This is a genomic window from Saccharicrinis carchari, from assembly GCF_900182605.1.
Lineage (GTDB): Bacteria > Bacteroidota > Bacteroidia > Bacteroidales > Marinilabiliaceae > Saccharicrinis > Saccharicrinis carchari.
Genome location: NZ_FXTB01000004.1, coordinates 230685 through 346027, shown reverse-complemented (window position 1 = coordinate 346027; position 115343 = coordinate 230685). Strand labels below are relative to the sequence as shown.

At 41.1% G+C, this 115343-nt stretch carries 83 protein-coding genes, 5 tRNA genes and 1 pseudogene (2 of these 89 cut by a window edge); 41 read left to right on the top strand and 48 right to left on the bottom strand.

The window, feature by feature from the left end; genetic code table 11:
* Positions 1-897, bottom strand: partial view of an efflux RND transporter periplasmic adaptor subunit gene (locus FN809_RS10155; RefSeq protein WP_142533404.1) — the 5' portion only. The gene continues 213 nt to the left of window position 1, outside the view; the window shows 897 of its 1110 coding nt (coding positions 1-897); the start codon lies at positions 895-897; its stop codon lies off the left edge, out of view.
* Between the two features lie 72 nt (positions 898-969).
* Positions 970-5313, bottom strand: coding sequence for a CusA/CzcA family heavy metal efflux RND transporter (locus tag FN809_RS10150; RefSeq protein WP_142533403.1), 4344 nt, complete (start codon positions 5311-5313; stop codon positions 970-972).
* A gap of 743 nt (positions 5314-6056) precedes the next feature.
* Here FN809_RS10150 and FN809_RS10145 point away from each other — a divergent pair.
* The 13 genes from FN809_RS10145 to FN809_RS10085 all read left to right on the top strand — a co-directional run bounded on the left by FN809_RS10145 (position 6057) and on the right by FN809_RS10085 (position 18273).
* A complete protein-coding gene (locus FN809_RS10145; protein ID WP_142533402.1) occupies positions 6057-7598 on the top strand; it encodes an acyl-CoA carboxylase subunit beta in 1542 nt (513 codons plus the stop codon).
* A 104-nt stretch (positions 7599-7702) separates the two neighbouring features.
* Positions 7703-9193: an acetyl-CoA carboxylase biotin carboxylase subunit gene (locus FN809_RS10140; RefSeq protein ID WP_142533401.1), complete on the top strand. Its 1491-nt coding sequence runs from the start codon at positions 7703-7705 to the stop codon at positions 9191-9193.
* A 151-nt stretch (positions 9194-9344) separates the two neighbouring features.
* Entirely contained in the window at positions 9345-9866 is a 522-nt protein-coding gene (locus tag FN809_RS10135; protein WP_142533400.1) for an acetyl-CoA carboxylase biotin carboxyl carrier protein subunit, read from the top strand.
* Positions 9867-9976: 110 nt separating this feature from the next.
* Positions 9977-10396, top strand: a complete 420-nt coding sequence (locus FN809_RS10130; RefSeq protein WP_142533399.1) for a hypothetical protein — start codon at positions 9977-9979, stop codon at positions 10394-10396.
* Positions 10397-10715: 319 nt separating this feature from the next.
* Entirely contained in the window at positions 10716-11132 is a 417-nt protein-coding gene (locus FN809_RS10125) for a C40 family peptidase (protein WP_246095570.1), read from the top strand.
* 163 nt (positions 11133-11295) lie between these two features.
* Positions 11296-11880 (top strand): FKBP-type peptidyl-prolyl cis-trans isomerase, encoded by a 585-nt coding sequence (locus FN809_RS10120; protein ID WP_142533397.1) that lies wholly within the window; start codon positions 11296-11298, stop codon positions 11878-11880.
* Between the two features lie 42 nt (positions 11881-11922).
* Entirely contained in the window at positions 11923-12729 is an 807-nt protein-coding gene (locus FN809_RS18075) for an FKBP-type peptidyl-prolyl cis-trans isomerase (protein WP_142533396.1), read from the top strand.
* 119 nt (positions 12730-12848) lie between these two features.
* A complete protein-coding gene (locus FN809_RS10110; protein ID WP_142533395.1) occupies positions 12849-13307 on the top strand; it encodes a peptidylprolyl isomerase in 459 nt (152 codons plus the stop codon).
* Positions 13308-13326: 19 nt separating this feature from the next.
* On the top strand, positions 13327-13701 hold the full coding sequence (locus FN809_RS10105) for a DUF3127 domain-containing protein (RefSeq protein WP_142533394.1): 375 nt from the start codon (positions 13327-13329) through the stop codon (positions 13699-13701).
* A gap of 142 nt (positions 13702-13843) precedes the next feature.
* Positions 13844-14779 carry an ABC transporter ATP-binding protein gene (locus tag FN809_RS10100; protein ID WP_142533393.1) on the top strand — a complete coding sequence of 312 codons (936 nt, stop codon included), beginning with the start codon at positions 13844-13846 and terminating at the stop codon, positions 14777-14779.
* Positions 14780-14789: 10 nt separating this feature from the next.
* Positions 14790-16145 carry an ABC transporter permease gene (locus tag FN809_RS10095; RefSeq protein ID WP_142533392.1) on the top strand — a complete coding sequence of 452 codons (1356 nt, stop codon included), beginning with the start codon at positions 14790-14792 and terminating at the stop codon, positions 16143-16145.
* Between the two features lie 7 nt (positions 16146-16152).
* Positions 16153-17097, top strand: coding sequence for a Ppx/GppA phosphatase family protein (locus FN809_RS10090; RefSeq protein WP_142533391.1), 945 nt, complete (start codon positions 16153-16155; stop codon positions 17095-17097).
* A 12-nt stretch (positions 17098-17109) separates the two neighbouring features.
* Entirely contained in the window at positions 17110-18273 is a 1164-nt protein-coding gene (locus FN809_RS10085) for a sigma-54-dependent transcriptional regulator (protein WP_142533390.1), read from the top strand.
* A 67-nt stretch (positions 18274-18340) separates the two neighbouring features.
* Here FN809_RS10085 and hydF read toward each other — a convergent pair whose 3' ends face one another.
* Positions 18341-19543, bottom strand: coding sequence for a [FeFe] hydrogenase H-cluster maturation GTPase HydF (hydF, locus tag FN809_RS10080; RefSeq protein WP_142533389.1), 1203 nt, complete (start codon positions 19541-19543; stop codon positions 18341-18343).
* A gap of 166 nt (positions 19544-19709) precedes the next feature.
* Here hydF and FN809_RS10075 point away from each other — a divergent pair, with 166 nt between their 5' ends.
* Positions 19710-21944 (top strand): PAS domain-containing sensor histidine kinase, encoded by a 2235-nt coding sequence (locus FN809_RS10075; protein WP_142533388.1) that lies wholly within the window; start codon positions 19710-19712, stop codon positions 21942-21944.
* A gap of 59 nt (positions 21945-22003) precedes the next feature.
* Here FN809_RS10075 and FN809_RS10070 read toward each other — a convergent pair whose 3' ends face one another.
* The 7 genes from FN809_RS10070 to amrB form a co-directional block, all read right to left on the bottom strand.
* Positions 22004-22822 (bottom strand): fimbrial biogenesis chaperone, encoded by an 819-nt coding sequence (locus FN809_RS10070; protein WP_142533387.1) that lies wholly within the window; start codon positions 22820-22822, stop codon positions 22004-22006.
* A gap of 23 nt (positions 22823-22845) precedes the next feature.
* Positions 22846-25740 (bottom strand): carboxypeptidase-like regulatory domain-containing protein, encoded by a 2895-nt coding sequence (locus FN809_RS10065; protein ID WP_142533386.1) that lies wholly within the window; start codon positions 25738-25740, stop codon positions 22846-22848.
* 122 nt (positions 25741-25862) lie between these two features.
* Entirely contained in the window at positions 25863-26441 is a 579-nt protein-coding gene (locus FN809_RS10060) for a hypothetical protein (RefSeq protein ID WP_142533385.1), read from the bottom strand.
* Positions 26442-26535: 94 nt separating this feature from the next.
* Positions 26536-27210, bottom strand: a complete 675-nt coding sequence (locus tag FN809_RS10055) for a hypothetical protein (RefSeq protein ID WP_142533384.1) — start codon at positions 27208-27210, stop codon at positions 26536-26538.
* 80 nt (positions 27211-27290) lie between these two features.
* Positions 27291-28331, bottom strand: a complete 1041-nt coding sequence (gene amrS / locus FN809_RS10050; protein ID WP_142533383.1) for an AmmeMemoRadiSam system radical SAM enzyme — start codon at positions 28329-28331, stop codon at positions 27291-27293.
* Positions 28291-29205, bottom strand: coding sequence for a metallophosphoesterase (locus FN809_RS10045; protein ID WP_142533382.1), 915 nt, complete (start codon positions 29203-29205; stop codon positions 28291-28293). The genes amrS and FN809_RS10045 overlap by 41 nt, the downstream gene beginning before the upstream one ends.
* 11 nt (positions 29206-29216) lie before the next feature.
* Positions 29217-30620, bottom strand: a complete 1404-nt coding sequence (gene amrB, locus FN809_RS10040) for an AmmeMemoRadiSam system protein B (RefSeq protein WP_142533381.1) — start codon at positions 30618-30620, stop codon at positions 29217-29219.
* A gap of 201 nt (positions 30621-30821) precedes the next feature.
* On the opposite strand from amrB, the gene FN809_RS10035 reads away from it, so the two are divergent.
* The 3 genes and pseudogenes from FN809_RS10035 (at position 30822) to FN809_RS17885 (ending at position 31970) form a co-directional block, all read left to right on the top strand.
* Positions 30822-30894: transfer RNA gene (locus FN809_RS10035), tRNA-Lys, on the top strand.
* A gap of 25 nt (positions 30895-30919) precedes the next feature.
* A tRNA-Lys gene (locus FN809_RS10030) sits at positions 30920-30992 on the top strand.
* Between the two features lie 190 nt (positions 30993-31182).
* A pseudogene (locus FN809_RS17885) lies at positions 31183-31970 on the top strand (ISAon1 family transposase).
* A gap of 194 nt (positions 31971-32164) precedes the next feature.
* Here the strand turns inward: FN809_RS17885 and FN809_RS10020 are convergent.
* The 7 genes from FN809_RS10020 to FN809_RS09990 form a co-directional block, all read right to left on the bottom strand.
* Positions 32165-32239 (bottom strand) — tRNA-Pro (locus tag FN809_RS10020).
* Positions 32240-32268: 29 nt separating this feature from the next.
* A tRNA-Pro gene (locus FN809_RS10015) sits at positions 32269-32343 on the bottom strand.
* A gap of 133 nt (positions 32344-32476) precedes the next feature.
* Positions 32477-32564: transfer RNA gene (locus FN809_RS10010), tRNA-Ser, on the bottom strand.
* A 197-nt stretch (positions 32565-32761) separates the two neighbouring features.
* Positions 32762-33751: a flotillin-like protein FloA gene (floA, locus tag FN809_RS10005; RefSeq protein WP_142533379.1), complete on the bottom strand. Its 990-nt coding sequence runs from the start codon at positions 33749-33751 to the stop codon at positions 32762-32764.
* A 4-nt stretch (positions 33752-33755) separates the two neighbouring features.
* A complete protein-coding gene (locus tag FN809_RS10000) occupies positions 33756-34223 on the bottom strand; it encodes an NfeD family protein (protein ID WP_142533378.1) in 468 nt (155 codons plus the stop codon).
* Between the two features lie 6 nt (positions 34224-34229).
* Positions 34230-34505, bottom strand: coding sequence for an ATP-dependent Clp protease adaptor ClpS (locus FN809_RS09995; protein ID WP_142533377.1), 276 nt, complete (start codon positions 34503-34505; stop codon positions 34230-34232).
* A 76-nt stretch (positions 34506-34581) separates the two neighbouring features.
* The gene (locus FN809_RS09990) at positions 34582-37095 is read right to left on the bottom strand and encodes a PD40 domain-containing protein (RefSeq protein ID WP_142533376.1); all 2514 of its coding nucleotides are present in this window, start codon (positions 37093-37095) and stop codon (positions 34582-34584) included.
* 194 nt (positions 37096-37289) lie between these two features.
* Here FN809_RS09990 and bcp point away from each other — a divergent pair, with 194 nt between their 5' ends.
* The 10 genes from bcp to mfd all read left to right on the top strand — a co-directional run bounded on the left by bcp (position 37290) and on the right by mfd (position 52917).
* Positions 37290-37757 (top strand): thioredoxin-dependent thiol peroxidase, encoded by a 468-nt coding sequence (gene bcp / locus FN809_RS09985; protein ID WP_142533375.1) that lies wholly within the window; start codon positions 37290-37292, stop codon positions 37755-37757.
* 9 nt (positions 37758-37766) lie between these two features.
* Positions 37767-38774 (top strand): recombinase RecA, encoded by a 1008-nt coding sequence (gene recA, locus FN809_RS09980; RefSeq protein ID WP_142533374.1) that lies wholly within the window; start codon positions 37767-37769, stop codon positions 38772-38774.
* 412 nt (positions 38775-39186) lie between these two features.
* Positions 39187-41757, top strand: coding sequence for a phosphoenolpyruvate carboxylase (locus tag FN809_RS09975; protein ID WP_142533373.1), 2571 nt, complete (start codon positions 39187-39189; stop codon positions 41755-41757).
* A 206-nt stretch (positions 41758-41963) separates the two neighbouring features.
* Positions 41964-43487, top strand: a complete 1524-nt coding sequence (purH, locus tag FN809_RS09970; protein WP_142533372.1) for a bifunctional phosphoribosylaminoimidazolecarboxamide formyltransferase/IMP cyclohydrolase — start codon at positions 41964-41966, stop codon at positions 43485-43487.
* Between the two features lie 14 nt (positions 43488-43501).
* Positions 43502-44524 (top strand): rod shape-determining protein, encoded by a 1023-nt coding sequence (locus tag FN809_RS09965; protein ID WP_142533371.1) that lies wholly within the window; start codon positions 43502-43504, stop codon positions 44522-44524.
* A gap of 314 nt (positions 44525-44838) precedes the next feature.
* On the top strand, positions 44839-45666 hold the full coding sequence (gene mreC, locus FN809_RS09960; RefSeq protein WP_142533370.1) for a rod shape-determining protein MreC: 828 nt from the start codon (positions 44839-44841) through the stop codon (positions 45664-45666).
* On the top strand, positions 45663-46181 hold the full coding sequence (gene mreD / locus FN809_RS09955; RefSeq protein WP_142533369.1) for a rod shape-determining protein MreD: 519 nt from the start codon (positions 45663-45665) through the stop codon (positions 46179-46181). The genes mreC and mreD overlap by 4 nt, the downstream gene beginning before the upstream one ends.
* 21 nt (positions 46182-46202) lie before the next feature.
* Positions 46203-48038 (top strand): penicillin-binding protein 2, encoded by a 1836-nt coding sequence (mrdA, locus tag FN809_RS09950; RefSeq protein WP_142533368.1) that lies wholly within the window; start codon positions 46203-46205, stop codon positions 48036-48038.
* Positions 48025-49443 (top strand): rod shape-determining protein RodA, encoded by a 1419-nt coding sequence (gene rodA, locus FN809_RS09945; RefSeq protein WP_142533367.1) that lies wholly within the window; start codon positions 48025-48027, stop codon positions 49441-49443. The genes mrdA and rodA overlap by 14 nt, the downstream gene beginning before the upstream one ends.
* Before the next feature lie 102 nt (positions 49444-49545).
* Positions 49546-52917 (top strand): transcription-repair coupling factor, encoded by a 3372-nt coding sequence (gene mfd / locus FN809_RS09940; protein WP_246095568.1) that lies wholly within the window; start codon positions 49546-49548, stop codon positions 52915-52917.
* A gap of 79 nt (positions 52918-52996) precedes the next feature.
* On the opposite strand, the gene FN809_RS09935 is transcribed toward mfd, so the two are convergent.
* Positions 52997-54058: an ATP-binding response regulator gene (locus FN809_RS09935; protein ID WP_142533366.1), complete on the bottom strand. Its 1062-nt coding sequence runs from the start codon at positions 54056-54058 to the stop codon at positions 52997-52999.
* A gap of 161 nt (positions 54059-54219) precedes the next feature.
* Here FN809_RS09935 and FN809_RS09930 point away from each other — a divergent pair, with 161 nt between their 5' ends.
* The 6 genes from FN809_RS09930 to FN809_RS09905 all read left to right on the top strand — a co-directional run bounded on the left by FN809_RS09930 (position 54220) and on the right by FN809_RS09905 (position 61965).
* A complete protein-coding gene (locus FN809_RS09930; RefSeq protein WP_185957524.1) occupies positions 54220-54963 on the top strand; it encodes a type III pantothenate kinase in 744 nt (247 codons plus the stop codon).
* A complete protein-coding gene (locus FN809_RS09925; RefSeq protein WP_142533364.1) occupies positions 54947-56278 on the top strand; it encodes a hypothetical protein in 1332 nt (443 codons plus the stop codon). The genes FN809_RS09930 and FN809_RS09925 overlap by 17 nt, the downstream gene beginning before the upstream one ends.
* Positions 56279-56300: 22 nt before the next feature.
* Entirely contained in the window at positions 56301-57668 is a 1368-nt protein-coding gene (locus FN809_RS09920; RefSeq protein ID WP_246095567.1) for a tetratricopeptide repeat protein, read from the top strand.
* Positions 57669-57687: 19 nt separating this feature from the next.
* Entirely contained in the window at positions 57688-58287 is a 600-nt protein-coding gene (gene lptC, locus FN809_RS09915; RefSeq protein WP_142533363.1) for an LPS export ABC transporter periplasmic protein LptC, read from the top strand.
* A 95-nt stretch (positions 58288-58382) separates the two neighbouring features.
* A complete protein-coding gene (locus tag FN809_RS09910) occupies positions 58383-59648 on the top strand; it encodes a hemolysin family protein (RefSeq protein WP_142533362.1) in 1266 nt (421 codons plus the stop codon).
* A 226-nt stretch (positions 59649-59874) separates the two neighbouring features.
* Entirely contained in the window at positions 59875-61965 is a 2091-nt protein-coding gene (locus tag FN809_RS09905) for a peptidylprolyl isomerase (RefSeq protein ID WP_142533361.1), read from the top strand.
* Between the two features lie 39 nt (positions 61966-62004).
* On the opposite strand, the gene FN809_RS09900 is transcribed toward FN809_RS09905, so the two are convergent.
* Positions 62005-62361 carry a hypothetical protein gene (locus FN809_RS09900; protein WP_142533360.1) on the bottom strand — a complete coding sequence of 119 codons (357 nt, stop codon included), beginning with the start codon at positions 62359-62361 and terminating at the stop codon, positions 62005-62007.
* A gap of 9 nt (positions 62362-62370) precedes the next feature.
* Positions 62371-62949: an RNA polymerase sigma factor gene (locus tag FN809_RS09895; protein ID WP_142533359.1), complete on the bottom strand. Its 579-nt coding sequence runs from the start codon at positions 62947-62949 to the stop codon at positions 62371-62373.
* A gap of 151 nt (positions 62950-63100) precedes the next feature.
* On the opposite strand from FN809_RS09895, the gene FN809_RS09890 reads away from it, so the two are divergent.
* Complete coding sequence (locus FN809_RS09890) at positions 63101-63454, top strand: DUF6249 domain-containing protein (protein WP_142533358.1); 354 nt, start codon at positions 63101-63103, stop codon at positions 63452-63454.
* Between the two features lie 257 nt (positions 63455-63711).
* Here FN809_RS09890 and FN809_RS09885 read toward each other — a convergent pair whose 3' ends face one another.
* The 6 genes from FN809_RS09885 to FN809_RS09860 form a co-directional block, all read right to left on the bottom strand.
* Complete coding sequence (locus FN809_RS09885; RefSeq protein WP_142533357.1) at positions 63712-65175, bottom strand: glycoside hydrolase family 30 protein; 1464 nt, start codon at positions 65173-65175, stop codon at positions 63712-63714.
* Positions 65176-65186: 11 nt separating this feature from the next.
* On the bottom strand, positions 65187-66638 hold the full coding sequence (locus FN809_RS09880; RefSeq protein WP_142533356.1) for a glycoside hydrolase family 30 protein: 1452 nt from the start codon (positions 66636-66638) through the stop codon (positions 65187-65189).
* A 15-nt stretch (positions 66639-66653) separates the two neighbouring features.
* Entirely contained in the window at positions 66654-68360 is a 1707-nt protein-coding gene (locus tag FN809_RS09875; protein WP_142533355.1) for a SusE domain-containing protein, read from the bottom strand.
* Between the two features lie 116 nt (positions 68361-68476).
* A complete protein-coding gene (locus FN809_RS09870; protein WP_142533354.1) occupies positions 68477-69952 on the bottom strand; it encodes a RagB/SusD family nutrient uptake outer membrane protein in 1476 nt (491 codons plus the stop codon).
* Between the two features lie 12 nt (positions 69953-69964).
* Complete coding sequence (locus FN809_RS09865; RefSeq protein WP_221929400.1) at positions 69965-72922, bottom strand: SusC/RagA family TonB-linked outer membrane protein; 2958 nt, start codon at positions 72920-72922, stop codon at positions 69965-69967.
* A gap of 569 nt (positions 72923-73491) precedes the next feature.
* Positions 73492-75144, bottom strand: coding sequence for a DUF6377 domain-containing protein (locus FN809_RS09860; protein WP_142533353.1), 1653 nt, complete (start codon positions 75142-75144; stop codon positions 73492-73494).
* A 536-nt stretch (positions 75145-75680) separates the two neighbouring features.
* On the opposite strand from FN809_RS09860, the gene FN809_RS09855 reads away from it, so the two are divergent.
* Entirely contained in the window at positions 75681-76196 is a 516-nt protein-coding gene (locus FN809_RS09855) for a nitroreductase family protein (RefSeq protein WP_142533352.1), read from the top strand.
* 81 nt (positions 76197-76277) lie between these two features.
* Here the strand turns inward: FN809_RS09855 and FN809_RS09850 are convergent, their stop codons facing one another.
* The 5 genes from FN809_RS09850 to FN809_RS09830 form a co-directional block, all read right to left on the bottom strand.
* Positions 76278-77747 carry a class I adenylate-forming enzyme family protein gene (locus tag FN809_RS09850; protein ID WP_142533351.1) on the bottom strand — a complete coding sequence of 490 codons (1470 nt, stop codon included), beginning with the start codon at positions 77745-77747 and terminating at the stop codon, positions 76278-76280.
* A gap of 32 nt (positions 77748-77779) precedes the next feature.
* A complete protein-coding gene (gene nadE / locus FN809_RS09845; RefSeq protein WP_142533350.1) occupies positions 77780-78781 on the bottom strand; it encodes an NAD(+) synthase in 1002 nt (333 codons plus the stop codon).
* Positions 78782-78791: 10 nt separating this feature from the next.
* Positions 78792-80762: an asparagine synthase (glutamine-hydrolyzing) gene (asnB, locus tag FN809_RS09840; protein ID WP_142533349.1), complete on the bottom strand. Its 1971-nt coding sequence runs from the start codon at positions 80760-80762 to the stop codon at positions 78792-78794.
* An 85-nt stretch (positions 80763-80847) separates the two neighbouring features.
* Complete coding sequence (locus FN809_RS09835; RefSeq protein WP_142533348.1) at positions 80848-81084, bottom strand: acyl carrier protein; 237 nt, start codon at positions 81082-81084, stop codon at positions 80848-80850.
* Positions 81085-81321: 237 nt separating this feature from the next.
* Positions 81322-82140, bottom strand: a complete 819-nt coding sequence (locus tag FN809_RS09830) for a prohibitin family protein (protein WP_142533347.1) — start codon at positions 82138-82140, stop codon at positions 81322-81324.
* Positions 82141-82236: 96 nt separating this feature from the next.
* Here FN809_RS09830 and mnmH point away from each other — a divergent pair, with 96 nt between their 5' ends.
* Complete coding sequence (mnmH, locus tag FN809_RS09825) at positions 82237-83271, top strand: tRNA 2-selenouridine(34) synthase MnmH (RefSeq protein ID WP_142533346.1); 1035 nt, start codon at positions 82237-82239, stop codon at positions 83269-83271.
* A gap of 213 nt (positions 83272-83484) precedes the next feature.
* Complete coding sequence (selD, locus tag FN809_RS09820) at positions 83485-84519, top strand: selenide, water dikinase SelD (protein WP_142533345.1); 1035 nt, start codon at positions 83485-83487, stop codon at positions 84517-84519.
* Between the two features lie 39 nt (positions 84520-84558).
* On the opposite strand, the gene FN809_RS09815 is transcribed toward selD, so the two are convergent.
* The 7 genes from FN809_RS09815 to FN809_RS09785 form a co-directional block, all read right to left on the bottom strand.
* Positions 84559-85989 (bottom strand): DUF5723 family protein, encoded by a 1431-nt coding sequence (locus FN809_RS09815; protein WP_142533344.1) that lies wholly within the window; start codon positions 85987-85989, stop codon positions 84559-84561.
* Between the two features lie 36 nt (positions 85990-86025).
* Positions 86026-87648, bottom strand: a complete 1623-nt coding sequence (locus FN809_RS09810) for a hypothetical protein (RefSeq protein WP_142533343.1) — start codon at positions 87646-87648, stop codon at positions 86026-86028.
* 33 nt (positions 87649-87681) lie between these two features.
* A complete protein-coding gene (locus FN809_RS09805; RefSeq protein ID WP_142533342.1) occupies positions 87682-90159 on the bottom strand; it encodes an OmpA family protein in 2478 nt (825 codons plus the stop codon).
* A 280-nt stretch (positions 90160-90439) separates the two neighbouring features.
* Positions 90440-91225, bottom strand: a complete 786-nt coding sequence (locus FN809_RS09800) for a formate/nitrite transporter family protein (protein WP_142533341.1) — start codon at positions 91223-91225, stop codon at positions 90440-90442.
* A gap of 115 nt (positions 91226-91340) precedes the next feature.
* Positions 91341-92081, bottom strand: coding sequence for a pyruvate formate-lyase-activating protein (pflA, locus tag FN809_RS09795; RefSeq protein ID WP_142533340.1), 741 nt, complete (start codon positions 92079-92081; stop codon positions 91341-91343).
* 228 nt (positions 92082-92309) lie between these two features.
* Positions 92310-94538 carry a formate C-acetyltransferase gene (gene pflB, locus FN809_RS09790; protein WP_142533339.1) on the bottom strand — a complete coding sequence of 743 codons (2229 nt, stop codon included), beginning with the start codon at positions 94536-94538 and terminating at the stop codon, positions 92310-92312.
* A 199-nt stretch (positions 94539-94737) separates the two neighbouring features.
* Positions 94738-95103 (bottom strand): DUF6686 family protein, encoded by a 366-nt coding sequence (locus tag FN809_RS09785; protein WP_142533338.1) that lies wholly within the window; start codon positions 95101-95103, stop codon positions 94738-94740.
* Positions 95104-95544: 441 nt separating this feature from the next.
* Between FN809_RS09785 and FN809_RS09780 the strand changes: the two genes are divergently transcribed.
* Positions 95545-98472: an FAD-binding and (Fe-S)-binding domain-containing protein gene (locus FN809_RS09780; protein ID WP_142533337.1), complete on the top strand. Its 2928-nt coding sequence runs from the start codon at positions 95545-95547 to the stop codon at positions 98470-98472.
* 141 nt (positions 98473-98613) lie between these two features.
* Here the strand turns inward: FN809_RS09780 and FN809_RS09775 are convergent, their stop codons facing one another.
* The 3 genes from FN809_RS09775 to FN809_RS09765 form a co-directional block, all read right to left on the bottom strand.
* On the bottom strand, positions 98614-101949 hold the full coding sequence (locus FN809_RS09775; RefSeq protein ID WP_185957523.1) for a ligand-binding sensor domain-containing protein: 3336 nt from the start codon (positions 101947-101949) through the stop codon (positions 98614-98616).
* A gap of 335 nt (positions 101950-102284) precedes the next feature.
* Complete coding sequence (locus FN809_RS09770; protein WP_142533335.1) at positions 102285-103595, bottom strand: citrate (Si)-synthase; 1311 nt, start codon at positions 103593-103595, stop codon at positions 102285-102287.
* Positions 103596-104015: 420 nt separating this feature from the next.
* On the bottom strand, positions 104016-105413 hold the full coding sequence (locus FN809_RS09765; RefSeq protein ID WP_142533334.1) for an MATE family efflux transporter: 1398 nt from the start codon (positions 105411-105413) through the stop codon (positions 104016-104018).
* Positions 105414-105848: 435 nt separating this feature from the next.
* Here FN809_RS09765 and FN809_RS09760 point away from each other — a divergent pair, with 435 nt between their 5' ends.
* The 3 genes from FN809_RS09760 to FN809_RS09750 are packed head-to-tail and all read left to right on the top strand — an operon-like array spanning position 105849 to position 108755.
* On the top strand, positions 105849-106670 hold the full coding sequence (locus FN809_RS09760) for a PASTA domain-containing protein (protein ID WP_142533333.1): 822 nt from the start codon (positions 105849-105851) through the stop codon (positions 106668-106670).
* A gap of 13 nt (positions 106671-106683) precedes the next feature.
* Complete coding sequence (locus tag FN809_RS09755; RefSeq protein ID WP_142533332.1) at positions 106684-107739, top strand: RluA family pseudouridine synthase; 1056 nt, start codon at positions 106684-106686, stop codon at positions 107737-107739.
* Positions 107740-107762: 23 nt separating this feature from the next.
* Entirely contained in the window at positions 107763-108755 is a 993-nt protein-coding gene (locus FN809_RS09750; RefSeq protein ID WP_142533331.1) for a D-alanine--D-alanine ligase, read from the top strand.
* A gap of 164 nt (positions 108756-108919) precedes the next feature.
* On the opposite strand, the gene FN809_RS09745 is transcribed toward FN809_RS09750, so the two are convergent.
* From FN809_RS09745 to FN809_RS09715, 7 genes are all read right to left on the bottom strand, one after another.
* On the bottom strand, positions 108920-109675 hold the full coding sequence (locus tag FN809_RS09745; RefSeq protein WP_142533330.1) for an NYN domain-containing protein: 756 nt from the start codon (positions 109673-109675) through the stop codon (positions 108920-108922).
* Between the two features lie 249 nt (positions 109676-109924).
* The gene (locus FN809_RS09740) at positions 109925-111559 is read right to left on the bottom strand and encodes a S8/S53 family peptidase (protein ID WP_142533329.1); all 1635 of its coding nucleotides are present in this window, start codon (positions 111557-111559) and stop codon (positions 109925-109927) included.
* 60 nt (positions 111560-111619) lie between these two features.
* The gene (locus tag FN809_RS09735; protein ID WP_142533328.1) at positions 111620-112390 is read right to left on the bottom strand and encodes an NAD(P)-binding domain-containing protein; all 771 of its coding nucleotides are present in this window, start codon (positions 112388-112390) and stop codon (positions 111620-111622) included.
* 215 nt (positions 112391-112605) lie between these two features.
* Positions 112606-113913: a hypothetical protein gene (locus tag FN809_RS09730; protein WP_142533327.1), complete on the bottom strand. Its 1308-nt coding sequence runs from the start codon at positions 113911-113913 to the stop codon at positions 112606-112608.
* Positions 113914-114057: 144 nt separating this feature from the next.
* A complete protein-coding gene (locus FN809_RS09725; RefSeq protein ID WP_142533326.1) occupies positions 114058-114813 on the bottom strand; it encodes a CHAD domain-containing protein in 756 nt (251 codons plus the stop codon).
* 89 nt (positions 114814-114902) lie between these two features.
* Positions 114903-115256: a TM2 domain-containing protein gene (locus FN809_RS09720; protein ID WP_142533325.1), complete on the bottom strand. Its 354-nt coding sequence runs from the start codon at positions 115254-115256 to the stop codon at positions 114903-114905.
* Positions 115240-115343, bottom strand: the 3' end of a protein-coding gene (locus tag FN809_RS09715) for a DUF2752 domain-containing protein (protein ID WP_246095565.1). It continues 220 nt past the right edge of the window; only the last 104 of its 324 coding nucleotides appear in the window; its start codon lies off the right edge, out of view; the stop codon is at positions 115240-115242. Before FN809_RS09715 ends, FN809_RS09720 begins: the two co-directional genes overlap by 17 nt.

Genomic DNA, 115343 nt, shown 5'->3' with positions numbered 1-115343 from the left:
GGACGATAAAAATATATCGCCCTCCACAAATTGATGACTTACCAGGTTGCTACGATCGTGTATTTGGGCAAAACAAACAATTGCTTTGCTAGTAGGATCCACAGACTTTCCTATGCTGTTTATAGTGGCATGTAAGATTTCATTTTGATTATTACCCGAATAAAACTCCACTATTTGTCCGGTGACAAGTTTGTTAATATCGCGTCCAAAAATTGGGATAGACAGGCGAAATGAAGCTGCATCTATAATTTGACTCAATACCGCTAGCGGTTCTACAAATTGCCCCACGGATGCATCTATCCTGGAAACATATCCGCTGATTGGTGCTTTTAGGGCGTAAGTCTCGGAGAAGCTGCCTTCGGCAATTTTATCCGCACTTAAACCTGCGCTTTCGAGTTTCATCTTTAGTGCATTGCTCTTGGCCAGCTCTACTTTATAGTTGCTTTGGATCAGGGTAAAGTCTTTTTTAGTGCCAATATTTTCTTTGTAAAGTGCCTTTATCCTTTCATAGTCTATTTTTAAGCGCTGCAAGGTGGCTAAAGATTCAGCGTAATCTTTTTGCAAATCGATAATGGCATGTCCTGACACGGTGAGAAGTGTTGTTCCTTTTGGTACGTGCTGTCCGGTAACAACTTTTATATTTTTTATGGTTCCTGCTATGGGAGCACTTATAATGGCGTGTCCGTTGGGGGCCGGCACCACACTTCCGGTAAAATGAAGCTTGTTGTTGAAACCGATTCGCTCGGGTGCGGACATCTCCATTTGTTCCGACTTAAATTGGGTTTTGCTAATCTCAATCAAATTAGAAACCGTTTCATTCGTATCTGTGGAGCTGCTTTGGCAAGCCATTATAAATAAGCTCAAGGTCAATAAGGTTATGATTATTGTGTGTTTCATGGTTTTTATTTAGATAATAGGTGGATAGATTAGGAAACAAACGCCTGTCATGGGTCAATAAAGTTGCCTTAGTCATTCGCTAACATACATCAATTCGGTAGTCAACCGGTTGTAATCAAATAAGTTATTTAGATATTCAGTTCTTATTTTCAAGGCATTTTCGTAGCCATTAATAAACTGAAAAAAATCAATTTGTCCCATTTCGTATGATTTGAGGGATGTCCGCATTATTTCTTCCTGCAACTCTTTTCCTATTGCCTCATAGTTTTGTAGCAGTGCTTTATATTTTAAGCGTTCGTTTTGCAGTTTATTTAATCGGCTTTTAAGCATCTCGCTGTTGTACTCATTTTGCGAGGTCATAGCTGCGTTCGATAATTTGGCGGCCTTTACCCGAGCCGAGTGGTTGCCAAAAAACAAAGGTACGGCTACCCCAATTTCAAAGCCATGATAGTTTTGGGCGTCATCATAGGTATTACTCCCTATAAAGTAATGGAGCGACAAATCGGGTAGTAGCTTTTGTTTTTCTACCTCCATTAATGTACGCGAGTAATTGTTTTTATACTGAAACAATTGCTCCATTTCAGAAGCGCTATTATCTCCATCACTCATTGGTGCTGGAGTTAAATTTCCAGCAATCTCAAAGTCAGCTTGGGTATTCATCAGCGTTTTTAATTGCTTGTATTCGCTTTTTATATCCATAAGGACGGCCTTTAGTATGGCCTCAATTTCGTTTCGTTTGGATTTGATGTGCAGCGCTTCCAGTCTGCTTATATCTTCCAGGTTGATGCGTTTTTGTGCAGCTGTATCCAAACGCGCAAACAAACTGTCCAACTCCATGTAAACGCGGTGCTTACCTTTGAGCATCTGGCACTTATAAAAACGCTGCGAAACTGCTTTTTTAAGGGCGTTCTTTTTTAGTTCCAATTTGGTTTGGGCAATGGAAATGTTAATTTTTTGTGCATCGTTATTTTTAAGATACAAGGTAGGAAAGCTGAACTCCTGGGTTATGGCCCATACTTTTAATGGATGACCGTTTTCTGCAATATTATTTTCGTCGGTGCTATAGGACAATGTAGTTTTATCGACATCAAAGGATGTTTTTTTCAATGCCTTACTATGCTCTACTTTGAAATTATAAGCGGCTATTTGCTGATTATTTTGCAGGGCTATTTCAATTATCTCGTCCAAATCTAATTTCTTTTGCTGGGCATTGATTGCCAGAATGGGGGTAAGAAGCAATAGTAGTAACAGGGTAGTTTTGCTTCTGATTACCCTGAAGGGGAAAAATTTAATGGCCTTTACATTGTAAAACAATTCGAACATAAGTGGCAAGGCAATCATGGTAAGCATGGTAGAGGTTATTAATCCCCCAATAACAACGGTAGCCAGCGGGCGTTGCACTTCAGCTCCTGCACCGGTTGAAATAGCCATAGGCAGGAAGCCCATAGCGGCCGCTCCTGCCGTCAACATTACCGGACGCAGTCTGTCCCTGCTCCCTTTAATGATAAGCTCGCGCATGGTGTACTTGCTTTCGCGCTGCAACTCTTTTAAGTGTTCTATTAACACAATGCCGTTTAAAACAGCCACACCAAAGAGGGCAATAAAACCTACCCCGGCCGAAACGCTGAACGGCATGCCGCGCAACCATAACAGCAGTACCCCGCCCACGGCCGAAAGGGGGATGGCCGTATAAATCATGATGGCGTCTTTTAAGGAGCCAAAGGCAAAATGCAAGAATACAAATATGAGCAACATGGCCACCGGAACGGCCAGCATTAATCGCTTGGTGGCATTTTGCAGGTTCTCGAATTGTCCGCCATATTCCACGTAAGTGCCAGGTTGCAGCTGCACTTTAGCTTCAATATTAGATTGGATGTCGCGAATCACCGATTGCAAATCGCGCTTGCGCACGTTCACTGCCACCACCACGCGCCTATGGGTGTTGTCGCGCGATATTTTTGCAGGGCCGGTGGTATATTCAATTTCGCCCAACTCCGAAAAGGGTACCTGGCTTCCGTTGGGCAATGGTACTTGAAGGGCACTGATGTTGCTTATGTCGGTTCTATTGTCCTGATTAAAGCGCATCACCATATCAAAACGGCGCTCACCCTCAAAGACCACCCCAATTATTTTTCCGCCGAAAGCAGCCGAGAGGTAGTTGTTTAGCCTGTTTACATCCACGCCATAATAGGCTATTTTACTTCTGTTATAACTCACTTTTACTTGTGGCAGGCCGGTCGTTTTCTCTAATATAATGTCGCCGGCTCCCTCTACATCGGCTATCGCATCCCTTATTTCGTTTGCCTTTTTGCTGATGTAATCTAAATCTTCGCCAAAAATTTTGATGGCAATATCCGATCTTACTCCTGTTATTAACTCGTTAAAACGCATTTCGATGGGTTGTGTAAATTCATACTCAATGCCCGGAATTATTTCTAAAGCCTCTTTAAACCTATCGGCCAGTTGCTCTTTGCTGCCTGCTTTTACCCAGGTGTTTTTCGGATGCAGCTTAATAATCATGTCTATTTCCTCCATCCCCATAGGGTCTGTTGGTACTTCTGCGGCACCAATTCTACAAACAATCTGATCTACTTCGTCGGGGAAGTTTTTTATCAGAATATTTTCCATCTGTGTAGTTGTTTCCACGGTTTTACTTAAGGACGTTCCGGTTTTCAGCACGGGTTGAATCACAAAATCGCCCTCGTCGAGCGTCGGCACAAACTCGCCACCCATACTATAAAACAACCCTCCGGTAAACAGCAACATTATTATGGCCGAACCCAATACCAGGCGTTTGTGTTTACAGGCCTTTTCGATAACGGGCTCGTACGAGCGCTGAACCCATGCCATCAATTTGTCCGAAAAATTGGGCTTTTGATTTACTGCGGGGCGCAAAAATAACGATGAGGCCACCGGCAGCCAGGTCAATCCCATAATCATAGCGCCAATAATAGCGAATGAAAAAGCCAAGGCCATGGGTCGGAACATTTTCCCTTCCACTCCGGTGAGCGAAAGGATGGGAATAAAAACAATGAGAATTATTACCTGCCCAAAAATAGCCGATTTCATCATTTTGGTAGAGCCCACAAAAGCTATCTTATCCATGATAGTCCGTCGTTCTTCTGTTGATGCACCCAGGAGATCCTTTTGCTGGAGGGTAATTTTTATGGCAATGTATTCCACTATAATAACGGCACCATCGATAATAATACCAAAGTCGAGGGCTCCCAAACTCATTAAATTGGCATCCACGCCAAACAGGTACATCATGGATAAGGTAAAAAGCAATGCCAGCGGAATCATTGAACCGATGACAAGTGCGGAGCGCAAGTTGCCCAACAGCAATAATACGATAAGTATTACGATGATAGCCCCCAGAATAAGATTTTCGGCCACTGTGGTGGATGTTTTGGCAATCAGCTCGCTGCGTTCTAAAATGGGATTTACAAAAACACCTTCGGGCAGGTTTTCCTGTATCTCTGCCACTCTGCGCTTCACTTCTCTGATTACTTCTTTGGAGTTGGCGTCTTTAAGCATCATAATTTGGCCAAGTACCGTTTCTCCTTTTCCGTTAGCCGTGATGGCGCCATAACGGTTGGCATGCCCATAGCCCACTTCTGCAATATCTTTCACCAAAATAGGAACGCCCTCATTGCGCTCCACCAAAATATTTTCGATATCACTTAGCGACTTCACCAAACCGTCGCCACGGATAAAATAACTTTGGTTTGTTTTTTCGATGTAGGAGCCTCCTGTTATACCGTTGTTTTTTTCCAGTGCTTCAAATACCTGTATTAACGACACGCCCATACTTTTAAGCTTAAATGGGTCTATGGCCACCTCGTATTGCTTTAAGTAACCGCCCCAGCTATTTATTTCAACCACCCCGTTAATTCCGGAAAGTCTGCGTTTGATTACCCAATCCTGTATTGTTCGCAGTTCCATAGCTGAGTATCGTCCCTCATAACCAGGTTTTACATCTACAATATATTGGTAAATCTCGCCCAGGCCTGTTGAGATGGGACCCATCTCGGGTGTTCCGTATGCTTCCGGGATATTGGCTGAGGCACTTTTTATTTTCTCCGCGATTAACTGGCGTGGCAAATAAGTGCCCATGCGCTCCTCAAACACCACGGTAACCACCGAAATGCCAAATTTTGATATGGAGCGTATTTCAACTACACCCGGCAGGTTAGCCATTTCCATTTCCACCGGAATAGTTATAAATTGCTCAATTTCCTGAGTGGATAGATTCCCGGAAGTAGTAATAATCTGAACCTGATTATTGGTGATGTCAGGTACAGTACCCACCGGTATTTTTACAATGGCATATACCCCAAACACTACGATGGATATAGTGAACAGAATGACAATGAGTTTATGCTTTACGCTAAAATCAATAATTTTTTCGAGCATGGTTAGTTTGTCTGCGTTGAAGAATGTTATCCGACTATAAATTTAATCAAATGATTGACATAATCAGAATATTGGTGTTTATTTTTAGGGGAGTTCTTTTTTTATAAAAATTAGCAGATTCTATCGGATAATAGTTCATCCTTCAACCAAACTTGTAATACCTCATGCGGTTCGTTGTTGGTGTTGGCAGAAGGTGAAAAATAATGAGTTTTCAGTCTAAAGCTATTTTCTATAAAATGCCTTGAGAACTTGTTGATAAATGCGGAAGCATTTAACCTTAAAGAACTGCCAGTATTCTGAAATGGATTAGCGTAGGGTTGTTGCGATATAATATCGCAACTGTGATTGTTTTTATATTATCAAACAATGCGTGGCTTTGAAGAACTGTACATTTATATCCTAAATTTCTTCAAGCAGTTCTGCATATTTCAATCCTTTTAAAAGCTTGATTATATAATGTTTATATGGCCTTAAAACAAAGTGAAATTGTATTTGAACAAATAATTCAAACGGTTTATTTATGCTATGCAACACTTCCTTTTTCGGTTTTGTGCAATTTATCTTGTTATTTTGCGAACAAAAATAAACGATAAACAAATAAGAATAGTTTATTGTTATCCGTACGCCAAACCTACTGTTATTGAGTCAAGAAAACTTTTTAAATGTATAATCCACTATACGCAGGTGGTGCGCATTTATTTAATAAAAAAACGGTAAAACACCATTAAAACAAACATAAACCTATGAACGACAATAGGATACCTTTTAAGCGATTTCATTTGCGAAACGAGAGTTTGCAAGAGCAATACGATGAAAAATATTACACGAAACAACATGCCAAAGGTAAGCTTACTGCCAGAGAGAGAATAGACTTTTTAATGGACGAAGGCAGTTTTAGAGAAATTGATGCCTTTGTTAAACCGCTGGGGCGGGAAAATCAAAAAGAATATGGCGACGGAGTTATTGTGGGATACGGAACCATCAATGGCCGTAAAGTATTTGTATATGCGCAGGACTTTAATTTTATGGGAGGATCGCTGGGGTCGGTACATGCACGTAAAATTCAAAAGGTGCAGGAAATGTCCTTAAAAATGGGTCATCCCATTGTGGGGCTTATCGATTCGGGTGGTGCCAGGATTCAAGAGGGCGTAGCCAGTCTGGCAGGTTATGCAGGTATTTTTTTGCAAAACGTAAAGAGTTCTGGCGTAATTCCCCAGATATCTGTTATTTTGGGGCCTGCAGCGGGAGGAGCGGTATATTCACCTGCGCTTACTGATTTCCGCTTTATGACCCGCGACACCTCTTATATGTTTGTCACCGGACCTGAAGTGGTGAAAGAAGTGTTGAACGAAGATGCCACCTTTGAGGATTTGGGAGGTGCCGAAATACATGCTACCGAAAGTGGAGTGGCCGACATGATATTTAGCGACGAAGAGCATACCTTGATGGGGGTTAAAAAACTATTGAGCTATTTGCCGTCGAACAATGTGGAGCATCCACCGGTAAATAAAGATGAAGACATTGAACCGGGAAAACCCGAAAAACTTTCTTTGCTATTACCCGACGATGCCAACAAACCCTATGATGTGGTGGAAGTAATTCGTTTGATAGTTGATAAGGGGTCCTTTTTGGAGGTAGCCGAAAATCATGCCCAAAATATTGTTATCGGTCTGGCTCGTTTAAATAATGAGGTAATTGGTATTGTAGCTAACCAACCTAAGGTATTGGCCGGTTGTTTGGATATAAACGCTTCCAAAAAAGCAGCTCGTTTTGTGCGTTTCTGTGATTCTTTTAATATTCCATTATTGGTTTTAGAAGATGTTCCGGGCTTTATGCCGGGCAAATATCAGGAGCAGAACGCCATAATTATGCATGGAGCCAAATTGTTATATGCTTTTGCTGAAGCCACCGTCCCAAAAATTACCGTTATCCTGCGTAAAGCATTTGGGGGAGCCTACATTGTTATGAATAGCAAAAATATGGGTGGCGATTTTAATTTTGCGTGGCCTACTGCACAGGTAGCAGTAATGGGTCCTGAAGGTGCCGTTAAAATACTTAACCGCAAAGAGCTGGCAGAAGCAGAGGATCCCGAAGAGTTGAAACGCCAGCTGGTGGCCGATTACAAAGAAAACGTAGCTAACCCGTATGTAGCCGACGAAAAGGGTTATATCGATGAGGTGATAGATCCTGCAGAAACAAGAGAGGTAATTATTAATGCTTTTGCACTACTCGAAAATAAATTCGAACAGAGTCCAACGCGTAAGCATGGGAATATGCCACTTTAAAAAACGCAGTGTCAAGTCGTAAGTGGAAAGACTTTGTTGACTTGAAGCTATAAAATAATTGTCTTGTGTCATGATAGTCATGTCTTGATACTAATAATATCATTATGAAAATAAATTCAATCTTAATTGCCAATCGAGGCGAAATTGCTATTCGAATAGCACGTACTGCAAAACAAATGGGTATAAAAACCTATATGTTCCTTTCGCATCACGAACCCAATGCCCTGCACCTGGATCATGCCGACGAGGTAATCGATGTTTCAGACAATACGTATATTAATGTTTATACGAACATCGACAAGCTCATAGAAACGGCATTGGAATATAAGATAGACGCCATTCATCCAGGCTATGGTTTTTTATCGGAAAACCCTTATCTGCCCCGCGAGTGCGAACGCAACAATATCACCTTTATCGGTCCTTCGTCCAAGGCTATTTATCAAATGGGCAATAAAGGAATGGCACGCGATATAGCGCTCAAAAATGATATACCCGTACTGCAAGGGAGCGAGGGCGTGATAACCACCCTTGCCGAAGCCGAAGAAACAGCTAAAAATATTGGCTATCCCATTATACTTAAAGCTGTGGCCGGGGGGGGCGGTAAAGGTATGCGAGTGGTACGCAAAAAGTCAGAGCTGCCCCTCATGTTTAAATTGGCTACCAACGAAGCGAAAGCGCTTTTTGATAACGATTCCATGCTGATAGAAAAATATGTGGAAAATCCGCGGCATGTAGAGTTTCAGGTGCTTGGAGATAAGCATGGTAACCTGATACACCTGTTTGAGCGTGAGTGCAGTATTCAGCGTAAGCACCAAAAGCTTTTGGAGGAAGCCCCTTCTGCTGCATTAAACGATGAGTTGCGCGCGAAAATTGGAGCCGACGCCATAAAAATTTGTAAAGCCACGAATTATTTTAGTGCCGGTACGGTAGAGTTTCTGCTAGATGATGAGCTGAACCATTATTTTATGGAGATGAATACACGGGTGCAGGTGGAGCACCCTATTACCGAAGAAATAACGGGTGTAGACATCATTGAGCAACAAATAAAAATTGCGCAAGGCGAGGAATTACAGCTAAAACAGGAAGACATTAAAATTAACGGCTGGGCCATGGAGTTACGCGTAAACGCGGAAGATGTGCAAGCCGGTTTTGCACCATCAACGGGTTTGATAGAATTGATGGAAATACCCAATAAAAAATATCTTCGCTGCGACTCCGGTTACCAAACAGGCAAAGTAGTTATCTCTAGTTTTGACTCTCTTGTGGCTAAACTTATAGTTACGGGAAAAACGCGTAACCAGGCCATCAAAAACTGTCGTACTGTACTAAGCGATACGGTTATTAAAGGTGTTAAAACCACCCTGCCCTTTTTTAAACAGGTAATGCAAACACCCGCCTTTGTAAAAGGAAAATACACTACTTCTTTTATCGAAAAAGACTTGGTGCAAAGCTTCTTTCAGGAAGATGACGAAATTATTGCAGCCGCCGCTTTGGCCATGGAAGCCTATTTAAAAGAGCAAACCATAATAAATACTGGCGAATTGGGCGACAAACAAGTGTCGGCCTGGGCCATGAGTAAAAAAATAAAAGGATGAGTTTAGACGCATGCCTGCAAGCCATCGGTTGCCAAGAGCTTGCCGTCGGTTCTACTGGCAGGATGGGGCAATAGGCTTAGAGATAATAGAGCAAATGATTTAACCTCTAACCTATAACTTCTAATCTTTTAATCTCTTAATCTATCAAAAGATGAAATTATTACATTCAACCAAAAATTATACGCTCACCGGAGAAAAAAAAGTTAATATACAGGTTCGAGACGGTAAGCTGCATAAAATAAACAACCGAAAAGCATCCATCGATATCGAATACATTGATAGCGATGAGTTTATGATTAAAGTAAACGAAAAAACACATATAGGCGAGGTGCTTAGCCTAAAGCAAAACGAGGTTTCGGTAATGATAAATGGCAACACGTACCACTTTAACATCGATACCGAACTGGCTAGCAAGCGAAAGGAAAAACTGACCAAAGACGCAGGGAAAAAAGTAGCTAAAACCAATGCACCCTTACCGGGTGAAATTGTAGCCGTACTCGTGAGCGAAGGGCAAGAAGTACATAAAGGTGAGCCGATAATGATTTTGGAAGCTATGAAGATGCAAAACGAAATTACAAGCCCCATAACCGGAAAGATTAAAACCTTACATGTAAAAGCCGACGAAACGGTGATGAAAGATCAGGCTTTGTTTGAAGTAAGTCCCGTGAAATAACCTTATAGCATAAGGGGTATTTTATCTTTGCAGCAACGACTTTGTTCAGTTTTTATTAAACATTAAGTGCCCAATGTGGTTTCTTATATTCACACTTAAAAAAATAATCAATGAGAAATCCGATGTTAATCGTACACCTATTGTCGGTGGTTATGTTTGTGGGAGCGGCATTGTCGGCATTTGTGCTTAGTAAGACAGCCAACAAATTTGAGCCACAATTAAAAATGGCTGTAAACCGTGCTTTGTTAACGCTCAATTATTTAGGAAAAACAGGACTTACATTACTCGTTATTACGGGTGGTTATTTAATGACGCCTTACTGGGCCGCCCTGGGAGTTATGCCTCTGCTAATAACCAAGCTTTCTGTTGTGGGAGTGCTCATCGTTGTGCTGGTAATTTTAAGCATTAAAGCAAAAAAAGCGAAAAAGCAACCAAGCGAAGGAAGCTATGGTGCGGTAAATAAACTCAATACGTTAAGCTTTGCATTAGGGCTTGTTACAATCATATTGGCGGTGCTGGTGTTTGGGTAAAGCCCACGCATTGCCCGGTTTAATACAGCTAACTCCTCCGGTTGAGGAGAGAGCCGGAGGAGTTAGCTGAGTGCATTAAATGGGACAAATAAATTGCATATAGTGGCGTTTATGAATCATGGATTTCTTAAATCAGTTTGTATGCCAAATTAGGGGTGATATTAATATCCTTCATATGCCACATTCAAAAATCAAACTTCTACCACTAATTTTTATTTGCATCTCAGTATTCACATTGGGGGCTTGTTCCAAAAATACTTATCCACTCAAAAATGTTAATCGTACCGTAAAGACAGTTAATAGAGAGCTGATTAAATTCATGGAACAAGGATTTGAAAAACCGCTCAATACTTATGGTACCGATGCCAATGAAGTAATAAAAACAGCACAAGAGTATCTCGGGGTCCCTCATTGTATGGGGGGCACCACCTCAAAATGCATGGATTGTTCAGGATTGCTGTTCACTGTTTTTAAAAAACATGGCATTGTATTTCCGCGAAGCTCCGAAGAGCAAGCCCGATTTGGGGTGTATATTTCGGATCGTAGCCAACTGAAACGGGGTGATTTGGTGTTTTTTGTACGTTCCTATAAAACAAGCAAGTATATTACGCATGCTGGTATTTATATTGGCAACAATAAATTTATTCATGCTTCTTCATCACAGGGGGTCAGCATTACTTCACTTAGCAATATATGGTGGAGCGAACGGTTTATTTTTGGTACAAGGGTGTTTTGACCCACCTAAAATAAATACGAATTCCAAATTATGACCTTGACAATCCGAGGATATGCAGATAACCCTTAAAATCTGCTTAAAGATTTTAGCATATCTTGTTTCCTATTTTCTAAAATCCTACATTTGCCAACGTTTTTTTATATTAAATAAGGTTTAAAGATACATGGAAAAGTTAAGTTATTCGTTGGGAATGAGCATTGCTAGCAATCTGCAAAAATCAGGGGTTACCCAATTAGATCAGCAAGCATTTGCACGAGGGGTAAAACACCAGCTGGAAGCAACACAAACGGAAATTACGCCCCAGGAGGCCAATGAAATTATCAATGGTTTTTTTACAGAATTGCAAAGCAAGCAGTTTGAGGCAAACATAAAAGCCGGTCAGGAGTTTCTAGCTGAAAACGCAAAACGTAAAGAGGTTGAAACCTTAGACAGTGGCCTGCAATATGAGGTAATCACTTCGGGTTCGGGCGAAAAGCCAAGTGCCCAAAGCAACGTTAAATGTCATTACCACGGTACGCTGCTCAATGGTAAAGTATTCGACAGCTCGGTACAGCGTGGCGAACCAGCCGTTTTCCCGGTGAATGGCGTTATTGCCGGATGGGTTGAGGCATTGCAACTAATGTCCGTAGGATCAAAATGGAAGCTTTTTGTGCCTGCCAACTTGGCCTATGGCGAGCAGGGTGCAGGTCAGGATATTGCTCCGCACAGTACCCTTATATTTGAAGTGGAATTATTAGAAATTGTATAATCATATTTTTTATCTCACCTATTTTTATCACACTCAGAAATCATGCAAATTAAAAATCTAATTTTAGCGCTTGTAGCTGTTTCGGTAATGGCCGTTTCGTGTACGCAAGGCCCAAGTGTAAAAAAAATTACACTGAAAAATGAAACCGATAGTATTAGTTACGCTCTGGGATACTTAAATGCTGCCGGTATGTTGCAACAGTTCCAGGGACCGTTCGACACCATTAACACTGCGGCACTGGCCGCTGCTTATGCTGATGCCGGATTTTCGGACCAAATGAAAGAAGGTTTGTCGCAAAGCTTTGACAGCATCGACTACAATACGATGAAAATCGGTTTTATCAACACCCTGTTGAATGAAAAAGATGCTGCCTTTGATCAGCAAACGGCTAACACATTTTTACAAGCTGCTTATCAGGCCGCTCAGGATCGTAAAAATATGATGCCCGGTATGCCTGCTTTCGACAATAAAAAAGCCGGTGATGAGTTTCTATCCCAAAACGCGGATAAAGAAGGTGTGGTTACTACCGCCAGCGGCTTACAATACGAGGTATTGAAAGAAGGTAAGGGGCCCAAGCCAACAGCCGAGGATAAGGTAAAAGTACATTATCATGGAACCTTGTTAGATGGTACTGTGTTTGACAGTTCAACAGATAGGGGAGAACCTGCCACTTTTGGTGTAACCCAGGTAATACCCGGCTGGACCGAAGCATTACAGCTAATGCCGGTTGGTTCAAAATACAAGCTGTACATTCCCGGCGATTTAGCCTACGGTACCAGGGGGCAGGGGCAAATAGGACCCATGCAGCTTTTGGTATTTGAGGTAGAACTACTGGATATTGAAAAATAGTAAGGCTTATTATTATTTTTAAGGATAAAAAGGAGGGCTTAGGTCCTCCTTTTTTATTTGATGTTGTAGGGATAAATTGTACATTTGTTGGTTCAAATAAAAATTAAATAAATTGCATAATGACAAAAGCAGAAATACATAGCGACAAGGGTGTTATGAAGGTAGAATTATACGAAAAAGAAACACCGAAAACAGTAGAGAATTTTGTAAAACTCTCGAAAGAAGGCTTTTATAATGGATTGGCTTTTCATCGTGTTATCCCTGATTTTGTGATTCAAGGGGGTTGCCCCCTTTCAAAAGATATGAGCAATGCAAGAGTAGGTACCGGTGGACCGGGCTATCAGATTGATTGCGAAACCGACGCCGACAAGCAGTATCACGATAGGGGGGTGCTTTCAATGGCTCATGCGGGAAGAAATACCGGAGGCTCGCAGTTTTTTGTGTGCCATAGCCGTACTAATACTGCCCACCTGGACGGCAATCACACGTGCTTTGGAAAAGTATACGAAGGATTGGACGTGATAGATGCCATTGAAGTAGGCGACGAGATACAGCGTATAGAAATTATAGAAGAATAACCACTTACAAGCCGGATAGATGAATTTTGAATTAACAGGAAGCTTAATAGTAAAGGATGAGGAACAAGCAATTACCGCATCCTTTAAAAAGAGAGAATTTGTAATAGAGGTAGCCAACGAGCGTAACTCCGACTGGAATGATTATATCAAGTTTCAGTTAACCCAGGATCGTTGCGCACAGTTAGATCCCTTCAACTTGGGCGAAGCAGTTAAAGTTAGCTTTAATGTGCGGGGTCGTAAATGGGAAAAGGACGGAAAAGTAAATTACTTTTCTAATCTGGAGGCCTGGCGATTGGAGAAAGTACAGCCCACCGCAGACCCGGGTACTCCACCACCACCTTATACTGAAGCTGAAGTGCCACCAGCAGGTGAAAACGAAGATCTGCCATTTTAAATAGTGGCTTGTTAAATTACCAGCAAAAGCCGACCGGGAAACCGATCGGCTTTTGTTGTTTTGTTAACAATAGCAAAAAGAAATTAGCTATTAATTTATAAAATCTTATTTTTGAGAAAAAATAACTCCCTAATATCCCATTATGAATTTATTGGAAGCCACTGGGGTGGTGAAAAAATTTGCCCATCATCTCGCATTGGATCATCTGGACGTGCAAATTCCGGAGAATCAGATATTTGGATTGCTGGGACCCAACGGTGCCGGTAAAACTACATTTATCCGTATCATCAACCACATTACCATGCCCGATAAAGGCGAGATTTTCTTTAATGGAGTCCCCTTAAAATCGGAGCATATTTATAATATAGGGTACTTGCCCGAAGAGCGTGGATTATACAAGAAAATGAAGGTAGGGGAGCAGGCCCTCTACCTGGCTCGTTTAAAAGGTATGAGCAAACAAGATGCTTATAAAAAATTAAAATATTGGTTTGAGAAATTTGAGATAGGTGCCTGGTGGGATAAAAAGGTAGAAGAGCTATCTAAGGGCATGCAGCAAAAGGTACAGTTTATCGTTACAGTTTTGCACGAGCCCAAACTGCTTATTTTTGATGAGCCTTTTAGCGGTTTCGACCCCATTAATGCCGGTATCCTTAAAACGGAAATTTTGGAGTTAAAGAAAAATGGAGCTACCATTATTTTTTCTACCCATAACATGAGTTCGGTTGAAGAACTTTGCGACAATATTTGCCTTATCAACAAATCAAAAAGTATATTAAAGGGGAATATTGACGAGGTAAAACAAGCATTTAAAAATAACGAAGTGATGATAGAGTTCGTTGGCGACGATGCACTCTTTAAAGAAAAACTAAACGGTGGCTATCAAATACAATCGCTAAAGAAAAGCCACGGCGGCTATAGTGCCATCATAAAAATGAACGAAAGCGACCATAGCAATCAACTCATATCTGAATTGTTACCGTTTTTTAAAATTCGTTCGTTTCAGGAAATATTGCCTGGCATGGACGAGGTTTTTATCAAGGCCGTTGAAAAATCAAACACAGACCAATTAGCCCGTTAAACTTAATGTTATGAACAAAATTGCATTGATTATCCAGCGGGAATATTGGACCCGTGTAAAGAAGAAAAGTTTTATTATCATGACTTTTTTGAGTCCGATAATATTTGCAGCTATGATGGTTGTTCCGGCTTGGCTGGCGTCACAGGAGGACACCAAAGAAAAAGTAATTGCCGTTGACGATGTATCGGGAAGGTATGCCCCGGCACTTCAAAACACCTCATACATTCGCTATCAAGCTATTGAGGATGTCGACAAAAGAAATAGCAGGCAACAGCTAACAAAAGAGTTTGATGCACTTTTGGTTATCAATACGGATTTGTTACAAAATGAGCCTGCTGTTCAGTTATACTCCGATGGGCAAATAACCATGGATATAACCGATAATATTAAAAGCAACCTCAACCGCCATCTACGGCAACTGAAATTAGAAAGCTACAATATTGAAGGGCTGGATAGCAAGATAAAAGAAATAAATAACCTACGGGTTAGTATTAAAACCATTCGCCTGGATGAGGATGGAACCGAAAAGCAGAGTAGTGCTGAGTTTGCTATGGTTATCGGAATAATATCTGCCTTTCTTATTTATATTATCATGATAATGTATGGCACCCAGGTTATGCGGGGTGTGATAGAGGAAAAAACAAGCCGTATTGTTGAGGTGATGATTTCGTCGGTTAAACCGTTCCAACTAATGATGGGAAAAATATTAGGTATTGGTATGGTAGCACTGACCCAGTTTTTTTTATGGATAATACTTACCGTTGGCGTGGTGGCTGCTGTTCAAACTGTGTTTTTTAGCACCAGCGAAAAAGTACAGATAACACAAAGCATGGAGGTTGCTAACCAAACGCAAGCAGATGAGGAGGTTGATGCCCGGGAAGCAAAGGCGCAAACTACGGAAGCCGGTATCAATAAAGTAATCAGCATGTTAAAAGATGCTAATCTGCTCTTGATATTGGGCATGTTTGTATTTTATTTTATCGGAGGATATTTGATATATTCGGCTCTTTTTGCCGCCATAGGCTCGGCCATCGACAACGAAACAGAAACCCAGCAGTTTATAATGCCGGTGATGATACCTTTGATTCTATCGATATACGTGGCTATGGCTGTAATGCGAAATCCTCATGGAGATATTGCCTTTTGGTTTTCTATGGTTCCACTCACTTCGCCCATTGTAATGATGTCCAGAATACCCTTTGATGTACCGCTATGGGAATTATTGTTGTCGATGTTGGTTTTGGTGGCTTCCTTTATATTGTTCACCTGGTTTGCTGCAAGGGTATATCGTACAGGAATTTTGATGTATGGTAAAAAAGTGAGTTACAAAGAAATTTGGAAATGGTTTATACAAGCCGGAAACTAAAACACTTATGCATATTGCTATAATAGACCTGGGAACCAATACGTTTAATTTGCTGATTGTAAGGGTTAATCGGGATAATGACTATACCATCCTGTTTGAAAATAAGCATCCTACTAAGTTAGGGAAGGGGGGCATCAATAAAAATACCATTACGCCCGAGGCTTTCGAACGGGGTTTTGTGGCTTTGCAAACGCATTTGGATACCATAAAAAAATTCGATGTAGATCGTATTCATTGCTTTGCCACCTCGGCTATTCGCTCATCCAGCAACGGAAAGGAGTTTGTGGCGGCAGTAAAAGATAAATTTGGACTGGATATCATGGTTATCCAGGGGGCACAGGAAGCGGAATTAATTTACGACGGTGTAAAACAGGTGTTTCCCATAGGAGCGGAAAACGTGTTGATAATGGATATCGGTGGCGGAAGTACCGAGTTTATCATTGCCAACGTTAAAGGGGTACAATGGAAGCAAAGTTTTGAACTTGGTGTGGCGCGCATATTTGATCAGGTAAACCCGTCTGCGCCCATGCAAAGCAAACAGGTGGAGCAAGTGAATACAATGATTTTAGATAGCCTGGAGCCTTTATTTTATCAACTCAAACAACAACCCATAGGTGCATTGGTAGGCTCATCCGGCTCCTTTGATATTATTGCAGCTATGGTGGCAGCGCATGTGCATCCGCATTTAACCATGAGTAAGCTAACCAGCTATAAGATAATGAAAACAGATTTTGAAGCGCTCAATGCTACTTTTTTAAATACCACCATCGAGGAGCGTTTAAAGCTCGAGGCGATGGATGTGGATAGGGTAGAGGTTATTGTTTTGGCATCTGTTTTTATTAAGTTTATGGTAAATCATTTAGGGTTAAATCATTTTTATCAATGCAATTACGCCTTAAAAGAAGGGGCTATTTATCAGATATTGAATAATAAATTAAAGGTAAGTAGATAAACACTATCAGATATGGCAAAAATATTGGTTATCGACGATCAAAAAAGTATTCGCAACACGTTAAAGGATATTCTGGAATACGAAAAACATGAAGTGGCGCTGGCCGAAGATGGCGAAATGGGCGTTAAATTATTCGATAAGGATAAATTTGATTTAGTGCTGTGCGACATAAAGATGCCCAACATGGATGGAATGGAGGTGCTGGAAGCTATAATGGCAAAAAGCCACGATACACCTGTGGTAATGATATCCGGACATGGCAACATTGATACTGCGGTGGAAGCCATTAAAAAGGGCGCCTATGATTTTATTGAGAAACCGCTGGACTTGAACCGGCTATTGGTAACCATTCGGAATGCCTGGGAACGTAAAGATTTGGTGACAGAAACCAAAGTGCTGAAAAGAAAGGTGAGCAAAACCTATGAAATGATTGGTGAATCGCCCGCCATAACTCTGGTTAAGGACATGATAGATAAGGTAGCACCTACCGATGCAAGGGTGCTTATTACCGGCGACAACGGAACGGGAAAGGAGCTGGTGGCACGCTGGCTACACGAAAAAAGTAACCGTGCCGATCAGCCTTTTATTGAGGTCAATTGTGCTGCCATACCGTCCGAACTTATCGAGAGTGAACTTTTTGGCCACGAGAAGGGAGCCTTTACTTCGGCGCACAAGCAACGCAAAGGTAAGTTTGAACAAGCTAATGGAGGTACCATCTTTTTAGATGAGATAGGGGATATGAGCCTTAATGCACAAGCTAAAGTTCTGCGGGCGCTACAAGAAAACATCATTAGTCGAGTGGGTAGCGATAAGGATATTAAAATAAATGTTCGTGTTTTGGCCGCTACCAATAAAAACCTGAAGGAAGAGATACAAAAGAATACCTTTCGAGAGGATTTGTATCATCGCTTGAGCGTAATTTTGATACATGTTCCGGCATTGAACGATCGTATAGAGGATATACCCCTGCTGGCCAAACACTTTAATAAAGTAATCTGTAGCGAGCATGGTATTGCCGAAAAACAAATTGACGAATCGGCCATTAAGCAATTGCAAAATATTAATTGGACGGGTAATATACGTGAATTTCGCAACGTGATTGAGCGGCTGATTATCCTAAGTGCTGATAGTATTTCCGCCGATGAGGTGAAGCTGTATGCGATGCATCAAGGGTGAAAATAGTTGTTGATATTGAATAATAGGCAGGCAGAAACACACACGGGGGTAAAAATCAATTTTCACTTCACTTTTTTTTAACCTGTACAAATGGTGCAATTGCACGCTCGTATATACCCAGTAAATAGGCAATGGCCATACCATAGTTAGTAACGGGTATGCCGGCATCAATGGCTGGTTTTAAGCGGTTTATCAATTGCTTAGGCGATATCATACAGCCCCCGCATTGAATAACCAAGGCGTAACTATTTATGGGGTGTGGTAAATTGTCGAAACCCGAAACTACATCGAAGGTGTGTTGCTTTCCGGTAAAGTCCCTTATCCATTGGGGTATTTTGTGCCTTCCAATATCCTCGCACGACACTTGATGGGTGCACGATTCCAGCAGCAATATCTTGTCTCCTTCCTTTAGTTCAGATAGTTGAGGTGTGCCTTTTAGATAAGTGGCAAAATCGCCTTTATAGTGTGCAAGCAGAATACTAAAACTGGTTAGCGGTATGTCCCTGGGTAGGGATGTATCGGCCTTTAAAAATACCTGGCTGTCGGTGATGGCCAGTGCCGGCACAATACCGGTATTCTTTAAAAAGGCATCCACCGCAGTCTCCTTCAGTACTATACACACTGCGTGGTTATCAATAACATCGCGTATGGCCTGCACTTGCGGCAGTATTAAACGTCCGGCGGGGGCTTCTGTGTCTATTGGCGTAATCAATAGCACAATGTCATTATGCTGAATAAGGCCGCCAAGCAGGCTGGGATTAACATATGCAGATTCAGGTATGCAACGGGTAATGGACTGTATTAGCGGGTTGACGTCCATATCCTTATTAAAAACCAAAAAGTCGGCACAACCTAATGAGATAGCTTTCGCTTTTATACTCGCCATAGGGGCAAATAAATCACTCTTGCTGTAAACCACTATAAAAGGTACATCATTTTGCTTAAACTTTTCGATAATTTGAAGTTCAGGCTGGTCGAGTCTATTATTGCTAATCAACAATATAGCTAAATCGATTTGCCTTATGGTCTTGCGCGTTTTTTCGGTTCGTTTTTTACCCAGTTCGCCTTCATCATCAAAACCCGCGGTGTCCACTAGTACCACCGGTCCAAAACCTGTAATCTCAAACGACTTTTTAACCGGGTCGGTAGTAGTTCCGGGTATTTTCGATACAATAGCAATTTCCTGATCTGCCAATTTATTTATCAGTGTACTCTTGCCATAGTTTCGCCTTCCAAAGATGCCAATATGTGCCTGTTTGTCTTTCGCCATTTTTTTTATGCAAGATAAATAATTATGTGTTTGTTTTTTGAATACAGCACCGAAACCAGCCAATTAAAAATTGGGCTTGAGGCATATTTTTAAATTTTTTTAAGTCTGGCAATCATAACAAATTGGACAAAAAATTTTTTTTCACGTTATTGTATATAAACGTCTGATGCCACACACAACGATAGGTATGATTCATCTGGAGGAATTACAATTAGCTATAAATGAACTACAAACTATTGTGGTTGTTACCGATATAAACGGTAATATCCGATATGTGAACAATGCTTTTCAGGAGAAATATGGCTATACACCCGAAGAGGTTATAGGACGCAGTACGCGGCTTTTAAAATCAGATTTCCATGGCAAGCACTTTTATAAAGAGTTGTGGAAAACGATACATAGCGGCGAAACGTGGGAAGGCGTTTTCCTGAACAAAACTAAATCGGGACGTTTGATATGGGAGGAGGCAAAAATATCTCCTGTAAAAATAGATGGAAAAATTGCAGCCTTTATTGCTATCAAGGAAGATGTTACCTACAAAAAAGAACTGGAAGAGCAGTTTCGAAAGGAAAAATTTTTACTGGACGAACTGTTCGACAATGCACCTGTTGGTGTAATTTTATTCGAACCCGAATTTACTGATGAGGTAATTATTGATTTTAAGGTTATCAAAGCAAACCCCATTGCAGCCAATGTTTTTAACAGCTTAGGATTGATGGGATTGAGCTTAAAACAATTTTTACCAGATTTTCCGGATTTGGCGGTACGCGGCAGGTGGATGCTCACAGAAAAGCAAAACTTCGAAATTTATTTTGACAGTATAAATAAGCATTTAAATATGCGCACTTTCCCATTGGAAAATGAGCGTTTCTGTATGTATGTGTACGATGTTACGCCTTACAAAAACACTATTTCGGCGCTTGAAGAAAGCGAACAACGCTACTCGAGCCTGGTTGAAGACTCTCCTGCTTTAATCAGACGCTATAATAAACAGGGTATTATTAGTTATATAAATCGTAATTATGCCGATTTTTTTAACAAGGCACCTGAACAATTAATAGGCAGCAACATTTTCAATCTGCTCAGCAAGGTTCAGAAGGAACAGCTTAAGGCAGGCCTGAATGGCTTATCTATCCACAACCCAATAATTGAATATGAGCAGAATATCCAACTCCCGGATGGAACCGTTAGGTGGAAGAAATGGATTGATCGTGCGCTGATAGATGCAGAAGGAAACATAGCTGAATTTCAATCGGTAGGGATGGATTTTACCCAACTAAAAAAAGCAGAGAAATTATTAGAGGAACAAAAGAGTAGACTTGACGCTATTTTCGACAATGCCATCATGGGCATCGGAGTAATGAACAAGCAAGGTAACATGACCATGTTGAATCACAGGCTTAAAGAAATGTTTGAGTACGATTTGGATGTCGCACCCGGTAACTGTAATTATTTTGATCACATTTTGAATGAAGACCAGGAAGTAGTACAGGACAACTTTAAAAGGCTTTTTAGTGGAAAAATAAAGCACTTTAACATTCAACGGAAATTTATAACAAAAAAGGGAAAAGAGTTTTGGGCCGATATATTTGCATCCCCAATAACTATGGTTAATGGTAAATATACGGAGACAGTAGGCCTGATGATAGATATTACGGAGAAATATAAAATGCAGGTCGAGCTAAAGGAAAGTGAACAAAAGCTTAAAAAGCTGAACAACACTAAAGACAAGTTGTTTAGTGTTATCGCCCACGATATTAGAAACCCCTTTAATGCCATATTGGGTTTTTCTACTATGCTAAATAAAAGGATAGATGAATTTAGTAAAGACGAGGTGAGGGAATTTACCAAACGTATATTGGAAGCGAGTGAGCAAACCTATAAGCTGCTGGAAGATTTACTTACCTGGGCAAAATCGCAATTAGGTCAATTGCAAGCCAGGCAGGCAACCTTCGACCTCAACGTTATTGTTAAGGAATGTATTGAATCGCTGGGTGCCATTGCGCAAGGCAAAAATATCCGGCTAATTAATAAAGTTAACGAAAACACCTTGGTTACTACTGATGTAGAGATGTTTAAGTTTGTGATACGAAACCTGATTCATAATGGTATTAAATTTTCACATCGCGACAGCACGGTGGAATGTGGAATTATATCAGGCACCAACGCCGATACGGTGACCTTATATGTAAAAGATTATGGCATAGGTATAAAGCCGGAAAAACTAAAGGTGTTGTTTAATTTGGAGGAGTTTTTATCTACAAGCGGTACTTCTCAGGAAAAAGGAACAGGCTTGGGATTATCCTTATCAAAAGAAATGATAGAACTGAACGGTGGAAGCATTGAGGTGAGCAGTATTGTGAACATGGGGTCAGAGTTTAGAATTACCCTTTGTAGGTAGGTAACGCCTCCTCATATACCCCATGTACGGTTTTCAGATTTTTTTAAAAATTAGGATAATTACAGTAATTCCAGTTCCAGTTCTGCTCCGGCTAAATCAGAATCGCTGCCATAATCAATAACCCCCAATATACTGTATTTTCCTTTGGGCAGATCTTTAGGTAAATGGAGTTTTATTTCGCGTTGGCCACCCGGCAATATTGAAAAACCTCTTGCTTTAATTCTTTGTGACACGCCGGTAGAAATATTCACTATATCGAGATAGGGCGCACAATCTAATATGGTTTCGCCTACGTTGGCTACTTCCATACCCAGCATCTGAACCGAATCGCTCGCTTGTGATAGTCGATTAAAGCTCAGTACATTAGCCTCTTTGTGCTTTGCCGTTGGGGGTGTTTGAAAAATATGTATCAAAAATTGAAATGTTTGTACAATCTGCATTCCCGTTTCCTGTTCGGAGCCGCTACCCGATCCGGTTTTTTCTTTGGCCAGCTTAACTGCTGCAATAGCCCATCTAACATTATTGGCTTCGGGTGTGTTGGGAACCTGAAGCATTATTTTTACCTCCTGCGATGTGCCGGGCTCCAGCTCAAAAAAGGCAGGTGTGGCCGACAACCAATGCGAACAGCCCCGTTCGTTGCCCTCCTCTACAATTTGAGTTTTGCCCTGATTTCCCTCCGATGTAAAATTGTTAAAGGTAATCTGAAAACTCTCTGCTTTATTCCCGTTATTACTTACCCTGATTGTTTGTGTGCGAAAGGAGCCGGGTGCTTCCTTAAAATACAAACGCGACGGCGATACCGACACACTCTGGGCTAGTGTGGTACCCCATATGGCTGTAAACATTATTAGGGTAAGGCTCAAAAAAATATTTCTCATATCTGCTTTATTTTAATTGACTATTAATTCTCTTCGTTTCTTTTATCTTTTATGGGCGTAGATTGTAATATGGCATCTGAATTTTGTTTTGGGCCAAAATTAATTTGTCTTTTCCTTTCGCCCAAATTAAAGCTAACATTATAGTTTTGGCTCCTGCTTTTAACCGATAGGGGAATATTGTTTTTAGCAAATTGGAAGCGTGTACCCACGGCACCTTCGTTTATGGTAAGCACATAATCGCCATTGGGCAGGTACAAGCTGTAATTTCCATATTTATCTGTTAAGGCCGAATAGGTAGCGCCCGAGAGTTGGTTTACTGCAGTTACCCTAATGCCACCTAGCATTAAGGGTTTTTCATCGCTGTATTCGGCTCTTTCTACAAATATACTTCCGCTGCATCTGGCTCCCCGCGAAAGCGGGATGTAAACCGTTTTATTGCCATCGATCATTTCGTAGCGTACATCGCCACTAAACCAACCATCGGTAGTGGTGAGTGGTGAAGATTCTATTTTATAGTTACCTTTGGGCAAATGCCTGTAAATGGCCTCTCCATCCGAATTAGTGATTAGTTCATATATTTCGTTCTGCTGCATCATTAAATCATTCTCCGAAAAAGATTCATCTACCCTGGTCACTTTTATCAGCATATCGCCATAGGCCGGCTCATTCTGGTCTTTTATTCCATTTCCATTGAGATCCCTGAATACCACCATCATAGCTCTGTAGTTTTTATGGAGCCCGGCAGGCACATTCACGTTTATTTTTATACCAAAGCCATATTCAACTCGGCTAAAAACATCGGCAGGCACAATGTCGCCACTGCTTGCAACAGGCGATCCGTTGAAGCTTATTGGGGTCCGCTCGTACTCGGCGTTGGCATACATCAGGTAATTGGCATATAAACTAAACTCAAATTGCTTGTTTGTATAATAAAATAATTCGGGCCGCGATACCAACTGCTGTCTTCCCTTTACGGTGGTGTAATTATAGTTTAAGTTGAGATCCAAACGCATTTTATTGTTGGCAAACCAATAATCGTAATACATCATGGCAAATAAACGCTGTGGATTTTGGCGTGTAGCAAGGTACTGCGATTGCTCGCTTAAATAATACGGGCCGTAATAATAGCGTATGTTTGCATTTAGGTTATTATAACGCACCGACAACCTGGAATTAGCCACAAAAATAGGATCTGCCTCTGCAATGTCCGGAAACCCACTTTGACCTGCAAATAGCGTAGAAAAAAAGCTCATTTTACTGTTCACTCGGGTTCGGTATTCAAAATTTATCCCTGCCATATTTGTTTTTAAAAGGTTGGTTTCGAATATACTGTACTCCGGTTGTATGGCATAACTTTGCTTGTCATTGGAAAATAAGAGTTGCAGGAAATATTTGTTACGTCTGCTAAAAATAGAATCTTGCATAATGCCATCACTTTGTAAATATTCTGCCTGACTTTTGTATCCGGAAAAAGCTCCTCTGAGGCGTAACCCTTTTTTTAAGGGGTAAGATAGCGAACCCGTAACAGCCGATACGCCTCGGCGTAATAAATAAGAGGGGGTGTTATACTGGCCACTAAGGTTTATCTGGAATTTTTTAAAATAGCCGTTATACCTGGCTTCCATCTTGTACCCTGTGAGTACTGTATCATTAAAAGTGGCGTATTTTTGTGTGCTGTAACCGGTTCCAAAGTTAAGCCTATGCTTATTGCTCAACCTGTAACTTACATCGGCAGAAGTGGCATTAGATGCGATATTTGCGATTATATTTTCGCTGGATTCGGCGTAAACATCTCCCCTTAATTTTTCACCTGTGTATTGATAAAAACCCCCAAAGCCTTTTATCGTGGGATTATCAAACACGGATGGATTGCCGATATACATTGCTCCCAATCTGTGATTTTTATAATTGTAAGAACCTTTAACGCCTTCGCCAATTAAATTACTTCCCCCTCTGCCGGCACTTATATCGCCAAGCTCCACATTAAATGGTTGGCTAAAATAGCCCAGGTAAAAATAATTGCCCAGCAACGAGTTCCAGTTAATTTTATTATCGATAAAACTGGCCTGATAATAATAGTTGAATGTTTGATGGTCACTTAGCCGCTTGGTGCCATACATGCCAAGTGCCCCATAGGTGTTATCATCCAGTATATTATAACTATCCCACTCAATGGTAAGCGGAAACGAACCAAAAGCTGAGGCTTCGACTTTTCTTGAATCGGGTAGTTGCACAAAGTTAACGTGGCCAGTCCATCTTCCTTTTGAGCCCTGCCTCCGTTGTTCATTGGATACCGTAATCTTTATTCTATAATTTGTTATATCCCCGGTATACCTATCCGTGGGCTTTACAGGCTCACTGCTTTGTAGAATATCAAAAGTAAGGGTAGAATCCTGCTGTACTTTCAACTCAATGCGCTGTTGGATATTTTGAACCCATTCATCTTCTGCATTTTTTAACAGGATGCCTGTTTCAGCCTGCACATTGACCATCAGCACTTCCTCCGAATTACCGCTATTGTTAAGTTGAAGCGAAAATTCGGATAGGTCAGATTGTTGCACAAAATAAACCTTGGTGGCAGATATGCTGGCCGTCCAGTTGGATTGCCTTTTTATAGCTATATTCCAAACGGCATTGGCTACTGTAAAACCGTTTACATTTAAAAACGCATTGGCCATATAGGCCATATCGCCTTGCATTAGGCTACTTGGCCTTAAGCGCACTGGTACAAAAATGGAATCTTTGGCTCCTATACTAATTTGCTTTTGGGCATTGCCCAGCACCTGCCAGCCTGCCGGGGGATTAATGGAAAGGGATACGTTTTGTTGCTTTTCTGTGCCGTTTTTTATGCGGAGCACATTGGTGGCAAAGTCGTTCACTGTTGATTCGGAGTCCGCGTTGAGAAACGACATGGACATACCTCCTGACATTTGCGAATAAGCTATGCTGTTTACTCCCCCAAATATTAGGAAGAGTAATATAAGTAACAATAATTTATTCGCACTTTTCATTAGGAATATAAGTCATAAAAGATTTACTACTATAAATCCTGTACTAATACATAATCTATCCTTAAGGTATAAAGCCCTGCCCTGTTGCCTAAGCCGGGTGTTATTTTCATATCCACATTAAAGCGATAACACTGCGGGTTTGTAATAAAACTCCCCGGGGTATTGGTTCCTGCGTCCGGGCAATTAATGGCTATATCGGGCGCGATAGCACTACCAATGATATAGGTTGGGCTTAAAATATCCTGCAAGGTAAAAAAACCCGGTATCTGGGCAGTTTGGGCTACATTCCTAAAGCGTAACTCCACCATGTCGGTAGTAGGAACTGTGCCATTGGACGAGTAAAACGTAGTAACATCCCACTCACCCGGTACAGCGGTTGTAGCACCTACATATAAATCCCATTGCGTGCCCACCGCTTCAATATTTAACTCGCATACATTCATTTGTGTGATGCCCACCAGATATTTTTGAACGGTATTAAAATCGAAAAGTAAATTGGGAGAAGCTTTAGCTGAAAAGCTTAGCGATTGGGCCGTATTTTTAGCCGGATATAGCAGTATTAAAAATAATAATAGAAGTATGCGTTGCAGGGGTAAACTTTTCTTCATAAAGTATTTTTCAAAGCAAAATATCCTGGGCTAAACAAAGAAAAGAAGGTGAGCACCTTCTTTTCTTCATCAAATATATAAAACTAATTGTTTTTTATAAGTCTTCAACCAAAGAATATACTACTTCGAGGTAATAATAACCTGCCTGGGCATAATCCGGACCTGTCATTGCAACCGTTGAGTTAGGAAAAGTGGCAGGAATACCCGGTACCATTCTCATGTCGAGCCTAAAACTGTTTGTAGTTGGATTGGCCGCGGCTGTGCCTGGTGCATACGAATCATTGGTGCCTGTGGTGCCTACCGCACCCGCCAAAAATTGTGTGGTCGCCGTAGGTGTTCCACCTGTTACACCTGAGTTTAATAATCCTTTTAACGAAGTAAAAGCAGTAAACCCTTCGGCGGAATAAGTGCTGTTGTCAATGGATGATCTCAACTCTAGTACCTCGGCAGGTAAAGCAGCGTTACCATTAGTTGAGTAAGCTTCTACCTGAGTCCAGGTGTTGGTGTTTGCATAAACAAATAAATCCCAGGCAAGGGTGGCATCCACCTCTAATTGCGTGGCGTTAAAACGAGTAATGCCTTGCTGGTACTCCTGAATGGTTTTAAAGCTAAAATCCACCTGCGGGTTGGTAGTCATGGTAAGGTTTAAAATGCCTCTTAGATCCATGGTAACATAGTTGTACTCTTCGTCTGACAATTGAGCCTGAGCGGTTTGGGAAGCGCCAAAGAATATCACCGACAGCATTCCAACAATTAACAATCTTTTCATAATCCTTAATTTAATTAAAATGAAAGTTCTAAAGCAGAATTTACGAGAATGGATAAAAATAGTTACAATAAATAATTTAACTATTGCCAAATACCTTTTGCTTTGAACCCACATTTCGTACATTTACCGTCATCCATGCCCTGTATAATCGTTTGATAGCCCATTCGTTCCACCAATAGCGCACCACAATTATAGCATACAGTTTGAGTATAGTGGTTATCTGCCACATTTCCTAAATAAACATATTTTATGCCTATGTTTTTCGCTATTTGGTAAGCTTCTTTTAAAACCACCATGGATGTTGGCTCCAAATTGTGGAGTTTGTACGTTGGATAAAACTTACTGAAATGCAGTGGTACCTGTGCAAAGCCATTGTCCACTAGCCATCTGCACATTTTTTCTATCCTGTCTAATCCGTCGCTATAACCCGGTACAAGTAAATTGGTTATCTCTAACCATATGTTTTCTTCCAGCAACACTTGCAGGGAATCCAGCACATGGTTCAATCGTGCTCCCGACATGCGTTGGTACACATCATCATCAAAGCACTTTAAGTCGATGTTGGCCGCATCGATAAAAGCAGAAAGCTGACGCAAAGGCTTTTTATGGATATATCCTGCCGATACAAAAATATTTTTTAAGCCTTTTGCTTTGGCTATTTCGGCAGTATCCATCATATACTCGTAATAAACCACCGGATCGGTATAGGTATAGGCAATGGATTGGCAGTTTTGCGAGCTAGCCAATTTAACTACTTGCTCAGGGGAAACGTATTGGTAATCGCCCATTATAAATTTGGCCTGCGATATAGTATGATTCTGACAGTTGAGACAATGGAGGTTGCAGCCCACCGTAGAAACTGAGAAGGTTGTACTGTTGGGTAAAAAATGATATAAAGGTTTTTTTTCTACCGGATCTACATGGGTGGCACATGCATAGCCATAGCTTAATGCAACAAGCTGGCCATTTTTATTGGCGCGGACACGACATATACCCACTTCGTCCTCATGTAAAAAACAATTATGAGGACACAAAATACAACGTATACCTGAGTCATTCGATACCCAATGTTGCGCTATTTTATAGGCAGGCAAGCTGTCTTTGCTGGAATTTATAGTCATAATCTTTTGCTTTTCGGTAACCTTCTATCACTACTTCACCGTTTGTATCGAGGTTAACGATGGCGTAGCTGTTGTTGGTCTTTCCGCTTCCTTCCACCAAAGCTCTGAGGGTATAATACAAAATCCCATTTATAACCCTGGCTCCACCATCATGTTTATGACCTTGAAATACGGCGGCAACAGTACCAGAATCCTCTAATACTTTACGCACATAGGCAGCATTGTTCACGTATAAATCCCCCTCACCGTCCAACAGTTGATGCACAAATATAATTGTAGGCTTATCGCTTTGTGCCAATACTTTTTTTAACCAAGCAAGTTGTTCGGGCGGTATGTTTGTATCTGTCCAGTGAAAGTTGTCGTGGTCGTAATCTGATCCATCCGACTTAAAACAAGCGTCTAATACTATAAACCTAAATCCCGATTGGTCAAAATAATAATAAGTTGCTCCACTTTTTATCCCGGTGTTGTCCACATTTGATGTAAATTGTTTTTTTGAAAGCGAGTCTAAATCATGATTGCCTAATACATGATACCTTGGGCCATTAAATTTTATAAATTCTGCTTCTACTGTTTTAAGATACGATAGGGTTTCACTTTCTACGGGAGGTTCGGTCTGATCTTTAAAGTCTCCGGTTTCAATCACAAAATCCACTTTTTCTTCATTAAATAAATCAATAGCCTCTTTCAGTTTGTTCACACTTTCGGTAAAGTAACGTCCCCATTTAACGGGAGCTTGGGCATAATGAATGTCGGTTACCCAACCAAACGTCAGCTTTCTGCTTGTTCTTGCCCACATTGGTAAAAACGATACGCCTGCAATGATTAACGCCCCGTTTTTTATAAAACCTCGTCTGTTTATCTTAACACCCATTGCGCAATATTTTAGTTTGAAAATACAATTGCTTCAAAAACATATAAATCTGCCTTGCGCCAGCCATCCCAACCTATATGTGCTTTGTCACGAGCCAGATGGCCTAGCAATTCTATGAGGTTCCAGCCTGTTTTAGTGGCTACTTGCGGAAGGAAAGTTCCTTTTTTGCCATCTTTCTCTAAGTGTACCCCATGCTTACCCAACTGAATATCTTCGATACTGTAAATTTTACGCATGGGGGTGAGGATTGATATCTCTACACGCATGTTTTTAATTTCCCGTGCTGACACAGGAGGGAACCTTTCATCGTTGAATGCGGAAGCCGTGGCCAGCGATTCAACTAAAGCCGGTAGGCCTTTTTCAGAGGAGAACTGACCTACGCACCCCCGTAGCTTTCCCTCAACATAAATAGATACAAAGGCACCTCTGAACTGGTCCAGGTCGTCCATATTTTTAAGTGTGGGTTTTTCTTTATTAAATCCAAGCTGTCTTTGAATGGCGTTTTTTGCTGTTTTTAATAATGCTTTTTTATTCTTATGGCTTACAAAACCCCATTTTCTTTCTATATCTTCAATCAATATGGACTGATACCCTACAACCCTTTCCTTTTGCCTATGCATGGATTCAGAGGAATTCATATATTTGATTCGCCGGTACCTGTATTGGCTTTTACCTTCAGTTAGGTATAGCAGGGTTAATACAGAACTCCACCCACAAAGAGAGGTGAGCATATTGGGTATGGTGCTGTTATTATTTTTATTGAGATGATCTATTAGTCTTTTGCTATCGTTTTGGCATATCGCGTTTACGGTTTGTGCATCTATTATCCTGGCTGCCTCATCCGTAGGATAATGTGATAAGTCAGTACTAAATATAAATAAGTTTTCACCGTTAAAATATGGGCGTAACGCTTCGGCAACAGTTTTGCAAGTACCATAATTTTTAGCGCCTATAATAATGGGTACTATCTGGTTTAAATGTTTAATTCGGTACTGTAAAAAAGGTAATTGTACTTCAATACTATGCTCTTCGGAATGCGCCTCCCGGTTAAAAACAAAACATTTGCTGCTGTCAATTAAATCATTGGCCAATTGTAGGTTCACAGGAGCTACACCCAAGGGAGTTTTGTAATGTCCTTTATTGTACACCGAGGCTCCATTGAATGCTACATGATGACTTGATCCAATGATGAATATGTTTTTATATTCGGCCTCTCTATTAATTTGTGTATAGGCGCTTGCTGCAACAACTCCTGAATAAGAATATCCGGCATGTGGAACAACCAAAGCAGCTATATTATCTGAAGGGTTGCCTTCTGCTTTGTCGTAGCAATATTTCAATTGTGCAATCAATTCGTCCGAATAGGAACTGTAAAACGTGCCTGCCACCACAGGTTCTCTTTGGATGCTTAGCATGATACGATGTTTTTATTAAAGTTACACATTTTTTTTATTTGCCGCTTTAATATATACAACTTATTCAAAATAAAACAGTTGTTGTAAAATGCACATTTGTTATTTAAAATTATCTTCAAAAAAAATTAAATATATTTGGAGTTTATGAAAAAACCTGTACTTTTGCAACCGCAATAACGAAATGATGTTAGCGCAATCAATGATTCAGTAGCTCAGCTGGTAGAGCACATCCCTTTTAAGGATGGGGTCCTGGGTTCGAACCCCAGCTGAATCACTTTTTACAGAATTTATTACATATTGATTCAGTAGCTCAGCTGGTAGAGCACATCCCTTTTAAGGATGGGGTCCTGGGTTCGAACCCCAGCTGAATCACACATAAAAGGGAAATCGTTATACGGTTGTCCCTTTTTTTGTTTTAGAAATTTACTTTTTCGAGATTGTTTCTTACGAAAAAAGTTCAAGCGGCAAAGACATCTACGATCAGAAGCTGGTTCTTTGGCTGGAGGAAAAGAATATTATCCCTGAAGAATACTAGAACTACCCATATAAAGCCTGAGGTTATATGGAGGCCCCTTTAATCAACGACTACCCCATACGTAACTTAAAGGCAAGGCGTCGGCGTTGGGAGGTAAACATAGCTGGTAAAAAGAAGAAAGTAAACAGGGATTGGTCAATAATAGCACAGGGTAGGCGCATGGTAAAGGAGGTAACGCTCGACATGGCCAGCAGCATGAACCTGATTGTAAAGAAATGTTTTCCTAAAGCCACCCGGGTTATAGATCGTTTTCATGTTCAAAGGTTAGCCTGTGATGTAGTGCAGGAGCTTCGAATTAAACACAGGTGGGAAGCCATTGATCAGGACAATGCGCAATGTAAGCAGGCTAAAAAAGAAGGAAAAGAACACACACCTCTGGTCTTGGAAAATGGTGACACCCTGAAGCAGCTGTTGGTCAGAAGCAGATGCCTCCTGTTCAAGCCCAGCCATAAATGGACAGAATCGCAAAAAATAAGAGCAAATCTGCTGTTCAATATATATCCGGATATAGAGAGCGCCTACGACCTATCGCACCATTTATACCTTATTTACAGCCGCAACATAGAGCCACCTGTTGCTATGACACACCTGGCACTATGGTTCAATCAAATTGAAATAACTGACCTGCCCTCGTTTCCGGTACTCAAAAAACTTTTGAAACATATTATCAGAACATCATTAACTTCTTTGAAAACCGAAGCACCGATGCTGCAGCAGAATCCTTCAATTCAAAAATTAAAGACTTCAGAAGACAATTTAGGGGCGTTTCTGATGTGAAATTCTTCCTGTTTAGATTAACAAAAATATTTGCATAAAAAGAATAACCATAATTAAACCAGGTTTTACTCCTGAACTTGTATTATGGCTAAAGAGTGAAGGAGTTTAAATAATGAAGACGGGGGTTGGGGGTAGATATGCTCAGTGTGTTCAGACGAAATGGGTATTTCTGCCTTTGCTAAGATTGAGAAAAGTAACATGGATTTTATGCTATTGTACATCTTTGAAGTTGTCGGGGTGGAGAGATTCGAACTCCCGACCCCCTGGTCCCAAACCAGGTGCGCTAACCGGACTGCGCTACACCCCGAAACTGTGTTTGTATCAAAAAAAACTAAGTCGGGGTGGAGAGATTCGAACTCCCGACCCCCTGGTCCCAAACCAGGTGCGCTAACCGGACTGCGCTACACCCCGAAAGTGTTTCTTTAATTTTAAATTTTATCTTACTCTTTACTTTTAGCTTATCGTCCTTTGACCCTCCCGCCATTAAGCGGGATGCGCTAACCGGACTGCGCTACACCTCGAAAGTACTTTGTTTAATATAAAGCGGAGAGAGGGGGATTCGAACCCCCGGTACAGTTAACCCGTACGCCAGTTTAGCAAACTGGTGGTTTCAGCCACTCACCCACCTCTCCAATATTTGTAGCTGTCAAATTGCATGACATTTTATACTCGCAATGCCCGTATGGCAATTGCGAGTGCAAATGTAGGAAATTGTTTTAATGTGGCAAGCAAAAGCATGAAAAATTTAAGTCTTTCATGGAGCCTTTTATGCAGGCAATTTGTAAGCCACTGTATCACAAAATAAAGGGGCGACATGCGCCCCTAATAATTATTTATTTTTATCTGGTTTATCCTGCGGTGATTTTGAAATTGAATCCCGCATCGAAGTGTCAGCTTCTACATTTTTAATTTTTAGATAGTCCATCACGCCCAGATTGCCATTTCTAAAAGCATCGGCCATAGCCAAGGGTACCTCAGCTTCGGCCTCAATTACTTTCGCTCTTGCCTCTTGTGCTTTCGCCTTCATTTCCTGCTCTAAAGCAACAGCCATAGCTCTTCTTTCTTCGGCTTTTGCCTGGGCAATATTTTTATCGGCTTCGGCCTGATCCATCTGTAACACGGCTCCAATATTTTTGCCAATATCAATATCTGCTATGTCTATCGAAAGAATTTCAAAAGCTGTACCGGCATCCAGACCTTTTCCTAACACTCTTTTGGATATGGAGTCGGGATTTTCGAGCACTGCTTTATGTGACATGGAAGAACCTATTGAGGAAACAATCCCTTCACCTACACGAGCCAGAACCGTTTCTTCCCCGGCTCCACCTACCAGTTGCTTTATGTTGGCTCTAACAGTAACTCTGGCTTTAGCGATAAGCTGAATACCATCCTTGGCTACGGCTGCAACGGGGGGGGTATCTATAACCTTTGGGTTTACCGACATTTGAACTGCCTGAAAAACATCGCGCCCGGCAAGGTCGATGGCTGTGGCCATTTGAAATGAGAGGTCGATGTTTGCTTTTGCGGCGGAAACCAAGGCGTGAACCACACTGGCAATATGTCCTCCAGCCAAAAAGTGAGCCTCCAAATCGTCGCGCTTAACATCCTTTAGTCCGGCTTTATGGGCTTCTATCAGAGCACGTACGATTAAAGCTGGTGGCACTTTACGTACCCGCATTAAAATAAGCTGTACCAGCGAAATTCGCACACCTGAAACCAAGGCCGAAAACCAAAGCAGTATGGGAACATAATAAAGAAATAAAAAGAACAGTACAATAATGACTGCTAACAGACCAAAAAATCCGAAGCCTTCCTCCATGATATTAAATTTTAGGTTTAACGATTATATATGTTTTAAAAACTTTTTGTACTTCGAGCGGGGTGTCTTCATCTATAAACTGTCCCGGACAACGCGCTTCTACTATAATATTGTTTATGATGGCTTTGCCAACCGGATTTAAACGACTGATAGCTATGCCTTCATCACCCACTTTGATGTCATTGTCTTCTTTTACCTCCACCTTACTATCGACGGAAGAATTAAGCATCAATTTGTTCCAGGTTCCGGAGCGCAAGGACCATACAATTACCAAAACCGAAAGACTTACTGTGGCAATTAAAACAGCATTCCCTCCTGCTTGTCCAAATTGGCTGTAGGCCATAAAAATACCTACCCCTATAAACAAAGCACCACCCAAACCGGCAAAGGTAACTCCGGGTAACACGAAAAGTTCCAGTATCAGGAGAAACAGTCCCAGTAAAATAAGCAGCACAATTACAATGGTGTACATATTAAATCAATCTATTGAAACAACAAGGTTTTTATCTGTCAATTGGTTTTGGAGAGGTGCAAGTTCGTCTAATTCCCCTATCTTAATTTGGCATTTACCTGTAAAGTGCGTCAAAATTGCACATTGTTCGGCTTGTATGCCGTCGTGGTCACAAATCTCGCACAAACAGTCGATAACATATTCAAATGAATTTATGTTGTCGTTGTGTAAAACCAATATTTTGTTGCAGCCGTTATTTTTGTTTAAACGACCGCTTTCCCATTCTTTTCCGGACGCTACCATTTATTAAATTTTTATGTGGCAAAATAGCTTTTTTTTATTAAACTACTGCTGTAAATATCAATATAATCCTTAAATATTATTTGTGTGGGATAGGGCTTAGCTTACTATCCTTAAAATAAACCACAAATGCACCTGCAAATCCTGCTTCTATAATTTTAGGTATTCTTTCTTGGGCTTCTTCGTAGGTTTTATAGCTTCCGGCAAAATATTTGGTAAGTCCGTTTCCTTCCAATTGAAGGGTGCTCACTTCAGGTAACTTAGCCAATGCCTCCTGATCGGGCGCGTTTCTAAAAACACCAATCTGAATTTTGAAAACTTCCTCTTTGGCCTCAGGCTTTGTCTGCTTTGTTGCATTATTCGTTTTGTGAGTTGCTGCCTGCGCTTCTTTTTTTAATGTGGACATACTTGTTGATTGTTCCCCTCCGGTTTTATCATTTAGTGTTTTGTGGGTTGTATTTTCGCCCTTTGTTGTCCATGTATCTATGTTAGCATATATTCGCAAAGCTTTTTCTTGCTTTTCTATTCCTGCTCTCTTTAGGGTACCCGCTCTTTCGTACGCCTCTATACTTAACCCAACGGTTTCGCTTAGTACATTTTTCGCCTCCCTAAAGTAAGCGTTACCTTGTTGCGAGAGTTTCAAAATCTCTTTGCTGCTGGATTCGGTTAAATTTCGGGAGGCATCTTTTAGTTTCAAATAATAAACAGGAAACTTTTTATCCAATGATTTATGATATAGCCTGGTCGACAGGATTTTGAGTTCTTTAGATTCTTTTATCATTTTTGAAACTACTCCTTCCTCTTGTCCGGCGTCATTTAAGCTATCTGCCCTTTTAATTAAATCTCCTAGCTTAACGCGCTCTGTTTCGTTAGTATTGGCCGCTTCTTCCATTAATCTGGCTGCCTCCAGATTTAAAATGTTGGCCCATACATAAAGCGAGTCGGCATGGCGTAAGGTGGCTCTATCGTTTGTCGAAAATAATGTATTATACATATCTTCTTGCTGCGAATAGTGCGATATAAATTCGTCTGAACTATGGAAAACATATTTTTCCGGAATGAAAATTCCGTCAAAACTTACAACTTTATCCTTATTAATACCGGCGTTGTGTAAAGGGCGGTAGTTGCCCTGGCTTAGCCTTTCTTTAATTTCGTTAAGCTCTATTTGACGTGCATACAAAAACTTTTCCTGAACATCATCCTCAAGTTTATAAACCCTGTCTTCAAGACCTATAATTTCATTCACTACCTTATTTTTCTCCAATTCGTTGTTGAGCTGGGCATACCGGCTTCTTTTCTGCTTCATCAACAAGCTTAAACTATCTTTTTGTTGTTCTTTTTGATACCCTTCCTTAAACAATGCAAGTGCTTTGGTACTCATAAAATGTTCCAACGCAGTATATGTTATCGTATCATTTATTTGAAAACGCAGAGATCCGTTATTATCGCTACTTTGTTTCTGCCCGTTTTTATCCCCTGTTTTTTTTCGACTCTCAGAAATGCTTTCAGCATCCTGCACCAGAAGTCGTGCAGATTCGGTGACCTGATTAAGGTCATCGGCCATGTTGCGTACCTGGCTGCCATCCCACCGCACAGTGTAAACCATAAGCGTATCTTCTGTTGTTTCGCGATTTGAGGCAAACCAGGCAACTTGATTGAAATCATCGGAAACAAACAGAAAATCATCATCGGGCGAGTTAAAAGGTACGCCCAGATTTATCGGCTCCAAAAATTCCTGGCTGGCGTTGTCAAAGTACGCTTTGTAAATATCATAGCCGCCAAAACCACCCGGCCTATCCGATGAAAAATAAAAGGTAAGTCCATCGGTAGCCATAAAAGGATAAGCATCGTTGTAAGCTGAGTTTACCGGTGCCTCCATCATTTTACTCTCACCCCAACCATCCAGTAATTTTTCGATTTTAAAAATGTTTAACGAATTGTTGACACCTGATGCCATGGTAAAATAAACCACGTCTCCTCTTTCGGTTTCAAACATTATATGATCTGGATTTACCCCGGACTCAAAAAAATCACCGTTTTGGTATAGCTTACCCACATCTTTGGCCGGATGATATTTTTCCAATAGTTTGTTTTTCTCAACCTCCGTTTTATCCAGAACCGTAAGTTCATAAATCTTTGAAGCCATTTTACGGCTGTTATGGCATTGTTCTAAAAATAGCTTGGTATCTTCTATTTTTTCATCATTGGCGGGAGCATTTTTTAAAAAGGTGTTAAAGTTAGCTATGGCCTCATCAAAGCGAAAGGACAGTTGATGTGCCCTGCCCAAATAATAATACACATTGCGACTTACTCTTTTTATCCTGGCATAATTAAGCTTTTTAACCGCCTCCGCAAGATCATCTCTGTTTTGAAGCAGACAAATACCCATATAAAAATTGTATGCAGCATCTTTTGGGTATTTTTTTAAGAGATGCGTATATACCAATTGTGCACTTTTAAAATCGCCCGCTTCAATATATTTTAAACCCTTTTGGGGTGTTGCCTCTATTTGTTGCTGTGCCCATGCGCTAGTCCACCCCATTGAGGCAAGCCATAACATCAAATAAAACAAAGTGTGTAAATATCTAACCATATCAGCAATTAAAAAACATCCGTTTAAACTGCGCCAAAATTATAAATTAAAATTAACTATTTTTTTTAAAATCTTTAAAACAAAGCCAAAAACCATATATTTAATCACGCTTACACACATTGTTAAAAAATCTTTTGAACCAAGCCCTGAACAAATAGTTTTTTAGGCATATATTTGTAAATTAAAAATAAAACATGCAAACTTTAAAAGAAGGCGACAAAGCCCCTGATTTTAGCGGCAGCAATCAAAATGGCGACATCATATCGTTAAGTGATTTTAAGGGTAAAAAAATTATCCTGTACTTTTATCCCAAAGACAACACACCCGGATGCACCGCCCAATCGTGTAATTTAAACGACAACTACAGTGAGTTAACAGCCAAAGGTTTCGAGGTTGTGGGAGTTAGTCCCGACGGTGCCGATTCGCATCTAAAATTCATAGCCAAATACAACCTGCGATTTAACCTAATAGCGGATACAAATAAAGAGATATTAGAAATGTATAATGCTTGGGGTTTAAAGAAAATGTATGGCAAGGAGTATATGGGTGTTTTGCGTACTACCTATATAATTAACGAAGAGGGAGTAATTGAAAAGATAATTAAAAAGGTAAAAACAAAGGACCATACCCAGCAGATATACAAGGAATTGGAATTAAAATAAACTATTAATATGGCAGATAAACAAGAAGTTAACAAGGAAAAATTAAAAGCCTTGCAACTTACCATGGATAAAATCGATAAATCCTACGGTAAAGGTACCATCATGAAAATGGGCGAAAATGCTGTTGTGGATGTACCGGTTGTATCAACCGGATCGCTTTCCTTAGACATGGCCACAGGTGTAGGCGGCTTTCCCCGTGGACGAGTAATTGAAATTTACGGGCCCGAATCGTCGGGTAAGACCACACTGGCTATACACGCCATTGCCGAAGCCCAAAAAGCAGGTGGCATAGCAGCCTTTATTGATGCAGAACATGCCTTTGACCGTTTTTATGCAGAAAAATTAGGAGTAGACATCGAGAACCTCTTGATTTCGCAGCCCGACAACGGCGAACAAGCGTTGGAGATAACGGATCAATTGATACGCTCATCGGCTATCGACATAATTGTTATCGACTCCGTTGCTGCCCTTACCCCTAAGGCAGAAATAGAAGGTGATATGGGTGATTCCAGGATGGGGCTGCAAGCCAGGCTAATGTCGCAGGCTTTACGCAAACTTACGTCAACCATCAATAAAACCAATACCTGCTGCATATTTATTAATCAGCTAAGGGAAAAAATAGGTGTAATGTTTGGTAATCCTGAAACCACGACAGGAGGTAATGCACTAAAGTTTTATGCCTCATTGCGATTGGACATACGCAGAGCCTCACAAATTAAAGATGGCGAAGATGTGATAGGGAACCATACCCGCGTAAAAGTGGTGAAAAACAAAGTGGCACCTCCATTCCGAAAAGCAGAGTTTGATATTATGTATGGAGAAGGTATATCTAAAGTTGGCGAGATACTTGATCTGGGCGTTGAGAAAGAAATCATTAAAAAAAGTGGATCGTGGTTTAGCTATGGCGATACCAAATTGGGTCAGGGTCGCGAGGCCGTTAAAGCGGTAATCAAGGATAATCCGGAATTAATGGACGAACTGGAACAAAAAATAATTGGAGCCGAAAATAAAGCTTAAGCCCTTTTAAGCTTTTTTGCCCTGCTCTATGGCAGATAATTTCTCCTATTTGGGGCAGGTTGTATAAAAACAACTTGTTCCGCTTAGGAGTTAATTCAACAATTTATTTACCTACTTTCCTATCGATTTAGCCCAAATATTTATGGCTGTCTTCAGTAATAACTAAATCTGATTTAGTCGATTTTCAATTCAGTAAAAACTTTTTTTCAAAAGTATAACTTCAGCCAAGAAGGGGTTAAGCAAAATTTTATTCATATTTTCGATAGGTAATCAATGGTTCAGGCTAAATTGATTTGTATATTACACAATTAAAGCTTATCCGTGTAACTTAAGTTTTACGTGAATGATAAGCCGTATTGCATATTTATATGTTGCGTGTGGAAAGTAGGCAAGTAACGCAAAAGTAAAACCTATGAATAGTCAGATAATAAAGTCATACGAAGAAGAAATTGAGCTGAAATACCAACTGTATAACAGTTTGTTTTTATCCTTACAATTGGAAGCGGTTGAAAAAGCCGGAAATCTCATCCCTTTACTCTACCAATCCTGCGTTGAAGGGCTGGAAAAAGGAAAAGACCCGATTGCTATTTTACAAACTTTTTTTGCCAGTCATAAAGCAGAGCTGTCGGCTAAAGAACGCGATGATTTTTTGTTTAAGGTAATTCAATATATCGAACGTCAGATTGTATTAATAGATGCGCTGGAGGATGCAGCATACAACAAAATACACCGTATCACAGGCGAAAACTCCTATAGTTCCATAAGCGATCGAGTGAAAAAAGAAAACCTGATGGATAAGATGGCACAAACGGTAAAAGAGTTTGGCGTACGGGTAGTGCTCACGGCTCATCCCACACAGTTTTATCCTTCGCAGGTACTGGCAATTATCAATGATTTGATGGTTGCTATCAAAAGAAGCGAAGTGGGCGATGTAAGAGATATGTTAAAGCAACTGGGTAAAACACCTTTCTATCAGAAAATTAAACCCACACCCCTGGATGAGGCAAACCGTTTGACTTTTTATTTGCGTGATACTTTTTATCCGGCTATAGGGCAGCTTTTAGATAAAACTGCAGAAGATTATTCAGAATCACTGGAACAAAATAATCAGTTTATTTCGCTGGGTTTTTGGCCGGGCGGCGATCGCGATGGAAACCCATTTGTAAACGTGGAAACTACAATGCAGGTAGCGGCTAAACTCCGAAATACCATATCCAATTGTTATTTTCAGGAGGTAAAAGAACTGAAAAGAAGAATTACTTTTGCCGGGGTTCATGCTAAAGTGGTAGAGTTGGAATCTTTGTTAAAAGCCGAATTGAGTAACGCCTCGGGTTCCGATAATATAGATTTGGCCGATTTTTTAGCGCGTATAGACAAAGTAGAACAGCTCATCCGTAAAAAACACCAAGGTTTTTTTATCGAAAAAGTGCAGTCGCTTAAGCGTAAGGTTCAGTTGTTTGGCTTTTATATGGCCAGTATTGATATACGACAGGATAGCAGGGTGATAGGCACAGCGCTAAAAGAGGTTGTGAAGGCTTATCCCGACATTTTGCCCGCCAACCTTTTTGAGATGGACGAAAAGGAACAGATACCTTTGTTGGTGAATGCACGTGGTGCGGTGGATGCCAATATTTTTGAAGATGAAGTAGTTAAAGATACGGTGGCTTCTTTTGGGGTAATAAAAGATATACAGCGGATGAACGGGGAGCGGGGGGCGCACCGATATATCATCAGTAATTGCCGTGGGCCATTGGACGTGGCGCGCGTATTGGCTATGTTTAGAATATGTGGATGGGGCTACGACGACCTAAAGGTGGATATAGTGCCACTTTTTGAAACGATCGACGATCTTAAAATGGCGGGCGAGGCCATGTATACCTTATATGCTAATCCCACGTATCGCAAGCATCTTAAAAACAGGGACAACCGCCAAACCGTTATGCTTGGTTTTTCGGACGGAACCAAGGACGGTGGTTATCTGATGGCGAACTGGGCCATTTTTAGAGCCAAGGAAAATATAACGCTAAAATCGCGTGAGAATGACGTGGAAGTGGTGTTTTTTGACGGACGCGGGGGACCACCGGCACGAGGGGGGGGGAATGCCCATCGTTTTTATGCGGCCATGGGCAAAAACATCGAGAACCGACAAATTCAAATGACGGTACAGGGCCAAACCATCAGTTCGCATTATGGCATAACCGAAGCCGCGGCACACAACATGGGTTATCTGCTTACCGCCGGGCTTTCCAATAATATTTACAGCAAGCCGCAAAATCAGTTACAAGCAGAGCAACGCGACTTTATTAGTGAAATGGCGGAGTCGAGCTACAAGAAATATCTGTCGCTAAAGGAGCATCCCTTGTTTATGCCCTATTTGGAGGAGGTAAGTACCTTAAAATATTATGGTAAAGCCAACATAGGGAGTCGACCCAGTAAAAGGGGCGGAAGTGATAAGATTAATTTTGGCGACCTCAGAGCTATTCCATTTGTGGGAGCCTGGAGCCAGCTAAAACAGAATGTGCCCGGATTTTATGGCGTGGGAACGGCACTGAAAGAACAGGAAGAAAAAGGGAATTTACAAGCCTGCATCGATCTGTACAAAGAATCCATCTTTTTTAAAACATTGCTTTCAAACAGTATGCAAAGCATGAGCAAAACGAACTTCCAAATTACGCAATACCTCGAAAAAAATGAACGCTTCGGCGAATTTTGGCAAATGCTGCACGATGAATATAGGTTGACCAAAGAAATGCTACTGAAGGTATCTGGTTTATCCAATTTGTTGGATGATAATCCTCGCAGTTTTATGAGCATCCGTTTGCGCGAGCGTGTTGTACTGCCACTCTTATTGATTCAGCAATATGCACTAATGAAAATTCAGGAGGCTAAAAATGGAAACAAAGACATAGCAGTAGAGCTGTACGAAAAAATGGTGATCCGTGCTATGTTCGGAAACATAAACGCAAGCCGTAATTCGGCATAGCAAACAATTTGAGCCACAGTAAACAATACTAAATAAAAAAACAAAACCTTGATTAGTGTGCTTATTTTCTTATTTTTGCGCGATGCAAAATATTTTTGCATATTTATTTGTGGCACAAGGCATATAAGGTAAAAAAATGCGTGCTTTTTCGCACCAAAAAAACGGGGCCCAAGCACAAGCTTTCAATATCGAATAATAAACAATACATGATTGGTTCAAAAAAAATTAAATCCGCACTTATTTCGGTTTTCCATAAAGATGGCTTAGACGAAATTATCAAAACACTGAATAAACTCGATGTTCAATTATACAGCACAGGTGGCACCCAGACTTTTATCGAGAATCTTGGGGTTGAAGTTAAGGCTGTTGAAGATATCACCGGATATCCGTCCATCTTAGGGGGTAGGGTAAAAACACTCCATCCCAAAGTTTTTGGAGGTATTCTGGCGCGTCGTCATAACAGTTTAGACAAAGAGCAACTTCTACAATATGATATACCGGAGTTCGACCTGGTAATTGTAGATCTTTATCCCTTCGAGGCTACCGTAGCGTCGGGCGCCGGGGAACAGGACATAATCGAAAAAATTGATATTGGGGGTATTTCGCTGATACGTGCGGCTGCTAAAAATTATAACGATGTGCTTATTGTACCATCCAAAGCACAATATGCCCATTTGAATAAGGTACTTAACGAAGATAAGGGTATATCAACCATTGCCCAACGAAAAGAATTTGCCAAAGCGGCCTTTGCAGTTTCTTCGTATTACGACAGTGCCATCTTCAATTATTTTGATAACGAGCAGGGCAGTGCTTTGCGCATAGGGCACGACAATACCCGGACTTTGCGTTATGGCGAAAACCCACATCAAAAAGGAAAATTTTACGGAAATCTCGACGAAGTATTTGAACAAATACATGGTAAAGAAATTTCGTACAATAACCTATTGGATATTGATGCTGCCATTAATTTAATAGGCGACTTTAACGAAACTACCTTCGCTATTTTAAAACACAATAACGCGTGTGGTTTGGCTTCGCGTGAAAATCTTACCGAAGCCTGGAAAGATGCCCTCGCGGCCGACCCCGTATCGGCTTTTGGCGGAGTCCTTATTGCAAACAAAGCAATAGACCTGGAAACAGCACAGGAAATAAATAAGATATTTTTTGAGGTAATTATTACCCCGGCCTACAACGAAGATGCTTTAGAGGTACTAAGAAGTAAAAAAAATAGGATTATCCTTATATTGAAACCCTGTGAATTACCCAATATTTTAAACCGGACTTTGTTAAACGGAGTACTTTCGCAACAAAAAGACATTAAAACCGAAACGTCCGAAGATTTAAAAACAGCCACTACATTAAAACCCGATGCCAACGAGGTGGAGGATTTGCTGTTTGCCAACAAGCTGGTAAAACATACCAAGTCGAACGCCATTGTTTTGGCCAAAAATAAACAGCTGATTGCCAGTGGGGTTGGGCAAACATCGCGCGTGGATGCATTAAACCAGGCCATTGCCAAAGCCAAAGCTTTTAATTTTGAATTACAAGGTGCCGTGATGGCGAGTGATGCTTTTTTCCCTTTCCCCGATTGTGTAGAAATAGCCCAAATGGAGGGTGTTAAGGCAGTTATTCAGCCGGGCGGTTCAATAAAAGACCAAGATTCGGTTGATTACTGTAACCAAAACGGGATGAAAATGGTATTAACAGGAATCAGACATTTTAAACATTAAAAAATTTACATCCCATGGGATTCTTTTCTTTTTTATCTCAGGATATTGCCATTGACTTGGGAACCGCCAATACCATTATCATACACAATGATAAAGTGGTAGTGGATGAGCCTTCAATTGTGGCATTGGACCGCCGCACCGATAAGCTGATGGCTATTGGTGAAAGGGCCCGCCAAATGCACGGAAAAACGCACGACAATATTTACACTATACGCCCTTTGCGCGATGGTGTAATAGCCGACTTTAATGCTGCTGAGCAGATGATAAGAGGCATGATAAAAATGATAAACAACAAAAAGCACTGGTTTACCCCTTCGCTCACCATGGTTATTTGTATTCCTTCGGGGAGCACCGAGGTGGAGATTAGAGCTGTACGCGACTCGGCCGAACATGCCGGCGGACGCGAGGTTTACATGATATACGAGCCTATGGCAGCAGCCCTCGGAATAGGGCTTGATGTGGAAGCACCCCAAGGCAGTATGGTGGTGGATATAGGTGGTGGAACCACCGAAATTGCCGTAATATCGCTGGGAGGTATTGTAACCAATAAATCCATACGTATTGCAGGCGACGACCTAACGGCCGATATTATGGAGTATATGCGCCGCCAGCACAATATTAAAGTGGGCGAACGTACGGCAGAGCAAATAAAAATACATGTTGGCTCTGCGCTGCCCGAGTTGGAAGAGGCACCAACGGATTTTATTGTGCAAGGGCCTAACCAAATGACGGCTTTACCTATTGAGGTGCCGGTTTCTTATCAGGAAATTTCGCATTGTCTTGAAAAATCTATATCAAAAATAGAAACAGCCATATTGAGTGCACTGGAACAAACGCCACCCGAACTGTATGCAGATATTGTAAACGGTGGTATTTACCTTGCCGGCGGAGGTGCACTGCTTCGTGGATTAGACAGGCGCTTGACGGATAAGATAAATATACCGTTTCATATTGCCGAAACACCTTTGCACGCAGTAGCGCGTGGAACCGGAATTGCATTAAAACACAGACATAAATTTTCGTTCCTGAAAAGATAAGTAGTGCATTAAAGCCTCGAGAAAAGTCATGAGTTTTTAAAGCCGATAAAAACAGATACTTAATTTTGCCGTGGTGCAATGGCTGCTAATTACTAGATGTAAAAATAAGGATGTATGCATAAAACCTGGTCCCCAATAGGTCACCGGGTTTTGTAATTTATTTTACCGGTGTAATTTTATTTGTACAACAACGTTGTATGATTATATGATTGAAATATTTGGGATCAAAAAAAATAACTTTATCATCCCGTAAAACAGGAGCAAATAAACAAAAATGGCTTATTTCCTTAAAAATAGGATAATATAATAATTGAATGAGAAACTTTTTGCGGTTTATAATACATCATCACTTTACATTCCTGTTTATTTTATTGGAGTTGATAGCGCTCATTTTAATTGTTGGATACAATCAAAATCAACGATCCATTTTTCTGAGCTCTTCCTCAAAAATAGCTGGTGGACTGTTTCAGTCGGTAAACAATATTGAGGAGTATTTTTCCTTAAAGGAGGTAAACAGGGAGCTCTCGAAGGAAAACTCTCTTTTGCGCAGCCAGATGCCCTCTTCCTTTGAAACCTCAAAGGATTATTTTTTATATGCCGGGGATAGCGCATCGGCTCACCAATATAAATATCGCTCATGCAAGGTTATCAACAATACTGTACGCAAGCATTTTAACTACATAACACTAAACAAAGGCACACAGGATGGTATTAAGCCCGATATGGGTGTTTTGTCGGGTCGCGGTGTGGTGGGAATTGTTATAAAAAGTACCAAAAATTTTAGTACGGCCTTGTCTGTTTTAAATCCACGGCTTAAAATATCGGCTAAACTTAAAGAGTCCGATTTTTTTGGTTCTGTGAGCTGGGATACAGAATCTACCCTTTTTGCCACCTTAGATGAGATACCTGAACATGCCAATGTGAGTTTGGGTGATAGGGTAATCACCAGTGGCTATTCAGCTACCTTCCCGGAGGGCATACTTATAGGTACGGTGGATGAAGTAGCGCACCCCGAGGGGGAGAGCTTTTATAAGATAAGGGTAAAGCTAAGTGTCGATTTTTCAAAGTTAAGTTACGTTGAGGTGGTGGAGAATATATTTCAAGAACAGCAAAAACAATTAGAGGAGGATACAAAACAATGATAAGTGTAATTCCCAGATACCTGTTTAATTTCGTGTTTTTTGTGCTGCTTCAGGTTCTTATCCTCAACAAAATGGAGTTCTCGGGATATCTGAACCCCTACCTGTATGTTCTTTTTATTTTAACCCTGCCTTTTGAAACACCTGGATGGCTGTTGTTGATACTATCCGCGTTATTGGGCGTAAGTGTAGATATGTTTTCGAACACTTTAGGTATGCATATGGCAGCTTGTATTTTAATTGCTTATGCACGACCTTTTATATTGGCACGCATAGCGCCTCGCGACAATTACGAAACAGGTACCTTACCACTGCCCTCTTATTATGGCTTTGCTTGGTTTTTCAAATACGCTGGAATATTGGTGTTTGTGCATCATTTATTTTATTTTGTTATAGAATCTTTTTCCGTAGTCAGTTTTTTTGATATTCTGATGAAAACACTGGGGAGCACCTTTTTTACACTACTCATCATGGGTGTTACGCTATTGTTCACTTATCAAAAAAAACGAAGAATTTAAAGGAGGTGCGACGTGGAAAATATGAGTAGAAGAACCCTTGTTATTGGCCTTATCATTTTATTTATAGGTATAAGCTTTATTATTAAGCTTTTTATACTTCAGGTGTACGACCCATCGTATAAATATTCGGCCGTGAGTAATACTCGTCGCGAAATAATCAGTTTCCCATCGCGTGGACTGATTTACGACAGAAACGGAAAACTCATCGTTTCAAACCAGGCCGATTACGATTTGATGGTGGTGCCCCGTGAACTTAAACCTATGGATTCACTCACCTTTTGTAATGCCCTGGAGATATCTATACAGGAATTGCGTCAACTCTTCGACGACATGAACGGTAGATTACGTAATAAAAAGATATCACGTATAAAACCTTCTATTTTTTACAAGCAGTTATCGGCCAGACAGTACGGTTTTTTGCAGGAAAAATTGTACAAATTCGACGGTTTTTTTGTGCAGCGTCGTACGCTGCGTAAATATGAATATCCGCATGCTGCACATATATTGGGTTATATTGGCGAAGTGGGGCCGCAGGATATAGAAAGGGATAATTATTATACCCGTGGCGATTACCATGGCATCAATGGGGTAGAATCGACTTACGAAAAATTTTTGCGTGGAAAAAAGGGGTATAAATATGTTTTGGTGGATGTTCACGGACGACAAAAAGGCACCTTCCGCGATGGGCAGTTCGATATTCCGGCAGTGGCGGGTAAAGACATTAAGCTGACCATCGATATTGGATTACAAAAGTATGGCGAGGAGCTAATGAAAAATAAGATAGGCTCCATTGTGGCCATCGAACCCAAAACAGGGGAGTTGTTATCCATGGTTTCGAGCCCGGGGTATAACCCCTCACTTTTGGTTGGCAAAAAAAGAGCGGGTAACTTTTCCGTGTTAAGTACCGATTCCTTAAAGCCATTGTTTAACCGACCTATTATGGCCTGGTATCCTCCCGGATCTACCTTTAAAACCGTGAATGCACTCATAGGCCTGCAAGAGGGTGTTATTACGCCCAATACCAAATACGAATGTTACATGGGTTATTCGGTGGGGCGTTTTCACTTGGGATGTCATCCTCATGCCAGTCCTCTTGATTTACGACATTCCATCTCCAATTCCTGCAATGCCTATTATTGTCATATTTTTCGGAATATAATAGATAATCCCAAAAACGGTACGGTACAAAATGGATTTGAATTATGGAAAAATTACCTGGTAAAATTTGGTTTTGGTCATAAATTGGGTATTGATTTTGCCAACGAAATACGGGGCTTTGTACCCAACAGCCAAACTTACGACAAGATTTACAACAAAAGCTGGTCGTCGCTCACCGTAGTATCCTTGGCCATTGGGCAGGGCGAGCTGTTAACAACACCTGTACAGATGGCCAACATGGCTGCCACGCTGGCTAACAAGGGCTATTTTTACACACCGCACATCATCAAGGAAATTGAAAACGACACCATACCCACTCGTTTTAAAGAGATTCGCGAAACCGGCATTGATACCACCCACTTTGCCCCGGTACTCGACGGCATGGAAATGGCCATATGGGGAGGCGCTGGCAGTACGGCCACCATTGCCCGTGTGCCCGGCATAAGTATATGTGGAAAAACAGGCACGGCCGAAAATCCACATGGCGAAGATCACTCTGTATTCATAGCCTTTGCTCCAAAAGAGGATCCTAAAATTGCCATTGCTGTATATGTTGAAAACGGTGGTTTTGGATCCAGGTGGGCAGCTCCCATATCGAGCTTGGTGGTGGAGAAATATTTAAAAGGGGAGATCGATCCATCCCGTACCTGGCTCGAGAAAAGAATGTTGGAAGGAGATTTGATTCATGGCACAAAATAATTACAGCAAAAAAGTAGACTGGCTTTCCACAACCATTTACCTGATACTTGTGATATTTGGATGGTTTAATATTTACGCCGCCAATTATAATCCCGAGAACCCGGTTTTTTTTGACCCTGGAAAAGAGTATGCCAAACAATTAATATGGATAGGTCTTTCATTGATTATCATATGGGTAATTTTTATGACCGACAGTAAGTTTTATGTTGCTTTTTCATATTTTTTATATGGTACTTCCGTATTTCTTTTATTCAGTGTTATATTTTTTGGTAAGGAAATAAACGGAGCTAAGTCGTGGTTCGAAATAGGACCACTTAGGTTTCAGCCTGTGGAGCTGGCTAAAATAGCCACAGCACTCACTTTTTCGCGTATAATGAGCAGGCATAATTTTTCGTTTGACAAACCAAGGAATGTGGCCAAGATATTGGGTATTTGGACAATGCCTGTCCTTTGTATTTTTCTTCAAAACGATACGGGATCGGCGCTCGTATTTTTTGCATTTATATTGCCGTTTTATCGCGAGGGTCTTACGGGTAATATTTTAATTTTTGGCATACTGGCTGCAATCGTTGCCATCCTTACCTTGGTATATACCAATACCCTAATTTTATCGCTGGTAGTTGCAGGTGCTTTTTTGTTTCTCCTGCTCAAAATAGATAAAAAAATAGTGGCTATGGGGGGCGCGTTTTTTTCTGGTGGATTTATCTTGTCTCTTGCCTTTTATGCTCTTGCTGGATTCAAACTGCAATATGAATTGTTTACCGTTGTGGGCATTGCCACGGTATCGGTTTACCTGTTGATAAAAGGTTTTGTTAAAAATATAAAGCCTGTTCTTCCCATTGTAATTTTTTTATGGGGATTGGTGACCGTAACATTTTCCGCCGATTATTTTGTGGATGAAGTTTTATCGCAATATCAACGAAACAGGATTTATGTACTATTGGGTTTCAAGGACGACCCTCTGGGTGCCGGGTACAACGTTAATCAATCAAAAATAGCCATTGGTTCCGGCGGACTCACCGGTAAAGGTTACTTGCAAGGAACGCAAACTAAGTTTGATTTTGTGCCGGAGCAAAGTACCGATTTTATATTTTGTACCGTGGGCGAAGAATGGGGTTACCTTGGAACATTTGGGGTGGTGATGTTGTTTTTGATTCTGATATTTAGGCTCATATATTTGGCCGAAAAGCAACACTCGGCATTTAGCCGTGTTTATGGCTATTGTGTGGCCTCCCTCTTTTTTTATCACTTTGCGATAAACATAGGAATGACCATTGGCTTAGCACCTGTAATTGGCATTCCGCTGCCTTTTTTTAGCTATGGCGGTTCCTCGCTGTGGGGATTTACCACCTTACTTTTTATATTTCTTAAACTGGATACCAACAGGAACCAATTAATTCGTTAAGCACACTCAATTTTCTGTTTTCCGGTGTGTCATGTCTTGTTAAAAAAATAGAACAGGTGTCAAATTACCCCAACCTAAATAATTCCATCTAAATCCTTATTTTTGCAAAAAAAAATTAGCGTGAGTCAATTGAATGTTCTTGCCCAATTTAGGGATAATCCTCTTATAACTCAATTAAATGCTGCCATTACCAATGGTGAGCACCATATTTTTGTGGCAGGCACCACCGGCTCTTTCAAAAGTGTAGTGCTGGCATCTGTTATGGGAAGGTTTTCGCATTTGGTTGTTTTAAACGATAAAGAAGAGGCCGCCTACTTTTACAACGATTTAGTACAGCTGTTAGGAGAGGGCAGCATATACTTTTTACCTTCTACCTACAAGCGCTCCCCTGAGTATGGTAATATCGAAGCATCTAGTATTATTTTGCGCACTGAAGCACTCAATTATCTTAGCAATACAAAAAAAGCAGGTGTGGTGGTTACCTACCCTTTAGCCTTGTTCGAAAAGGTACCTACCAACAGTCAGTTAAAAGAAAGTACACTGAATATTAAAACCGGTGAGCAAATAGATATTTCTTTTGTTACCGAGGTGCTGATAGAATACGAATTTGAGAAAGTAGATTTTGTATACGAGCCGGGTCAGTTTTCCGTGCGGGGCAGTTTGGTGGATATTTATTCCTTTGCTCATGAAGATCCCTATCGCATCGACTTTTTTGGCGATGAGGTGGACTCAATACGCACCTTTGATTTAGAAAACCAGCTCTCCAAAACAAAACTGAACGACATAGCCATCATACCCAACCTTAGCACCAGGGTGGGTAAAGAACATATCTCTTTACTTGATTTTTTAAATCCCAAAACTAAAATATGGGCCTCCGACATAGCTTATGTTACAGATAAAGTAAAAGAGGCACATCTAAAAATAGTGCATCGCAACAGTCAGCGAAAGGATGAGGAGAACATACCATCGCCCGATTTTTTTGTCGGACACCAGGAAATAGAAAAACAATTCTCGGCAAGGCAAAGCATTGAGTTTGGCAAACGGAGCTATTTTAAAGATAACACCGAAATTAGATTCAGCACCAGCCCACAGCCCGTTTTCAATAAAAACTTCGATTTGTTGCAGGACGATTTGTTGCATAAAGAGGAGCAGGGATATGCATGTTACATACTGGCCGACAACCCCAAACAGCACGAACGGCTCGCTGCTATTTTTCATGATAAAGGCAGTGAGGTAAAATACACCCCCTTGGGTAAAACGTTGCACGAGGGATTTGTAGATCACGACATGCAGTTGTGCTATTACACCGATCATCAAATATTTGAGCGCTACCATAAGTTTAGTCTGCGCACCGACAAGGCACGTATCGCTAAGCAAGCGGTATCGCTAAAGGAACTTAGTCGACTGAACCCAGGCGATTATGTGGTGCATGTTGATCATGGTATCGGTCGCTTTGGTGGGTTAATTACCACCGAGGTAAACGGCAAAAAACAAGAGGCTATACGTTTGGTATTTAAGGATAACGATGTGTTGTTGGTTAGTATTCATTCCTTGCATCGCATCAGCAAATACAAAAGCAAGGAGGGCGAGCCCCCTCGCATCAATAAGTTAGGATCAGGTGCCTGGCAAAAGTTAAAGGATCGCACCAAGAAAAAGGTAAAGGATATTGCACGAGAACTGATTGCCCTGTACGCCCAGCGCAGACAGGAAAAAGGCTATGCATTTTCGCCCGACAGTTATATGCAAACAGAACTGGAGGCTTCATTTATTTATGAGGATACGCCCGATCAGGAAAAATCAACTCGTCTTGTTAAAGAAGCCATGGAAAAAGACACCCCCATGGATATGCTGGTTTGTGGGGATGTGGGTTTCGGTAAAACCGAGATAGCCATTCGCGCGGCCTTTAAGGCCGTGAGTGACAATAAGCAGGTAGCCGTTTTAGTGCCCACTACCATTTTGGCCATGCAGCACTATAAAACATTTAGCGAGAGGTTAAAGGATTTTCCGTGCAAAATAGATTATGTGAGCCGTTTGCGTAAACCCAAGGATATTAAAAACGCTCTAATGCGTTTAAAAGCGGGTGAAATAGATATTCTTATCGGCACGCATCGTTTAATTGGTAAGGATGTTGAATTTAAAGATATGGGGCTGCTTATTATTGACGAAGAGCAGCGTTTTGGGGTGAGCATCAAGGAAAAATTAAAAAAACTAAAGCTCAATGTTGATACCCTTACACTTACAGCAACACCCATACCACGCACGCTGCAGTTTTCGTTAATGGGAGCACGCGACCTAAGCATTATCAACACACCGCCGCCCAACCGACACCCCATTCTTACTGAGCTACACACCATCAGCGACGAAATAATAAAGGAGGCCATCACCTATGAGATAGACCGTAACGGTCAGGTGTTTTTTATACATAACCGTGTGCAAAATATTTATGAAGTAGAAGCCATGATAAACCGAATTTTACCTTCGGTAAAAACAGTAGTGGGACATGGCCAAATGGATGGCCCTCAACTCGAGAATGTAATGCTGGGTTTTATCAATGGCGATTACGATGTACTTATAGCCACCACCATCATTGAGTCGGGACTGGATATACCCAATGCCAATACAATTATAATAAACAATGCCAACCATTTTGGCATGAGTGATTTGCATCAATTACGGGGTAGGGTAGGTCGTTCAAACAAAAAGGCCTTCTGCTATATGCTGGCACCTCCGCTTTCGTCGGTTACGCAAGAAGCAAGGCGACGGTTAAAGGTTATTGAGGAGTTTTCTGATTTAGGGAGCGGCTTTAACATCTCTATGCAGGATTTGGATATCCGTGGCGCAGGTAACTTGCTAGGGGGCGAACAAAGTGGTTTTATTGCGGATATTGGTTTCGAAACCTATCACCGCATTTTGAACGAGGCCATGATCGAACTCCGTGAAACTGAATTTAAGGATTTATATCACGAAGAAACCAAGCAGGTTACAGACAGCAATATTAAGTTTGTGAGCGACTGTAGTATTGAAACGGATGCCCGTTTGTTGCTGCCCGATGATTACGTAGAAAGTGTAGCCGAAAGAATGCAGCTGTACCGACAACTTGACGGACTGAAAAACGAAGAAGAACTGGATGTGTTCAAAGCGGAACTAAGCGACAGGTTTGGTGCCTTGCCTATGTCTACCCGTCAGTTGGTTCAGGTAGTTCAAATACGCTGGAAAGCTATTGATTTGGGTATCGAAAAAATTATATTCAAAAACAATAAACTGATTGTTTATTTTGTGTCTAATCAGGACTCGCCTTACTATCAATCGGCGGTTTTTACAGGCATTTTGGCCTACCTGCAAGCAGAACATAAAAATGCCAAAATGAAAGAGAAGAATGGAAAGTTAAGTCTCGTATTCACCGGGGTGAATGATATCAGCGAGGTTAAATCATTTTTTGATCTTCTGCATGCTGCTATTTTTACCAAAAAATAATCGGTGTACGTAAAAGCAGTGCCAAACTATTTTTAGCCAATGCCGAAAAACGAAATAATCACGTAATAATTTCGAAGGGTCAGGTTAATAAAATTTGATCGATTACACCATTCACGGAGCACACTACATTGAGGTTAAGCTTAACTGTTTTTCCGTTACATAGTGTTACTTCAACCCGTTGCCCTTTATGCTTCTTGCAATCTATGTTTTGGAGTTCAGTTAACCATTGCGGAGTCCCATTGATGAGTGAGGTAAATGGTTGGCCTACAATAGTTTCTTTTGCAAGTGTGTTGCTTGTAAAAGTATTGCTCCGTATTATTTTATAGGTATTGTCCAATACAAAGCATATGTTTTCTCCTTCGAACAGTGCTCTTTCGTAAGCTTGATTTTTTCGTTCACTTAACTTATACGCCGATACATCCCTAAAAATTAGTTGAACAGACTGGTGATTGTTGAAGTTTACCTTAGATCCGGCAATTTCTACCCAATAATGATCGCCATGTACGGTTTTCATTTTGGTTAGGAATGGCTTTATGCTTTGGTCATTGGATATAGATGAATGAATAATATGGCTAAATTCCTCATAGAATTCTTCAGCTACAAAGTTTTTTATGGGCATCCCCATCACATCTTCAATATAATGTGTTTTAAAAATATCCAATCCTAACCGGTTGAGATAAGTGATTTTTTCCTTGCTTAAAACTACGATAGGCAATGGGGAGTTCGAGATAAATTCGCGATATCCTTGCTCTCTTTCTTTTTGCTCTAAATCCACCCTGTGCTTGTAAAATGCCAAATCGATGCTGATACCCAATTCTTTTTTATTGATTGGTTTTACCAGGTATCCATATGAATTAGAAACAATAGCCCGTTCAATAACCGGCGAAGAGGTGTCGCTGGATATATAAATAATGGGTACTTCCATTTCGCGTTTAAGCATTTCGGCGGTTTGTATACCATCTAATTCCCCATCCAGGTGTATGTCCATTAAAATAACATCGGGCTTTAGTTTCTTGCACTTCTCAATAGCTTCTCTTCCCAAACTGGCTTTGCCCACCAACTCATGACCCAAGTCGCGCAAAAACATGGTAAATATGGCGGTTATAAAACGGTCGTCCTCAACAATAAATATTTTTCTCATAATGTAATTTCCATTAAGCCTGTTTTTTGTAACAAGCTTTTTAGTATTTTTGCAGTTCTTACTTTAAAGGTGAATTGTTGTTGATAGCTGCAAAATCAATATTGATTTATTCGTTAGGGCACTTTTATCAAAATAAATATAACAATTTTAAATCAAACAGTGTGAATTTAGTTATTGATCAGGGAAATACTTTTACCAAAATAGGTGTTTTTGACAAGGGTAACCTGATATACTCTGATTTATGCGAATTATTTGATAAAAATATTGTCCACAACATACGGTCTAAGTATTTCATTGATAAACTAATCGTATCGTCTGTTCAAGTAGATTACGGAAGTGATGAGGCCTTACGCACACTGTTCGACTTAAACGAAAGTATGACGGTGCACCTATTAACCAGCGATAGTGAGTTGCCTGTTAAAATTAATTATAAAACCCCTAAAACATTAGGAAAAGACAGAATAGCGGCGATGGTTGGAGCCAATGAATTGCACCAAGGGTGTCCTAAATTGATCATAGACGCCGGAACAGCGATTACCATTGACTATATTGATGCCCAGGGAACGTTTTTAGGGGGTAATATATCGCCCGGATTACAAACACGGTTCAAGGCTTTACATCAAAATACAAAACAACTGCCTTTATTAAAACCCAATTCCAATACGCCGTTTTTGGGCTTATCATCCGACGAAGCCATGTGGTCAGGAGTTCAAAATGGCCTTATTTTTGAGATAGATAGCTATATAAATCATTTTAACAAGCTAAATATCAACACGAAAACCATTTTAACGGGTGGGGATGCATATTTTTTTGTCAAAAAATTAAAAAATACCATCTTTGTAAATTCAAATTTGGTGCAAAGCGGTTTAAATACAATATTAGAATATAATGCTAAAAATAAATAAATTAGTACTTGTAGTACTAGCATTTTTAACTATCACCCCCATCCTACATCTATCGGCGCAACAGAGAACTTACTCTCCGCTTTCGCGTTTTGGTTTAGGAGAGTCGCAAAATATAGCTTATGGGTCTAATGGAGGTATGGCAACAACGGGTATAGGAATCCGTTCTTCTTACGGAATAAACGCTTTGAACATTGCTTCGCTCACCGCTTTAGATTCCCTCTCTTTTTATTTCGACGGTGGCGTAAGTTACTTTTGGCAGTCACAGGAAACCGGTAGCGGTAATATCGACAACAGCGACATGCTTTTTGATTATATTGCGGTTGCTTTTTCTGTATCGCCAAACGTCAGCTACACGGTGGGCTTTAAACCGGTATCGGGTACGGGGTATAAGTTTTTAACCACAAAATCGCTAGCCGACGGATCCAAAGCCTTCTCCGAAATATCCGGAAATGGGAATCTGACAGAAGCTTATTTTGGTGTGGCTGTGCAGCCTATCGATAATTTTTCGGTGGGGGCTAACCTTTCCTACCTTTTTGGTAACTTACGAAATATATCAAGAGCGAATTATGGCGGCTCTACCAATGCGCTCAACCACGGAGTTTATAATGAAGTAAGATTATCAACCATGCTTTACGATTTTGGTGCGCAATACACATATAAGCTGGATGATGTTAAATCTGTAACCTTAGGATTAACATATCGGCCTAAGATTGGTTTATCCGGGAGTGAAACAGATTTATTAGCACGCGGTGTACAATTTGGTGACGATAACAATCTTTTTGATCCAACTCGTGCTATAGATACTTTACGTAGCAGCAATAGGGATTTCAACAATAATGAAATAGAATACGCCTCTTCGATAGGTGTTGGCCTTTCTTATAAAGTGGAGGATAAATTACAACTTGGGCTTGATTATAAAACCGATCGGTGGGGCGATGCCGCGCATTTTAATCCTTCGTTTGAATACACAAATACCCAAAACTATTCTATTGGTGCCGAATTTATTCCCAACGACAGATCGGCCAGTAGCTACCTGAACCGTGTGCGTTATAGAGCCGGAGCCTATTATCACACGAATAATATTGCAGGGTATTTGGATTCTAAAAATGAGTGGACAAAAAGCGATCTGTATAATTATGGCATAACTTTTGGATTGGGATTACCATTGAAACGATCAAAAACGTCCATTAATCTATCTGTTGAGGTGGGAAAACGAAATGCCGACGGACATAGCAATGACAAGCAATCATACGGAAAATTAAAAGCTAGTTTTAGTTTACACGAGTTCTGGTTTCGCAAAAGACAATTCGATTAACAATTATTTTAAATACAAAACCATGTCGAAAATTTTAATAAATATCATTATCGCGGGGATGATTACCCTCCTAGGGGTTCCGGCAATTGCACAAAAAGGTGTTGAAGATGGCTCCAGGTATGGCCACGGGGAAGATAGTATCCGTTGTCTTAAAAACTTATCGCTATTTACTGAGTATGTAAAGCAAAAGAGTTTTGCAGATGCAATACCGTCGTGGGAAATTGTTTATAACGAATGCCCATTGTCAAGTTCGCGTATTTATACCGATGGTATTAAAATTATGGATTGGCGAATAAAAAATGAAAAGGACAAAGCAAAAAAAGATGAGCTTTTTGAAAAGCTAATGGGCATATACGACCAACGCATAAAGTATATGGGTAACCATCGTAGGTACAACGAGGGTTATATCCTGGGACGCAAGGCCACCAAAATGCTCTCATACAAAGGCGACGATCCGGTGTTTAGAAAAAAAGCACAGGAGCTATACGAAAAGTCAATAGCAGCGCAAGGTGTAAAAAGCGAAGTGTTTGTGCTGGCTACTTTTATGAGTAATACGGTGGATATGTACCGGAAAAACGAAGCCGATGCGGAAGTTGTAGTAAAAAACTTTGTGAAGGTTAGTGATTTGCTGACAGACATAATAAAAGCCGAGAAAAAAGAATCGAATAAAGAAAGAACTAAAGGCGTTAAGGATACCGTGGAAAAGCTGTTTGCTAGCAGCGGTGCAGCGGATTGTCAAACCATTGAAAAAATATTTAGCCCCAATCTGGTCGAAAATAAAACCAACCTGGATTGGCTAAAAATGGTAAATAAGTTGCTGGCACGTGCCAATTGCGAAGATGCACAACTACTTTACGATGTATCTGAAAACTTACATGTTATTGAGCCGTCTTCATCATCGGCCTATGGTTTGGCTCGTATGTACTTGAAAACACAGGATTTGGAAAAAGCGGTAGAATATTACAATCAGGCTATCAACTTAGAGGAAGAGGATGAGCAGAAAGGTACGTTCTACTATCAATTGGGCTTGATTAAGTTTAACCAGGGTAGATTGGCCGAGGCCAGGTCTAATGCACAAAAAGCCATTAACCTACGACCCAGTTGGGGCGATCCGTACATTCTTATCGGTAATTTATATGCCACTTCGGCTAAAAACTTTGGATCTAACGAATTTGAACATAAAACTGCCTATTGGGTGGCGGTTGATATGTTTAAAAAAGCCAAAAGTATTGATCCCGAAAAAACGGAAAAAGCCAATGAGCTGATTAATATATACACGCAGCATTTCCCGGGTATGGAAGAAATTTTCTTTCAGGGTTTTAAAGAGGGCGATACGTATTCCGTTGGCGGATGGATAGGTGCCAGTACCAAGGTGAGGGCAAAAAAATAATGGCTGACTTTTTACGATAATGGAATCGGATTATAATAAAAAGCATATTAATAAAATCAACAAAACTGCAAGGGCACTGCTGCTTGCAGTTTTGTTTTTTAATCTGGCTTGTACTTCCAACAAGCCGGAAGAGATAAAGGCCATAGAAGCCGACCAGAACACCCCTTCGCTTGAATTAGTAGATTTTGAAACTTTTATTTCAGACTCCGGCATGGTAAAATACCATGTTACTACCCCCCTGCTTTTAAACTACGATAAAGCCGAAGAGCCGTACAAGGAATATCCGCAGGGAGGTCACATTATGACGTACGACTCTGTTGGCTCAATCCAGGCGCAGATAAAATGTAAGTACGCTATATTTTACGATAAGCAACAACTGTGGGATTTAAGAAACAATGTGGAAGCCGTTAATGAAGATGGTGTGGTATTTAATACCGAACAGCTATTCTGGAACCAGAGCGAAAAGAAAATTTATACGGAGAAGTTTATAAAAATTACCACTACCGACGAAATAATTACCGGATATGGATTTACTGCCAAAGAAAACCTGACGGAATATCGCTTAAATAAAATGAGCGGTACAATTGCACTTGACGAGAAGCAACAAACGCCGGAATAATATCCCCAATAAGATAAACTTATAATCCAATTGTTTTTTTTGAGTCGGCATAATTAGTAATTTAGCCCTATAACGTAATTGAATCAATAAAATAAATGGACCACGCTACCATTATTATCCTTGCCCTTTTGTTTTCGGCATTTTTTTCGGGTTGTGAGATGGCTTTTATATCCTCAAACAAACTATTGATTGAGCTGAATAAAAAAAAGTTTCCACCGTTGAGTAGGATAATCGATATTTTTGTACGCAACCCGGGTCTTTTTATATCCGCACTGCTTGTGGGAAACAACGTGGCGCTGGTAGTATATGGTTTGCAAACAGCCAAAATGCTGGAGCCAATGATACAGGTATATATTGATGCGCCCATTGGTGTATTATTTATTCAAACACTACTCTCCACCCTGCTAATATTAGTTACCGCAGAATTTTTACCTAAAGTGTTGTTTCGCATCAATCCAATTTTTGTACTGAATGTGGCCGCAGTACCTTTATTGTTTTTTCATGTGCTTTTTTATCCTGTTTCAAAACTCATGCTGTTATTGAGCGAAGGGCTTATGAAAAATTTATTGAAGATAAGAGGTGAGATTACATCGAATAACATGGTGCTGGGACGTATTGATTTGGATCATCTTATATCCGAACACCACCAAAAGCTGGAGAATAACGATGAAATGGCCAAGGAAGTGAAGCTGCTTAAAAATGTACTCGATTTCTCGAAGGTGAAAATAAGGGAATGTATTATCCCCCGTACGGATATTTCGGCAATTGAGCTTAGTGAAGGCCTGGAAATACTTACACAACGTTTTATTGAAACCGGTTTTTCAAAGATATTGGTTTATAAAAATACCATCGACAATATTATTGGCTATGTGCACGTTTCGGAGCTTTTTAAAAAACCCAAACAGCTTAAAAATGCCATTAGTAAACTGTCTATTGTACCCGAAACCATGACAGCCAACAGATTATTAGAAACTTTTACACAGGAACACCGCAGCATCGCGCTTGTGGTGGACGAGTTTGGGGGTACAGCCGGTATTGTTACCATGGAAGATATACTGGAAGAAATATTTGGTGAGATAGACGACGAACATGATGTATCCGACTTGATAGATAAACAACTATCGGATAATGAGTATGTTTTTTCGGGTAGGGTAGAAATAGATTTTATCAATGAAAAATATGGGCTCAACTTGCCCAACTCCGAAAATTTTGAAACAATTGCCGGATTTATACTTCATCACAATGAATCTATTCCAAAAAATGGTGAAGAAATAATTATCGACGACTTTAAAATGAAGATTCAGGTGGCCTCGGATAATCGTATTGACCTGATTAATGTCACCGACATGCGTAATTCCTGATAAAACCTATTTTTTTAACCCTTATGGATGCTTTAAAACAAATGCTGTCCAAACTGTTATGTGCTTGATGTATAGCAGTTTGTAATTATCGCTGTGCGCAAAGAATACGGTTGTAAGGTTTTTTTTGCGTTTTTGTTCATTCAGCACCTATCCGCCGGCGGTGTTATCCAATTTTTTGTATATTCGTAACCTAATTTTTGAGACTTTAAAATTAACAATAAACAGAATGGCAACATTAGAGAGAATTAGAAAAAAAGGTGGTGTATTGGTCGCTTTTATGGTAGGGTTCGCCTTACTTGCATTTATACTAACCGATTTTTTTAGCGGTCAGGGCGGTGCACAACCCGGCAGCATAGAAGTAGGCGAAGTAAACGGTACGGCTATTTCATACAGTGCTTATCAAAATGAGGTTACGCAAGCCGAAGATTTTAGGAAACTGAGCTCCGGACAAAGTACTATTGACGAGAATCTACAGTTTCAAATACGGCAATCGGTTTGGGATCAAATGGTGATGGATATTGTAATGGGCGAAAAATATGAAAAGACCGGAATTGCAGTAACCACCGACGAAATTATTGAAATGGTAACCGGCAGTAACCCGCACCCGGGTGTACGCCAAATGTTTACTGATCCACAAACAGGGGCATTTGACCAGTCGGCAGTAGTTAATTTTTTACGCAACCGTAAAAGAGATCCGAATGCTAACTTTTACTGGGAGTTTTTACAAAAAAACCTTGTAAACGAAAGGCTAAACAGCAAGTATATCAACTTATTTCAAAAAGGGTTTTTCGTTACCCAAAGCCAGGCCAATGCCGAAGCTAATGCTAAATTACGTAGCGTAGACTTTGACTTTGTTGCCGTAAACTACAACTCGATACCCGATAGCGTTGTTGAGGTGTCGAAAGGCGAAATAAGTGCCTATTATAGCAAACATAAAGACAACTTTAAACAAGCCGCAGAGCGAAGCATCCAGTACGTGTCCTTTTTAGTAGAGCCCTCAGAAGAGGATAAAGAAATGGCTGAAAAATGGATTGAGGATATTAAACCGGAATTCTCAAACCCGGATACCGATGCAGCGCAATTTGTGACGATGAACTCTGATATACCTTATCAGGATAGTAACTTAAAAGCGGAGGACGTAAGAATTGTATTGCAGGATTTTATTAAAAATGCCCAACAAGGTGATGTATACGGTCCCTACCTGGAAGACAATACCTACAAATTAAGTCGTTTAGTTAGCGTTAAGCAGATGCCCGATTCGGTTAAAGCACGACATATACTTATTCAGGAACAAGATCCGGCTCGTGCAAATACAGTGGCCGATAGTTTGATGAACCTTATTAATAAGGGTGCCGATTTTGCTGACTTAGCACGTAAAAACTCCAAAGATACTGGTTCGGCGATTAACGGCGGAGACCTAAATTGGTTTAAGGAAGGCACTATGGTAAAACCTTTTAATGATGCCTGCTTTAACGCAAAAAAAGGTGATGTTGTTAAGGTGCAAACGCAGTTTGGTGTTCATATTATTCACCTACAGGATGTAGGCAAACGAGTAACTAAATACAACATAGCCACCTTAGGCCGGGAAATAAAATATAGTTCAAAAACATATCAACAAGTTTATTCGCAAGCTAATAAATTTGCAGCCACTAATAATACGGCAGATAAATTTAAAGAGGGTATTAAAGAGCAGAATCTAACACCCAGATTTGCTACCCTGCGTGCCACGGATAGGGCTGTACCGGGACTGGAAGGCTCCAGGAGGTTGGTACAGTGGTCATTTGAAGCCAAAGTTAACGATATGTCGCCCACCATATATGAGTTTGGGAATCAGTTTGTGATTGCTGTGGTAACTGAAGTGGTTGAAGAAGGGTATCAGGATGTTAACGATCCGGTGGTGCATAATACCATAAAGAGTATTTTGGCCAAGGATAAAAAAGCCGAGATCATCAAAAAAAGGTTTAACGATAATAAGGCATCAAGCCAAAGCCTCACTTCACTGGCACAAAAAATGGAAAGCCAGGTGCAATCGGCTACTGATATCAACTTCGCTTCGTTTCAGGTGCCCGGGGTTGGTATGGAGCCCGCACTAATTGCATTGGCTTCGTTAAGCGATGTGGGTGAGATGTCGGTTCCGGTAAAAGGAGATCAAGGGGTTTATGTGGTAAAAGTAACATCGGAGCAAGTTGCAGAAAATACCGATGTAGAAAGCACCCGTGAGCAACTCAGGAGTGTAAATACTAACAAAGCCTATCGCTTAGCACCTGTAATCAAGGAAAAAGCCGAAGTAACAGACGATAGATTAAAGTATTTTTAAGGAAATACGAACTATTAAAAAATATAAAAGGCCATCGATTTACGATGGCCTTTTTTGATATCGTATGGCAAACATCCATTTTAATATTACCTGATCAAATAAAAATACGCATAGTACGATGAGTAAACCGTATAGGGGAAATATGTATTCAAGGCTTAAATAGGAGAGCAAGTGGTTTTCGGTTAAATACAGAATCAGAACCAAACAGGCGGCAACACCAATAATAATGGCCATCTTTAACATCCACTCTTCCCACAGGCGACGTTTGGTTGTTTGCAGCTCAAAGTTCCGGGTGAGCCGATCAACAAAGTTGTGGGGCATGTGGGGAGGATCAAATTTTTGGAACCCTTCATTGATTAAGCGATCGAGTTTTTTATCTTCCATATCTGCATTCATCTTACTTGATTATTTATCTTCGTACAACATTTCGATGGCATCCTTACCGTATAGTTTTTCTATTTCGTTCCTAAACATCCCTCTCGCCCGGCTGAGATAACTCTTTATAGTACCTATTGGCATCCCGCTTATATCGTGTATCTCGGCCAGCGAAAATTCTTCGAGGTAAAAGAGGCTCAGCACGCTTTGGTAGTGCCCGGGTAAATTACTCAAAACCGACTTAACGACTTGTACCATGTCGCTTTGGTTCAAATTATCGCGTGTAAGATTATGCCGTGCGCGCTCATAATTTTGAGGTTCATCCGTAAAATTTATCTTAGCCCTGGATTTTTTCCTGACAAAGTCGATGGATGTTTTCCAGGCGATGGATGCTATCCAGGTCGATAACTTTGATTCGGCCCGGTAGTTCTTTATGTTTTTATACACTTTTATAAATACATCCTGGGCAATGTCTTCGGTATCGGTTTGGTTTTGAGAGGCAATTCTGTATGCGATACTGAATACCAAACGCTGATGTTTGGAAACCAAATAGCGATAGGCCGAAGGGTTACCCTGTTTAATCTGGTTTACTAATTCAATATCATTCATATATGCTGTTTGTCGAGTAATGCTAGTTAAAGGTTGCAAATAAAAAAAGATATTTAGGAAATATGTTGTAACCTTTTTTTGGATACTTACGACAAATGGACAAAGAATAATCCGAATGGTAATTCTTAATCATCTTTAAAAATAAAATATTATGCAAGAAGTATTTATGGTAGCCGTAGTTTTTTCAGGCTTTTTTTACATCATTAAAATGTTTACCGATTATCTGCTAAAACGAAGACTGATAAAAAACGGACACGTAGAAAAGGCAGAGATCTTAAGTTCTGTTTCATCCGCCGAGGTGGAACCGCAACGCATGAAGAGCCTTAAATGGGCCATGGTGGCATCCATGGCCGGATTGGGTTTGATAGTTTCCTTTTTTGTGGGCCGGGCCTATGGTATGGATCACTGGAACATAAACCAATCGTTGATAGGTTTTGGGATTGAGCTGATGTTTATCGGCTTGGGTTTTCTGTTTTATTTTTTGATAGCCAGCCGGCAGAAGTAAACGGCAAACAGGGGTCGGCATTCGGTATGCAGTGAACGGTAATTGGGAAAGTTGGGACTGACATTCATACAACGTCAGTCAAAAAAAAAAGAGGCTGTCTTATTTGAGACAGCCTCTTTTTTGTTAACTGACACCGGTAATTAATTTAATCTGTCCGGTTGGCCTCACATTGTCAGCAAGTGCTAACTCAAGTTCATTTTTGATTAAGAATTATTTAAATAGCAATCGCTTGCAATCCTTCATTAAATATTATCTGTTTAATATACTAACGATTGGATTCCATGTGCCGGAATATTAATCTCGGTTTCGAACTCATCCACAATCAAATTATAGGTGATGTCCTCGTCGGAACGGTTCATCACTACGGTTACCATTTTGCCGCTATTGTTTAAAAACGAGGTGCTTAACAAATGGCTGCGGCTGGTGGTGGTGCTCACCCTTTTAGCTCCTGGACGGATGAATTTTGAGAAATGGCCCATGTAATAATACGATGGTGTATAAATCAACTCATCGGTGCGGGTATCGGCATGGATGGGGGCGAAGCAAAAGTTGCCCACATGGTTAGGTCCGCCTGTTTGGTCGAGTAGTATGTTCCAATCGGTCCAGCCCACTGTACCACAGTTAAAATCGTTGATCATGGATATTCCATAACGTTCGCCATTGCTCCAACGCTGGTATTGCGTTTCGTCAAAGGCTTCGATGCATCCTTCGGTGAACAGGAGTTCCTTTTCGGGGAACGATTCTTTTACGTTTTTAAGGTTGTCCCACATCGATTCACCTCCGGCCCAGCGCTCATACCAGTGAAAGCCGATGCCCCAGGCATATTTGGCCGCTTCGGGATCGCCAAAGATGGTGTTGGCGCGATGGGTAATCAAGTCGCGGTTGTGATCCCACACCACGATTTTTTTATCGCCCAGCCCTTCTTTTTCGAGCGTAGGCCCCAGGTAATTCTTTAAAAAATCGCGTTCCTGCTCTGCGGTATAAACGCACGATTCCCATGTTTGCACCGCCATGGGCTCATTTTGTATGGTTAAGCCCCATATCGGAAATCCTTCGGCCTCATAAGCTTTGATAAACTTGGCATAATACGAGGCCCACGACTGGTAAAACTCCGGTAGCAATGAGCCACCGCGTAACATGTTATCACGTCCTTTCATAAAGGCAGGTGGACTCCATGGACTAACGTAAAATAACAATGGTTCGGTAGCTGCATCCATAGCTCGTTGTATCATGGGAATACGATATTGCCTGTCGTGGTCGATGGAAAAGCTTGTTAGTTCTTTGTCGCCTTCCTCGATATAGGTATAGCTGCCTGAGCTAAAATCGCAACTGTGGATGGTGGTGCGTAGCAGGGTATGGTCTATGCCGTCTTCGCCATAATAGGCGTTTATGAGTTCTTGCTGCTTTTCTTTGGAAAGCTTAGCGAAAACTTCGGCCGAGGCATCGGTAATAGCACCCCCGATACCAATAAAGGTTTGAAACTGCTTTGCGGGATTAACAAATACAGATACCTCTGCTTCTGTAGGCTGCGATGTGGAACCGAAACTTAAATCCTGCTTTAAGGTTAAACGGTCGCCACTTTGCTTATCGGTTGAATAAACGGTTATGGTTTTTCCCTCCGGAGAAAAGCTCGTTTCGTTTTTTTGCTTTTTTTCCGGCGCTTTAAAGCTACACCCAACAAAAAGGGCCGTTATAAGAGTTATTATAAATATATTCTTCATTTTTTTTATCCTTAATTTTGTTTCCATACAAAAGTGCCTACCGATTTTGAAGCCAATGTAACGGAGGTCATTTCGTCATTTAATTCAATATTAAACTGTTTTTTATCGTCGGTGTCGTTCAGCACAACTATTACAATATTACCATCTGGTGCTTCAAAGGCCACATTGGGTAGGCCGGAAGGCAAGTTGGATTCAACTCTAACCGATCCGGGACGCACAAATTTAGAAGCATGTGCTATAATGTAATACGCAGGATTACGAATTACTGCATCGCCATCGATAGTTAATGCCCCAAGGCATTGGTTACATCCGCCATCGGTATAGGGTTTCAGATCAGAATCAGCTGCCAGGTTCCATTCGAGTACTGTTTTGCACCAATTGCGAGAAGCTCCAACAATTAAGTTACGCGTATGCCATACCATATCCTCACCGAAATTTCCGGGTGCTCCCACCCACTGTTCTGTAAAATACAGGTTCTTGTCGGGGTGTGCCGCATGAACATCACTTAGGTTTCCGATATCGCCACCGTACAGATGAAATGCTGAACCATCGATATATTTATTCGCTTCGGCATCATCCAGGATACTTATTGGGTAATCTGTTCTGTCGGCATTGTGATCGTAAATAATTATCTTGGTATTGATGCCTTCAGACTCAAAAGTGGGGCCTAATGCCGACTTTACAAAGTTCGCCTGATCACCTGCAGACATATACATACTAGGGTTATTCCCCGGATGTAACGGTTCGTTTTGAACGGTAATGGCATCAATGATTATTCCTTCCTTGGCCATTTCCTGCACATATTTAACAAAATAATTGGCATAGGCCTGGTAATATTCCGGCTTAAGTTCTCCTCCTTTGGTTGCTCCGTTTGTTTTCATCCAGGTTGGTGCCGACCATGGCGATCCTAATATTTTAATATCAGGATTAATGGCCAGAATTTCCTTTAATACGGGGATTAAATAGGCTTTATCCGGTGCCAGTGAGAAATGCTGCATATCTACATCTGTTTCGCCTGCACCTAAATCGTTATATGAAAATGTATAGGCATCCAAATCAGAAGCCCCGATACTCACTCTCAGATAGCTTACGCCTATATGGTTTCCATAATGTGCAAATAACTCATTTAACAAGGCCTGTCTCTTAGAAGAACTCATGTTGTATAAATGCATGGCACTTCCCCCCGTTAAGGTAAACCCAAAACCATCCATGGTTTGATAGGTCATGTCGGTATTTACCGTAATGGTTGGGTTATTGTTTTCAGAAGCCTGGGTAAAAACTTTATCCTGCTTATTAAATTTAGCAATCCCATCGTAGGTAGAAAGGTACTGTGTTACATCCAACTCCTCCATTTTTACAGGAGGAGGAGCCGGGCTATCGCCAGGTTTGTCAGAACATTGAATGCCTAACAAAGCGACGATTGAAAATATGAAAGATAAAATTGACATTTTTTTAATGTTCATAGGTTTAAATTTTAATTATTGAGCTACAAACTCGTAATTCGCTGTTGAAAAATCAGGAGCAACGGTTAATTTAATAGTATACGTTGCACTTGATAGTATGTTTTGCAAATTAGAAGCGCCTGAATCGTTAGTGGCAGTTCCTACCAGCGCAGTTTTGTCATCGTTTGCCCCGGCCCCGAACTGGATATCCCATGGAGAGAAGAACTTAGATTCAAAGTCTGCTTGCAAATCAGCCGTTGCTGTAAATACATACGGATGCGAATAGGTCATTAGTGTTTCTGTTTTGGCGTCCCAGCCGCCTTCTGCATCATCATCCCAGTGGAACAGTTTCAGGTTATAATAATGCCATTTAAACTCACTGTTTTTTACATCTACTTCAAATCTGTATGCCTGATCCACAGCCGGAGAAAAAGAGTTGCTTCCTTCAACTATACTTAAAGTGTTACCTACCTTATCGCTATCGCCTTGTTCCATAGCGCCATCAATGCTGTAACTTGTTCCACTGCCATCTGATTTTGTGTTAATCAGGATATTGTCGGTAGTCTGTAAAGCCAAATAACTTGTTGTGGCAAACCTTCCGTCGCCCACCAAAGTCATATTGTAGGCATCTGTACCATTCACAATTACATACATTTGTTGCTCCGGCGCTTTTTCTAAATTCAAGGTGTACTTTTTCCCTGTTAGGCTTAGGGTTACCGAATAATAGCCGGCTTCGCTTTGCTGAAAATTATCAATTGAATAGCCTTGGGCGTTAGCGAAATCCTCCAAAACAACCTCATCGGGTGTTCCGTTGACTTGTTTCATAATACCCTGCCAATCATTGTTGGCCCGTATAATATATCCACCGGGTCTAATAAAGCTTAGGTCGGCTTGCCAAACGCCCATGCCTTTGTATGTAAGAGCCTCGTCGGCATCCCAGCCACCTTCGAGGGCGTCACCGATTAGTGCAAGGCGGTCAATTTTAAAGAATGAAATACTCATTGCTTCAAAATCTATATTGATTCGGTAAATACCTTCATTATCAACAGTGATAGGCTGTCCGTTGCGAACCAGGTTTCCTTCGGTATCAAGACCATAGGCAACCGCATTACTACTGCGTCCGTTATACACCATAAATCCTTCATTGGCTTTAAGTTGCGTATATGCTTCATATAAATTTAGCTTATCGCCTGCTGCATTCAGTAAGCGCTTCATCAGGATTGCTTTGTTTACATCATCCCCAATTTCAGTGGCTCGGCCCGATAGATATAAGTTATCATCATCGTACCTAACCATGGTTACCGAAGCTTGCTTGCTGCTTGTTTTAGAAAGGCAGGATGCGACAACAGACCATTGAAGCTCGATATCTTCACCAGGTTCAAATCCAGCCATATACAATGCTTCATTTAAGGCTAATGTAGATATGAAGGCACTTGTGCTTTTGCCCGCATCTTCAGCCTGTAACGATAAAATGGGGTGATTTGTGTCTGCAGCATTTAATGAATCGATAACTACAGTATAATATACACCATAACCTGCGGAAGAAACCGCCGGATTCCATTTAAACTCAATTTTGCTTAAGGGAGCCGATTCATCAAGAACCAACTTATTGCCATCGTTTAGTTGCACTAAGGTGGGTTCGCTCAATTCCCAGTTGCCTTCGGGCTGAAGGTTGCTTTCCTCTTCGCAGCTCCAGGCCAACAAAGTGACCATCAGGATAAATAATATATTTTTTATTTTCATCTCACTATAATTTTAATTTTCAAATGCATTCGATGAACTCACCAATATTGATCTCTCCTCCCGCCTTTGCGGGACAGGTAGTGTGTGAAGTATTCTCATGGCTTGTTTCATAACTTTTAATTTGATGGATTAGTTTCTAAAGCAGGATTTCTATCCAGTTCTTGCTGGGGAATGGGAAGCAGGATTTTAGCTTCAGTCATTCCATATGTTACAGGCTGATTGTCTCTTAAATCAATCTCTACCAGGTTATTCATGGTTTCAACCGCAAGGCCATAACGCACCAGGTCGTCCCAACGTTGGGCTTCCTGTGCCAATTCAAGGCGCCGTTCATTCAAAATGGCCAAACGCAATGCTTCTTTGCTACTTGTTTTATCTGCGGTTAACGGATCCAGGTTCACGCGGCTTCGGATGCGGTTTACCTCGGCTACCGCTAAATTAAGTTTGTTGGTTTCGTTCAGTGCCTCTGCTTTCAGCAGTACTATATCGCCATAGCGTAAAATATACTGGCGGTCGGTACTGGCCCAACCCATGGCATTTTTCCATTTGTAGGCAAAGGGTATGGTGCTGCCGGAAGCATTACCCCAATACTCATCTACCCAATTAACAGCTTCGAATAAGATGCTGGCATTCTTGCGCACCTCATCGCCCTCAGCATCAAAAGCGCTGACCAGGTTTTGCGACGGTGTAGCAAACTTACGCCATGTATCGCCCGAAATAGAAGGCGGTAAAAGCATCTGCGGCCCCCAGTTTCCTTCGTCGCCACCTAGGTATTGAATTTCGAGGATTGACTCTGCATTGTTATAATGGCTTCCGTCAAATAAATGGGCATAGTCAATGAGTTGGTAATTGGCATCGCTCGACTCTACCTTTGCGATATATTGCAGGGCTCTGGCATAATCAGGGGCAGGCTTTTGCGCGCATGCTTTAGCAGCCAGGGCGTTGGCAGCCCCTGCGGTTGCACGTGCCTTGTTAATGCTCGCTTCATTACCATAGGTGTCGGGAAGCAAACTTATCGCCATATCCAAATCAATCAATATCTGCTCAAAAACCTCTGTCGCGGACGAACGAGGTACATTAACCGCACTTGCCTCGGTGGAGGTAGTGGGCGCTAAAATAAGCGGTACACCACCCCACAAGTTAACCAGGTTATAATAATGATAGGCCCTTAAAAAGTAAGCTTCTCCTTTAATCTGGTCTCTTCGCTCATCCGTTAGCAAGGGATCATTAATACCAGCAACCTTATCCAATACAACGTTTGCCTTTAATATGGCATTGTATAAGTTCGACCAACTCTGGTATACTTTGGAGTTGGTTGCAGAGATATTCAGTAAATCTGCTTCAAATATTTCAGGATTGTCTCCTCCTGCATAATGATTATCAGACCTAATATCCTGGAAAATAATATTGTTCCATACGTAGGCATCCGATTGAAAAGATTCGTAAGTTCCTGCCAGGGCAGCCTCTATTTGGCTGTACGATTCGTAGGCGGTTGCTGTAGTTTCTTCCGAAATGGGTTTCAGATCAAGGAAATCGTCACATGACCAAAGCGAAACTGCGAGCAAACTACTTAATATATATGATTTTATTTTCATTTTTATTTTCTTTTAAAAAGTAACATTTAAACCAAAGATGATATTCCGTGTTTGTGGGTAGGTTCCATAATCAATACCTCGCATGGTATTAGAACCTCCAAATGCGTTCACCTCAGGGTCGAAGCCGGTATAATCGGTTAGGGTAAACAGGTTTTCGCCTGTTGCATAAACTTTAACTCTGTCGAGGTTTATTTTATTCAGGAACTTTTGAGGAATGTCATAGCTCAAAGTGATGGTTTTAACCCTTAGGTACGAAGCATCTTCGATAAATCGGGTAGATATTTTTGAGTTAACGGTACTTGCCCAGCTTGCCTTTGGGATGTCTGTTACATCACCGGGCTGTCTCCATCTGTTGTTAACGCTTAACAACTGGTTTTTAGGATCGCTCATTCCTTCTGAATCTATACGGGTAGCATTTAACATGTCGTTTCCATAACTTCCTTCCAGGAAAACAGTTAAGCCAAATCCCTTATAACTCGCTGTATTATTTACCCCATAGAAGAAATCAGGGTTGGCATCCCCAATAATTTTTCTGTCTTCCGGTGTTGGGTCAAAGGTGCTGTCTCCATTCCTGTCTACATAATAAGCATTTCCTGTAGCCGGGTCAACACCACCCCACACGTATCCGTATAAGGTTCCCAATGGCTGGCCTACTTCCAGTAATATGGCTTCACCGCGGCCTGCAATGTTACCCATAGGCAAGCTTTCAACAACCAGATTGGTTACTTCGTTTCGGTTAAATGAAATATTGAATGTAGAACTCCATCGGATGGCTCTGTCAATATTAACCGTGTTCAGGCTAAACTCCAAGCCTTTATTTTCGAGGTTGCCAATGTTTTGTAAGGCATTGTCGTATCCTGTACTGTGGGGGAGAGGTGCATCTAACAACAAATCTTTTGTTTTACGAAGGTAGGCATCTGCCGTAAATTGCACGCGACCATTGAAAACATTGAGGTCCAGTCCAATATTGGTTTGTTCCGACTCCTCCCATTTTAAGCTATTGTTATCAATTGCAGCGGGGTATGTTCCCGGCATAGTCTGTCCGCCAATAGGATAATTGGCGCCGGAGCCTGTTAAGCCATAATAGGCATAATTACGTATTTGGTCGTTACCCACAATACCCCAGCCAACGCGCATTTTTAAATCATTCAAAAAATCGAAGCCTGCCATAAATGATTCATGAGAAATACGCCATCCGGCCGAAAAGGATGGAAAATAACCCCAACGGTTATCCGGACCAAAAGCACTGGAGGCATCTGCCCTAAAGTTGGCTGTAAGTAAGTATTTATCCTCAAATGAATAATTCAGCCTGCTGATAAATGAGGTGTTTGTTTTCTCAGACTTGGTATTACCGGCCGATGTTATAATAGAACCTGCATTGGTGGTGGTAATGGCATTACTCGAGAAGTTTTCGGCAGTAATGTAGTTGTTCTCCCACAAATATTTTTGGGCAACACCACCTATCAAGGCTTCAAGCGAATGACTTTCCACTTTCTTATTATAGGATAGGGTGTTTTCTATCATCCAGTAACTGTTGCGGTTGGTATTGTTGTTTGCAATTCCACCCTTGGCACGGCCGTAACTGGTTAAATAAGGATCCAGAAAGCTATCATAAATGCCATTGCTGTAGTCAACGCCAAGGTTACTTTTAAAAGAAAAATCTTTTAAAAAATCAGCTTTTAAAAACATGCTTCCCAAGAAACGATCATTTTTATATTCTCGTTCAGAACCGTCGGTACTGGCAATTGGGTTTTCCCAATTCTGGAAAGGATTAGAAGTAAAGGTACCATCTGCATTATATATGCCAATAACGCTTGGGGTGTTAATTACGCCGGTTAACACGCCTCCCTGGTTAACGGCGTTATTGTCGTTTACATCCACATCGGAGTATTTGGTATACGCAATTCTGGTTCCCAGACTTAGCCATTTATTCACTTCATGATTCAGGTTAACTTTAAAATTGGCTCTGTCCATTTGAGCACTTCGCACGGCACCTTCTTGCTTTACCCAGCCTCCTGAAATGTAGTAGGTAGTTTCTTCACTTCCTCCCGATACAGAAAGCTGGTAGTTTTGCGATACCCCTCTTTTAAACACCTCATTTTGCCAATCGGTGTTTTGGTTGTATAATTCCCAATCGGTGGTCTGGCCCATCTCAGTCATCAGGTCACGGTACTGCTCACCATTTAAAACTTCCAGCGTATTCCATACTTCCGAAAAACCGCCATATACATCTAAGCTTACTTTTGATTTACCGCTCTTACCTTTTTTAGTTGTAATTAAAACCACCCCGTTAGCGCCCTGTGCACCGTAAATAGCTGCTGAAGAAGCATCCTTTAAAATAGTCATGGTTTCTACGTCGGCCGGGTTTAAAGAGCGTGTATCGCTGGTTGGTATTCCATCAATCACGTACAAGGGTTCACTTCCGGCTGTAACTGAGTTTGTTCCACGTACCCGCACGCTTAAGCCTTCCGATGGCTTACCTGATCCGGATACCACACGAACACCAGCGGCCCGCCCTTGAATTAATGACCCAAGTTGCGTATTAGGACGCGACTCCAACTCTTCGGAATTAACCATGGCTACAGAACCGGTAATGTCCTTTTTTTCCTGCGTTCCATATCCTACAACAATTACCTCGTCTAAACCGAGGATATCGTCGAATAATGTAACTTGTAAAAATGATTGGCCTTGAGGATTGACTTCCTCGGTTTGCATTCCTATAAAACTAAAAACGAGGACAGCGTCGGCAGGCATTTCGCCGCTAAGGTTAAAGTCCCCGTCTATTCCGCTTATGGTTCCTGTAGTAGTGCCCTTGATTATAATGGACACGCCGGGGATGGGCTCGCCACTCTTATCCGTCACTACTCCACTGATACTTGTTTGCTGGGCTGCCAGGTTAATGGAAAAAAACATTCCAATAACAGCGCACACGATAAATTTGTGATACGCCCCCAAAATTGATTTCTTCATAATAAAGTATTTATTTGTTAATGTATAGTGCTACTCATGTAAAAACAATGTGTGTTATTAACATTTGTAAAGAGAAGGGATAAACAAGGAAATACCTAAGGTGTGTAGCATAAAAGTAGATTGTATAAGAAGTGTAGAGTGCTTATGGTGCAGATGCAGAGAATGTTAGGATGTGGGGTGTGTTGTAAAAAAGTGGATGGATTAAAGGTGTGTAAAGTTAAAAATCGTAAAAAATCGTATTATTATTTAATAGAATTGAATGGTTTGCAGAGATGTTGATTATTATAAGGTAATATTAGCAATGACATAAATATTGACCAATTGCTAATTTTGAAAAGATTGTTCATAGTGTTTTATGAAAAATAGCGTTTCATATCAGCCCTGTTTTTTGCTTAGTATAAATACTGTAACAAATCCGCACAAAAGCAATTGAGCACATGATAGTATTAAATAGCTCGCTATTCGCGGTGTTTTCAAGTTGTTAAAGAACAAACAACTACGTTTCAAACTGACAACTTATTTCATTACAAACCCTAAAAGTAAATCCTACTTTGTTAGGGATGCACACCTTACTTTTTGGCCACATCAATGAGCATAACGCTGTTTTCGAAGTTATCGCGATCGGTACGGGCCTTGTTTTTAATTTTAACCCGATAGTTATAAATGGTATTAACCGAATAGCGAAGTAGTTTGGCGATTTTAGAACTATCGTTTATGCCCAGGCGAATAAGGGCGAAGATGCGAAGCTCTGTATTTAACCTTTCCTCATCTTTTAGTACGATTTGTTCTTCGGGTGTTAGCAGAGCATTTAGCTGCTCCACAAAATGGGGGAAAATGTGCAGAAAGGTATCATCAAAATTTTTATAAAATTCTTGCACCTCAGAATCAATCAGTTTTTTTGATTTTGTTAAGCGGAATAATTCCTCGAATTGGCGTGCTCCAATCTTTTTATTGACCACCTTGTTCATCTCGTCGAGTTTATCGATGTAGTTGGAACAGATGGTGAGGAAGTTGCCAATATAATGCTCTTTAACATGGTTGGCTTCGGCCAGGGCATCATTGGCCGCATTCAACTGATTGTTGGATTCATTTAAACTTTGATTCAGGGATTTTAATTTAGCATTTACTTTTTTTAGCTCGCCCTGGGCTTTCTTTAGTGAGCTTAATTGTCGGTGGATAAAGAATATGGCCATTAATAAAATGACCAGCAATACGCTTATTATCGTTAGTAGTTGCCGTAAGGTTTTTTGTTGACGGGTGGTTTTAATCTGGTAGGCATTACTGATGACGGGTAAAATCTCCGATATGACCATAAAACGCAGACGCGAATTATAAAATGAAGCATCGTCAAAGGAAAACATGATAAAACGATGCGCCCTAAATACATCTCCCTCATCGTTAAGTATTAAAGCCAGATCTGTTAGTGAGGCATTGTCCTTAACCGCTGCTTTAATATCGGATATAGCCGAGAGTATCAGGTATTTTTTCTTTAGTCTAATGTTGTTTTCGAGCTCAAAAAGTAAAGCCCGCTCAAATGTGATCAGGGAATATTCTATAGTCCCCATTTGAGCATTTGATAAGCGTCTGCTGTTTATCTTTTTACACTCAATCATATTGCGCTGGTCGCGGTATTGCTTTTCTAACATGCTCAGGTACTGGGGCGATTCCGGATTTAGTAAGGGCAACAGTGAGTCGATGTAATTATTGTGTATATCGGTGTATTTTTGTCTGTTTTGGTTGGAAGGTGTATAAAAGCTCAAGTCGTTATATACTTTAATAAAGGCATTGTAATAATCAATTAGCCCCTTATCGGCTAAAGTACTTTTATCGATACGTTCCAGTTTTTCCACAGCTTCAAAGTACCGTCCGGATGAGGCCAATACAAAAGCCATTTTTATATTGGATTGGTTTTGAAGCTTCGGATTGCCCAACTCCCGGGCTAGTTTTTGGTTTAGGTTAAGGTAATGTAATGTAGAGTCAAAGTTGTATTTTAGGTATTCTTCAATTAATTGGTTATGCACAAAAAACGTTTCCTCCGGACTCATTTGTCTTTCGGCCAAGATATTTTTTAGGCTGGCGATACGGTTTATCTTTTTTTGTTCGTACACCGGTGCTTCCTCCATTGTTTTCTCCAATAAAACAACTAAGGAATCTACCTCGCTATGGGCAGATAATGTGGAAGCACCCAACAGAAATTTAAAAAGAATCAAAATTTTATTCATGGGCGATATATTCTATGCCGGCCAATGTTGCCTTTCCTGTTAAGTGATAAAAGGAATTTGAATTGTTACCGTGCAAAAGTAAAAAATAAAAAGCACTTAAAATAATCCGCTTAAAGTGCCTCTTTTGGCCTATGGCTTATCTTTACAAGTGGTGTGGCTGATTTTAATTATGGATTGTATGCTCTTCATCTATTTTCAGTTTTATTGCCTTTCATGTGTTTATTTTTTGATAGTTATGGTCACTAACTTGTCCCGCCATAGCGGGATAGCCTGCTCCGATTTTTCATAGGGTGAACTCGCCAAATTTAATCGTCCCCCTCCCGCCTTTACCGGACAGGTAGTGTGATAAAGGTTTCTCATAGCCTGCCCCGACCATTCGGGGGCTCGTTTTATATGTTTTTACGTATGCATCCTCTTTTATAAGGTTTTGGAAATTGGGTTTGTACCATGCGTGTTTTTAGTTGAAATTTAAAAATACCCGGAACATTTAATATATTGTATTTCTTTTAGCGTCTTAAATTAAAACAAAACATATTATGCATTTTAAAGAATTGATGAAGGCGAGATATTCGGTACGTAATTACCACGAAAACAAAGTAGATCACACCCTGATTAAGCAGGTGGCTAAGGCAGGATTGGTGGCGCCATCTGCTGCCAACAGGCAGCCTTTAAAATTTATTGCCGTTGACAAGGATATAATACTAAAGAAATTACACCCGGCCTATCCCCGGGATTGGTTTGCAAAAGCACCAAGCCTGATTATTATCTATGGCCACCAGGAGGCTTCCTGGAAACGTTCGTTCGACAATAAGTACCATTGCGACATTGATGCAGCCATTGCAACGGATCACATGACCTTAATGGCTACCGATTTAGGACTGGGCACCTGCTGGGTTTGTAACTTTGACCCGGAATTAGTGAAGGAGGCCCTTCCTTGCGATGATGGCTGGGAACCCATTGCCATACTAACTATAGGTTATCCCACAAACAACAACGCACCAGAAAAAAAACGCAAGAGTATCGATGATATGCTAAGCTTTAACGGCTGGTAGGTGTAAATCTCTTTTACGTTCTTGAAGGAAGTTGTACGTATTACAGAACAGGAAAAGGAGGGCAATATAAGCTTCACTGCATCAGCCTTCCTGTTTTTTTACCTTTTTACCGGCTGCGTTAACATCCATTTTTGAGGTGAAGGTTATAATATGTGGAATTTTATAGGCGGCCAGCCTGGTGCTGCAAAATTCCTTCACACTGTTTTCATCCAGTTCTGCGTTGGCATCGTTTTTTACCACTACGGCTTTAATGGCCTCGCCCAACACCTCGTCGTGAATCGATTTTATGGTACAATCCACAACGCCGGGGATAGAAACGATTACCTCTTCAATTTCTTTGGGGCTAACTCTTCGTCCGCCAACTTTTATGATTTCTTTTTTGCGTGCTGCATGGTATATAAAACCTTCCTCATCTAAAGTAGCCAGGTCGCCGGTGTAGAGCCAGCCATTCCTTAAAGCCTGTGCCGTTGCCTTCTCATCTTTATAATACCCCAGCATCACATTATCCCCCTTGGCAATTATTTCACCTATCTGGCCGGGTTTGATAGCATGCCCCAGGTCATCTACTACTTTTAACTGTACTCCAGGGATGCCTTTTCCTAATGATCCCAACTTATCGTCAAGTCGTTCCGCCGGAAGATAGGAAAGCCTGGCCGTGGCTTCCGTTTGTCCGTACATCACTATAAACTGAATGTCGGGTTTTGCCTTTCTGAATTCCTCGATAAATACGCTGTGCAATTTACCTCCGGCTTGGGTTACATAACGCAAGTGTGGAAATTGGGTTTTAACAAAGGTATCTGACTTGCGCATAAGTATTTGGAAATGACTAGGAACACCTGCAAAGCCTGTGCATTTGTACTTTTCAAAATCTTTATAAACCGAGCCTAGGAAAATAAAGTTGTTATTGAGTACAATCTTACCTTTAACTCTAAGATGCGTATGCAACAAGGATAAGCCATAACAGTAAAAAAATGGAAGTACTACCTCCATAATATCCGCTGAAGTAAGATTAAGGTAATCGACTATAGACGAGGTGTTTGCGATAATATTTCTATGCGATATCATAACCCCCTTAGGCATTGCGGTTGAACCCGAAGTGTAAATTATTTGCGCAAGGGTATCCGGATCCAACTCATCTGCCTCAATAGAATCAAAAGTGCTGCCATCTTTGCATATGCTTTGTATATCAGCTTCGCACCATACATCTTTAAAGGGTACTTCGATTCTTCGTTTCAACACTTCGGGAACAAACATGACTTCGCAACCGGTTTGTGCTTTAACAAATTGGAGCTGTTGTTTCTCGGTAGATGGGTTTAAGGGGACAACAACATTACCGGATTTCATGATAGCGAGATAACTGACAATGCAGAAATTATTGTTTGGCGATAGCAGTATAATCTTATTGCCACAGCCATATTTTTTCCTCAAAGCACCGGCCAACATGAACACCTGTTGTTTTAAATCGTAAAACGACAGGGTTTCCTTTTGGCCCAATACAAATAGTTCCTCTGTATCAATATCTTTCGGTAGTAAATAATTAACACAGTTCATACCGGCTGGGGTTATTTGGATTTAAAAAACACTTATTTATTATTGATGATATAATGATGCAGGGGGGCAGTTCTCAAATACGCTGTTGTTTTTTGCTTGCGTGCAAAATTATTAAAAATATTATTTACCTCCTCCGTTGTCATTTCCATTACAGGAGCTACTTCCACAGGTAAATACTCATTTTCCCAGGCATACCAGAGCAAGTCCATTTTTTCGAAGGGCATTTGATAAAAGAACTCCTCTTGTGTTTGTTCAGCCGAATAAGTATCTGTTGTGGGGGTACGTTGTATGATGCTATTTGGCACCCCAAGGTGTCTGGCAATTTGATATACCTGTGTTTTATATAAATTACCAATCGGCATCACGTCGGCGGCACCATCGCCATACTTAACAAAAAAGCCCTGTTGCACCTCGTGTTTGTTTGGTGTGCCCAATACAGCATAATTTAACGTTTCGGCATGATAGTACAGCATATTGGCACGGCAGCGTTGCTTAAAATTAGAGGCAGCCACAATTTGCAGATATTCTTGCAATGGCAAGCGCACCTGCTTTTCGGTACCATCTTTAAAAGTTACCGAAACAAAATGTACCGGAGGCATATTTTTGTTGACAAAATCTTTTGGGATGATTACTTTCATTTTATCTTCAGCCGGATTGTATTCGGGCACTACTTTTTTAACGGCTTCGTCGCGCCGGCGATAACAGCCAAAACCATCCAGCGCTCCGCTGATGTTTTCCACAATACTCTTAACACCAAACTTATTTGCCAGCTCCCGGGCAAGCTCCTCGCTTTCAGGACTCGAATCTGTTTCGGGCAGCATGATGCCCAATAGTTTATCCGCACCAAATGCCCGCACTGCAATGGCCAGGGTTACCGATGAGTCAATACCACCGCTAATTCCGATTACTCCGCCATAGCGGCGAAATCGTTTATATACATCTTTTTGCAACTGGATGCATATATTTTCTATTACTTCATCCAGCTTCTCGATATGAAGGATATTTTTTGAGAAAGGTTTGCGATATGTTGTCATTATAATAAAATTATTTGTTACAGGTTTCGTTCATCACCCTACCCTGGCTTATTTCATTTAAGGCTATGCCAGTATGGTTTTTAATATATAATTGATGTAGCACCTGGGTGGATAAGATAGCCATCAGTGCCATATTGTCAACTTCGTTGTTGCCCTGTCCATTTTTTAACTTATGCATCAACTTTTCTACAGCTGTAGAGTCGAAAACACCGCTTTCGTTTAAATTATGGGCCGACAGATAGTTATCGACAAATCCGGATTTATCGCTTAGTAAGGCCTGTGCAACAGGGGCTCGGTAGGCTTGCTTGGGTCTTTTAAGTACCGAGGAGGGAATGATATCTTTAACTACCTGTTTAAGTAAATATTTTTCGTCGAGACCTGATATTTTCAGCTCGTCGGGCAGGGTAGAGCAAAACTCAACGAGGCGGTGATCAAGGAAAGGGTACCTCCCTTCCACAGAGTTTGCCATAGCCACCCGGTCGCCTTGCGACGACAGTAAATACCCCGACATAAATATATTGGACTCGATGAACTGTGCCTTTGCCAAGGGGCTATATTGAGCCAATGTAGACGCAATGCTGTTTGCATACCCGCCAATTAGGTCATTGTTTCCGGCTTGTTCTTTAAATTGATGCGATAGGAGTTTTCCTATCCTGCCTGTATTGTTCCATCGCAGCAGGTGCGAATACACCGGCGAGTTGGTTTCGGACAGTTTGTACGCAAAAAAAAGTTTTAGCATACCAATGCTACCATTTTTTATCTGGGGGAGGTAAGGGTAGAGTTTTTTAAGTAAAAGTGGACGTAACTTCGACTCCGGGTATTTGGCCCAAAAATGGCGGATGATGGCCTCTTTAAAAATATTATAGCCACCCAGCATTTCATCTGCTCCCTCGCCGGTTATCACCACTTTTATGCCATGGCGCCTTACCAATTCCGATAGCTTAAACATGGGGAAAGGTGCCGTCCTGAGCACCGGTATCTCGGTATGCCATATCACCTTTTCAAATAGCGATGCCACATCGCTATTTTTAAACGATATGGAATGATGCTGTGTATTGAAAAAATGGGCTACCTCTGTCTGAAAATCAGACTCATCAAAGTCTTTTTGTTCGAAACCAATGGAAAAGGTATTTAATTTATCCGGAAACATTTGCTTAATAAAAGCAGTAGTACTGGTGCTATCCAATCCCCCGCTCAGATAAGCAGCCACGGGCACATCTGCCCTCATCCGCAAAGCAATGGCGTCGCGGAACAAGGCATTAAATTTATCTTTGGCATCGCCCAGTGATATTTTTTCGGTGTTTTTATTAAAAGTCATTGCCCAATAGGGTGTAACTTTAAGTTTATCGTTTGTAAGCAGTGCGTAGCAACCCGGTGGCACTTCATAAATTTTTTCAAAGGCCGTATAAGGAGATAATGTTGTCCAGAAGGTGAACACTTGAGATAATCCGGTGGCGTTTATACTCCGCGAGGTATCGGGGTATTCGAACAGGGCTTTTATTTCGGAAGCAAAAACAAAGCCCGATGTTGTATTAGTGAAAAACAAAGGACGAATACCAACACGGTCGCGAGCCAAAAAGAGTTCTTGTTTATGGGTGTCCCATATGGCAATGGCAAACTGGCCGTTCATCCGGCTCAAACAATCTGCACCAAACTCCTGGTACATGTGTAGTACCACTTCCGTGTCGCAATGGCTTGTAAAGCGATGCCCTTTTTGGCAAAGCATCTTCCTTAATTCGGGATGGTTGTATACTTCGCCGTTATAGCTTATCCAGTACCTTCCATCGGGTGTAGCCATGGGCTGTTGTCCGCTCATAAGATCCACAATGCTAAGTCGGACACTACCCAGGCATGCATTTTCTGACACGTACAATCCACACTCATCCGGTCCACGGTGACCAATACGAGCAAGCATAGCATTTAAAACATACTTTCGGGAGTCAACTTTTTGTGTATTTATAAATCCTGCTATCCCACACATATTGTAAAGTGTTGGCCAATAGTACCTTACTATCAGTTGTTATGCATTGCCAATTCCGACTTGCTTTGGGTAGGGGGCGTTTTATCTAGGCAACTTTTTTTTTTTCAATAAACGCGACAATTCGTTCTACGCTTCCAAAATTTTCTTCCTGTAGATCGGTATCTTGTGTTTCTACATTGAATTCGCTCTCCAAAAAACTGATTAATCCCAACAATCCCATAGAGTCAAAAATTCCCTCATCAAAAATCAATGTTTCATCTTTGATAATGGATGGGTCGCTAAAGGTTGTTTCGGCTATAAATTTCCTTATTTCTTCTCGCATAACATTAAAGTTTATGACCTATTATTTACATTACCATATATTCTATAAAAATAGGCTATTTCGGAGTAAATAAAAAAATACTTTGTCGAATATGATTATTTTGTAGATTAACAATGCAAACTTGCTTTTATACGTAAAATAGAGGATTTAAATGTTGTTTAAAAATAAAACACCCCTCTTTTATTATAGTAAATAAAGGAGGGGTGGGGTGCGTTTACAATACTGATTTACTGCTGACTAATTGTTGCCTAATATCATGGGTAAGCCATCTTTGCCGGACCCTATCACTACTACTTTGGCGTTGGGCGATTCCGCCAGTTTCAGGGTTGCGTCGATACCTTTTTGCTTGAGTATATTATCCGTTAAACTGGCACTGATAATGCGGTTATAGTTCGCTATACCATCAGCTTCGATAGCTCTGCGTTCAGCTTCGCTTCGTTCCTTATCTAATTTAAATTGATAGGCTAAAGCTTCCTGCTCTTGTTTTAGCTTGCTTTCGATGGCTTCTTTTATCTGTGCCGGCAACTGAATAGATCGAATAAGCAAGGCCCTCATTTCAATATTGTTGGCTTCTAGTACAGCCGAAGTTTCCTGTTCAATCAAATCTTCAACTTCCTTACGTTTGCTGGCAAAAAGCTCTTCGGCGGTATATCTGCCTGTTACGCTTCGTACCACGCTTCGTACCTCAGGAATAACCAAAACTTGCTGGTAATTTCTACCAAATTTTTCGTGAAGCTGGCCAATCTTATCGTACATGGGGTTAAATCGGATGGTAATTTCCATGTTAATGGTCATACTGTTTTTGTCCAGCACGTCCATCGTTTCTTCTCGTGTTTGTTCCTTTACTTCGTAAACGATAACCTGATTCCATGGAGCAATAATGGTTAATCCGGCTTCTTTAATGTTATCTTTATCCAAGCCCATGGTGTAAGGCTTAAAAATTACGGCACGCTCACCGGGCTGAATGATATGGAACATGCGACTTCCGAAAATAATTAGTAACACAATTGCTCCTAATAATAAACCCAAAATAATAGGTGATAATTTGTTATTCATCGTATATTTTTTAAAATATTAATCTTCAAATCTACAAAATAATAATTGATTTCGTTGTTTAGATTATTTTTGTGCGGATAATAGTATTTTTGTCCCATGATGGATTTGTCAATTGAAACGTATTATAACAAGCATAGTGGTGTACCTATAATAGATGTAAGGTCGCCCGGAGAATATAACAAAGGACATATCCCGGGAGCCGTGAATATTCCTCTTTTTAGTAATGAGGAGCGGGCAGATGTGGGAACAGTGTACAAACAAAAGGGACAGGAAAAAGCCATTGAACTGGGCTACACCTATGTAAAACCCAAATTACAATGGTTTCTGGATAAATCGTTGAGATATGCACCATCAAAAAAAGTTGTAGTATACTGTTGGCGCGGCGGTATGAGGAGCCACGCCTTTGCGGAACATTTGGAAAATAATGGTTTTATCGATGTTAAAGTAATCCATAAAGGCTATAAAGCGTACCGGAATTTTGTACTGGCTGCCTTTACGTGGAAGGTGGATTTAAAAGTGATAGGGGGTTATACCGGTAGTGGTAAAACACATATTCTGCATAACTTAAAAGAATTGGGTTGTCAAATCATCGATCTGGAATGCCTGGCTTGTCATAAAGGCTCGGCCTTTGGATCAATTGGTGAAAAGCTACAGCCTACCGTTGAACAATTTGAGAATAACCTGTTCGACCAATGGCGGAAATTCGATTTTACCAAGCCGGTATATATCGAGGATGAGAGCCATAGTATCGGTGCGGTGAAAGTACCTATAAGCTTGTATAATACAATCAGAACATCAATGGTTTATTTTTTAGATGTTCCTAAACAAATAAGGGCGCATGCACTGGTAAAGGATTATGCTGCTATTGATGACGAACAGTTAAAGACAGGTATCCGCAAAATTACCAAACGTTTGGGGGGTGTTACTACCAACGAAGCCATAGAGGCACTCAATAGCAAGGATTATTATAAAGTAGCCATGCTTGCCCTTAATTACTACGACAAGGCCTATATGCGTGGTGTATCGAACCGCCAGAGCGATAAGATAATTTATATAGAATTGCATGATACAGACTGGCGCAATAATGCCTTGTTTATTAAAAACGAGATTGAAAGCACGGTAAGCTATTGAAATTGTTTTTTGTATTAAATAATCAATGAATTATTTATATCTCCTACAGTAACTAAGTTGAGCATCCGGAAGTTAAATCAACCGGCAGGCTGTGGGTTTTCAGTTGGATAAAAGCATTATTAAAAAATTTAACTTCAGCTATGTGTGGGCTAAACTACACTTTATTTGTGTTTTAGCAATTTATATATAGTTTAGACTTATAGTATAAAAAAAATGAATAACATAAAATTAACCCAGTATAGCCACGGAGCCGGCTGTGGTTGTAAAATATCGTCCAAAGTGCTGGATGCCATGTTGGTGAGCCACATTAAGCCTATTACAGATAATAATTTATTGGTAGGTAATGATAGTAGGGACGATGCAGCTGTTTACAATATGGGTGATGGTACAGGTATTATTAGTACTACCGATTTTTTTATGCCCATTGTAGATGATCCTTTTACTTTTGGTAAGATTGCTGCAGCTAATGCCATTAGTGATATATATGCCATGGGGGGTAAACCCTTAATGGCCATCGCTATATTGGGCTGGCCGGTGAATAAAATACCCACCGAAATAGCACAGCAGGTGCTGGATGGGGGTAGAGCCGCATGCCAGGATGCCGGTATATTGCTAGCTGGAGGTCATAGTATCGATAGCCCCGAACCAATATTCGGATTGGCCGTAACAGGCAAGGTGCAATTGAATAAGTTAAAGCAAAACAATACGGCAACGCAAGGATGCAAACTCTATTTGACCAAACCATTGGGTGTAGGCATACTGACTACCGCACAAAAAAAAGGACTTTTAAAGAAAGCGCATAAAAATGTGGCTCCCGATGCAATGAGTCAACTCAACAACATTGGTTGGCATCTGGCAAATGTTGGCGGTGTAAAAGCTATGACAGACGTAACGGGCTTTGGATTACTGGGACACCTGCGCGAAATGTGCGAGGGGAGCAAGCTAACCGCCCACATCAATTATAACGAAGTACCACGTTTTGATATGTTGGATGAGTACCTTACTCAAAATTGTGTGCCGGGTGGGACGCATAGAAACTGGGACAGCTTTGGCGATAAAATTCAGATGCATAACCCGGACTTTATTAAGTTGCTGTGCGATCCGCAAACCAGTGGTGGACTTTTAGTGGCGGTAGAACCATCCCATGCAGCGCAGGTGGAAAGTTTGTTTAAAGAAAATAATATACCGGTTAAATCCTTTGGCGAGCTCAAAGAGCAGAGCGATAAATGGGTTGTGGTGAATGAATAAAATACAGTGCCGATTTATGACGAAAGACGCATAGTCAATCTACTGACCACGAGCCAACATTGGCTTGTCGCGATTACCATGGCGTCCAAATATTAAATTTAATCCCATTTTAACAGTGAGGTTTCTTGCATTAGGAAACATCGTTAGTTCATCCCCATCTATATTAACTGTTGCCAATTGTGTAGGAAGGTAGTCGGCAGCTACATACAGCTGTAAGGGACCCATTAGGATTGAAACAGCTGTTCCCAGCCCATTGCCTCCACCAGGGCGTAAGCTGTAATTTAAGTTTAGCGCAACAAAACTATAGGGTTGTATATTGGCCGAAAAATTAAAATCTTGTCGATAGTTGTTCTTTTGAAAAATGCTACGTGCCAGCACGCCCAAGGTTAAACTTGGTGTTACCTCGTATAAAGTACCCGCGTAGAGCTCAGGAGATAAGGAGGTGCTGAATTTATCGTGCGAAACTTTGTAATCAATAAGCGTTTTAAAATCTTCCTCTAAAATTTCCAATGCAGCATCCAAGTCGTCATCCGATGCATCTACATCCAAACCATCAAAAGAATATTCTCCGGAAAACGAAAGGGTGTTTAAATCATCTTTCCATTTGAGATAGCCCAAGTTTACCAATGCGGCGGAGAATGACCAGCGTTTATTTAACGCATATACAGCACCAAAGTCAAGCGCAATCCCGCTGTTGTTGAAAGAAGTTAGATAATTGCTTAAATCATCCGACGCTAGATTTTTAAAATCAACTGACTCAGGAAAGTCGTTGGCCGTAGCTGCTTCTATTATCTCCAAAGGTGCAGATGTGGAAATACTTCCGGCAACCGTCACCTCCCATGCCTGACGCGAGGTTTTAAGTTGAAAAGATTTGATATCTGTTGTAGCCCCCATCATGCCAAACAAAGGCTTTATTTTTATTCCCAGGGTCAATTTATCATTCCACTCGCGGCTGTAGCCCAAAGCAATCTCTTTATATGCATATCCTTTTATTTGTGTAGTGGAGAAATCAAAAACACTTCCACTTGGGAATCCTTTATCGGCAATTCTTAATATATCATAAGGGATTCCGGACTGTGCCACGGTTTTAACACTTAGGTTTAGGGTAAAATAATCTCTACCACTGCGAAACCCTAAACCCATTAAACCTATATCCGCGGCCTCCTGTAAGTTTACAGCTTGGCCTGCAGAACGTTTTAATTTTGAAAAATCATAGCGTTTGCTAAGTGGTGTTACCCACTCACTACCTGCATCTTGAAAAATACTTTTGAAAGCAATATCGCTCTTAAAATTTTGGTTAAGTGAGGGCAGGGCAAAAAAACCATTTGCTCTGCTTTGCATGGCAGGATTGATAAAAGAAGATTGGGGTATAGTTTCCATATAGTATAAGCCCATTGGGGCTTGTGCCCGGAGAGAAGTTAATACGAACAGGAATAATAAGGTTAATAAGGGGTATATTGTTTTTTGCATAGTATATTGACTGTTAGGAGGAGTGTAGGATGCGCATTAGTTTAAATTGGGTGTTTGTCCGGTAGCCTCTAATGAGATAGAGACCTTCATGCCTGCGTCATTAAAAATCTTAACAAATTTATTTTCATAATCATGGCTGGCGATTGTCGTTTCTAAAATGAGTAGCATGGCATTCTCATCAAAAAATTTCAGAAATTGTTGATTGTCCAACTCAACAAGCACATGGGTATGCGCTGCTTCTACAATTCTACCCTCAGCATTAAGTTCGCCAACCGATAGTACGGGTTCAAAATTAGATAATACATCCTCAATTTTATTGCCACTGGCATCCGCTATAAATAGCTTGGTATTTACAGCAAAAGGCAAAAGATTATAGAAATCCAGATACATGGATAAAGTTTGGATTAATTCCGCATTTTCTCTGTCTCCATCCATCAGCTCTTTAAAATCAAAATCGATGGTATCGGTACGGAAATATTCTTTTGCTTTTAGCCATAAAGGAGCTTCCACTTCAACCGTGGCATAAAGAGTGTCTACATCAGCAATAAAATTCTGTGCTTTGGTATCCCCGTTTGGGTTGGAGAGGCTAACAAAATCTAAAGTTATTTTTTCGGGAAATGGATTGATTACCTCCATTATGTTAGAATTATTCCGGTTTATTACAAGAGTATTGGTGGATGGGATAATTGGTGAGCCATCTGTAGCGGCAGCCACATCTATATTGACTTTTGAAAGGCCATTAAAAAGCAATACATCATTGGTTTCAATTCCATCTGTTGTTTTATTGAATCGAATATTACTGGCCTCCATGTTAAAAGGAACCCCCAATTGATTGTTGCTGTGTATATGGCAAGTTGCTTCTTTAAGCTCTATTTTGGCAGAGCCCAATACATCTTCCATATCTTCTATTTCCTGCGAAACGGATATTATATCCGACTGGTATTGTCCAAAATAACCATAAAGCTTTTCTGTTTTAACATCTGTTAATTGAAAACCAAGATCAATTGATCCGGCAGGCACTCCTGAAAAATTTAAATGCGCCTCCATTTGTAAGGTAATATAGCTCGATCCGGGTTCCTGCTTAAACACAATCTCTCTATTTTTTAATGAAAAAAGTCTGTTAAAGCTGTTGTTAAATCCATCCGGTTCACAGGTAGTTGTTATTAAAGGATTTGATTCGGGTATGGACACTACTACAGTACCTGTAATACCATGGGGTAGGGTTATAGTCAAATTTAAGTCTCCTGTATCAAAAAGACCTTTATCCAGCCGAACATCATTCTTTGAATTGAATTTTATCTTCTCTGTTGCAGAAATATTACCGGGTTGATTTAATGCGGGTGCAGGCGTAACTACTTCATTATTCAGCAAATAACTCCAGCTTTCATTCAAATTATCTATGCTTGCAAGATTATCCCGGGGGATGGATACTTCCTGGTTGAATCGAAGAAAAACCAACTTATTATCATCAACAAAAATTCGTTTATCATCTATTTTATTTATTCCGTCCGCAATGGTAAACGAGTAGTTTATAGCGGGTATTACTGTGGAATAAAGTCTATCATTTTCTGTATTAACAATAATGTCGTCGCCTTTACAACTTGTCAATATTACCAATGCAAGCAATAATCCCACTTTAAATAATCTCCAAATATGCATAACAATATGTTTTAAACTATAGGGTTGTGTCTTCTATTCAATCACTTTTATTTCAACTCTTCTATTGGCAGCACGGCCTTCAGCGGTATCGTTGGATACAATAGGCTTATCAAAGCCATAGCCTTTAAATAGCATCCGTGCCTCATCTATACCACGTTCACGCAAGTAATTCCAAACGGATTCAGCACGGTTACGTGATAGTCGTTTGTTTAAACCGGCAGAACCCATGTTATCTGAGTGTCCGGATACTTCAATTCGGATATCGCTGTTTTCATCGAGCAAACGGGCCAGTTTGTTAAGCTCAATAAACGACTGCGGTAACAAGGTGGCTTTCCCTGTATTAAAAAGAATGTTTTCAACTACTATTTTTGAGCCTGTCGACATCTTTTGTAACGATACATTGCGGATTAATAACGTAGAATCTGCGGGGAAGGCCAATGCCATATTGGTAAAGAAATAGCCCTCCGCATTTACCTCTACAACAAAAGGACCTTTATCCTGTAGGGTAGCGAAGTATTTCCCGCTTATCGAATCGGTGTGGGCAACCATCATGGCAATCTGCTCTCCCGGCTGGTAAAATGATAAAGAAGCCGGAATTACGCTATTGTCCTTAGCGTCGCGCACGACACCTGAAACCGTGTAAGAAATTTTACTGCGCTCTAAGTATATATCCTTTTTGAAAGTGTCGGTTTTGTTATCACGAAGCATTAAAGTATCCGTACAGCCATAATAGTTAATCGCATTCACTTGCATGGTCATGTTTAATTTGTCATCCAGTGTTACGGAATACGAGCCATCGGCACTGTTGGTGTATGCTCTTGCTACAATGCTATCTTTTTCTGATTGTACCAGCAGTATTTCGGCTTGTAGAGGAGCTCCATTGTGTTTGTTTTTAACTGTTCCAAACACAGTAAAAGGGCTGGCTAATCGTTGTAAATGAAAATCTTTACGTACTTGCTGCTTTCTGTTTACGGGCATGTCGATACTATCCACCTGATTCAAATATCCTTTGGCCTCAGCCTGAATCCAATAGTTACCCACATCCTCTAAATGGGCTGTATATTTACCAGATAAGGAATCATTACTTACGGATAGGATGGGTTGTTTCGTTTCGGCATTAAACACGGTTATTTTTCCCGACACTACTCCACCATTTTCTATATCAATAATATTTCCCCATAAATCAAAAGGAATCCGGATGTCCTTAACAACCTGGTATAGATCTAAACCTCCCTCTCCGCCTGCCCTGTCAGAAGCCATTAAGGCCACCAGGGAATCCCCTGTGGGGTAATAATATAGTTCATCAGCGGCTGTATTTATGGGATATCCCAGATTAATGGGTTCCGACCATGCCCCATCGGCCTGTCTTTGGGCTTTGTAGATATCAAAACCACCCATCCCCAGGTGGCCGTTGCTCGAAAAGTATAGGGTATTTCCATCGGGCGAAAAAGTAATGCTTTTTTCATCGAACGTTGTGTTTATCGCATTGCCTGCCGGTCGTGATTTTTTAATCCTACGTTTAGTTGTTTTAGGGGAGAAATAAATATCATACCCACCCGAATACCTGTTTTTATCAGATACAAAAGCTGCATCGCCCCTGGCCGTTGTGCACAGGTAGGTTTCGTGTACGGTTTTACGGTTTACAGCGCCTTTTATAATAGAGGATCTGACACCCTTTCCATGATCAACTTTAAGCGCGTAAAGTGAACCTGAGCGCTCGCCTCCTTTGTAATAAAATAGTTGATTGTGGGCATGGTCGGCACCTGCTACACTTGTGTTTTTCCTTTGTTTTATCCCTTGAAGTGGCTGTGAAACAGTTGTGCCGGCCACATCAAAAGTAGCGTATTTAATATTCTCTTTTGTTGTACTACGACAAACTGGTTTATTATTAACCTTTGGTGGCTGGCGAGAAGTATAGTACAAAATATTTGTATCATGTAAAATCACCGGCGAATATTCATCGTAGTAACCATTTACGCTTTTTCCTAAGTTAGTTACAAAATAAGGCAGTGAGTCTTTTACCGTTTTAGCACCAAATTGGCACTCGCGCTGCAGCTGTTTTAAACGTGCAGAAAACTTACGTTGTTTACATTTATTAAGTGACTGATTGTAGTTGTGGAACGCCTCGCCGGCATTTTTATATTGATGATTCAGTTGATAGGCCTCGCCTAAGCGTAGATAATAATCTCTACTTATTGATGAATGGGATTTTAAAAGATAAAAAATGGCCGCGTACGAATTATTCTCCATCAAAGCACTCACCCCCAGGCGATAGTTAAGCGCATTTATGGAATCTACTTCATCGTAAAGTTTCAGATACAACTTAAACGCCTTGTCGTATATCTTTTTGTTATAAAGTTTATTGGCATCTGTCAGGATAGGTAACAATTCCTTGCTCTTTGTTTTGCTAAACATGGAAAATGTTATTTTATCTATGCCGGGCTTATCTTGTGCTTGAATTAGGGTGCTATACAGTAACAAGGTAAAAAGATAAAGAAAGGCATTCTTCATAAATAGTAAAGATTTATTTCAATTTGGCGTTAAGTGAAGTAGCTAGTACGCACATATAAAAAAAATGTTTCCTTAATATTTAATCTGGTCGAGTTTTTTTTGAAGCCTTAGTTTTCAAAACAGGCACAGGTTTCCCATTATGCGAAAGCTGTTTTAGGATTATATTTGTATGCAACAATAGGCAATACAGCAACGTTTTACGTTCTTTTGCTATAAGAGTGTAAGGTCGCTCAAAAGATAGAATCCTACTCAGCCAGGCCGGTTGATTTATAGCGATGATTTACGCTTTTTTCTGATATGCATACCAATACAGCGTACCCACAAAAAAGGCTCCTCCCACAATATTACCCAGAGTTGCAGGGATAAGGTTATGGCTTACAAAGCTGACCCAGGTAAGGTTGGCGCCTTCGTAAATAGCAAGTGGGATAAAAAACATGTTGGCGATGGAGTGTTCAAAACCCATGACTACAAAAGCCATCACAGGCCACCAGATGGCTAATATCTTTCCGCTGGTGTGCTGTGCCGACATGCCCATCCATAAGGCCAGGCACACTAACCAATTGGCTCCTATGCCTTTTAAAAAAGTTTTATAAAACGGATTGGATGTTTTACTTATGGCAATATTATGTACCATTTCCTGCCAGGGTTGCTGGGCCACCACATCTGTTAGGTGGGTAAGAAAATAGGCCACAAAGATGGAGCCTGCAAAGTTGCCCAGGTAAACTAAGCCCCAGTTACGCAGTGGTGCCCGCCAGGTTTGCTTTTTGCTAAGTACATTGGGCATAAAATAGGCGTTGTTACCGGTGAAGAGCTCGGCACCGGCCATCACCACTATCATTAATCCAACGGGGAAGGCAGCCCCAAATAAAAATTTGGCAATTCCCGGATTTTCGGCGGCAAGTCCGGGTACACCGCCACCAATAAGTATGGATAGCAAGCCCCCAAAGGATATGTAGGCACCTGCCAAAAAGCTGAGCGTCAATATCTTTCTTGTAGAATAGCTGTGTTTTGCAATAGCTGCTTCGCCTGCAATTTTAATTATTTCGGGGGGATTGTATAGGCTCATTGGTGATAGTTGAAAGTTATAAAATAAATGCCGGATGCCACTTGGGGTTGTTCCTGGCGTGGCATAATTAACATTTTGAGTGTTGTAAATGATAATTTGTTGCCCTCCGAAGGGTCTAGTTTATTTTTACTTCTTTAAAATAGGGTTCAAGGATGTTTCTGGCAGTTTCAAGCTGTTCGGGAGTATTATCGGGCACCTCTTTTAGTTGGTAGGTTTCGCCCAGTGATTCCCATTTGTGTATGCCGAGATGATGGTAGGGCTGTATCTCCAGCTTCTCGATGCACTGATAATCTTTAAAACGTTCGCCGAATTTTTTAAGTTCCTCGGGATCGTCGGTATAGCCCGGAATAAGGACATAGCGCAGCCAGGCTGCTTTAGCACTTTTTTCGCGATGTTGTATAAGCTTCTCGGCCAAATCAAAACCCTGCGCTCCGGTAATTTTCCGATAGCCCTGTTCGTTAGTATGTTTTATATCCACCATAATCAGGTCGGTATAATTATCCAGCAATTCCCGGGTGGCTGAAGTGAGCACCGTGCCGTTCGTGTCTACATTAGTATGTATATCTGCCTCTTTCAGTGCTTTAAAAAAGGGAATCAAGGCTTTGCTTTGCAGCAGCGGTTCGCCTCCCGAAACAGTAACACCACCCAACTTACCAAAGTATGTTTTCATGTTCCTGGCTCTACGTACCAGCTCATCAATATGGTGTTCCGTGCCCCCTTGCAGGGCAATGGTATCGGGGTTGTGACAATACAAGCACTTGAGGTTACATCCCTGTAAAAAGATGACCATCCGTATTCCCGGGCCGTCGTGCGTGCCAAACGACTCTATAGAGTGAACTTTTAAAGTATGAGACATTTAGACGTATAGAAATTTAGGTATGAGACAATACATAAGAAGCAAAGCAACATTGCTAACAATTGCGGGAAAAGACTTTTAGATAAGAGCCATTAAATGAGGTTTATAAACAAAAACATAAGTAGAGGTTTTCTACTTATGTTTTTGTTTTTATTTACGGTGCTGAGAAAATATTATATAACAGCAGGTAAATAGTCTATTATCTAAGGTATAATCGAGTTGCTAAGTTTACATGGTATCGTGGAATGAGCGTGACAGCACCTCCTGCTGTTGCTCGCGCGACAAGCGTGTAAAGTTAACGGCATAACCCGAAACCCTGATGGTGAGCTGCGGATGTTCCTCGGGATGTTCCATGGCATCTTTTAATAACTCCCGATTCAACACATTAACATTAAGATGTTGAGCATTTTTACCAAAGTATCCGTCCAGTGCACTTACCAAGTTGGCGATTCTTTCCTCTTCGTTAGGTCCTAATGATTTAGGCACGATGGAGAATGTGTTTGAAATACCGTCCTGCGAATCGGCATAATCAATTTTAGCTACGGAGTTTAACGAAGCAATTGCACCATGCGTATCGCGCCCGTGCATTGGGTTAGCACCCGGGGCAAAGGGTATACCTTGGGCTCTTCCGTCGGGTGTAGCGCCTGTTTTTCTACCATAAGTAACATTTGATGTGATGGTAAGTACCGATAACGTTGGTTTGGCATTTTTATATACGGGAAGCTTTTTCAGTTCTTCACTAAAATGATTTACCATGTCGCGGGCTATTAAATCCACACGGTCGTCGTCGTTTCCGTATTTCGGAAATTCGCCTTCAATCTTGAAATCAACGGTCAGACCATCTTCGTTGCGCACCGGTTTTACTTTAGCATGTTTGATGGCCGAAAGAGAATCGGCAACGATGGATAAGCCTGCAATACCATAAGCCAAATTAATCTTTGGGTTGGTATCAATTAAGGCCATCTGTGCTTTTTCGTAGTAGTACTTATCGTGCATGTAATGAATAATATTCATCGACTCATTATATACACGTGCCACATCGCGCATCGCAATCTTGAAGTTTTCCATCACCTTGTCGTAATCCAGGTATTCGTCATTGGCCATAGACGGGATACCTTTAACCATTTGTGTTCCGGTATTTTCGCAACGACCAGCATTTAGCGCTAGCAGTAATGTTTTGGCCAGATTGGTGCGGGCACCAAAAAATTGGATATGCTTGCCCAGTTCCTGAAACGAAACACAACAGGCGATACCATAATCGTCGCTATCGCGGTGGCAGCGCATCAAATCGTCGTTTTCGTACTGTATAGATGAGGTGTCGATGGATACTTTAGCACAAAACTCTTTAAAGCCTTGTGGCAGACTGTTGGACCAAAGAATAGTGATGTTTGGCTCAGGTGAAGGGCCCAGGTTATAAAGCGTATGTAAAAAACGAAACGATGTCTTGGTTACCTTGGTGCGTCCGTCAACCAACATGCCACCAATAGATTCGGTAACCCAGGTAGGGTCGCCGGCAAATATTTGTTCGTAAGCTTCCATGCGCAGATGGCGCACCATACGCAGTTTCATCACAAATTGGTCGATATATTCCTGTGCGTCCTGCTCGGTGATGAGGCCGGCTTTTAAATCTCTTTCGATGTAAATATCGAGGAAGGAAGAAACGCTACCCAGCGACATGGCAGCACCATCCTGCTCCTTTACGGCTGCCAGATAGGCCATGTATGTCCACTGAACTGCCTCCTGCCCATTTGTAGCGGGACGCGACAAATCCAAACCGTACTGCTTACCCATTTCAATCATCTGGTGCAAAGCCTTAATTTGCTCTGTAACCTCTTCGCGTAAGCGGATGGTGGCATCCGTCATAGGACCGGTAATGCCCTGCAAGTCTTCTTTTTTGGATTCTATCAATCGGTTGATGCCGTAAAGGGCTATCCTGCGGTAATCGCCAATGATACGACCGCGCGCATAGTTGTCGGGCAATCCGGTGAGGAATCCGAGAGAGCGGAATTTCCTTATTTCATCGGTATAGGCATCAAAAACGCCATCGTTATGTGTTTTGGTATATTTGCTAAAAGCTTCGGTTATCATGTCCGATGGCTTTAGTCCGTGTTCCGACAGTGCCTTCTGCACTACCTTAAAACCGCCGTACGGTTTCATGGCTCTTTTAAGTACTTGGTCGGTTTGCAGTCCCACAATTACCTCGCTCTCCTTATCGATGTATCCTGCCGGAAAAGAGCTAATCGTTGAAACTATTTCTGTATCTACACTGCGCATGCCATTGTTGGCGCGTTCCTCTTTAAGGGCTTGCAGACAAATGTCCCAAAGCTTTTTTGTTTTTGGGCTTGCTTCCTGTAAAAAATTATAATTACCGCTATATGGCGATATGTTCAATCGCACAAAATCCCTAACATCAATGGTTTTGCACCAATTGCCGGTGGTAAAATCTTTTGTTTCCATGTTTGCTTTATAATTAGTACCTTATAATTTCAGGTACAAAAGTAACGCTATTTAAGCATTATTAAAACCCCAACATGTTGTGATATCGCTTCTTGGGTGTTGGGTGCATACCGATTTATCCCTTATATGGGTATCAATCAGGTAAAATAGGTAATGAATTGCCTGAATGCTAATCTTTGTTAAAAGATACGCCCGGGGGTTAATTTAGTTGCTTTTCTGATATAATCGATAGGTTTTTAAGCATACGGGTGTCTTCCTGAGCTCTTTTGTAATGGTTGATAAAATTGGTTACCAAAACTTTAAGTTCTTTTAAATCGTTCTGCGAAAGCACCATTTTAATAGCGGTATTGGGGAAAGGGATATGTATTTTTCGATTGTAAAAGGTGTCGATATTTAAAAGTTCAAACTCCTCACCATTGATTTCTATCAGATAGTTCTGGAAGTTTTCGAGTGCTTTGACCGATGAAAAATCTATGGCTATTTGGTTAAATTCAAAATGAAACTTGTTGCATTTGTTGCAAGTAAACAAATGTCCGTGCTGTGATTTGATATTTATATTTTCCATTTTTTCTTTTTTAAATAACCCTATATAAACAGTTTAAAGAAGGGATTGTTTATGGCTTGGCCTTTTTGAAGGTGCGAATCAGGTAAGCCCTGTTTGTGATTCGGGAAATAAACAGGGTATAATCAATAAATCATCGCAATACCCTAAAAAGTGATCAGGGGATTGGATGCAGCGTGTCCGGAGAATAAAAAAAAGAAGATTGAAGGTGGCGAAATAATATAATTCCTTGTTCAATTATTAGCCGTATAAATAACGACATTTAAAGATTTTTGCTTTATGTTTGAGTGAGCATGTTTATTTTAAGTAATCCATAAAGTGTTCTGGAATTTTTTATTGCTGCATTCAAACGTTGTGTGATGCATTATTAGGATAGGATGATCAAGGACATATTTACGGCCTTAATACAAACATTTTTCTTAATATTACAACAAATTTAACATCATGGTCCTGTCAAAAAATCAACTGCCTTACAACCAACTTTCGTCCTTATTAAAAGGCGAAGTTTCTTACCGTCATCTGGATCGCGCCCAGCATGCTACGGATGCCTCGGCCTACCGCGAAAAGCCTATGGGCGTGGTATGGCCACGCGACGACTCGGATCTAAATCTGATTGTTGATTTTGCCTATAAAAATCAAATTGCGCTCATCCCCCGTGGTGCAGGAACCTCCCTGGCCGGACAGGTGGTTGGCAAGGGATTGGTGGTGAATATGAGCAAGCACATGAACAACATTATTGAGCTCAACACCGAGGAGAAATGGGTGATAGTGGAGCCTGGCGTTGTGCTTGACGAATTGAACAAGTACCTGGCTCCCCACGGATTGTTTTTTGGACCTGAAACATCCACCTCCAACCGGTGTACAATAGGAGGTATGATGGGAAACAACTCCTGTGGATCCCACTCTCTGGTTTATGGCAGCACCCGCGACCACTTACTCGAGGTGCATGGCTATCTGGCCAATGGCGAAGAGGTGTTATTTAAAGAAATTCAAAATTGGGAATTCGAGAGTAAATGTCAGCAAGAAGGTTTAGAGGGGGATATCTATCGCGAAATAAAAAATATGCTTTCTGATGCCGCCAATATAGAAGAGATAAAAAAGGAATTTCCGCACATAGATATTCATCGGCGCAATACGGGCTATGCCATTGATTACCTTGCAGGGATGTCGCCTTTTAACGAAGAGGGTGATAACTTTAACATGTGCAAGCTGATAGCCGGGTCGGAAGGTACCCTGATGCTGGCCAGTAAAATTAAACTGAACCTGGTACCCACACCGCCCAAGCACCAGGCACTAATATGCGTTCATTTCAGTTCTTTACAGGAATCCTTGCACGGCAATATTGCCGCATTAAAGCATCAACCGCGTGCAGTTGAGCTTATCGACGATAAAATAATTGAACTGGCGGGTGAAAGTGTGGCACAACAAGCCAACCGCTTTTTTATTAGCGGAACACCTGCCGCTATACTGGTCATTGAGTTGGCACACGACAGCTTAACAAAACTTGAAAAACAAGTACAAAACTTAATTGCCGACTTTAAACGTGAGGGTTTAGGTTATGCCTACCCCATTATTAATGCCGAAAACATGGGTAAGGTATGGGCTTTTCGTAAAGCGGGGCTGGGTGTTCTCTCCAATATGAAAGGCGACGACCTGCCGGTTGCTGTAATTGAGGATACCGCAGTGTTACCTTCCGACTTGCCCGCTTATGCCAATGAAATTAACGAACTGTTGGATAGCCTGGGGAAAGACTGTGTTTTTTATGCACACGTAGGAAGCGGCGAACTACACCTGAGGCCGGTTTTAAATCTCAAGAATCCTGAGGATGTAAAACTGTTTCGAACAATTGCCAAAGCAACGGCAAAAATCGTTAAAAAATATGATGGATCTTTAAGTGGTGAGCATGGCGATGGGAGGTTGCGTGGCGAGTTTATCCCATTTATGGTGGGTGATTTAAACTATGCATTGTTCATAAGAATAAAAAATGCCTTCGACCCGCAAGGGCTTTTCAATCCGGATAAAATTGTTAAAACGCCTCCTATGAACACCTCGCTGCGCTACAGGCCGGCAAATCCAGAAAAAAAAATCAAAACTATTTTTAGTTGGGACGACACGCTGGGAATGTTGCGTGCAGCCGAAAAATGCTCAGGATCGGGCGATTGTTTAAAATCGGAGGTGATTGGGGGCACCATGTGTCCGAGTTATATGGCTACCCGCGACGAAAAGCACAGCACACGTGGACGAGCCAATATTTTAAGAGAATATTTTACCGGAAATAGAAGTGCAGATAAGCTTAGCATGGAAGATGTTCATGAAGCGCTGAGTTTATGCCTATCGTGTAAAGCCTGCAAGGCCGAATGTCCCTCGGGGGTGGATGTTGCAAAGCTAAAGGCAGAGTTTATGCACCATTATTACACAAAAAAAGGAAAGCCTGCCTCGGCACTGCTGGTAGGATATATGCCGGCCATCAACAAGTTGTTTGCGCCGGTTCCATGGCTTTTTAATCTACCCACTAAAATACCGGTAATAAAACATATACTGCCCCGTATTATCGGATTTAGTCCCAAACGTTCTATCCCCGGGATGAACAGCTTATCCGTAAAAAAGTGGGCTCGAAAAAACAAAACAGCAGGTACAAGGCAAAAAATAGTTTATTTTTTTGCCGACGAGTTTACCAATTATTTGGATAGCGACATTGGTATCAAGGCTATATTATTGCTCCAAAAGTTAGCTTATCATGTTGTGGTACCCGATCTTTTGAGTAGTGGACGTACTTATATCTCAAAAGGGTTATTAAAAAAAGCCAAAGCGATAGCCAACGAAAATATTCAATTGATGGCTCCTATTATTTCACCTGAGTGCCCTATTGTGGGTATTGAGCCTTCTGCCCTACTTACTTTTAGAGATGAGTACTTAAATTTGGTGGACGATAAGCTACTGCCGGAAGCCAAAAAAATTAAAGCATGTAGTTTTACAATTGAAGAGTTTTTGGCTAAAGAAATGGAGGCAGGCCATATCACCCGGGAGCAATTTACCAGCGAAAAACGAAAAATAAGCTTCCATGGTCATTGCTACCAAAAGGCACTCTCCAATACGGTATACCTTAAACAAGTACTCTCATTTCCTACGAATTACGAAGCGGAGGAAATTGATTCAGGTTGTTGTGGGATGGCCGGCTCCTTTGGCTTCGAGAAAGATACCTACAGCTTATCAATGAAAATAGCCGAAATGAAACTTCTACCTGCCATCAGGGCAGCTGAGCAGAGTACGCTGTTGTCTGCGTCGGGCACTTCGTGCAGGCATCAAATAAAAGATGGATCGGATAGAGAAGCCAAGCATCCGGTGGAAATTTTATATGAGGCACTGGTGTAAAGGGAGATTTTATAACTGACTGATGTTGCCGGGTGTATAAGGCTGTAGCTGCATCTCACCAGCATCTTTACCCATATACTTAATTCATAATTTATAGATCTGCCTTCCGGTTTGCTTGTGCCTTGTCTTCAGCTTTAAGCATTACGGCTTGAGTGGTTGTACCCCCATAACAATTATGTCGTCCACCTGCTCGTGACTACCCATCCATTCTTCTATTTTTTGGTGAAGAATAGCTTTTTGATCTTCTGCGGGTAGCTGATGTATATTTAGTAATAAATGCCTGAATCGGCGGTACTTAAATTTTTTACCATCGCTTCCACCAAACTGGTCGGCATAACCATCCGAGAAAATATAAAACACATCATTCTCTTCCAATTGAATATCGTGCCGCGAAAAAAGAATGTCTTTGTCTCCTTTATATCCAATAGGGAATCGATCTCCCTTATAAATAAAAATTTCGTTCTGACGAACCAGATATAGGGGGTTATTCGCACCTGCAAAAGACAGTTTTTTATTCTTTTTGTCTATTATGCACAAAGCAATGTCCATTCCGTCATCTACATTTAACAAGCGCTCTGTAATGTTTCCTTGTTTCTTTTTAAAAGTATCATTTATTTCTTTGTTGAGCCTGTCGAGAATGTAGGCCGGGCAGTATTTAATTTCGCTATTTAAAATACTCTTTAGCATATCATATGCAACAATTGACATAAATGCGCCCGGCACGCCGTGTCCTGTACAATCGACAGCAGCCACAAATATTTTATCGTTAACCTGGTGCTTCCAATAAAAATCGCCACTTACCAAATCTTTGGGTCTGTAATACACGAAGGATTGGGGCAGCACTTTTTGTATCTCACTCTCGGAGGGTAGTATTGCTTCCTGAATTCTTCTGGCATAGTAGATACTGTCCGTTAAGCTTTGGTTTATTTTAGACAGTTGCTCGCGTTGTGCTTCTATTTTCTTTTTGTCAACTGCTTTTTCGCCCATTGCTTTATAGGCTTTTTTATAATGTCGTATCTGGTAATTTATAATGGATTGAACAAGAAAGAGCAGTGCAATAAAATAAAAAGCATAAGCATAATTTGTCATCCAAATTGGAGGAACTATTTCAATGGAAATCGACAGGGGCTCATCCGTCCATACCAGGTCGTTGTTGGCGCCCTTTACGTGCAGGGTGTATTCTCCTGCGGGCAAATCCGATATATCCATCACATTATTTGTTGTAACTGGCCGCCAGTCATCATCGAACCCCTCGAGGTAGGTTTGGTATTTGTTTTTGCTGGGTTCCGAAAACTCCAGCGCCGCAAAGCGTACTTTAAGCATGGAGCTTTTTCTGTATTTCAACTTAATATGTTCCCTGTTGCGTTTGCATTTTTTTACCAGCTTGCCACGATGATACAACTCAATGGAAGTAAACACCATCTTAGGGCGATGCATATTGTAATGGATGGAATCGGGGTTGAGGTAGGCCACCCCTTTAGCTCCTCCAAAATAACAAACTCCCGACTGCGACCTGGCCACCACACCCGGGTTAAATACGTATCCGGGTAAGCCGTCGGTTTTATCAAAATTATGGATTTGCATGTTGGTTTTAATAACGGAAATTCCCTTATTGGTACTTAGCCATATGTCTGAGTTTAAATCGCAAAGCACGCCATAAACCATATCGTTGGCTAAGCCCGAGGAGTGGGTATAAAAACCCGATGTATCGTTTTTTTTATTGTAAAAACTAAGTCCCGATCGGGTTCCAAACCATATACTATGATCCAGGTCTTCCGTTATTGATAATATATAATTATTGCTTAACACAGAGATGCTGTCATGTGAATTGCGCAGGCGTCCTATTCGTTTTACAGAATCGCTGTTGCTGTCGATAAAATTAACCCCATTGCTTGTTCCTATCCAAAGTATTCCTTCCGAATCAAGGTACAGATCATTTACTTCATCGCTACATATCCCCTGTTGGTTATCTGTATCGGCAAAGTAGTTAGTGATCACACTTCCATCATATCTATACAGCCCGAACTGTGTGCCGAACCAAATATTGCCCTTGGCATCTTCCGCGATGGTATTAATTCTGTTTTGTTTAAGCAGATACTTAACCTCTTTGCTGTTGGCATACGAAAATTCGGTAATTAAACCTTTGTCTAAGTAAAAAACATAAATACCCTCCGGTGTGCCAATCCATACGCGTTGTTGCGAATCTTTACACATGGAAAGCACCATATCCTGATCTATTTTGTTCAGAGTTAAATTAACCGGATAATGATAGATGTCGCCGTTTACCTGATCAATAATCTTTATTCCTTTATCCGAAGTGCCTAACCATATCATGTTTCGTTCGTCGATGAAAATACTTTTTATATCGGCGCTGTTTAAATCTTCATATTTGGGAATGCCCGGCCTAATACTGCCAAACTTTTTTGGTTTAAAATCGGCCTTAAACAAGCCATTGTAGCGTGTACCCACCCACAGTAAGCCGGAGCTATCTTCAAACAGGAAAGTAACCTCCTCTGAACATATCATGTTTTGTGGACGATTATAATATAATTCGCTATCAAAATAAACTACATCTTGCTTTTCGTCGTATTCAGCCATTAGTAGTCCTGATTTGGTGGCTACCCATATTGTACCTGAGGAATGCTGAAGGATAGCATTTACCCCACCCATTTTATTCGATAGTTTATGGTTTATTTCTTTGGTTATAAACTTACCACTATCAACTTGTGTAATATGAAAGAGCCCCTGTTTGCCTCCCCACAGGTACGATTTGTTTGTAAGCTGAAGCATGCCGGTGATGGCTCCTACTTCGTTTGAGTAAGTACCATACCGATGATCTACCACCAAACGTTCATGCAATTTATTTTGGATATTAAACTGTGCAACTCCCTCTTTTGTACCAATCCAAAGATAGTATGGCGATTTTCTGAATATTGGAATGCTCAGCTTGTCCTGGAACTTAAAGATATTGCTGTATAAGCCATATGTGCTCAGGGCTAAAGGCTTGGTAGAGATGTTTAAGAGATAGTTGTCCGTTTTGGCCCATAAAGTTGCGTCCGAATCAACATATAATCCATAAATGTTGTCTTCGGGCATATTAAGTAAGCTGTTTCTATTGGTGCCGAAGGAGGTAAATGTTTCGGTGTTTCGGCTCCATTTACTTAATCCGTTACCAATGGTACCAATCCATATATCACCATTGGAATCTTCGGCTATACACTGAATTTGATTGCCCGATATGGAGGTGGAATCTGATAGCGTGTGCCTGAATGACCTAAAGGTGTAGCCGTTGTACATGTTTAAGCCGTCTTGTGTACCAATCCATAAAAACCCTCTACTATCCTGAAAAATAGCAGTAATACCATTGCCCGTTAAGCCCTCATTAACCGAATAGGAAGTTACACTGACATCCGAGGGCACAGCTCCGTACGCAGAAAACAAGTAAAAGCACAAACCGACTAAAATGTTATATCGCATACCTTTTAGAAAAGTCCAATTGGAAAATCTACACTTCATAGAGCCTGCTAAATTAGCAAAATGTGATTGTATAAAATCTTTTTTGACAATAAAAAAATGATTAATTAAGACGACTAATTCAGTCCGAAAATTGAATCTGTGCCGATAACGTTTGCATAGCAGCATTCATATGCTGCCTGAACTTACCCACTCGTGTAAAGTCAATATTTTAAGCAGATGGAACTAACCAATCCTTATAATTATCTGTTTTAATTAACATAAAATCCTCCGCTAAGTCGCTGTTTGTTACAAACAGATTCTTAACGAAGGATTAAAAAATAAAGAGATCAACCAATTTACTGCTTAGGCACCCTATCTATAAACCATTGAAGGGGTTCCGATTTAGGCCGTTCAATAGGTAGTCCGTATAGCCTATCCCAAATAAGTGAGGTGAGTACACCTAAGGATCTGGAAACGCCGAACAGTACCGTGTAAATAGGATACTCAGCGATTCCGAAGCTGGTTAATAACGAACCGGATACGGCATCCACGTTGGGCCATGGGTTTTTGACTTTTCCTGTATTCAATAGTACATCAGGCACCACATTGTACACTTTATTAACCAGTTTTATATACGGTGCATCAGGTATGTATTTGTTCGCAAAGTCCAGCTGTACCTGAAAGCGCGGGTCTGTTTTGCGCAGCACTGCATGTCCATAGCCCGGAATCACCCTTCCATTGGCAATAGTTTCCTCGGCGTATGCTTTTATTTGGGCCTCAGTAGGATCCTCGGAGCCAATTTCGCGTTTCATTTTATTGAGCCAGTGCATCACATCCTGGTTGGCCATGCCATGCAAAGGACCAGCCAAGCCATTCATTCCTGCCGAAAAGCTATAATAAGGGTTAGATAAAGCCGAACCCACCAGGTGTGTAGCATGGGCAGAAACATTACCTCCTTCGTGATCGGAATGAATAAGCATATACAAGCGCATCAACCGCTTAACCTCTTCGCTACTGTGTCCCATCATATGCGCCAGGTTACCTGCCCAATCGAGGCTGGGATCCTGCGGGATATGATCGCCTTTATGGAAAACCCTGCGATAGATATAGGCCGCAATAATGGGTAAGCGCGATATCAAATCCATCACTCCCTCGTATGTGGGATCCCAATAATCTTTTTTGTCCATCCCTATTAAATAGGCTTTACGAAATTGCGATTCCGTAGACATGGCTAAAATAGCCGTGTTAAATTGTATCATCGGGTGAGCGTCCTTTGGCAGGGCTTCTATCACATCAAATACATGTGACGGTATTACCTGTGCTCTGGTAGCCCACTGCTCACTAATGTGCTTTACATCTTTATTTGTGGGCAATTCGCCTGTAAGCATCAAATAAAAAATACCTTCGGGCAATGGTTCCCCGTCCTCTTTTATCTTAGGTAATTTTTGCTTTAATTCGGGAATGCTATAGCCTCTAAAACGAATACCTTCCTGAGGATCTAATTTTGACGTACAGGTTAAGAGCCCAACGATTCCTTTCATGCCGGTAAGTACTTGTTGCATGGTAATTTCTTGCAGAACAGTATTGCCATGTTCTTTCACCAGCTTATGCACCATTTCGGCTTTAGGTAAGGCTACCTCAATTAATTTTTGTTTTATATAATCCATGTTTTTTTGTTTGATGCTATAAATATACTAAATAATGTTACAATCGTATTTACATCGGTGTTAAGCACGTTATTTAACCTGATTTTTATAGTAACAATAGATGAAACGAGCCCCCGAATGGTCGGGGCAGGCTATGAGAATGCTTCTCACACTACCTGTCCCGCAAAGGCGGGAGCGTAATGATTATAATGGCGAGTTCCCCCGATGAAAAATCGGGGCAGGCTATCCCGCTATGGCGGGACAAGTTAGTGGCCAATGAAATCAATTATAAACATATGAAATAGTTCGTTCCAAGCTAAAAACATTGCTACATGATTTTTGTTCGTCATGTAATTTGTAGCCATAGAATAAAATGGATATTAGCTATAAAAGAGCGAGGTAAATATAGCGAATAAAGAAGATATCAGGTAGTTGAGGGAATTAGCTGCTTTTTTCGCTATTCGCACCAAGGGGAGTATTGTTGCTCATTTTCCTGTACATTTGAGCAAACCTGATATGCAGTAAAATGCTTCCGGCAAACAAACCAAAAAGATAACCTAACCACACGCCTATTGGTCCCATATTTAATACAAAGGTGCAGATGTATGAAATAGGCAAAGCCAATATTATCCAGGTTATAAAAGCAATTACAGTAGGCATTCTTACATCTTCTAAGCCCCGTAAAGCACCTAACCATACAGCTTGCAAACCATCAAAGAGTTGAAAAATACCGGCCACCACCATTAATGTGGCAGCAATGTTTATTACGTTTACATCATCTACAAATAGGGTGGGTAAAAAATTCCGAAGGCCAATAAATAAAATAGCGGTAAAAAACATAAAAATTATCACCTTATGTATTATGGCATAGGCCGAGTGTTTTAGGTTTGACCAGTCGCCTGCACCCAAATAATTACTCACTTTAATGGTGGCCGCGGCCGAAAGTCCCATCGACATCATATAGGTAACACTGGCCATTGAAATAACAATTTGATGCGCTGCCATCGACTCCTGATTTATCCAGCCCATCATTATAGCTCCCATGCTAAAGGCAAAAACCTCAATTACCATTTGACCGCCAATGGGCACACCAACCTTTATTACGGAAACAATTTCCTTGAAACGTATTTTAGCCTTTTTAAAAGATGCCTTGTATAACTCAAAAAAAGGCAATCGTATAAAAACAATAATAAAAGCAAGGGGCATTAATATTCGCGAAATCAAAGTAGCCCAGCCTGCACCATCTATTCCAAGCTGAGGGAAACCCGCCTTGCCAAAAATAAGGATATAGTTGAGTGCGATATTTGTTATGTTAGCAACAAGAGTGATAACCATGGCTATCCGTGTGTTGGCAATCCCTTCGGAAAACTGTTTAAACACCATAAATATACTGAAGGGTAAAATAGAGGACACCAATATTAAGTAATAAGGTATGGCCGCTTGTACAACAGCCGACTCCTGCCCCATAAACGGCATGGTAAACGAAACACCAAACATAAGCACTATCTGAAGCAGTGCGAATATAAAGTTGGCTACCAATCCTTGCTTTAGCCAGTAACCACACTTTTTGGGTTTGTTGGCACCATGCGCCTTACCCACCAAGGGCGTTACGGCAATGGCCAAACCAATGTTAACCACCAACCCTATGGTAAAAATGCTGTTGGCAAAAGATACAGCAGCCAGCTCTGTAGCACCCAATTGCCCCACCATAATGGTGTCGGCCAATCCCACTACCATTTGCCCCGCTTGCGACAGTACAACCGGCAGAGCCAATTTAAAGTTAGGCCAGTAGTGAGGCGAGTAATCGTGGTAAAACGATTTTTTTAAATATCTAAGCATCGATTAAAAAAAAACGCTGCAAAGTTAGTGTTTAAAAACTAATTGCAACCCAGGTAAAAATTAATTTGCTCCTTCTTTGATTGTAATTTTTATTTGGGCGTTACCCTCTTTGTTATATTTTACCCTTCCGTTTAAAAAACTAACATCGGGTCGGGCTTTTCGCTGCAAGTCCTCGCTAATGCTTTTCAAAAATAAAAAGTCGCGTTATACTTCGGGTAAATGGCTTCATATAGTTGTTAACCTTACCGGGCTACGGGCTTTCCGCTTCAATCCCTAACGCGCTTCATTGGGGTAAGCGCACAAAACGTTTAATAAGTATGTAATTCAAAAAAAAACTATAAGTCACTTCCATTCGCAGCCAACAATAAATTCTTTGGGCTAATAATTAACTATTTTGTATTATTTTTGTCACCGTCTCGATAAAAACATAAGCTTATGTCGCTACCTAAATTTTTAATCAGCAAAAAGTTCCTTATTCATATTGCCTCCGCCATTGGATTAGTGGCGGTAATTCTGATAACAACCTTTATTAGTCTGAATGTATACACCCATCATGGCGAGAGTTTTGCTACACCTGATTTTTCAGGACTTACTGAGTTGCAATTTATTGATTTAGTACAGCAAAAAAATCTACGTTATAAAATTATCGATTCAGTACACATTTCGGATGTTACGCCCGGTGTAGTGGTGGAACAAACCCCCAAGCCCGGTAGTCATGTTAAAGAAAACCGCACTGTTTTTTTTACCATCAATGCGTATTCTTCCGAACAGGTGCCTATGCCTCAATTGGTAGATTTTTCCTTACGCAATGCCCAGGTAACACTTGAGTCCTACGGAATCCGGGTAGGACAGTTAATTTATATTCCTTCGGAATATACACAATTGGTGCTGGGACAACATTATCAGGGCAAACCCATTAAGCCGGGTACACTGATAGCCAAAGGTTCGTATGTAGATTTATTGGTAGGTCAGGGATTAAGCGACGAAAAAACAGCCATTCCTAACCTGTTGGGTAGGACACTTGAAGAGGCCAGAGCAATATTGCAAACCAATTCATTAAATATAGATGCCGTTATTTACGACGATAGCATACCTACTGCCGAGGACAGTTTGCGCGCTTTTGTTTGGCGCCAGTTGCCTCAATCTGAGACAGGCAAGAAACTACGGCTGGGTTCATCCTTAGATATTTGGCTTACGATTGATTCAATGCGCTTAATGCCTGATACTTTAATTCAGACCAGCCCAACCCCCTACTAATACTAAAGACAAAATGAGCGAGGAGAAAGAGAACAAGGAGCAATTTGAAGAGTGGGAAGATGGGGCGAACGAGATGTTTGAGCATTTCCGCTTTGTGGTAGATGAAGGGCAAAAACAATTGCGTATTGACAAGTTTTTGGTCAATAGGATGGAAAAATCGTCCCGAAACAAGATACAGGAATCTGCTGCTGCCGGTAATATATTGGTGGATGGCGTGGCGGTAAAGGCCAATTACAAGGTAAAACCCAACGATACCATTACCATTGTGATGGAGTATCCACGCAGAGAGATTGAAATAATACCGCAAGACATACCCTTAAGCATTGTTTACGAAGACAATCACCTGATGGTCATTAACAAAGATCCGGGTATGGTAGTACATCCCGGTCATGGTAATTATTCAGGTACTTTAGTCAATGCATTGGCCTACCATTTAAAAGATTTACCACTTTTTAATGCCCTGGATCCCCGGCCCGGATTGGTACACCGCATCGACAAGGATACATCGGGTTTGTTGGTGGTGGCCAAAACGGAGCAAGCAAAAAATCATCTGGCTAAACAATTTTTTGATAAAACGAGCGAGCGTAGTTATACAGCGTTGGTATGGGGCAATATGGACGAAGAGGAAGGTACGGTGACCGGACATATCGGACGCAGCCTGAAAAACAGGTTACAGATGGTGGTTTTTCCTGATGGCGATTTTGGTAAGCATGCCGTTACGCATTACAAGGTGCTGGAACGCCTGGGTTATGTTACCCTGGTACAATGTGTGCTGGAAACAGGCCGAACCCACCAGATACGCGCTCATATGAAATACATTGGACACACTCTTTTTAATGATGAACGGTATGGCGGAAACGAAATACTGAAAGGAACCACTTTCACTAAATATAAGCAGTTTGTTCAAAATTGCTTCAAGATACTACCCCGACAAGCATTACATGCCAAATCGCTGGGTTTTGTACATCCGCATACAGGCGAAAAAATGAGTTTCGACAGTGAGCTACCTCAGGATATGGCCCTGGCCGTGGAAAAATGGAGAGGGTATATTGCTAATCGGCACGAATAGTCCGGACTGATAATAGAAGAAGCATGAGTAAAAAAAATATAGCCGTTGTTTACGGCGGCGACTCCTCTGAGATAGTGGTTTCGCAAAACAGTGCCAAAGGGGTAATGTCTTTTATCGACGCTGTAAAATACAATGCAATACCCGTTTTAATAACACGCAAAAAATGGGTGGCCCGGATCGACGGACAGGATTATCCCATTTGTAAAGACGACTTTTCGTGTACCGTCAAGGATAAAAAAATAAACTTTGATTGTGCCTATGTTACCATTCATGGTACGCCCGGCGAGGATGGGAAGTTGCAGGGCTATTTTGATATTATCGGGATGCCATACACCACCTGTGGGGTGCTGCCGGCTTCGCTCACCTTTAATAAATTTGCCTGTAACAGCTATTTAAAGGGTTTTGGACTTAAGGTGGCCGATTCGGTTTTGGTATTAAAAGGGAATGATTTTGATGTAGAGCAGATAATTGAAAAGCTGGGGCTTCCCTGTTTTGTAAAACCCAATGCAGGCGGTTCGAGCTTTGGCATAAGCAAAGCCAAAACAATAGCTGATGTTGCACCGGCCATCCATAAAGCTTTTGCGGAAAGCGATGAGGTAATTATTGAGCAGTTTGTGCAAGGAAATGAGTTTACCTGTGGCTTGTACAAAACAAATAAGGGCGAAACCATTTTTCCGATTACCGAAGTAATACCTGCCAACGAGTTCTTCGACTTCGAGGCCAAATATACGCCCGAAAAAGTACAAGAGATAACGCCCGCTCGTTTGCCCGGGGAAACGGCAGATAGGATAAGGAAAGTTACCTCACTGGTTTACGATATCTTGGGCTGCAAAGGCATAGTGCGCGTAGATTATATTTTAAGTGGGAACAACATCTTTTTGTTGGAGGTGAATACAGTGCCGGGCATGACACCTACCAGCTTTATACCTCAGCAAATAGCCGCCGCCGGACTGGATATCAAAGCCGTATTTACTGATGTTATCGAGAGCTCGTTGGGGGTGGTAGCTTCTGATTAGGAGAAGCACCTGCACAGCCTAAAGCCAATAAAAATTATCCAATCGAAATTACGGTGGTATCCCTTACCTTTTATCCACCCTCTTACCAAGTGCTGCTTTTGTAGTTATTCTATCATTTATTGACAATTAAATAGGGATAAGGTATCAAGCGCAGGTTTTCAGTGTTACTTCCGCTTGCCTCGTGGAGCCTTGGTTTTATTTCGCACAAAAATAAGTTTGTTACGCCCTTTGGGACTGTCTCTTTGGTCTATCTCAAAGCTGTCGATGGAATTGATTAGGGGCGTTAGTTTCGGAAAACCGAAGTTTCGGGGGTCAAAGTTAGGTTGTTTTTTTTGCAGTAAACCACCTACATCCCCCAAAAATGCCCATCCGTCGTCTTCCGACAAATCATCGATGGAGCTGGCGATGAGTTTAATTTCTTTATTTGTAATCTTATCTACCGCATCTTTACTATTGTCCTTATCGCTGTCCGATTCATTTTCTTTGGATCGGTTTTTCAATATCTCAATATAAATAAACTTGTCGCAGGCTACAATAAAGGGGTTGGGTGTCTTTTTTTCGCCTATGCCTATCACCTGCATCCCGGCTTCGCGCAAGCGTGTTGCCAGGCGGGTGAAATCGCTGTCGCTGGATACGATACAAAATCCATTTACCTTTTCAGAATAAAGGATATCCATTGCATCGATAATCATAGCCGAGTCCGTGGCATTTTTTCCGGTGGTATATCCATATTGCTGTATAGGGGTAATGGCATTTTCGAGCAGCAGCACCTTCCATTTTGTCAGGTGCGGTTTGGTCCAGTCGCCATATATCCTTTTAATGGTAGGATTTCCATATTTTGCTATCTCTTCCATCATTGCTTTTACCGAAGCTGATGGTATATTGTCGCCATCAATTAAAACGGCCAGGTTCATATTCATAGTGTTTTTTTTAATGCCATATTTGCAAACGTAAAAATACGTTTATCCATCGACGTTTCATAATAAAATGGCAAGCTTTGCCCATGCCTTTACGTCAAAGCAGGTATACAACCGGAGTGGAAGCGTGGGTGTGTCGTAATTTCAGCTATACTATATCCATTACTCCAAGTACCTTTAAATAAAAACTGAGCCTGTACAAGCCGGAATCCATTAGGTAAAAGCGTTTTTTTTAAATATCGGAATAAATTTCTAATAGCCCCAATCATCAGCAAACCCCTTCACATGGCTTTTCAGTTCTGCGGATTTTATTTTGTTTTCTTCGGACGATACGATATGCTTCATTTTTATTTTGGCATCCTTGCTGGCTCGTTGTTCTACCTTCTGAAATATGTTGTCGTCGTTTTCTTGCGACTCGATTTTAGCGCAGCAAGTGTGGAAGGTGATTTCTTTGTTTAAGATGTAGTCGTTCCAGTCTACCATAAGGCTTTTTTTGCTGCACTCATCTGTTTTCGATGAGGTATGGTGCAAGCTTTCGGGCATGGGCAGGGGATGCTTTAGCAAGGAAAGCACATCCAGTATACCGGCACCATAAATTTGCGTATTCCAGCCGTCGGGTCTGCGGGCACTCTCTTTCAGACAATTCCTGAATGCTTCTACTTTTTGCCAGGGCTTAAGATACAGGGCGTTTAACTTATCCTGACCGTGGTGTGCTAACCAAAGAGCGGCTGCTGCTGCTGTTATAGGCGTTGAAAACGATGAACCCTCACTCCACCTATATGCGTATTTCTTTCCTTTGCGGGAAAAAGGTACGTACATATCGAGTCCGGGTGCCGCAATATCTACCTCTTTGCCACCAAATCCCTTTTCCCAGGCCTTATTGTCAAAGGTGGAAACCGTAGCCGTGATGGTTTCGGGAAATTTAGCCGGGTAGGTCCATATTTTTTTTACACCTTTTATATGGCTTCCCGGTGCCGCTACCCAGATAACCCCATTTTCGTAGGCTTCCCTGACAGCCTCTTTCCAGCTCCTGATTCTAAGCAATCCGGCATGACTCATGGTAATTACCTGACATCTGTCTATCATAGCCTGGCGGGCAGCGTGAGCCATTTTGTTGTTAAAGGAGACGATGGTTTCCGATATGCGGTAGGGTATCAGGTTCAGGTGTGGGAAAACACCGTTGGTAAAGTCGGGTGCATCGCCTGTAATACCCCTGTTGTTGGTATTGATACCCACAATAATACCTGCAGTTGAAGTGCCATGGGAAGCCCATTTGAAAGGACGTGCATTTCTGAGTCTGTCTTTTGCATTTCGTTTGGATGGCCGTCCGATAAATATGGACAGGATGCGATCCAGAATGGTATTTACATAATTGTATCCCAGCTCCCGTTTTACTTTCGAGAGTTCCGGATGGTCTGTATAGCCAGTGTCCAGATGGGCCAGATTCAGGTTGGTCTCGCCCCCGTTGTAATGTCCTTCGCCAATTTGGTATTGCGCCTTGGCGTAGGCTATGGCCTCGGGGAACTTACTGTTGCTGAGATACCATTTAGGATCGGGGCGTCCTTTTTGGCGAATGTTCTGCATTTCGTTCAGCGGAGCCTCGTCTTCCTCCAATTCAAAAGATACCTTCGTTTTTATGATGGGATCTACATCCAGCACCCCATCAATATTGGCCAGCATTTGCGCTTTGTCCCAAACCAACGAGCGGGAAGAAAAAAGTTTGAACGAATAAATGTTCTTTAATCTGTCGTTTTTCAGATTATGGCTGTTTCTGCCAAACGCGGGTCTTGGGGTAACTTTAAAGATTTGCTTTATCTGAGTTAAAGCACGCTGTTTCTCTTCTTCGTTATCGCTTATTAACACTTCAAAATTGTAATATTTAAACATCGCTAAAATTTTTAGAAGGTTATACTGTGTAAGAAGTATTACGTGGCCATAGACCTATGTTCATGCACCATTCATCAAGTTGGGATATTTAAAGGTAAAATGCAATATATCTTTGATTTTTTTGTTATCCACAATTTTATACGCGTTGCTTGCCTCCTCGTTAAAAGCGGGTTTGGTGCGCCCCACCTTGAGGATTTGGCTGGTATAAAATTCACGACGGGTGGGGTGGGTGTCGGTACAGCCGTTAAATAGCTGGTTCCATGTTTCAGAAATGATTATTTTTTGGATGATGCGGATGCAATCGTCGCGATGAATAAAGTTGACGTAACCCTCGGGATGGTCTATGATTCGTCCTTCAGGAAAAAAATTGCCCGGTTTACGATTGTAGCCGTAAAGCCCTGCAAAGCGGATAACGGTGGTGGCGATGTTAGGGTTAGATCGGAAAAGTTGCTCAATACGTACCAACGGAACATCTTTAACCGGAGTGATTTCGTTTACCACCGTATTGTTACTTGGATAAACGGAGGTGGAGCTGATAAAGATGACCTTTTTAATGGGTGATGCATTAATTTTCTCCATCAGATACTTAAAGTCCTCGATGCTTTTTGAGGTGATGGCCACAATAAGGATATGGGCATGCAAAAATTCGGCATATGGATTGTTTCTTTTGCCTATGTGGATAAGATAGGGGTGGGCACCCATTGCTTTAATCTGCTCTATTTTATCGGGGTTAGTTGTGGATCCGTTGACTGTATAACCATTGTTAACTAATTCGCCGGCCAAAGGCAGACCCAACCAGCCACAGCCCATTATGCTTATTTTTTGTTTCATAGCGGAAGTTATGTTTGTGTTTTTATTAGTTGGCAGAGATGCATTGTTTCTCTTTGAAAACCTCAATTTTATGATTCGCTTATCTCTTTAGTGACCGATAAGTAGATGGGCTACAGATGGGTAGCCCGCCCAGCTTTATAAATAACCTTGTTAGGGAATTGTATATTTGTTAATAGATTTTATATTTAATGCAAGCGGTTTGCCTCTATAATTTTTTATTCGTTCACCCCCGTTTGGAGTTTTAGTGCCGGCAGTTGGTATTTAACGGTCACCGGCCCGTAGCCCAGATCGAGCTTTGTTTCGCCTTCCAAATCGTAATGATTTGTTTTGCCTGTCACAAAATCAAGTATGCCCTGGTTGCCCTTACTCCAATCGATGCGCAGAGTAAGTGTCATTTCTTTTTTTGAGCGGGCTGCTATGGTGGTGTTCGCATCAGTAGGTGTGGCATTAAACAATAAGGGCTCCCAGTTTCCATCTCTAAGATGATTGAAAAAAGATGGCGACTCCACGGCAAAATAGTTGGGATTGTAAATCACAAACGGAACCCGTACTTCTAAACCATGTATGTTAGCTCCGGGATAGGTAATGACCAGATCTTCATCTAAAAAATTATCCCAGTTGTATTTAAAATTATTCCAGTTACTTAGCACTTGATTGCCTACAATGGGTTTGGCAAAAGTGTTTAAAAAATGATCCATCACCAGCTGGCCTTCCGGGTTCAGTTTTTCTAAGTGCGTTTCCCAATCATTTTTGTCGATGCCGGGTATGCCGGGAGCTGCGGTCAGTGTTTCAAGTAACAGGCCAATCTGCTCCGACAGGGTATATTCGATACCCAACACATTTACTTTAGTGTTAATCAGGGTGGCTACAAAATCATCGGCCGGGGTGTCCGGGTAACGTGCTTCCATCATACTCGTTACAAAGGGAGCAAAGGCATCTTTATATTTTTCCAAGTCCAGTTGTTCCATATGACCTATAAAAACCATATGAGCGGGTTGATTTGATAAGCGTATTTCCGGAAGTAAGGGGAAGCGCAGTGTGTCGCCATAGCTAAAGGAGAGGGTGTGATATCGTAGCGCCTGTTTCCCAAAGATGGTGGGTACTTTGATGCCGTAATCGGCCAAATCTATTTTAACATCGGCAGCAAACTCCAGGTAATTGTCCTTGCCCAATACATCCAGGTTTTTAATGTTTTGTTGGTTTAAATTGATTTCAAAAGGGTATCGTTTTGTCACCACAGAATTGCCTTTTAAAACAAAGCTTTGCACGGGTTTTATATCGGCGATAAATTTTTTGCCATTGATTTTCAGATTGAAGTCATGCCGGGGTATGGTAATGTCCTTGTTAAAGGGATTGGAGAACAAGAAACGAAGGTTCACCTTTAAGGTCAATTCTGATAAATCCGACTCGGACTGTATGCTTTGTATTTCGGGACCTTGAAAACGAACCGAAGGTACTTTTTCGTATACTTTGCAAGCGCCGGCCAGCATTAGGGTCAACAAAAAGGCGAGAAATGTTTTCATGGCAACGGGGTTTATGCGTACCCATGCAAAACGGAAAAGGGGGGCTTATTGTTTAAGTGTTTAGCCTGAATGTGCTTAAGGGTAGTGCCGGTTTACGTAAAACATTCCCCTTGTATCTTTTCGCTATACCCTGTTGGTTGCGCTTCAGGGGATCTGGATGTTTTTGAGTATGTTTTGCCTTTTGTGCTGTAGTAGCGCATAAATTTTGTCATCCGGAGCCACTTCTATGTTGCGGATATTTTTTTCAAACACCACCCAATCGTGCCATTTTCCCAAGGCCTTGGCCTGCTGTTTCTTTGTGTTGATGATTTTGGGGTTAATATTTTCGCCCAACACATTTTTGATAACGGTGAGCAGATAATATTGTTCTTTCACCCTTCTTCTGATACGATGATAGTCGCACTCGTTATGTTCCAATTCTGCAATAATGCTGCTTTCATCCTTTTGTATTTTATTTTTTAGCTGATACAGCATGTCTGTCGTTTTCAGATAAGTAGTTTCTTTAAAGGCAAGTGCTAAATCTGTTTGTACTTTGTCCAAATCTATACCCTGCAATGCTGTAGCGATTTGCTTTCGGGCTTGTTGCGTGTTTTTACAGGCCTTCCGTTTTAATTCTTTGTGTGTTTTATAGGGCAATATCTCCTGTCCGTACGCTATGCTCAACTGGTTGTCGCGCACAATACCGGTTAATTTAAAAAGTGTTTTTACTGCCAGCGATTCACCAAAGCCATCGGGGAGCTGCACTTTACACCACTTTAACAACTTAATAAGAGCGAACAACTGCTTTAAATCGAGCCTTAAATTATGGATGTCGTTCATATCCGCATCCAGGTTCGACTTTAGTATGTTAGCCCTAAACGATGTCAATAAAATGCCTGCATGTCTCCCCAATCCCTTCATAATTTATTTTTTATTTTAACACGGAATGTTAATTAGAGATAAGGGCAATAGTATCCATATATCCATAGCTTCGGTAAAGTATTGGCTAATTACCTAATCATAGACATATACGCTTTAAGCTCCTGAGCCACTTTTTGATTGTGCTCCAAGGCCAGTGATTTATAATTGACCATATCTACAATGGTACCTATTAAGCAAAGGCCGGCTGTAAAAAAATACAATATCCCCATGCCTATCTGGTTAATAATAAAACGGTGTATGCCTGATATGCCCAGTAAGCCGATGGCGGCAAGTATCAATATCAATTGCGGGTCTTTTCGTCGAGATCTGTACAACACGGCGAATTTCTCCACTTCATTGTCGGTGTTATCTTTGAGCAGAGCATCGATAAAAGTAGCTTCTTGCATGTCCAGTTCCGGAAAATAGTTAATGATTCTGTTCATCTGCGTTTATTTGTACGTGTTTATATTTAAAAAGTCGAAATATCCTGAAAGATAAAATAATTACGGCAAAAATTCCTAAAGGGTGGC

Coding starts and splice junctions, on each gene's coding strand:
- FN809_RS10150 (WP_142533403.1), bottom strand. CDS start 5,313: ATGCTCGAAAAAATTATTGATTTTAGCGTAAAGCATAAACTCATTGTC.
- FN809_RS10145 (WP_142533402.1), top strand. CDS start 6,057: ATGAACGACAATAGGATACCTTTTAAGCGATTTCATTTGCGAAACGAG.
- FN809_RS10140 (WP_142533401.1), top strand. CDS start 7,703: ATGAAAATAAATTCAATCTTAATTGCCAATCGAGGCGAAATTGCTATT.
- FN809_RS10135 (WP_142533400.1), top strand. CDS start 9,345: ATGAAATTATTACATTCAACCAAAAATTATACGCTCACCGGAGAAAAA.
- FN809_RS10130 (WP_142533399.1), top strand. CDS start 9,977: ATGAGAAATCCGATGTTAATCGTACACCTATTGTCGGTGGTTATGTTT.
- FN809_RS10125 (WP_246095570.1), top strand. CDS start 10,716: ATGGAACAAGGATTTGAAAAACCGCTCAATACTTATGGTACCGATGCC.
- FN809_RS10120 (WP_142533397.1), top strand. CDS start 11,296: ATGGAAAAGTTAAGTTATTCGTTGGGAATGAGCATTGCTAGCAATCTG.
- FN809_RS18075 (WP_142533396.1), top strand. CDS start 11,923: ATGCAAATTAAAAATCTAATTTTAGCGCTTGTAGCTGTTTCGGTAATG.
- FN809_RS10110 (WP_142533395.1), top strand. CDS start 12,849: ATGACAAAAGCAGAAATACATAGCGACAAGGGTGTTATGAAGGTAGAA.
- FN809_RS10105 (WP_142533394.1), top strand. CDS start 13,327: ATGAATTTTGAATTAACAGGAAGCTTAATAGTAAAGGATGAGGAACAA.
- FN809_RS10100 (WP_142533393.1), top strand. CDS start 13,844: ATGAATTTATTGGAAGCCACTGGGGTGGTGAAAAAATTTGCCCATCAT.
- FN809_RS10095 (WP_142533392.1), top strand. CDS start 14,790: ATGAACAAAATTGCATTGATTATCCAGCGGGAATATTGGACCCGTGTA.
- FN809_RS10090 (WP_142533391.1), top strand. CDS start 16,153: ATGCATATTGCTATAATAGACCTGGGAACCAATACGTTTAATTTGCTG.
- FN809_RS10085 (WP_142533390.1), top strand. CDS start 17,110: ATGGCAAAAATATTGGTTATCGACGATCAAAAAAGTATTCGCAACACG.
- hydF (WP_142533389.1), bottom strand. CDS start 19,543: ATGGCGAAAGACAAACAGGCACATATTGGCATCTTTGGAAGGCGAAAC.
- FN809_RS10075 (WP_142533388.1), top strand. CDS start 19,710: ATGCCACACACAACGATAGGTATGATTCATCTGGAGGAATTACAATTA.
- FN809_RS10070 (WP_142533387.1), bottom strand. CDS start 22,822: ATGAGAAATATTTTTTTGAGCCTTACCCTAATAATGTTTACAGCCATA.
- FN809_RS10065 (WP_142533386.1), bottom strand. CDS start 25,740: ATGTCCATGTCGTTTCTCAACGCGGACTCCGAATCAACAGTGAACGAC.
- FN809_RS10060 (WP_142533385.1), bottom strand. CDS start 26,441: ATGAAGAAAAGTTTACCCCTGCAACGCATACTTCTATTATTATTTTTA.
- FN809_RS10055 (WP_142533384.1), bottom strand. CDS start 27,210: ATGAAAAGATTGTTAATTGTTGGAATGCTGTCGGTGATATTCTTTGGC.
- amrS (WP_142533383.1), bottom strand. CDS start 28,331: ATGACTATAAATTCCAGCAAAGACAGCTTGCCTGCCTATAAAATAGCG.
- FN809_RS10045 (WP_142533382.1), bottom strand. CDS start 29,205: ATGGGTGTTAAGATAAACAGACGAGGTTTTATAAAAAACGGGGCGTTA.
- amrB (WP_142533381.1), bottom strand. CDS start 30,620: ATGCTAAGCATCCAAAGAGAACCTGTGGTGGCAGGCACGTTTTACAGT.
- floA (WP_142533379.1), bottom strand. CDS start 33,751: ATGGAGGAAGGCTTCGGATTTTTTGGTCTGTTAGCAGTCATTATTGTA.
- FN809_RS10000 (WP_142533378.1), bottom strand. CDS start 34,223: ATGTACACCATTGTAATTGTGCTGCTTATTTTACTGGGACTGTTTCTC.
- FN809_RS09995 (WP_142533377.1), bottom strand. CDS start 34,505: ATGGTAGCGTCCGGAAAAGAATGGGAAAGCGGTCGTTTAAACAAAAAT.
- FN809_RS09990 (WP_142533376.1), bottom strand. CDS start 37,095: ATGGTTAGATATTTACACACTTTGTTTTATTTGATGTTATGGCTTGCC.
- bcp (WP_142533375.1), top strand. CDS start 37,290: ATGCAAACTTTAAAAGAAGGCGACAAAGCCCCTGATTTTAGCGGCAGC.
- recA (WP_142533374.1), top strand. CDS start 37,767: ATGGCAGATAAACAAGAAGTTAACAAGGAAAAATTAAAAGCCTTGCAA.
- FN809_RS09975 (WP_142533373.1), top strand. CDS start 39,187: ATGAATAGTCAGATAATAAAGTCATACGAAGAAGAAATTGAGCTGAAA.
- purH (WP_142533372.1), top strand. CDS start 41,964: ATGATTGGTTCAAAAAAAATTAAATCCGCACTTATTTCGGTTTTCCAT.
- FN809_RS09965 (WP_142533371.1), top strand. CDS start 43,502: ATGGGATTCTTTTCTTTTTTATCTCAGGATATTGCCATTGACTTGGGA.
- mreC (WP_142533370.1), top strand. CDS start 44,839: ATGAGAAACTTTTTGCGGTTTATAATACATCATCACTTTACATTCCTG.
- mreD (WP_142533369.1), top strand. CDS start 45,663: ATGATAAGTGTAATTCCCAGATACCTGTTTAATTTCGTGTTTTTTGTG.
- mrdA (WP_142533368.1), top strand. CDS start 46,203: ATGAGTAGAAGAACCCTTGTTATTGGCCTTATCATTTTATTTATAGGT.
- rodA (WP_142533367.1), top strand. CDS start 48,025: ATGGCACAAAATAATTACAGCAAAAAAGTAGACTGGCTTTCCACAACC.
- FN809_RS09935 (WP_142533366.1), bottom strand. CDS start 54,058: ATGAGAAAAATATTTATTGTTGAGGACGACCGTTTTATAACCGCCATA.
- FN809_RS09925 (WP_142533364.1), top strand. CDS start 54,947: ATGCTAAAAATAAATAAATTAGTACTTGTAGTACTAGCATTTTTAACT.
- FN809_RS09920 (WP_246095567.1), top strand. CDS start 56,301: ATGTCGAAAATTTTAATAAATATCATTATCGCGGGGATGATTACCCTC.
- lptC (WP_142533363.1), top strand. CDS start 57,688: ATGGAATCGGATTATAATAAAAAGCATATTAATAAAATCAACAAAACT.
- FN809_RS09910 (WP_142533362.1), top strand. CDS start 58,383: ATGGACCACGCTACCATTATTATCCTTGCCCTTTTGTTTTCGGCATTT.
- FN809_RS09905 (WP_142533361.1), top strand. CDS start 59,875: ATGGCAACATTAGAGAGAATTAGAAAAAAAGGTGGTGTATTGGTCGCT.
- FN809_RS09900 (WP_142533360.1), bottom strand. CDS start 62,361: ATGAATGCAGATATGGAAGATAAAAAACTCGATCGCTTAATCAATGAA.
- FN809_RS09895 (WP_142533359.1), bottom strand. CDS start 62,949: ATGAATGATATTGAATTAGTAAACCAGATTAAACAGGGTAACCCTTCG.
- FN809_RS09890 (WP_142533358.1), top strand. CDS start 63,101: ATGCAAGAAGTATTTATGGTAGCCGTAGTTTTTTCAGGCTTTTTTTAC.
- FN809_RS09885 (WP_142533357.1), bottom strand. CDS start 65,175: ATGAAGAATATATTTATAATAACTCTTATAACGGCCCTTTTTGTTGGG.
- FN809_RS09880 (WP_142533356.1), bottom strand. CDS start 66,638: ATGAACATTAAAAAAATGTCAATTTTATCTTTCATATTTTCAATCGTC.
- FN809_RS09875 (WP_142533355.1), bottom strand. CDS start 68,360: ATGAAAATAAAAAATATATTATTTATCCTGATGGTCACTTTGTTGGCC.
- FN809_RS09870 (WP_142533354.1), bottom strand. CDS start 69,952: ATGAAAATAAAATCATATATATTAAGTAGTTTGCTCGCAGTTTCGCTT.
- FN809_RS09865 (WP_221929400.1), bottom strand. CDS start 72,922: ATGAAGAAATCAATTTTGGGGGCGTATCACAAATTTATCGTGTGCGCT.
- FN809_RS09860 (WP_142533353.1), bottom strand. CDS start 75,144: ATGAATAAAATTTTGATTCTTTTTAAATTTCTGTTGGGTGCTTCCACA.
- FN809_RS09855 (WP_142533352.1), top strand. CDS start 75,681: ATGCATTTTAAAGAATTGATGAAGGCGAGATATTCGGTACGTAATTAC.
- FN809_RS09850 (WP_142533351.1), bottom strand. CDS start 77,747: ATGAACTGTGTTAATTATTTACTACCGAAAGATATTGATACAGAGGAA.
- nadE (WP_142533350.1), bottom strand. CDS start 78,781: ATGACAACATATCGCAAACCTTTCTCAAAAAATATCCTTCATATCGAG.
- asnB (WP_142533349.1), bottom strand. CDS start 80,762: ATGTGTGGGATAGCAGGATTTATAAATACACAAAAAGTTGACTCCCGA.
- FN809_RS09835 (WP_142533348.1), bottom strand. CDS start 81,084: ATGCGAGAAGAAATAAGGAAATTTATAGCCGAAACAACCTTTAGCGAC.
- FN809_RS09830 (WP_142533347.1), bottom strand. CDS start 82,140: ATGAATAACAAATTATCACCTATTATTTTGGGTTTATTATTAGGAGCA.
- mnmH (WP_142533346.1), top strand. CDS start 82,237: ATGATGGATTTGTCAATTGAAACGTATTATAACAAGCATAGTGGTGTA.
- selD (WP_142533345.1), top strand. CDS start 83,485: ATGAATAACATAAAATTAACCCAGTATAGCCACGGAGCCGGCTGTGGT.
- FN809_RS09815 (WP_142533344.1), bottom strand. CDS start 85,989: ATGCAAAAAACAATATACCCCTTATTAACCTTATTATTCCTGTTCGTA.
- FN809_RS09810 (WP_142533343.1), bottom strand. CDS start 87,648: ATGCATATTTGGAGATTATTTAAAGTGGGATTATTGCTTGCATTGGTA.
- FN809_RS09805 (WP_142533342.1), bottom strand. CDS start 90,159: ATGAAGAATGCCTTTCTTTATCTTTTTACCTTGTTACTGTATAGCACC.
- FN809_RS09800 (WP_142533341.1), bottom strand. CDS start 91,225: ATGAGCCTATACAATCCCCCCGAAATAATTAAAATTGCAGGCGAAGCA.
- pflA (WP_142533340.1), bottom strand. CDS start 92,081: ATGTCTCATACTTTAAAAGTTCACTCTATAGAGTCGTTTGGCACGCAC.
- pflB (WP_142533339.1), bottom strand. CDS start 94,538: ATGGAAACAAAAGATTTTACCACCGGCAATTGGTGCAAAACCATTGAT.
- FN809_RS09785 (WP_142533338.1), bottom strand. CDS start 95,103: ATGGAAAATATAAATATCAAATCACAGCACGGACATTTGTTTACTTGC.
- FN809_RS09780 (WP_142533337.1), top strand. CDS start 95,545: ATGGTCCTGTCAAAAAATCAACTGCCTTACAACCAACTTTCGTCCTTA.
- FN809_RS09775 (WP_185957523.1), bottom strand. CDS start 101,949: ATGCGATATAACATTTTAGTCGGTTTGTGCTTTTACTTGTTTTCTGCG.
- FN809_RS09770 (WP_142533335.1), bottom strand. CDS start 103,595: ATGGATTATATAAAACAAAAATTAATTGAGGTAGCCTTACCTAAAGCC.
- FN809_RS09765 (WP_142533334.1), bottom strand. CDS start 105,413: ATGCTTAGATATTTAAAAAAATCGTTTTACCACGATTACTCGCCTCAC.
- FN809_RS09760 (WP_142533333.1), top strand. CDS start 105,849: ATGTCGCTACCTAAATTTTTAATCAGCAAAAAGTTCCTTATTCATATT.
- FN809_RS09755 (WP_142533332.1), top strand. CDS start 106,684: ATGAGCGAGGAGAAAGAGAACAAGGAGCAATTTGAAGAGTGGGAAGAT.
- FN809_RS09750 (WP_142533331.1), top strand. CDS start 107,763: ATGAGTAAAAAAAATATAGCCGTTGTTTACGGCGGCGACTCCTCTGAG.
- FN809_RS09745 (WP_142533330.1), bottom strand. CDS start 109,675: ATGAATATGAACCTGGCCGTTTTAATTGATGGCGACAATATACCATCA.
- FN809_RS09740 (WP_142533329.1), bottom strand. CDS start 111,559: ATGTTTAAATATTACAATTTTGAAGTGTTAATAAGCGATAACGAAGAA.
- FN809_RS09735 (WP_142533328.1), bottom strand. CDS start 112,390: ATGAAACAAAAAATAAGCATAATGGGCTGTGGCTGGTTGGGTCTGCCT.
- FN809_RS09730 (WP_142533327.1), bottom strand. CDS start 113,913: ATGAAAACATTTCTCGCCTTTTTGTTGACCCTAATGCTGGCCGGCGCT.
- FN809_RS09725 (WP_142533326.1), bottom strand. CDS start 114,813: ATGAAGGGATTGGGGAGACATGCAGGCATTTTATTGACATCGTTTAGG.
- FN809_RS09720 (WP_142533325.1), bottom strand. CDS start 115,256: ATGAACAGAATCATTAACTATTTTCCGGAACTGGACATGCAAGAAGCT.